We start from the raw sequence: 115,343 nt of genomic DNA, 5'->3' as shown, positions 1-115,343 counted from the left end.
ATGGGAGTACTTACATCGTATCTGCAAATGAAGGCGACGGGCGTGAGTACGGATTCAAAACCACTCAAGAACTGTGCGACAAAGCTGGCTTTATGTGGGATGAAGACGATTACCTTGGTACAGATGAATACACATCTGAGCAAGGGAGCTGTTTAAGCCATATTGATGAAGTGCGCGGTAAGAAGCTGAAAGTAGCAGCAGAACACCCATTGGCAGAGGCACTAAAAGACAACAAACAACTCGCGCGTTTAAAAGTGATTAAGCCGGAACAAACGCTTTCTGCACAAGAGAATGTTCAATCATTTGGCGCGCGTTCATTCTCGATTTGGGATAAAAACGGCAAATTGGTCTTCGATAGTGGTGACGATTTCGCGACTATCGCGCTGCTGAATGAAGGTAAGAACTTCAACAGCACCAACGATAACAATAATAGTGGCGATGACCGAAGTGATGATAAAGGTATTGAGCCAGAGGCGATTGAAGTAGCACAAATTAACGATCGTCATTACGCGTTTATCGGCTTGGAGCGTCAAGGCGGTATCATGATTTATGACATCACAGACCCGAAACAAGCGCAGTTTCTGCATTACATAAACCGCCGTGATTACAATCAACCAGTGTGTACAGAAGTCGAAGATGGCGAATGCATGAACGACACATACAATCCAAAAGCAGGCGATTTAGGCCCAGAATCCATTAATTACTTTACCCGTAATGGTGGTCATTTTATCGCCGTTGGCAATGAGGTATCGGGCACGACATCCGTCTTCCGAATCAATCTATAAAGTAATGTAAAAGTCATTTAGAACCAAAACGCCCGACGTAAGCCGGGCGTTTTTTTGTATGAGGTAATGTCCTACTCTGCCGATACTAGCGCGTCACACTTTGATGCGCAGATAAAATCGTTTTTATGCAGACCTTTGATAGAGTGACTCCACCACGTTACGGTAACCTTACCCCATTCCAACAAAATAGAAGGATGGTGGAACTCATCTTCTGCCAGTTCCGCGATTTTGTTACTGAAAGCCCATGCTTGTTTGAAGTTCTTAAATTTATACACCTTTTCTAGTTGAGGTATATCTTCTCTTTCAATGATCTGCCAATCAGACAATTGCAGAAGCAGAGACTGTTGTTCTTCTTTGCTTAGTGCAATGGCATCGATACTACAAGCTTCGCATTTTTGTTCATTCAACATGAGCAGGTTCCTTTGGTTCAAAAAGTGGAGGAAGCAGTCCAGCTTCAATCGCTAGATCGGCTTGTTTCAATAAATTTAACTGACTGATTTTAAAGAGCTGAGAAAAGTCATCAATCACGTAATACTTCGGTTGCATGATGTCGATACGATAAGGTGTTCTCAGCACTGTTTGTAATTCAAATGGGTCGCGAATTGCTACATCACTCTCTAATGCGTAGAGGGTTTCGCCAGGAGATGAAAGAATACCACCACCGTAAATTTTGGTTTTGTCCCCTTCTTTCACCAAGCCAAACTCTACGGTAAACCAGTAGAGGCGAGCGAGATAGGCTCTTTGTTTTGGGGTAGCGGCTTGCCCTAGTTGACCATAATGCTCGGTAAATGCAGCAAAGTCTGGGTTGGTTAACATCGCGCAATGACCAAATATTTCGTGGAAGAAATCTGGCTCCTGTAAGTAATCGAACTCATCTCTTGTACGCAAGAATGTGGCGACTGGAAAGCGCTTATTACCGAGTAGATTAAAAAATCGGTCGAAATCAATAAGCGCGGGAACGGGCTCCACTTGCCAACCTGTTGTCTCCATCAAGACACGATTAATTTCTGGCAACTGAGGAACGCGGTCTTGAGGTAAATCAAGCAGCGTCAAACCGTGTAAATAAGCCTCACAAGCTCTGTTTTGGATCACACCCATTTGTCGTGTTACCAAATCTCGCCAAATGGCGTCTTCTTCACGGCTCCATTCAACCCTGCCTTCCTGGTTTACGGGTTTAGAACGATACTGCGTCATGGCTCATCTCCATTAACAAATCCTTTACATTAAGCCTATCTGTAGTCTTAAGAGCTTCCAATCCCTGCGCGATTTTCTCAGCACCATCCCGATGTAACATATTGTTTACAATGCATCGTAACTGCATGATTTTTATGACACGATATAATCTCTGGCTTGTTTGACTTTATCGTGTATTCCTCTCAAACTAAAACCTGTTATCACTTTGTTATAGAGGGACCTATGCGCGAGAGCAGCAAAGTATGGCACCCGAGCGAAAGTCGTATCGAAGAAGCCAACATTACACAGTTTATTGAACACATTAATCGACAAGGAAATACCCTTGAAAGCTTCGCTGATCTGCATCAATGGTCACTCGATCATGTAGAAAAATTTTGGCAGGAAGTTTGGCTATTCTGCGACGTCATTGGCACTCAGGGAGAGACCATAAAAGAGCGAGCAGAAAGTCGCTGGCAGCAACCTGTTGAAAATAGGGATATAAAATGGTTCCCAAACGCGCAAATTAACTACGCCGAAAATTTGCTAACCTACGCGTGTCACCAACCCGATGATCTCGCGATTTGGTTTGAAAATGAACGTGAAGAAAAACAGACCTACACCTGGAAACAATTGTGCGAAGAAGTTTCGAGTGTGCAGCAATGGTTGAAAGAATGTGGAATTAAGCAAGGTGATGTCGTCGCTGGTTATTTACCTCACCTACCTCAAACGGTGGTAGCCATGCTAGCAACCAGTAGTTTGGGGGCGACCTGGACTTCCACCTCACCTGATTTTGGCGTCGAAAGCGTTTTGGAGCGCTTTGGTCAAGTGAAACCCAAAATCCTGTTTACTTGTGATGGCTATACATTCAATGGCAAAACTTTCGATATGTCTGAGAAAAACCAGCATATTGCGGATCATCTTGATGGTCTTAAACAAGTTTGCCAAATTAGCTACCTTAAACCACACATTTTTGAATGCGATGTCTGCACCCAAGATTGGCAAAACGTCCTGAATCAATACACCCCCGAAGCGCTGACTTTTACTCGTGTGAATTTTAACGATCCGCTATTTGTGCTCTATTCTTCAGGCACAACTGGCAAACCGAAATGCATCGTTCATTCCGTCGGCGGAACGGTGCTTAATCACTTGAAAGAGCATCAACTGCATTGCGATATTCAACCGAACGACCGAGTGTTTTACTACACAACCTGCGGCTGGATGATGTGGAACTGGCACGTTTCTTCACTCGCGAGCGGTGCATGTTTGGTGATTTTTGATGGTAGCCCTGTTTACCCCACTCATGATGTGCTCTGGGACCTCGCAGAACGAGCCGAAGTGACGCTGTTTGGAACCTCAGCAAAATACCTAGAGGCGCTGGAAAAAGCATCTTTTTCTCCGCAGAAAAGTGATGCATTTCCAAGTCTGAAAACCATTTGCTCAACGGGCTCTGTTCTGTATCCAGAACAGTTTGATTATGTCTATCAGCACATTAAAGAAGATGTACACCTCGCCTCGATTTCTGGCGGAACAGACATTTGTGGCTGCTTTGTATTAGGCAACCCTATTTCTCCCGTTTATCGGGGAGAGTGCCAATCAGCAGGGTTAGGGGTCGATGTCCGAGTCTTTAACCAACAAGGTAATAGCGTAATGGGAGAGCGCGGCGAGTTGGTTTGTGCCAATTCATTACCCAACTTCCCTGCTGGCTTTTGGAACGACACCGGTGAGAGATATCATCGCGCTTATTGGGATAAATTCGACAATATTTGGCACCACGGCGATGATGTTGAACAGACCAGCGTTGGGGGATACGTGTTTTATGGTCGAAGTGATACCACGTTGAATCCCGGTGGCGTAAGAATCGGCACGGCCGAAATCTATCAGCAAGTGAACTGTATAGACGGTATTCTAGATTCGATCGCAGTAGGAAAAGAAGTCGATCGCAACGAACAAGTATGGCTGTTTGTCCAATTAGTCAAAGGGGTAGAGCTCAATGACGAGATGATCGCTTCCATCAAAGCACAGCTAAAGTCTGCATGTTCTCCAAGGCATGTACCTAGTGCGATTTACGCAATAAGCGATATACCTAAGACACGCTCAGGAAAGCTGGTCGAGTTAGCCGTTAAGCAAGTCGTTAACAACCGAAACGTCGAAAATTTAGGCGCAATAGCCAACCCTGAAGTGCTGGAGGAGATACGCAGGATAGTCGTCTCAAAATAACCTCCGAAGACTTAGTTGTTCGAGTATGTCCTTGCCTGCACCACGACGACTTGTTTAGAGCAAGTGAAGTTACATATACCCTCAGCAGATAAGAAAAAAGCGAGCTTGTTAGCTCGCTTTTGTCATTTTGTGTTCTTTATTCAGCAGTATTAGCGGCGACCAAGCCCCATTAATACCGACATTGTTTTACCGTCAGATACAATGTCAAAAACGTGTTGCGATTCAACTTCAGTAAAGCCTGCTTCTTTCAGTGCACGCTCAGACTTCGCAAGGGTAAAACCGTCTTGTTCACATTCTGCAATCCAATCAAAATGAACAAAATAGCCGCCGTGGTTAAGTAGAGAATGCGAGATCGTTAATGACGCGTCTAAGTCTTCCACGAACGCTAAAACTGATGATGCAATCACCAAGTCGAACTGTCCACGAAACGCAGGGTGCTGAGCAACCAAGCCGCGAGATAATGCATCTACCACAGGTTCTACGTTGACGAGCTCTTTTTTATCGAGTTCCTCAATCATGGCTTCCGATGCGTCTAATGCTACGATGTCTTTAACCATCGGTGACAATCGTTGACTTAACTGCCCTGTTCCGCATCCAAAATCTAGTACTTTAATGCCATCAAGCTGAGTTAGCTGTTGTAACTGCTCAAACACCGACTGCGCAAATTGCTCTGTTGCTGGATTTGATTCCCAGTTTTTTGCTAAGCCGTCCCAATCTTGTGCCATCGTGGCCTCCATGTTCACTTTTTGTAACCCACATAGATTACCGCAAAACCGTTAAAAGACCATAGACTTATCTGGCGGATTCGCGTTTTTTTCGATAATCTTTCATGGCTTTGGGAGCGCATCTGCATAATACCCAAATTATTTGAATTCATTTATTGGTTGTGTCAAATCATGAACTTAACTCAAGTAGAAGCCTTCTGCACCATCGCTGAGTGTGGTTCTGTTTCTGAAGCGGCAAGGCAACTCGACTGCAATCGCACCAAACTCAGTATGTCGATTAAGGCATTAGAGAAAGATCTCGACGTTGAATTGTTTAACCGAACTGGCAACCAGCTCACCCTCTCTGAAGCTGGTAAAGCCATTTACAAAGATTGCGAACACCTACTTATCATCGCACAACGGATCAGAAAGACCTGCGCTCAAATCTCGGAAGGGTTTAACGCGGAAGTTTGGGTAGCACGTGACGACTCCTTACCTGATGATCTCTGGCAAGAATTATCTCATACATTGAATAACCGCTTTCCTTCAACAACCTTCAACTTAATCTTGGCATCCAGTGGCGACTTAGCCAACTTGGTCAGTACCCACCAAGTAGATTTTGCTTTCGGCGTTGATTATGAGCGAGTAGACGATCCTCGTATCGTATATAACCCTTTAGGTAAGATACGTATGATGTCAGTATGCAGTGTAGAACACCGCCTAAGTAAGATGCGCCGTGTCTCAGACGAAGATCTACGTAGTCAGATGCAAGCACTAATGGTGTACCTAAATGAGAAAGACAACCCTGAACTGCAACCTTTCTCGACTCGATATATTGGTTTTTCGAGTTTTGACTACATGCTGAACACCATCTTAGAAGAAGACGCTTGGGGCGTGCTTCCTGAACCATTAATCCGCCATTACCTTCGTCAGCAGAAGCTCGCCGTTATCAAACACACATACGGATTGACGCAAGAAGACTACTGTATGTTTTCACCTAACGGCCATACTGAGCATCCAGCAATGACGTGGTTAGCAGATAAATTGAGCGAGTATTTATTTGACTTCTAAACATTTTATCAGTGAGTGTCAATTTTACTGACACCAAAAAATCACAGTAAGTCATTGTTTTATAAAAACATAAATAAAAACGCAATTTTTTAGATTAGTTACTGGTCACTTTGTGGTTGCCTAAATTACCTTATGAGCGAAGAATAGTAAGGTATTAAAATTCAAAGGCATCTTTTATGTGTGACAGGACAAGCAAAAACGAAAACCGTATTCTAACCATTTCAGCCCTTTTGGCATCTGGGTTCGCTGCTGGTGGTATGGTACTTGGCTTGCTTGTAGGCTCAATTGTCATCGTTTTTGACGGTGTTTACTCTTTGGTCAGCTTACTGTTAACTTTATTGTCACTGGCCGCTTCTTACTATATTAACAAGCCTTCAAAATCTGTATTCCCATTTGGAAAAGCGGTCTTAGAACCAATCGTTATTGCGATAAAAGCAGCCGTCATTTTAGTGGTTGTAAGCTTCTCTCTCTACTCTGCGATATCAGCATTGATGTCTGGAGGTCGCGAGGTCGATGCTTCTATTGCGACCTTATTCGGCATCGTGAATGTTATCGGCTGTGGTTACGCTTGGTGGTTTATGGCGAAACGCAGCCGCCGCTTCTCATCAGGCTTGATTGAAGCGGAGAAAAAACAGTGGCAAATGGATACTCTGCTAAGTGTGGCGGTGACCGTAGGATTTGTCTCGGCTTGGGCTGTTTCACTAACGCCATTCTCTGAGTATGCGGTATATGCCGACCCCATGATGATGGTTTTAATGGGCTTTTACTTCCTCAAAGTACCGTTCGATATGCTAGTAGGTGCCTTACGTGAACTACTAATGATGACACCAAGCAAAGAGCTGTTTCAGAGCGTTGGCAAAGATGTTCTTGAGATTGAAAAAGTGACTGAGCATCAATTGAAACTGGCTGGCGTAACGAAGGTGGGCCAAGAGCTACGAGTAAATGTGGACGTACATATTGATGACGACACATTGGAGCTTGATACACTAGAGCACACTCGTAAGCAGCTTATCAAGCGACTGTCGAAGCACAGATTCAAGCTTCAACTACACTTGAACGTCGCTTATTAGAGCGCCACCAAAGAGCCGTTAAAACTCAATAAAAAGCTCCCAATCTCGGGAGCTTTTTTAATTTTTTCGATTTAGTTGCTTCGTATTCGAATACAGCTTGCAAGGGAGCTCTGTTCGTTGCTCACTTAAATTCTCTGATCTCGTTGGTAACTTACCCAGCCGCTTCGCGCTTCTCTTTGGTGACTAACCAACACATCAGCGAGCCCACCGTTACCATCACAACGCCCTGCCAAAAGCTATGGCTCAGAGTTACGCCAAGAATAATGGAAGAAAATAAAGCAGAAAAAATGGGCGTGAAGTAAGACAAGGTGGCGAGAAAAACCATATTGCCGCCAACGATCGCGATATTCCATAAACCATAACCACCAGCCATTAAAGCCGCAGAAGCCACTAAGTACCCCATCGCTTCCCAACTGAATGTCATTGGTGGCTCATCCGTAAACGCGTATTTGACCCAAAGCGAAACAGCTGTTGCAATGAAAAATAGGGTAATCGCATTATGTTTAGATTGCTGCCTTTGGGTTAAGTTGCAATAAAAGGCCCATATAACCGCCCCAGCGAAAGCCATAAAATACACCAGAGGGTTACTACTAACATTGGACATGATCTGAGTTATGGATAAGCCATTCTCACCGCTCACAGTCCAAGCAACCCCAATAAACGCCAGCGTAACTGCTGGATAAAGCAACCAGTTTGTTTTTTTATTGCTGCCAAGGACCGCAAATAAAACCGTCAGTGCGGGCCAAAGGTAGTTGACAATCGACACCTCAATTGCCTGCGCGCGCGAGTTGGAATATCCCAAAGATAGAGCGAGAAATATTTCATAGCAGACGAACATCGCACCACCAAGCACAAGATACTTGGGAGAAAAGTAAGACAACTTTGGAATACCGACCACGATAAGAAGGAAAACAGAGCTAAGAGAGTACAACATGGCTGCCCCGCCTACAGGACCTAAACTCTCCGTAACCAACCTCGCGATGCCAAGCAGACAACTCCAAGAGAGAATCGCGATACAACCATAAAGTGTGAAACGAAATTGCACTGATTTCATGTGACCTACCACTCACGAATGCCAAAGGAAACGTCAGCTTAACTCAAAAATGATCAGGTTCAACGTACTGTTTTATAAAAATCAGTATAAAAATCATTCTATTAAGCCGTTGGAGTTGATATGAAACATTTTCTGCCCTCTAGTGTTATGCTTACACCCTTTGTTGTGCGCTACTATGATGAAGATGACAACGAGAGTGAAAACGTTAAAACACACTCGGAAACGCATGGTCTAGATAGCGAAGAGCAATCTAAGGAACGTTCAGAGTAAAGGAATCCAAACATGAAAAAAGTCGCAGTCATTTTAAGTGGTTCAGGCGTTTACGACGGTTCTGAGATCCACGAAGCAGTGTTGGCGCTCTACGCCATCGAGAAAGCAGGGGCAACTTGGCACTGCTTTGCACCTAACATTGACCAACTCCATGTCATCAATCACCTAACTGGTGACGAAATGGATGAAACCCGTAACGTCTTGATCGAATCAGCTCGTATCGCACGCGGAAACATTGACGATGTTGCCAAACTTAACGTTGATGAATACGATGCCCTACTGCTTCCAGGTGGATTTGGTGCTGCGAAAAACTTAACCGACTTCGCCGTTTCAGGTGCAGAGTGCTCCATTAACACACACGTAGCTCAAGCTTGTCGCGCGTTTGCTAATGCGAAAAAACCAGCTGGCTATCTGTGTATTTCTCCTGTCATTATTCCGATGATTTATGAGCAAGGCGTGAAAGGAACGGTAGGCAACGATGAGGCAGTCTCAATAGCATTTAATCAAATGGGCGGTGAACACACCACGTGCCCTGTCGAAGACATCGTTTTTGATGAAAAACACCTCGTACTTTCAACCCCTGCTTACATGTTGGCAGAAAATATCTCTCAAGCGGCCTCAGGTATCGAAAAGTTAGTATCAAAGCTGATTAAAATAGCTTAATTATTAGTAGTTAGCTTATAAAACACTTCCCTATCCCCATTGATAATTAAGTTATTAATGGGGATTTTTTATACTTTAGTCGAATTTAGAGATATATCCGCGTCAGAAGTCAATTTTTGCCAATCGTTTGCGTCCATAGTTTCATATTTGTTCTACTTTATATCAGTGTTGCACTTATACGCAGTGCAACAAGATCACTGTCACAGTTTTTCTCTTGCAAGTACCTCTAAGTAGGTAAACTTGCTTCAGATCAACTTCAATCTGGAAACGAATGTGCGACAGTAAACGGCAAATTAAGAAAGATTATTAAAAATAACGACGGAGCTATCCAATATGACAAGTGCATTTTTTATCCCTACGGTAAACCTAATGGGCGCTGGTTGTTTGAAAGACGCAGCAGACAGCATCCAATCTCAAGGCTTTAAAAAAGGTTTGATTGTTACGGATAAGATTCTTAACCAAATCGGTGTAGTAAAGCAGGTTCAAGATCTACTAACAGAACGCGACGTAGCAACTGTTGTGTTCGATGGCACTCAACCAAACCCTACTATCAGCAACGTTAACGACGGCTTGGCACTTCTTACAGATAACGAATGTGACTTCGTTATCTCTCTAGGTGGCGGTTCACCACACGACTGTGCGAAAGGTATCGCGCTTGTTGCTTCTAACGGCGGCAAAATCGCAGATTACGAAGGCGTAGACCAATCTGCAAAACCAATGATGCCACTTATCGCAATCAACACGACTGCGGGTACTGCATCTGAAATGACGCGTTTCTGCATCATCACTGACGAAGAGCGTCACATCAAGATGGCTATCGTTGATAAGCACACAACACCGCTTATCTCTGTAAACGATCCAGAGCTAATGCTAGCTAAACCTGCTTCGCTAACTGCGGCAACAGGTATGGATGCCCTAACTCACGCGATTGAAGCTTACGTATCTATCGCGGCAACACCAATCACTGATGCGGTAGCAATCAAAGCAATTGAGCTTATCCAAGCTTACCTACGCACAGCAGTGAAAAACGGTGAAGATCTAGAAGCTCGTGAACAAATGGCATACGCACAGTTCATGGCGGGTATGGCGTTCAACAACGCGTCTCTAGGTTACGTACACGCAATGGCACACCAGCTAGGTGGTTTCTACGACCTTCCACACGGTGTTTGTAACGCGATTCTTCTACCTCACGTACAGCGCTACAACGCGCAAGTATGTCCTGAGCGTCTACGTGACGTAGCAAAAGCAATGGGCGTAAACGTAGAAGGCATGTCTGCTGAAGCAGGTGCAGCGGCAGCAATCGACGCTATCGTTACTCTAGCGAAAGATGTGGGTATCCCAGCAGGTATCAAAGAGCTTGGTGCGAAACTAGAAGACATCCCAACACTAGCAGACAACGCACTGAAAGATGCTTGTGGTTTCACTAACCCTAAACAAGCAACTCACGAAGAAATTTCTAAGATCTTCGAAGAAGCGATGTAATCTCGCTACATAAACAATTCTCTAGCCTTAATTCAATCCCCGATCTCGTATCGGGGATTTTTTACATTCATATACAAGTGAATCTCTGCCAAACATAGTCTTTTAGTGTTAGCTTTTAAGTATTAACACGATTCATATTGGAAGGAACCATGAGAACGATTGCTGCTGCCCTACTCACTTGTTTATCCTTTTCTGCCAACGCTGCCGAATACCGCGCGAACGAGGTGGCGAATGGATTTCAGATCCCTTGGGGGATCGAGTTCTTAGATAGCCAACGTGTTATCGTCAATGAAAAGAACGGTACGGTTTCGTTGCTGGATATCACCACAGGCAAACCTCAAAAGCTGTTTAACGTTCCCGATGTGAACACCAGTGGACAAGCCGGCTTATTGGATGTTGCGCTCGCACCGAATGCCGATAAGCAAAACCCGCAACTCTTCTTTACCTACAGCAAGCGTACGAGCAAAGGCAATACGGTGGCGTTAGCGACGGCGCAATTGCAAAACAATCAGCTTGTAGGTTGGAAAGATCTCTTTGTTGCTGATGCCTTCACCGATACAGGTCGCCACTACGGCAGTCGAATTTCATTTGTAGACGATAAAGTTTACTTCTCAATCGGTGACCGTGGCGAACGTGATAATGGACAAGACACTCAAACCCATGCTGGCAGTATTCTACGCCTTAATCTTGATGGTTCGGTTCCGCAAGACAACCCATTCAAACCTTCCCAAGCTCGTCCTGAGATATGGAGTTACGGGCACCGCAACCCACAAGGTATGTTTTACGACGAAGCAACTAAACAGCTGTGGTCGATTGAACATGGACCACGCGGTGGCGATGAAATTAATCTAATCAAGAAAGGCGCGAACTACGGCTGGGCAAAAGTCTCTCATGGCAAAGAATATTGGGGACCGTTGGACGTCGGGGAAGCTAAGTCGTTGCCGGGAATGGAAGATCCAAGACTGGTATACGTCCCTTCTATCGCGCCCAGTAATATGATTTTGTACCGTGGTGATAAATACCCAGAATTGGACGGGAAAATCCTCGCCGGTGCATTGAAACTGGCGCACATCAACGTGGTTTCTATTAAGAATGGCAAGCTCACCGAATCAAAAAGATTGATGGAGAATCTTGGAGAGCGAGTAAGAGATATAACCATCAGCCCCGATGGCTATATCTACTTTTCTACCGACAGCGGCAAAATCTTTCGTCTTGAGGAAAGGTAATCAAACACTAAAATCGTTAAGACTATTTAATTTGTGACGTACTAGTGATTTATTTTCGTACAATCTAAGCAGAAGAATCTAAACTTAACAATAACCTTTTGTTTTTTAAAACGATAGTTCGGTTAAGTTGTACGAGGTCATTATGATTCCATTCCCTTTACAGCTCGATAAAATTAAAGCCGTGGTGTTTGATTTAGACAACACCTTGGTGAGTTCTGATATGAACTTCGGCGAATTGCGACAACAGCTAGGTTGTCCGCAGAGTGAAGATCTATTGGATTTTGTCGACGCACTTGAGCATCCTCATCATCGAGAGCACGCTCATAACGTGATATTTGATTACGAGATTTCTGATGCTGAGCAGTCTGCTCCAATGATTGGCTGCCATGAATTGCTCGCCCACTTGCATCAAAATGAAATCAAAACCGCTATCGTGACGCGCAACTGCCAAATCGCCACTCAGCGCAAACTAGAGCACAACCAAATCTCAGTAGAACGAGTCATCACTCGTGAATGCTTCCCGCCCAAGCCAGACCCTTTGTCTCTGCAGGTATTGGCGAAAGAGTGGCGTTTGATGCCTGATGAAGTGCTTTATGTCGGCGATTACCTTTACGACTTGCAGGCAGCGTATAACGCGCAGATGCCCTCTTGCCTTGTGCACCATGGGAATCAAGAAACCTTCAATGACTCAGCCTCGTTAGCGCTTAATGAACTCAGTGATTTATTGAGCCGTTTCGAATCCTTACCACGCAAATAAAGCACACATATAAAATACGCAAACAAAAAAAGGGGCACCAACGTGCCCCTTATGACTTATTCCCGATTGTTTCATGCGTTCCCAAGGATTGCTTGGGTGATGCGCTGCTTAGCCTTGTAGGTAAGCGTTAAGCATCCACATTAATTTTTCTTGCTCACGGATGTAGTCACCCATCAATGCCGCTGTACCTTCGTCATCTGCTTCACCCGCGTTTTGTAGAATCTCACGCTGTTTTAGAAGTAGAACGCTAAAGCCTCGAACTAGCCCTTGTACACACTCCTCACCAGAAGTCGCGTTTTGATGTTCTTTAATTTCACTTGCTTCCAAGTAGTTGCTGAATGCGTGCGCTGGTGTATGACCCAAAGTTAGAATACGCTCTGCAAGCTCATCGATTTTTGTTTGTAGATCCGTGTAGATCTCTTCAAATTTTACGTGCAGTTCGAAGAATTGCGCACCTTTAATGTTCCAGTGGTAACCGCGAGAGTTCATGTACAACACTTGGTAATGCGCTAGCAGTTGATTTAGCTGTTGAGCTAGTTGTGCTGATTGTTCGCTGTCTAGACCAATTAGGCTTACTTGTTTGTTCATAATCTTGCTCCTAGAAGGATGATACCAATCGTAGTAACGAACGATTCTCTTACCGGGATTGGTATAAAGTTTAAAAATTCTTTTGCAGTATTTGCTGCCGATGGAGTCATATTACGACTCCGGCTCGGCGAAGAGAATTTGGTTTTAGCTATGATTTAAATAGCCAAATCCAATGAGCAAGTAGACGAATATCGGCGTATCATCCAACAAAAAGCCCCAACCCTTTTTGTGTAAAAAGGATTGGGGCTTTTTTACTATTTGGTTAACGTTCAAAAGTAGATGAACAGACGTAAACCTTATCTACGCCGTTTTAAAAGTTGCCATCTGTTGATTCAGCTCAGTAACTTGCTCTTTTACTTGCAATGATGTCTCTGATGCACGTTGGCTGTTATTCGAAACCTCATCCACTGATTGAGTAATACCGGACATCAATCCAGTGATCGAATTGGTCGCATGAGATTGCTGCTCTGCCGCTGCCGCAAGTTCTGCCATTTGTTCATTCAAAGAACCAATTTGCTCGGTCGTGACGAGCAAACGAGTTACCGCTTTTTCAATGTGCTCAGCGCCCTGCTCCGCAAGTGATTGACTGTGTTCAATCTCCTCAACCACCGAATGGGTCGAGCGTTGAATCGCATTGATGATACCGTTGATTTCTGTCGTCGATTGAGTAGTGCGAGTCGCTAACATACGAACTTCGTCCGCCACAACCGCAAAGCCTCGTCCTTGGTCGCCCGCACGCGCCGCTTCTATCGCCGCATTCAATGCCAGTAAGTTAGTTTGTTCTGCCAAGCCTTCAATCACCTCTGTAACTCGGCCAATGGCTTCGCTCTCTTTGCTTAACTGCGTCACCTGCGTACTCGCGGTTTCAATGCTGCCGTGCAAGCTTTCCATGGTGACTTTGTTTTGCTCTAAAGCATCACGACCTTGTTCAATCTCGCCTTTTGAGTCAGAAAGCTTCTGCACTGATTGGTTGGCTTGATCTAGGGTGTTACGCGCGGCTAAAGCGATTTCATCCAATTGGCTTCCCATTTCAACAATGCTGGTCTGTTGCTGTTCTACATTCGATGAAGTGACTTGCGCCGATTCCAACAAAGCCCCCATACTGGTATCCACTTGGTGCGCTTTCTCACTCACCCCTGCCACGATGCTCGCTAACGATTGGTTCATGCGGTTAATCGAATCGGTAAGGTCTGCCAATTCATCTTTCCCAACAACGGTGAGCGGAGGCTGAGAAACGTCCCCTGAAGCGATCGTCTTTGCACGCTCCGATAAGTTTTTCACTCGACGACCAATGGTATTGCCCATGTATTTTGAGATCGCTACTGCGGCAAACAAAACCAATGCCGCAGCAATCAACATGGTGGTGAGTACGTTCTTGATCGACTGATTAATGCCCTGTCCACTTTGATCAGCACGACTTTGCTGAGCCAATACGATCGTTTCTAAGCTTTGGTCTAGTGCATCCGCTGCTGGCAACAGTTCATTCGCCATTAACAAGTTTGATTCGTTCCACTCTGGCGATTGACGCAATGCAATTACCTGCTCTGCTAAAGGAAAGTACAGTTGCTGCATTTCCTTAAACAGTGACCACAGTGATTGGTCGTTATCAGTCAGTCTGTCGAGTTTACTGTCGATTTCCGCCACAGACTGATTGTGGTACTTAATCAAGTCGTGGTATTTGTCCAGATGATCTTGCTGCCCGTACAACAGGAAATCTCGCAAAGCAGACAGTGCATTGGCGAGTGAGGTATAGCTGTCGGCATAAACTTTAAACAGACGCTTTCTGTCTCCACCAAATGGATTTCCCGACTCTTCATTGATTAAGCTTTGAAGCTGGTCAAGTGCCACTTCTGCAATGGGTGCCGCTTCGTTAATAAAGAGGTTGTGCGCGGGTAAGTTCTCATCACTGTGGCTAAGTTCAATCAGCTTGTTTAGAGAAACTTTTACCGCGTCCCACTGACTTTGAATCGCTTGAAAATCCTGTTCAGAGATCAAAGCCTGCAACGTTGGAAGCGACTCGTCTGTAGATGCCATGATATTGCGTACGTCCTCACTCAGACGTGCGCTCGCCTCTTCATCGCCACCTAACAACATGTAGGCTCGAATAGAAGACAGCGATGCTTGAACGGACTGTTGGATACCGCGACTGGTGTCGACGGTCGGTAAATCGGATTTAAGTAACGAAGAGGCGTATTGCTCTACGGTGGTGACGTTGCGATAAGTGAATACCGCTGATGCCATAAAAAGTACGGCTAGCAGCACAAAACTGAGCTGCAACTTCCCTGATATCGTAAGGTTCATCCATAAACTCCTGACAACGATGAGCCTTAAATATAACGATGTTTACAAAAATGTTAAATACAAGTATCAAAAGTTACTAAGAAAACCATGTAAACCACTATTTTAAGCCGATAAATGGGACTTATTCGAAGTATGGTATGCGCTCACTACGTAAAATCAGATAATTAACGTAAGTCGTTTCTAAGCAGTCTTGCTCCCACAATGAAAGAATCCGCTTGGTGGCAAAGTAGTAATCTTTATTACGCAATAGCACGCCCACCGTGCGGCTGAGCTGCTCAAAGCGCTGTTGCTCATTAGCAGAGATGTCATTGTCTTCATTTTGAATGATGGGCGCCAATCCATCGGCAAACCAGTTGTTCAGAATTTCACGCATCTCAAGTTCCGACTCTGGTACATCGATACTAGACAACTCACGATGCTGTGGTGGCGGTACTATGTACTTCGACGCTTTTGGCGAACTGACATAACGGTACATGTCGCTCCTCCTTGTAAATGACTCTTATACCCAAGTGACTTAAAGATGCAGGATTCAGAGCGTTGTCATTGATTCGGGGTCAAGGAAAACAACGCAGCGTAATAGTCAGCTCTTTCCAAGTTGTTTGACACAGAAGCCGAGTCAATGACACGCTCCCGAAGGGCGAGCTGTCTTGGTTTGTATACTTTGTTGTCGATTCTTGATTTAGACCCACTAGACCTTTAAATCGCCGCCGCGTCTACAAACCAAGCCATTCTCGCTGAACCTAACATCTCGAGGTTACTTGGGTATAAACTAGCTAAGAATACTTTTTTCAATTTCCAAGTTTTTTTCTACAGCTCATAGAAAGAAACCCAACAAAAAAGCCATGCAAAGTAGGCCCTGCATGGCTTGGGTTTGGGCAGCAATGACACTGCCCTAGTCTAGGACTGGTTACATTGAGCTTTGATCGAAATCGTTGCCTTGGTCAGTACCTGTTTGAGTATCCGAGTCGAAGCTGCCAGAGTCATCCGTGAAGTCAACACCTTGATCTTGACCTCCTGCACTTGTCCAGTCGCTGCCGCCAGATTCCATACCCGCCATATCTGGTTGCTGATCTTGAGCAGAACCTTGCATGGTGTATTGATCATCGACTTCAACTTCAACTGTGCCACTCGCACCTTCTACTGCGCTGCCCAATTCGTCGTAACCTTGGAATTGGATTTCGCTCGTACCTTCGTAACCTTCTGGTAGGTCAACCGATACTGGTTGGTTCAGGTTGCCACTTAATGTGAAGCTGCCATCGCCATTATCCAGTGCGTTGCTTACCGATGCGCCATCAGGTAGACCGGACATTTCTGCATAATCCACCGATTCGTTACCGCTGACCTCATCTGGAACCGAGATAGAAATGGTATCGCCTGGTGCTGCAGTCACATCAGCTGCGCTCTCCTCTTCACTGTCTGCACCGTTTGCTGCTTGCTCTTCAGGCTGTTGCGCTTCGCCAACTTGCTGCTCTGCTGATGCTTGAGCAGTTTGGATTTGTGGCTCGTCGCTTTGCGCTGAATCGTCCGCAACTTGGATGCTCAGATTCTGAGTCGATACTTCACCATTGTCGTTGACCTGAACATCCATAGCCAAATTGCCATCGAAGTCATCGTTCGGCCAGTATGTCCACTCTTCATCACCTGATTTCGCAAAGAAACCAGCATCGTTTGCATCGGCGACATCCAACACTTCTGCAGAAGGGCTAATGCCAAGTTCATCAATCAACTGTGCTTCCGTTAGTGTTAGTGAACCATCATCAGCCAGTGCGTAGCCTTCGCTGGTTGTGGTTTCACCTTCACCTTGGATGTCGACATTAAAGAAGCTCTCAATGCGGTTTTCACCGTCAGTTGCAATGAAGCCAACTTGAACATCTCCGGTGTAGCCTTCTGCTGGTGTGAATTGGTAGTTACCTTGGTTATCGGTCTCTATCACACCTTGACCTTCCATTAGGCTCACTGACTCAATGCTCAAGCTGTCGCCTTCTGCATCGCTCAATGTCGATAGCATGTCGTCATTGGTGAACGACAAGGTGCCATCCGCTGCCATTTCTGTGGTAGAAATGCTGTCGATTTCTGGAGAAGCATTCTCTTGTGGTGCGTCTTCTTTCACGACCACGCCTGTTTGCTCATCATGAAGCACACCGTCTTTATCAATCACATAAGCGATATCCGCTTCACCAGTAAAGCCTGGTGCTGGATTGAATGTCCATGTGCCATCACCGTTATCAACAATTTCACCTTGGCTGCGATCAGCTAGGTGAACGAATTTCACTTCATCACCCGCGTCTGCGTCTACGTTTTCTGCCAATCCAATTAGGTCATCAGCGGTTAGGATAACGGGCTCACCCGCTAGGGTTTCGAAGTCACCTGAATCGATGCCATCTTCGAACTCTTCTGGCTCGTCACCATAATCCACCGTTGTTGCGGTCACGGTTACGAAGAACTCGCCATTAAAGTCAGCCGGAGGCGTCATTTGCAGGTCTGAGATATCCCACTCGTTCAAGTCGATGTATTGACCCGGTTCCGTAATGGTAATGGTGTTCACACCATCCGTAACTTCGAAGCCAACAGGGAAACCAGTCATCACTAGGTTACTTAGCGTTTCTGAATCGTCGATTAGACCGACATTCAAGCCTAGGTGACCCGTTTCGTCCTCACCGAACACTAACGGACCATCATGGTCGGTTGTGATGACTGCGCCATCGGCAACAGGGCGAACAAACACTGGTACGTCAAGTACCGTCTCAAACTCACCGTCACTTACCACAACTTGCAAGTCAGAAACCCCTGCAAAATCGCCAGTCGGTGTGAATGTCCAAGTACCGTCACCGTTGTCTGTTACCTCACCACCATCTTCACCTTCTGCGGTGATAATGCGTGATACGACTAGGTTTTCAGTGTCGATATCGCCGAACAAGTTCATCAGGTCGCCCGCGTCGAAGGTGAATGCGCCATCCTCGTCGGTTGCCATAAAGGCATTACCCACATTGAATGGAGCATCGTTGACTGGAATAACATCCACATTCAACGAGCCTTCAACCACTTCTTCACCATCCGTCGCGGTGTAGCCCAGTTCCACCAAACCATTGAAGTCTTGAGTGGTCACCAAGTGGTACATACCATCTGGCTGCTGAGTTAATGTCGCGTTTGCAGGCGCACGAACCGTGATGCTTTCTACGCTGATTTCGTCACCATCAAGATCCGTAACTTGATCAGCGATGTAAGCAGGGTCAATCACCATGACCACATCTTCTTCGCCTTGCATCTGGATGGTTGGCGCTTCTGGTGCATCGTTAACCGCTTCGATGTTTAGATTGCCTTCAACCGGCGTCACTAAATCACCATCGCTGACACCGAACGACATTGGCACATCACCATTGAAGTTCTCAGCCGGAGTGAATGACCAAGTGCCATCACCGTTGTCTAGCAAGTCACCGTATTGCTCATCAATCACTAGGTCGACAGCAGACAGTTCGTCGTAGGTGTTGTCGATGTCTGTTGCGTTAGCAAGCAACATGTCCTGCGTGATAAGAATGGTGGTATCTTCGGTGCCAGCAATATTCACTGGCGTTGATTGCGGCGCATCGTTAATTGGGTTCACCGTTAGGTCAACGCCCACTTCCACGCTTGCACCATCGTTATCAATCAAGTCGAAACTTAGGTCGATATCGCCATTGAAGTTCGCATCAGGCGTAATCGTAAAGCTACCATCTTGGTTCTCAACAACGGTTGCATTGGCAACCGCGGTTAAGTTCACTGCTTCTAGATTATCGCTGTCGACGTCACCCGCTTGAGCCAGTAACTGCTCTTGACTCAATGTGATTGAACCGTCTTCATCGACACTGTAAGCCAAATCGCCAGATACCGGAGCATCATTGATTGGTAAGACATCAATGTTCGCGTTGGTTGTCGCAGTTGCACCGTCTTCATCAGCCACTACTACGTCTAGACTTACGCCACCGTTGAAGTTTTCATTTGGCGCGAAGCTGTAAGTGCCATCGTCATTCGCCGTTAGAATGCCGTCGCTACCACTGTAAGAGACGCTTTCTAGGCTCACGTCGCCCTCCACATCGCTTGATTGCGCTAACAGTTGCTCTTCCGTGAAGATAATGACTTCGTCTTCATTGACAGAGTAACTTGTCGCACCTGCGATTGGTGGATCATTCACCTCAAGTACTGTAATACCTGCGGTAGTTGAATCCGTCGCACCGTCTTCATCGACCACGACAACATCTAGGCTCACTTCGCCATTGAAGTTCTCATTTGGAGAGAAGGTGTACGTACCATCACCATTGTCTTGGAACACACCATCTGCGCCACTGTAGCTCACGCTATCAACCGAAACATCGCCTTCAATATCCGATGAGTTCGCTAGTAGCTGTTCATCACTGATGGTGATCGAGTTATCTTCATGCACTGTGTAAGACGTGCTGCCCGCAACCGGTGGATCGTTCTCAGGTGTGACTGTCACATCGATATTCGCGGTCACGGTATCCGTGCCATCAGAAACATCAAAGGTGAAGTTCACGTCGCCATTGAAGTTTTCGTTTGGCGCGAAGCTGTACGTGCCATCACCATTGTCGGTTAGGACACCATCTGCGCCAGTGTAAGACACACCTTCTACCGATAGGTCATCGCCATCGATATCCGTTGCGCCATCAAGCAGATCTTCATCAGTGAACAGCAAGACGCCATCTTCACCAATGGTGAACGCTTGATCTTCCGGCTGCGGCAAGTCATTAACTGGGTTAACCTTTAGGTCCGCCGTTGCAACGATAGTATCGCTGCCATCATTGATATCGAACGTGATATCAATGTCGCCATTGAAGTTCGCGTCAGGCGTGATAGTAAAGCTACCATCGTCATTAGCCGTAACCGTCGCATCACCGTCAACCACTAGGTTGGAAGCGGTTAGTGCATCGCCTTCTACATCCGATGCTTGTGCCAGTAACTGCTCTTGACTCAATGTGATTGAACCGTCTTCATCGACGCTGTAAGCCAAGTCGCCAGATACCGGAGCATCGTTGACTGGCAATACATCAATGTTCGCGTTGGTTGTCGCAGTTGCACCGTCTTCATCAGCGACGACTACGTCTAGGCTTACGCCACCGTTGAAGTTTTCATTTGGTGCGAAGCTGTAAGTGCCATCGTCATTCGCCGTTAGAATGCCGTCACTACCACTGTAAGAGACGCTTTCTAGGCTCACGTCACCTTCCACATCACTTGATTGCGCTAGCAGTTGCTCTTCCGTGAAGATAATGACTTCGTCTTCATTGACAGAGTAACTTGTCGCACCTGCGATTGGCGAATCGTTCACCTCAAGTACCGTAATACCTGCGGTGGTTGAATCCGTCGCACCGTCTTCATCGACAACCACAACGTCAAGGCTCACTTCACCATTGAAGTTCTCGTTTGGCGAGAAGGTGTAAGTGCCATCACCATTAATTTCGAGCACACCGTCGTTACCGCTGTAGCTCACGCTGCTGATCGCAACATCACCCTCGATATCAGACGAATTCGCCAGTAACTGCTCGTCACTAATGGTGATTGAGTTGTCTTCATGCACTGTGTAAGACGTGCTACCGGCCACCGGAGGATCGTTCTCAGGTGTGACTGTCACATCGATATTCGCGGTCACGGTATCCGTGCCATCGGAAACATCGAAGGTAAAGTTCACGTCACCATTGAAGTTTTCGTTTGGTGCAAAGCTGTAAGTGCCGTCACCATTGTCGGTTAGGACACCGTCCGCGCCAGTGTAAGTCACGCCTTCAACTGTTAGGTTGTCACCTTCTACATCCGTCGCGCCTGTTAATAGGTCTGCATCTGTAAAGGTAAGAATACCGTCCTCACCCACTGTGAACGCTTGATCTTGTGGCTCTGGAGCGTCATTGACTGGTGTTACTGTTAAGTCGAGACCAGCCGCGACCACTTCTTCCCCGTCAGTCACATCGTAGGTGAACTCGATGTCACCGTAGAAGTTCTCGCTTGGAGTAATGGTGAAGCTGCCATCCTCGTTCATTTCAACCGTTGCATTTTCATCATTGGTGCTCAGGTTGATTGCGCTTAGGTCGTCACCATCAATATCAACGGCATGCTCAAGTAACTGCTCTTGAGTCAGCGTAATGCTGTTGTCTTCAGCAGTGACTGCGCTGATATCACCCGTCACTTCTGGTGCATCATTGGTTGGCGAGATATGAATCGTCACATCTTGCGTCGCTGTCGCCGTTGTACCTGTATCCACATCTGTAGAGGTTGCGTTCACGGTTAGCGTCACATCGCCGTTGAAGTCCGCTGAAGGGATAAACTCTAGCCCTTCTAGCTCGCCCGGTTGTAGTGACCAAGTGCCGTCGCCATTATCAACACCTGCTGATAGCGAGCTGCCTTCTGGCACATCTTCAATCAAGATAGCGAGGTTTTCTGAACCATCGGTATCGGTTAACGCTGCATCGATATCAAGCGGCACTGGTGTATCTTCGGTGCCAATGATTTGGTAATCCGCGTCCGCTACCGTGATTTCGATGTTGTCGATACCAAACGATTCATCCCAAACGTCTTGATTCAAGGTTGAACCGAAGCCAAGTTGCAATTCACCATCCTCGACAGGAACCGTCAGATTGATTTGGTGAGCTTGGTCGTTCCAACCACTGAAGCCTTCACGTTGAGAGGCTCCGTGGATCACTTCACCTACTTCGTTACCGTCAGAATCGTAAAGCGTTGTCGTACCATCTTGAGTACGGAACGCGGAGTTCTCCAAGGTGGTTAGCTGTTCACCGCCGACAAAGATTTGGAACGACTCGCCATCCCAAGAATCGATTTCGTAGAAGCTAAACGAAATATTCACTTCATTGACATCGCTTGGGATCTCGTAGGTTTTGCTGACCGCTTCATCACCGCCAGTGCCACCAATACGACCCAGCATGTCGCCCGTTTCGAAGCCTTGTGAACTCTCAGTGTTCGCGTTCCAACCGTTCGAGCCAGACTCGAAGTTATCAGAAGCAATCACCAAGTCTGAAGCAATCGAAAGCTCTGGCATATCGACCACAGATTGAACATCAATGTTCGCTTCTGCTGGCACGGTTGCGGTGCCATCGTTGACATCAAACGTTACGTTCACGTTGCCATCGAAGTTTTCATTCGGTGCAAAAGTGTACGTGCCATCACCGTTATCAACCAAGGTACCACTGTCAGAAGCAACATTTTCAACCGTCAAGTTATCACCATCGATATCACCTGCATTTTGCAGCAGTTGCTCTTCAGTGAAGGTGAAGCTGGTGTCTTCTTGCGTAACAAACTGTGGCTGACCAACCGTTGGTAAGTCGTTCACTGGGTTCACAGTCAGATCGGCTGTCGTTTGAATGGTCGCATCACCGTCCGTAATGTCGAAGCTCAGATCAATGTCGCCATTGAAGTCCGCATCCGGCGTGATAGTGAAGCTACCATCGTCATTCGCAACAACGGTCGCATTGCCGTCAACAGTCAGGTTGGATGCAGTTAGGTCATCGCCATCCACGTCGCCGGCTTGAGCAAGAAGCTGCTCTTGGCTGAGAGTGATAGAACCATCTTCATCCACGCTGTAAGCCAAATCACCTGATACTGGAGCATCGTTGACTGGAAGAACATCGATGTTGGCATTGGTTGCTACCGTTGCGCCATCTTCATCGGTCACGACAACATCTAGGCTGACATCACCGTTGAAGTTTTCGTTTGGTGCGAAGCTGAATGTGCCATCGCCGTTGTCAGTAAAGATACCGTCGGAGCCGCTGTAGCTGACGCTATCAATCGCCACCTCACCTTCAACATCAGAAGCATTCGCCAATAGCTGCTCAGAGCTAATGGTGATGACTTCATCTTCGTTAACGGAGTAGCTGGTCGCACCTGCGATTGGTGGGTCGTTCACCTCAAGAACAGTAATGCCAGCGGTGGTTGAGTCCGTCGCACCGTCTTCATCTACCACGACAACATCTAGGCTCACTTCACCATTGAAGTTCTCGTTTGGCGAGAAGGTGTAAGTACCGTCACCATTGTCTTGGAACACGCCATCTGCGCCACTGTAGCTCACGCTGTCGATTGCTACTTCGCCTTCTACGTCAGATGAGTTAGCCAATAGTTGTTCGTTACTGATGGTGATCGAATTATCTTCATGCACCGTGTAAGACGTGCTGCCTGCTACCGGTGGATCGTTCTCTGGCGTCACGCTTACATCGATATTTGCGGTCACGGTATCCGTGCCGTCAGAAACATCGAAGGTAAAGTTCACGTCGCCATTGAAGTTCTCGTTTGGCGCGAAGCTGTAAGTGCCATCACCATTGTCGGTTAGGACACCATCTGTGCCAGTGTAAGACACACTTTCTACCGATAGGTCATCGCCATCGATATCCGTTGCACCATCAAGCAGATCTTCATCAGTGAACAGCAAGACGCCATCTTCACCAATGGTGAACGCTTGATCTTCTGGCTGTGGTAGGTCGTTAACTGGATTAACCGTCAGGTCAGCTGTTGCAACAATAGTGTCGCTGCCGTCGTTGATGTCGAACGTGATATCAATGTCACCATTGAAGTTCGCATCAGGCGTAATGGTAAAGCTGCCATCATCGTTTGCCGTAACCGTTGCATCACCGTCAACCACTAGGTTAGTCGCGGTTAGCGCGTCCCCTTCTACATCCGATGCTTGAGCAAGAAGCTGCTCTTGGCCAAGCGTAATTGAATTGTCTTCATCGACACTGTAAGCCAAGTTGCCCGATACTGGCGCATCATTGATTGGCAATACATCGATGTTGGCATTGGTTGCTACCGTTGCGCCATCTTCATCGGTCACGACAACATCTAGGCTGACATCACCGTTGAAGTTTTCGTTTGGTGCGAAGCTGAATGTGCCATCGCCGTTGTCAGTAAAGATACCGTCGGAGCCGCTGTAGCTGACGCTATCAATCGCAACTTCACCTTCAACATCAGAAGCGTTCGCCAATAGCTGTTCAGAGCTAATGGTGATGACTTCGTCTTCGTTCACTGAGTAGCTAGTCGCACCTGCGATTGGTGGATCGTTCACCTCAAGAACAGTAATGCCAGCGGTGGTTGAGTCCGTCGCACCGTCTTCATCTACTACGACAACATCTAGGCTCACTTCGCCATTGAAGTTCTCGTTTGGCGAGAAGGTGTACGTACCGTCACCATTGTCTTGGAACACACCATCTGTGCCGCTGTAGCTCACGCTATCAATCGCCACTTCGCCTTCTATATCAGACGAGTTAGCCAACAGCTGTTCGTTACTGATGGTGATCGAGTTGTCTTCATGCACTGTGTAAGATGTGCTACCTGCCACTGGTGGATCGTTCTCTGGTGTGACTGTCACATCGATATTCGCAGTCACGGTGTCCGTGCCATCGGAAACATCGAAGGTGAAGTTCACATCACCATTGAAGTTCTCATTCGGTGCGAAGCTATATGTACCATCGCCATTGTCAGTTAGGACACCGTCCGCGCCTGTGTAAGTGACACCTTCTACCGATAGATCATCGCCATCGATGTCCGTTGCACCATCCAACAGGTCTTGATCAGTGAAGGTCAACACACCATCTTCACCAATGGTGAACGCTTGATCTTCCGGCTGCGGCAAGTCATTAACTGGGTTAACGGTTAGGTCCGCCGTTGCAACAATAGTGTCGCTGCCGTCGTTGATATCGAACGTGATATCAATGTCGCCATTGAAGTTCGCATCTGGCGTGATAGTGAAGCTACCATCGTCGTTTGCCGTAACCGTTGCATCACCGTCAACCACTAGGTTAGACGCAGTCAGCGCATCACCTTCTACATCCGATGCTTGAGCAAGTAGCTGCTCTTGGCTTAGCGTAATTGAATTGTCTTCATCAACGCTGTACGCCAAGTTACCAGATACAGGTGCATCATTGATTGGTAAGACATCGACTGTGATGTAAGTATCAACCTCTGCGCCATCTTCATCGCGAATGGTCACATCCAACTGTACTTGACCGTTGAAGTTTTCATTCGGTGCAAAGCTACAAGTACCATCACCGTTTACTGAGAAGATGCCATCTGGACCGTCGTAGCTGATGCCTACTAGCTCAACATCCCCTTCAACATCCGAAGCATTCAGTAGCACTTGCGATTCACTGAAGGTTAGAACTTGGTCTTCATCGATAGTGTATGCGGTAGGACCTGCGATTGGTGGGTCATTTACCTCAATCACAGTAATGCCTGCAGTGGTCGAGTCCGTTGCACCATCTTCATCGACAACGACAACATCTAGGCTCACCTCGCCGCTGAAATTTTCGTTTGGTGAGAAGGTGTACGTACCATCACCGTTGATTTCCAGCACGCCATCGTTACCGCTGTAGCTCACGCTATCAATCGCCACTTCGCCTTCTATATCAGACGAGTTAGCCAACAGCTGTTCGTTACTAATGGTAATCGAATTGTCTTCATGAACGGTGTAAGCCGTGCTGCCTGCAACCGGTGGATCGTTCTCCGGCGTCACGCTTACGTCGATATTCGCCGTCACGGTATCCGTGCCATCGGAAACATCGAAAGTGAAGTTCACGTCGCCATTAAAGTTCTCGTTTGGTGCGAAGCTATATGTGCCATCACCATTGTCAGTAAGAACACCGTCCGCCCCTGTGTAAGTGACGCCCTCAACAGATAAGTCATCCCCTTCAATATCGGTAGCGCCTGTTAGGAGATCCGCATCAGTAAAGGTCAGCACACCATCTTCACCAATGGTGAACGCTTGATCTTGTGGTTCAGGCGCATCGTTAACTGGTGACACCAATAACTCAAGGTTGGTTGAGACAACATCATCGCCGTCAGACACATCGAACGTAAAGGTGATGTCACCATTAAAGTCCGCATCTGGCGTTAAGGTGTAAGTACCGTCACCATTGTCTGTGATGGTGATATTTTCATCATCCGTTGCCAAGTTCAGTGCTGTCAGTTGGTCTCCATCCAAGTCACGCGCATTAGCGAGCAAATCTTCTTGCGTGATTAGGATTGAACCATCTTCTTCAACCACAGCAGAAACAGGCAATGCTTCAGGCGTATGTTCAATGTGAGCACCCGTTGCATTGACGTAGATGGTTTGAGAAACGGTTTCAGAATCATTATTTGATAGCTCTGTCGCCGTTGCCGTTACATTGATTTCTAGCTGTTGGTTAAAGTCTTCTGGCAATTGAATCTGTAGCTCTTGTTCAATTGCTGTGGTTGGAAGCGTTACAGAACCATCTGGACCGACTGTTACTTCACCGCTGTAGATCTGGCTGTTCACTTCACCTACATCAATGGTGAAGTTGAAGTCACTATAATCGGCATCGCCGCCACCGTAGAGATCTTCAAAGCCGTAAACCAGTTCACCGTCTTCGTTCACAGTAGTTCGAGTATGTTCAATGCCATCTTGGTTGAGCTCTGAGCTTGTGCCGCCATGGAAGACTGCATCACCAAATTGGCTTTGAATCACGGTTTCAGAACCATCAGCACCCACAAACACGAGTTGTGGGTCGACCGTATCCATGTTCGCAGGAGAGCCATCTGCCGCACGGAACTCATACTGACCATCTTGCATGGACGCAAAGTCATTGAAGTTATGACCGTTAGGAATCAAGAATAGGTTGAAGCTTTCCCCTTCCGAGATTTGGAAGCTGAACTGATCTTGTCCCGGAACGAGGTCACCGCCTCCGCCAACTTGAGAGGCGTTTTCGTACACCACTTCAACGCCCGTGATGTTGCCATCTTCATCGACTTTGTAGTAACCCGCTGTGTTTTGGTAACCCGCGGTTTCACCTTCAAACGTAACCGTGATTTCAGTATCGTTGAAACTGGTGATACCGTTGTCTTGATCGTTAAGCACCCCTTCGTTGTCGTAGCTGATCACCGAACCTTCAGGAACACCATCCACGGTCACAGTCAGCGTTTCTGACAAGTCTTGGTCAACCAATGCTGCAGCGATGTTCACTTCAACAATACCGCCTGGCTCAACCAAGATTGCTTGATCATCCACGTTTCGACCGTCGCCATCAGTGATGACTAGATCTGGCGCATCTGCCACGGCTTCGATATGGACATTAATGTCTTGCTCAACTTCATCCGTACCGTCAGAAACCGTAAAGCTGAATTGCAAGTCACCACTGAAATGCTCTTCTGGTACGAAGCTAAATGTACCGTCACCGTTGTCCGTTACAGTACCTTCATCACCCGAGTAGTTAATGCTGGTAACGGTGAGGTCATCACCATCAATATCAATCGCGCCACTTAGCAGATCTTCTTGCGTGAACAGGATGCTGCCATCCTCTTCAATTTGGTACATGCCAGGCGCAACAATTGGAATGTCATTGACTGGATTCACCGTCAATGTCATTTCATTAGCAACACTTAGTTCACCGTCACTCACTTCATAAGTGAATGCAATGTCACCATTGAAGTTTTCCGACGGTGTCACCGTGAAGGTGCCGTCGCCGTTATCCACGATAGAGGCATTCGGATCATTGGTTTCTAGTGCCGTTGCGTATAGGTCATCACCATCTTGATCGCTGGCATTTTCAAGCAGCATTTCTTGTGTCACGAGGATAGAGCCATCCTCGTCCACGTCTGCCACGATTGGCGCTGCTTCTGGTGCGTCGTTGACGAACTCAACTTTCAAGTCGATGTTTGCCGCCACCACATCGGTGCCATCACTCACATCAAACGTGAGGTCAACATTACCAAAGAAGCCCTGCTCTGGCGTTAACGTGTAGGTGCCATCGCCATTGTCTGTCACTTGAACCGTATCGCTTGAGCTCGTCACGTTCACAACAGATAAGTCATCGCCTTCGATGTCCGTCGCTTGAGCCAGCAGCTCTGCTTCAGTAATCGTGATGGCTTCACCGTCTTCTGTGGTGAAGGACAAATCAGGTACATCTGGCAGGTCGTTCACTGGGTTAACAGTGAGGTTTAGATCCGCGGCGACGGTTTCGATCGCGTCAGTTACGTCATAAGTAAATTCGATTTCACCAAAGAAGTTTTCGCTCGGTGTAATCGTAAAGCTACCATCAGCGTTCTCAACGATGGTTGCATTAGGATCGTTGGTCGACAGGTTCACCGCTTCAAGGTTGTCACCATCCACGTCCGTCGCGTTCGCTAATAAGTCTTCTTGAGTGATGGTAATTGAGCCATCTTCATCGACGACCGCATCAACTGGACCGCTAACCTCTGGACCTTCGTTGACGATCTCAACATCGATCTTCGCTGTGCTTGGTGCACTTGCTTGACCATCGCTGATGTCGAAGGTCAGGTTCACTTCACCATAGAAGTTCGAAGTTGGTTCGAAGGTAAAGGTGTTGTCGCCGTTGTCTGTCAACGTACCTTGTGACTGGTCAACAAGCAGCAGATTCTCGATATGCAGAATGTCGCCATCAACATCGGTCGCACCTGATAACAGGTCTTTTGCTTCGATGATGATCGTGCCGTTTTCTAGCATTTGAGTATGCAGCGGTGCACCAGGGACTGGCACATCGTTGATCGGAATAACGGTCAGATCTAGATGGGTATCGACTTCATCGGTGCCATCGAAGACTTTGTAATCGATGTCGACTTCACCATTGAAGTTTTCATTCGGCATAAAGGTGTAAGTGCCGTCGCCATTGTCGACAAGCTCACCGTTGTCACCGCTGTAAGAGATATCAGAGATAGACAGCGCATCGCCTTCCACGTCACTTGCATTGGCAAGCAAATCATCCGCGCTAAACGTAATGCCCACATCCTCATCAGTCGACAACACAATCGGACCAGAAACGATTGGAGCATCGTTTACTGCTTCGAAGTTGATGTTGATGATGTTGTCGTCAGTGAGTTCACCATCCGTAACTTGGTAGCCAAGCTCAATCTCACCGTAGAAGTTCTCATCTGGTGTGACTGTCCACGTACCATCGCCGTTGTCGGTTAACGTAGCGTGCTCCGCGTTATCCCCCACCAGCTCTAGGTTTTGAATATCAAGAACGTCACTATCGATATCACTCGCTTGTGCGAGAAGCTGCTCTTCAGTGATAACCACAGAGGCAAACTGCGTAGAACCTTCGGTATCGATGGTCACATTTGGCAGATCAGCCGTCAGTTCGATTTCACTGTCACCTTCACGGATATTCAGTTCTACCGTTTCCGTGATTTCCGTGCCGTCCACGCCAATAGATGTGAACACCGCTTCATCATGACAAGTTTGCGAAACCGTCATGTTTTGAACCACGTAAGTACCGTTACCTTGAATCGTACCTAGCTCAAAGTAAGATACCGGTTCGTTCACCGTTAGGGTGTAATCCGTCTCATAGCTACCACGATCTTCTTTGTGGTAAGTCATCGAGTCGATCAAGTCACCATCAGAGTTAAAGGCGCGAATTTCGACTTCGGTAAAGTGGCGAGACTCTTCCATAAACCAGCCGCCTAGACCATCTAGGTGGAAGCTGATTTCGTTGATGTCTTGGCCTTCAACGGTCACAGTCAGTTTTTCATCACCGCTCAAGCCTTGGCGGTCAGTATCGCCAATACCGTGACCGATGTGTGTTTTACCATTCCACGCACCGAGTGGGTCATCATTACTTTGAACAGTAACTTTCAAATCGCCATCGACAAACTCACGTGTGTAAGGGTCAACAGCAGTACCCCAATCATCGAGGCTAGCGTTGTCATCAAAGGTACCAATTTGACTTGTATGCGTACCGTTTGCCAATGCATCATCATTTGGAATGAAGCGCACTTCCGTATCTGCAGGAACCTCCTGCCCGACTTTTAGCTGTACCCATTCGTCATTTAGATTCGCTTCAATGATGCCGTTTTCAGGCGCTTGGTCGAGACGTAACGCAGGCTCTTCACGCAGAGAAACACCCACGGTTTGGTCTTCTTCCGCTTGAATAAAGATTTCGTCGCCCGCTTCTGGCGCATCGTTGACAGGGTTAACGGTCAGATCCAACGTGGTCAGAACATCATTTTCGCCATCGCTGATGTTGTAAGTGAAGTCCAACTCACCGTTAAAGTTTTCCGTATGCGTAATCGTGAATGAACCATCGTCGTTGGCTACGATCGTCGCATCTGGGTCATTGGTTTGTAGATTGCTGGCAACAAGGTCATCACCTTCAATGTCTGTCGCATTCGCAAGCAACTGTTCTTGTGTAATGGTGATGGCGTTATCTTCATCCACTTCAGCTTGAATGCCTGACGTTTCTGGTGCGTCGTTCACCGCGATAACATCGATGCCTGCGGTTGTTGTATCCGTTGCACCATCTTGGTCGATGACCGTAACGTCGAGCGAAATGTTACCGTCAAAGTTCTCATTTGGCGTAAAGGTATATGTACCGTCGCCGTTGTCCACGAAGCTACCGTCGTTACCAGAGTAGCTAACATTCGCCAAGGCTACATCGCCTTCCACATCAGAAGAGTTGGCTAACAACTGCTCGTCACTAATGGTGATTTGACCGTCTTCTTGAACCGTGTAAGACGTAGAACCTGCCACCGGTGGATCGTTCACTGGTGTCACGCTGACATCAATGAATGCCGGTGTTGAACCTGTGCCGTCAGACACATCGAATGTGAACTGAACATCACCGTTGAAGTTTTCATTCGGCGCGAAGCTGTAAGTGCCATCGCCATTGTCGGTAAGCACACCATCCGCACCGGTGTAGAGTACGTTTTCGATAGACAGATCATCTCCATCAATATCCGATGCGCCTTCCAATAGGTCTGCATCCGTGAACAGCAAGGTGCCATCTTCTTCTACCGTGAACTGTTGATCTTGCGCTTGTGGCAAGTCATTCACAGGATTAACCGTAATATCCAGACCAACTTGTACCGAGCCACCATCGTTATCAATGATATCGAAGGTCAGATCTAGGTCGCCGTTGTAGTTTTCATCCGGTGTGATGGTGTAACTGCCATCATCGTTGTATTGAATTGTCGCGTTGTCATCTGTCGATAGATTGATGGCTTCAAGGTTCTCGCTATCAATATCGCCCGCTTTGGCAAGCAACTGCTCTTGGCTTAGCGTGATTGAGCTGTCTTCGTTGATGGTGTAAGCCAAATCGCCCGATACTGGTGGATCGTTGATTGGCAATACATCGACATTGATGTGCGTATCAACGGTTGCCCCATTTTCATCTTGAATGGTCACATCCAACTGAACTTGACCATTGAAGTTCTCGTTTGGTGCAAAGCTGCAAGTACCATCGCCATTGACGGTAAAGATACCATCCGAGCCTTCGTAACTGATGCCAACAAGCTCTACATCACCCTCGATATCAGATGCGTTGGCAAGAATTTGTGACTCACTAAATGTCAGTACTGAATCTTCGTCAACCGTGTAAGACGTTGGACCGGCAACTGGAGGATCATTCACTTCAATGACCGTAATGCCTGCGGTCGTTTCGTCAATCGCACCTTGCTCATCCGCCACAATCACATCAAGGCTGATATCACCACTGAAGTTCTCATTCGGCATGAAGGTGTAAGTGCCGTCACCGTTGTCTTGGAATACGCCATCGGTGCCTGAATAGGTCACGCTATCGATGGACACCGCGCCTTCCACATCCGAAGAGTTAGCCAGAAGCTGCTCGTCGGAAATTGTAATCGCATTATCTTCATCAACCGTGTAAGACGTTGAACCTGCAACCGGAGGATCGTTCACTGGAGTGACGCTCACATCCACATTGGCAGGTACGGTTTCAGTGCCGTCAGAAACACCAAAGCTAAAGCTGACGTCGCCGTTGAAGTTTTCATTTGGTGCAAAGGTGTAAGTACCATCACCGTGGTCAGTCAGCACACCATCGCTGCCTGTGTAGCTAATGCCATCAACCGTTAAGTTATCGCCATCGATATCGGTCGCACCAGCAAGCAAGTCTGCGTCAGTAAACTGCAGCGTGCCGTCTTCTTCAACACTGAACTGCTGGTCTTGAGGAACAGGAAGATCGTTAACCGGATTAACCGTTAGATCCGCCGTTGCTTGGATAGTGTCTGTGCCGTCCGTAATGTTGAATTGGATATCAATGTCACCATTAAAGTCCGCATCTGGTGTAATCGTGAAGCTGCCATCATCGTTCGCTGTGACGGTTGCGTTTCCATCCACCGTCAAATCACTAGCAGTCAGACCATCGCCCTCAATATCAGACGCTTGAGAAAGAAGCTGCTCTTGGCTGAGTGTAATCGCACCGTCTTCATCAACACTGTAAGCCAAATCACCCGATACTGGCGCATCATTGATTGGCAATACATTCACATTGATGACGGTATCAACTTCTGCTCCATCTTCATCTCGAATGGTGACATCAAGCTGAACTTGTCCGTTAAAGTTCTCGTTTGGCGCGAAGCTGCACGTTCCATCATCGTTAACGGTGAAAATGCCATCCGGACCATCGTAACTAATGCCAACAAGCTCTACATCGCCTTCCACATCAGAGGCATTCAACAGCACTTGCGACTCACTAAACGTCAGAACTGAATCTTCATCAATGGTGTAAGAAGTTGGTCCAGCGACTGGTGGATCGTTCACTTCCAGCACCGTAATGCCAGCAGTGGTGGCATCCGTTGCGCCTTCTTCATCAGCGACGACAACATCAAGTGTCACTTCACCATTAAAGTTTTCATTTGGAGAGAAGGTGTACGTACCGTCACCATTGATTTGCAACACACCATCGCTGCCAGAGTAGCTCACGCTATCAATCGAGACATCCCCTTCTAAATCCGAAGAATTTGCCAACAGTTGCGCGTCAGAAATGGTAATAGAGTTGTCTTCGTGAACCGTGTAAGACGTTGAACCAGCCACCGGAGGATCATTCACCGGCGTGACGCTCACATCTACATTCGCTGAAACCGTATCCGTGCCATCAGATACGTCGAAGCTGAAGTTCACATCACCATTGAAATTTTCATTTGGCGCAAAAGTGTAAGTCCCATTGCCGTTGTCGGTCAGGATGCCATCGCCACCGTCGTAGCTCACACCTTCAACTGTTAGGTTATCGCCTTCAATATCCGTTGCGCCAGTAAGCAGGTCTGCGTCCGTAAAGATCAGCGTGCCATCTTCTTCCACACTGAACTGCTGGTCTTGAGGAACCGGCAAATCGTTGATTGGGTTAACGGTTAGATCAGCGGTTGCTTGAACGGTGTTCGTGCCATCTGAGATATCAAAGCTGATGTCGATATCACCGTTGAAATCTGCGTCCGGCGTGATGGTGAAGCTGCCATCGTCATTTTGAGTCACCGTCGCGTTGTCATCTACCGAAAGATTAGATGCCGTCAGTGCATCGCCTTCCACATCGGAAGCTTGCGACAACAACTGCTCTTGGCTCAAACGAATCGAGCCATCTTCGTCCACTGAATAAGCAAGATTGCCAGATACTGGTGCGTCATCGACAGGCGTAACACTGACATCAATGTTGGCAGAAACCGTATCCGTACCGTCGGACACATCAAAGCTGAAGTTCACATCACCATTGAAGTTTTCATTTGGCGCAAAAGTGTAAGTCCCATTGCCGTTGTCGGTCAGGATGCCGTCGCCACCATCGTAACTTACACCTTCAACTGTGAGGTTATCGCCTTCAATATCCGTTGCGCCAGCAAGCAGGTCAGCATCGGTGAAGATCAGCGTGCCGTCTTCTTCCACCTCAAAGGTTTTATCTTCAGGCACTGGTGCGTCATTGATTGGACGAACAGTTAAATCAATCGAGCTAGAAATGGTTTCTTGACCATCACTGATATCAAACGTTAAGCCGAGTTCACCATTAAAATCAGTATCAGGTGTGACGGTATAAGTGCCATCACCATTATCCACAACCGATGCATTAGCACCCACTTGCACGTTGAATGCGGCAAGATCATCGCCATCAACATCACTCGCGTATCCGAGAAGTTGTTCTTGAGTGAAGGTAATAGTGCCATCTTCATCCATGATGTATGCCAGATCTTGCCCTACTTCTGGCGCGTCATTTTCACCTTCGACTTTAATCTGGAACGTTTCGCTCGTAGTTTCGGAGTCGAAATCGTCTTCTACTTGCGTCGTGGTTTCTTCGCTGGTGTCTTGTACATCCACCGCGAAGCTCTCTTCAGTGGTTTCTGAATCTAGCTCGTCACCACCTTGAGAACCTTCAGAGTCTGAAGACGCACTTGGCGCAGATGAAGTTTGTGCCGCTTGTCCTTGCGCTTCATTGCCTTCTGCGTCCGAACCACCTTCAGAGCCAGAGGCATCACCACCACCGACCGCTTGGGCACCCGCCCCAGAATCCGAACCACCGCTGCCCAGAGCCTCGTCACCTGATTCTCCGCTAGAAGCTACACTATCAACAACATTGGATTGCGCAGCGTCAGAGTCGCTGCTACTTTCAGTATCCTCTTCTTGAACTGCGCCACCCGAGCTCACTGCTTCTTCTTCCGTACCCGCGCCACTAGGATTTTCTTCCATCGCACGATTGGCTTCATCAACAGCATCTGCACTTTCAGCACCGGTCGCTACAGTCGAAGAGACGGTCGACTGCTGTTTTTCTTCTTTTGTCCCCGTATCCTTCGTTTCTGTTTGCTCTACCGCATCGTTAAGCTTTTCATTGTCTTTTTCTTGATTAGTGTCGCCTGCCATTACAGCCTCCGTTGCTTTTTAGCTAACTGATCGTGTTTAGAGGCAGTAAAGGACACCATTTTTAGAAACCAACTTTTTTATACAACTTTTTTCATACATTTCGAGTTCTATAAAAACAAAAAAATTTGAAAACCCAGTATAAAGATCCTTACTTGTTGTCATTAAAGCAATTAGTGCGGTGGGATAATGATAAATATGACAAATCTGTTGCGCTCAGTCGACAATAGCCATAAAGGGCTGCAATTGCTATTAGGCGATTTTTACCAAGATTTCAGTGACGCAGGGATTGATATTGAGATGCTGCATAAACAAAACCGTTTTGAAGCACTCAGATGTTATTCAAAAAGACTAAAGACCATTCTCGTCTTGTTATGTGATGACGACTTACCACCAAAATTGGCAAAGCTTGAACACTTAAACAAACACCATTTCCCTGCTCCTAATGAATTGATTGAGGACGTTAAAACCGAGCTTAACAACGTAAACAAACAAATTAGCCAGCTGTTAAAAATCGAAAATTCAATCGATAGCCGCACAGGTAGTGAATCGTAGGGGTGGCTCATGAGTAATAAGCAAATAGAACATCACCTCAAAAAGGCGCTCGTTTCGAACAACGAAGCTTCGAAGGTAACAACAGACGATACAATCGTGCTAGCCAGTGCAATGACCAGCGTACACAAAACCTTGCTGGTTATCTTTTTGCTTTCCATGGTGGCTATCGCCGTGGCATCTCAGGCTCGTATCGACATTGTGGTGTCGGTGCGCGGTGAGCTATTGCTCGAATCTGACATCGAAAAAGTGCAACACCTTGAAGGCGGTATTCTAGAAGAAATGCTAGTGCGCAAAGGCGAAGTGGTTTATGAAGGTCAACCTATTGCACGCCTTCGCTCTCTGGATAGAAACACTCAACTTGATACGGTAAACACAGAGATCATTCAGCTTGAGCTAGACAAGATTCGTTACGAAAGCCTGCGCGATATGGTGGAACCCGATTTTTCTGCCTACATCGAAAAGTACCCAGAATTAGTGCAAGTCAACATGAATACCTGGCAGCAAGAATTTTCTAAAAACCGTTCCAATGAAGAGTTGATCACTCACGATATCCAACATAAGAATTCGCTTATTGATTCAATGCTCAAGCGCCGTAAAAGCTCCGAGAACCAGCTCTCCTTAATACGCAAGCAGCTCAATATTAAAAACACCTTGTACAAGGAGGAAATGGCGTCTTACGTCGATGTTCTGAATATGCAGGTTCAAGAGTCAAACATGGTGCGTGAGATTGAAAACCTTGATGAGTCGGTCATGAATGAGCGCTTCCAACTCGACAAACTAGAGAAGCAGTACCGAGACTTGGTGGAGAATCGTAATGCCGAGTATCAAGCACAAATCATTCAAGCAAACAAGGACTTAAAGTTGAAACGTATATTACGTCCTCAACACTCAGATAAAGTGGATCGCCTCGTGGTTTACGCCCCTATTGACGGTGTAGTAGATAAAGTGCACTTCAATTTCCGCTCCGCTGTGATACCGCCAGGTGAAAGCATCGCGGACATTGCACCGATCAATAACGCCCTTCATGGAGAGGCGAAGATCCCGCGTAAAGACATGGGTTTTGTAGAAATCGGACAAGCGGTCAAAGTGAAGATGGATACCTACAACTTTGCCAAATACGGATTTTTGGAAGGTCGAATTGCATCGATCAGCCGTTCTTCTTATGAAGAAGAAGACGCTGAATTCTACCTCGCGGAAATCCAAATCAGTCAAAACTATCTAGAGCGCGGAGGTACACAATACAAGCTGTCCCCTTATATGGAGTTTACCGCAGACGTGAAAACAGGTTCACGCCGGGTTATCGAATACGCAGCGAAGCCGGTTATGTCGGCTATCGAAGACGCATTCGATGAGAGGTGATGGATGAGTAGCAAGCCTTCTTACAATATTTCCGTTCCTGTTATGCGCCTAAGCATTGCTTTCAGCTTGATGCTGGCTGCCCTCGCCTTTTATTTGTATATCTCTTGGGACAAAGTGGATTCAGTCGAGAAAGTGCAAAACGCGCCTCTTTTGGTTCAAGCTCAACAGCTCAACCAAACTATCGAGTTTGATATTCAAACGCTTCAACGCTGTTTAAGCGCACGTTATTGCAGTACAACAGAGCTTGATTTTGAGGTTCTGAAAGACGAAATTGACCAATTTAAGTCGCTCGCGTCACTCAACAAAACCGAGTTTAGCTTGGTGGGCGCGACCGAATACACGCAGCTTGAACTGGCAATCAATCGCTTCTCAGACAGCCAAAAAACACGCGACGATGTGTTGGCACTGTACCTCTCGCTCACCAATAACTACCTACAAATGGACGACAACTACCGGACCATATTTAACAACCATGCGAGCGACCTAATGATGGAGAAAAACGAGTTCTTCATTTGGTTGTTTGTGGTCGTTGTCGTACTGGTTGGTATCGCAGTGCTATCGAACTTGGTGGCAATCCTTAAGCTGAAAAAATCCAGCTCGAATGAGCGTGACATTGACCAAGAATTCGATGAGCTTTATCAAGAGCTCAAACAACTGGATTTACAAAGGTTGGAAGAGTTGCTGAATGAAGTGAGCATCAATCCGAAGCAGCGTCAGATCTACTCTCACCTAAAACTGATTTTCAGCAAACTCGAAGAACAAAAACGCAATAACGATCTCTACAAGCAGCTCTATGCTCTGATTGGTTACGAGATTCGTGGCATCACCAACACCATTAACGGCGGCGTGCAATATCTCGTTCAAGAGACCGATGAGAGCGGCGTGTTGATGGCGCAAGATATAACCTCGGCTGCCAATACCCTGTCTGAATTGGCAGAGAACTACAACCGACTCATTTCACAAGGGACCGAGAGCAAATCGAAAGAGTTTTCACTGCTGAATGTACTGTCTGAATTGATGATTCACATCAGTTCAAAAGTGCAGCGAAATGAAGGTGAGCTAGACTGCTTTATCTCAGATAACTTACCAAACCGTGTTGAAGGACAATCCACCAGCTTATTCTGGGTGTTGTTCCTTCAGCTATCAAATGCCATCCAACTCAAAGCCGACAAGAAACTGTTTGTCACCATTGAATCAGGTGCGGCGTCAGACATTGAAAATACCCGCCTGACCATCAATCTAAACTTCTTAACCACGCTGGATGTGCCGCTTGCCAAGCTCAATACCCTACACTGGAGCGACCATAAACAGCACACTGCAACCAAAGACGATTTGGCGAAAAGCGTGTTGAAAGATTATGGCTATTACGAGAGCCATTGGTATCAATCGGGCAATCAGGAACGTTTTCAAATTCAGCTCGATTTGAAAGCCAAAAGCTTCCACACCGAGAAAACTCGCTTCGACAATAAGCGCCTATTACTGTGTGCCAACTCTCAGCTGCGCATTGATGTGATGAGCAAAATGTTAGTCAACTTGGGCTTAGAGATTACGCCAATTCGAACGCCGAACGAACTCTTCTCTGCGGCAAAAACCTTTGGCGAATACGATGCCATCATGCTGACCGACACGTTCGAGCCAAACAAGCTGCCCTCACTGAGCAAAACGGTGAAATCGCAACTGCGCAATCACCCGAACACCAAGTTGCTGCTCTCGGTCACTAGCACTCAGCAAGCGCAAGAGAGCCATACCTTTGTCGACAAGATTCTGAACTCCCCTGCGATTCCGTATGAGTTTATCCCCAATCTTTTAGCAATCATGGAAGCGGAAGCCTCAGAAGATCAGATGGAGAACAGCTCATTCCTGATTGTGGAAGATGACCGTGTTCAACAGATTCTACTCAAACGTATTTTGAGCAAGCAAGAATACGAAGCCGACACCGTTGGCGATGGCGCAGACGCTGTTCAGCACTTCATGAATCAGCGCTCGGACATCATTTTTATGGACTGCATCATGCCTGGCATGGGCGGTATTGAAGCAACCAAACGCATTCGACAATACGAACAAGAGAGCGGACAAAACCCTTGCACCATCATAGGCGCGACAGCATTGACCAGCAGTAATGAACACCAAGCTTGTATCGAAGCTGGAATGGATTACGTGATCAGCAAACCTTATAAAAACGACGAAATCATCAAGGTGATCAACAAGTATGTGGCGGTACAGAAACTTAACTAGCTGCGTATTGGCAGCGCTTACATTGAGCAATGCTCCTTCGGCAATGGCGACCACCTTGCTTGAGGCGGTCAAACTCGGCTTGGAAAACAATTTATCTCTGCGCGCTAGTGACAAAGGCGTGGAAGAAAACGAATACAACATCGACATTAGCCGTTCTAAGTTTCTACCCTCTTTAAACGGTGCTGCTGATACCACATGGAATGAAAACGAAACCATATTAACGGGAACACCGGATACACGTTCTAGCTACAACTCGAACAGCTACAGTGTGTCTTTATCCCAATCGGTGTTTAACCTTGGTGACATCTTTAAATACGGCACCGCGAAGCTTGATTTCAACATTGAAGAAATCAAACACGAGAACAAAATCCAGAGCACCATTTCTGAAATCGCGACGCAATATTTCGAATACCTCAAAAACAACGCGCAAATCAAAGCCACCCAAGTAGAACTTAAATCGTCTGAAACACGTGAGCGCCAAATGCGTCGCAACGTGGAACTTGGCAACACTGCGGCGAGCGAGTTGTATGAGGTAATTGCCCAGAAAGAAGGCATTGCCAATCGCTTAAGAACCTTAGAGAAAGACCGGCGCGTAATTTTGAACGGTTTAGAGATTCAAGTTCAATACCCAGTCACCCCATCACAGGACATCTACGAAAGCGTGCCCTTGGCGGAAATCAGCGAATCCGAACAACGTGAGATTCTTGAACAAGCTTTGAAGCTCAATAACGACTTATTGGTTGCGAAGAAAACCGTCGAGCGCAGCCGAAGAGGCTTGAAAGAAAGCGGTTCAAACTTTGTGCCGACCGTATCGCTCTCTGCCAGTTACCGTTACGACGATGCGAACAACTATGACCGAACCGACCCAACCGCAACAGGGGACAGTAACTCGACCAGCGTCGGGTTGAACTTGAATGTGCCAATTTTCTCCGGCGGTTCGGATTACTACGGTTATCAAAAATCGTCGACTGCCATCGAGCGAACCGAGCTGCTGTACCAAGATTCATTGTTCGCGACGCGCAATAGCGTTAACACCTCAGTACTCAACATTAATGACTTCTCCCGCGCCATCAGCAGTTACGAGAACATCATCCGTGCCAACTACGCTTCCTACAAAGGCATTCAACGCGCCTATCAGCTTGGTACGCGAACCATTACCGACTTACTGGCAGCGGAAAGTAAACTGTTCAGCGCGCTACGTGATTACGAGAGCGCGCGCTATGACTACATCATTGAATCGATCAATCTTGAGCAAATCAAAGGCATGCTATCGGTTCAATCTATCGAAAGCATCATGCAGTTGATGAGCGATATCGAAGGCAGAAGCAATCAAGACTTAGTTCCAAAACACCTTCTCTCTAAACCATCGATTAAGAAAGGAGGTCGCAATGCAAACTGAGCACTTTTCCCAAAAGATTAACTTTGCTGACAAGTGTTATCTGACTTTCTCAACGGTCATCTCAACACTGTTTGGTTTAGTGCTGCCCTTTTCGATTCTTATTATCTTTGACCGTGTTTTACCTAACCAAGCCAAAGACACGCTGTTTCTTCTGTTTGCCATTATCTTGATCACCATCTTCCTCGACTATCACTTAAAGAATCAGGAAGAGAAGATTTCGTCGGTGATCATGAAGCAATTCGAAACCAACTTAACCAACAAGGTGTTTCAATCAATCTGTTTGGCTGAGATATCGAAGTTTCGTCGTCTAGAACCCGGTGAATACCTAGAGCGTATTGCGACCATTCCAGAGATTAAATCCTTCTTTGGCGGAGAATCTGTACGGGCATTGATCAACCTTGCCGTCAGCATACTGACCATTCTGATTATCGGTGTGATCAACATTTGGGCGGGAGTGACCATCTTGCTCGCCTCCATCATTTTGGCGGTGTTCGCACTGAGCCTATCTAAGCAGAAAATCAACAGCTTAGAAAACAAATCCGACATCGAAGGCTTAACTACTTCTAAAATCATCGAGATCATCTCTAGCCCACTCGATATCAAAGCGCGCAATATGGAATATCGCGTTGAGAGCCTCATGACACAAATGGTGGAAGAGCGTGAAGTCGAGAACATCAAATACGAGCAAATCGAATCGAACTTCAGCCTTATCTTGTCGCTCATACAACAGCTCTCCATTGCTTGTGTGGTGGTAGTTTTGGCAACGGCAGTTATCAACATGCAATCTAGCCAAGGCATCATGGCTGCCATCATCATGCTTACCAACCGCTACTTCGCGCCATACCAGCAAGTAATGCGCACGGTGAGTCGATGGGAGTTGAACAAGCTTCATATTCAACGTATCGCCGAGCTGCTTGAACTTGCTGCATCTGTAGAACAACAAAATGACACGACAGAAGTCGAGCGCATCTCGGTGAAGTATTCGGAAAAGCAACGCATCGAGTTTGAACGTGGCCAGGCTTACTTGCTGACGGGGAAAAGCGGCGCAGGCAAAACCCATCTTGCCAATTGCGTTACGCGGCAAAACACCGACAACAAACTGGACATTAAGATCAACGAGACACCACTTGATGACGTCAATTACAACGTCTGGCGTAATAGCGTGCTCATGGTCGACAAAACCAGTTCGTTCGTCGAAGGCACCATCATCGACAACTTGACTTGCTTCCGCCCGAGCTTAAACAACACGGCATTTGCGCTTTGCGAAACCATGAACATCAAGGCACAAATCGATGCCCTTCCCGCTGGTTTTTACACCGAGCTTAAAGGACATTTACGCAACCCATTCTCGCGCCAAGTCGCTTATGCCTTGTTGTTAGTGCGTGCCTTACTCGCGAACAAACGTGTGTTGATCTTCGACGACATCGACTGTGTTTATGATGACGACTTTGCTCGATTGGTTTTGACCAGCACCGCCTATCGCGCCAACGACAAAATCCTCATCATCGTCAGCAACAAGATGGACAAACTCAATCATCGCCTCAAACGCGTCAAACTTACCGGAGGTGACCAATGAGTATTTTGGTTGATTTTAATAATGTCCCTCAGCGCTTGTTGGACTTTGAGGCTCGCAGTTATGACGAGCGATACAATCAGTCACCTTTGATTCGTGGTTTAGCTTACACCCTCATAGCGCTTGAATGGGAAGGCACACCTTCTATCCTCAGCGACGCTTTTATCCCTAAACCAAAAGACAGCGACAGTTTTATCGCTACGATTGAACGCCTTGGTTACCGTTGTGACGTCACCAAACTAAAAACGTTGGAGCACATCGAGGGGCATCCTCATCCTTGTTTTATCGAGATAGAAAACCTCACTGCGATTTTCTTGGGCACTAAAGACGGCAAACTGATCCTGTTTGATTACACAAATAACAACACCATTGAATACCCGCTCTGCAAGAAGCCGTGCTTGTTGGTCTCGATCAGCGAATACTCCCGCTTATTCCGAGAACCGCCACCTGAATCTCAAGACCGCAGTAACTGGATTAAATACGCGTTTTATCGCTACAACAATGAACTCAAAAGCCTGATTATTCTCAGCTTCGTGGTCAGCATTCTCGGCGCACTCCAGCCCTTTTTTATTATGAGTGTGTACAACTTCGCCTTAACCTCTAGCTCGCAAGCCACGCTTTATTGGCTCACGTTATTTGCTGTGATTGTTGGGTTCTCGGAATACTTTTTCAAGAAAATGCGGGTCAACATCATCGCCACATCAGGAAAGGATTTGGCGGTGCATATTTCTCAAAACGTAATATCCAAACTGTTGTGGCTTCCTTATTCGATGACATCCACCGCAGGTGTCTCTTCTCAGTTAGCGCGTTTGAAAGACATCGACACGTTCCGCCGTTTGGTAACCGCAGAGTCAACATTAAGCTACTTCGACATGCCGTTTGTTATCGTATTCATTATTGCCATTGCTCTTATGTCTGGTACCGCGGCGCTAGTCGTTATGGCGGGGTTGATTCTAATGTTGGTGTTCTGTGTTTATTCTCGTTACATCTACTCGCAAGCCACGTCCAAGAGCTCTCGCGCCAACGCCATGGTTTCTTACCAATGGAATGAGATTCTTCGTGGTATAAAAACTATCCAAGGCTTGCCATTGTTGCGTGTTATCCAGTCCCGCTTTAGCGCATCGCATTTACAAAGCACCAACGATGCAGAACATGTTTCAGTGACTAATAGCAGGGTTCAGGCAGCAGGCGGGAGTTTGATTCAGGTTATTGGTACCGCAAGTATCGTCGCGGCCGTTATCGGCGTGATGGACGGCACCTCCGATGCAGGTGCAATGCTTGCTACCGTAATTTTAGTCTGGAAGGCGTTGGGGCCTATTATGGGCATCTACAACTCTATTTCTAAGTTCCAATCCATTAAGGCGTCTTCTGCGCAAATCAACAACCTTATGGCGATGAATGACGATAAGCTAACGTTAGAGAAAAGCCCCCCTATTCGCCTCTTTCAAGGTAGTATCGTCGGCTCTGGTGTGAGCCATCGTTATAGTGGTGCGGCAACAGGCTTAACTAATCTTGGTTTTAAAATTCCACCGGGCGCAAAAGTTGTGATTTGTGGACCAACAGGTTGCGGTAAAACGACGCTCATTTCTATTATCGCTGGGCTAGAGGAACGCTATCAAGGCTCAGTTTCGGTGGACGGTTATAACATCAAACAATTCAACAGTTACCGCTATCGAACCTCGATTAACTACATCCCGTTTAACCTGCATATTTTTGAAGGCTCCTTGGAGACTAACTTCATCTTGCATAATGGGTTAATCCCAACAGAAAAAATGCGTGAAATGGTGAGTTTCTTTGAGCTCGATACATGGTTGCCACAAGGCCTGGACACTCAATTGAGCGTTGATATCTGTAAAAGTTTACCAAATGGTATTCAACAAAGACTGCGGCTCGCATTAGGGCTAGGCAACTGCGAACAATCTTTGATTATCATTGACGAGCCATTTAATGGTGCAGAGCAAGAAAATTCCCACTACTTCAAGCGGTTATTTAGCGACAAACTACTCAATAAGACCGTTATTTTCTCAACGAATGATCCGGGCATGATCTCTACATCCAATATGAGCTTAGTCTTGGAGCCAGATGGCAACCTGAAGTATTTCGGGTTAACCGATAAGTACTTAAAAAGTCTAAGTTAAGTTTGGAATGTGGTGTGGTTCATCATTCATACTTGAGCACGGTCATTGACAAAAATGTAAACGATGAGACTATTTACTCTGTAAGCGCGTACACTAAGGAATCCGATGTATACATTTGTTGCAGACAAATTGGATGTGGTTTATTTATCAACGATACCAGAAAACTACCAGTTACAAGACTTCGACGTGCCTGAAGAAGAACTCGAAATTCGTGAAATTGTAGAGGTATGGTATGAGTGTGCGTTTCTTCCTGACTTTAACCTTCAACACATCGACATCGAAAACAAAACTGCTTTGGTCGAGACACAAGCGCAAGTCGTAAACAACTACACAAGTACGCTCGCTTTTTTACTCAAAAGTCGTACTTATCGCGCAGCACTTAACCGATTATTGAGTGTATGGAGATTGGAGGCAGCAGCTAAAGCACAGCTTGAGCTGCTGTTACTTACGGAAGAACAGAGTAGCAAGCCAGTAAATTAATCAGCTAGGATAAGGGGCTAAAAATCTCAAACCCAACCATCGAATCGGAGACGTTTCTGCACGCGTTCAACCGCCTCTATCTGCATCTGACGAACACGCTCGTTAGATACGTTTAATAACAGGCCTATTTCCGACAAGGTTTTCACTCTCTGGTCAAATAATCCGAATCGATGGATCAAGACTTTCTGCAACTTAGTTGGCAAAGTTTTAATAATATTTTCAATGGCTTGAGTAAAGCACTGGTTTTCACAGTCTTGTTGTGGATCTGGCGTGTACTCACTTTCACACAGTTCAAGAACAAATGGAACACGATGTAGGTCCGCAGTGGTCGATACATCAATAAAACCACTTAGAGCAACAAGTTCATCTATACGTTCTGCTTTCACCCCTGAGCAGCGTGAGAGTTCAGAAATAGACAACTCCTTGCTCTCACTTTTTGACGCATCTAGCTTTTTTAAAGCCAGGCTATTTATCTCTTTGCACACATGAGCAGGTAAACGTACCGTGCGGCCATTGTTCATTAATGCCGCTTCTATATTCTCGCGAATCCACCATACCGCATAAGTAGAAAAACGGTAGCCTGGCTCAGGATCGAACTTATCGACCGCTTTTATCAAACCAATGTTACCTTCTTCTATTAAATCGAGCAGAGTAAAGTTATTACCTGGCCGTTTGAGGTAACCTTTTGCGATTTTCACAACAAGTCGAAGATTAGACTCAATCAACATTTCGCGCGCTTCTTCATCACCAGCTCGATTAAGTTTGGCGTAATGCAACTCCTCTTCACGAGACAACAAATCAATCCCCACAATATCTTTGAGATAGTGAGCATAAGGGTCTTTCCCAACTGACAACGATTCTTTCATTGACAGTTCATCCGTGACAGCTCGGAACCTAGCAAAGCATTCGTTGTTCATTCCCCGTCCTTCTCAAGCCAACTTATTTCTTATCTTCTTTAATTGTTTTTGTACAACACTGTATGCATCATGCTTTATATGCATTACTTTACACTGAGTGTAGACAGGGGTTCTGATCTTTACCAAGAAATCACTTATCACTTTAAAACAATTACTGCTTCTATGATAAAAACGTGAGCAGGCGGGGGTTTATATATATGAAAGTGATAGTATTTGTACGCAAATTGGCCTCAAAGAAAACAACGCAACGTGGTCGTCAACGCTTACCACGTTACTCTGACTAAACCTTTGAGGCTTGAGGATGCTTTGAAGTATCAGTTGAATTAGCGAGACCTAATTCACTTGACGAAGCGCAGGTTGAAGCTGACAGTCTGTTATGACTTGGAAAACTGCACGATTCTTTCCTTCAGACTTACCTTGATACATCAACTCGTCAGCATCTTGCAAGCTCACGATGTGGGTAAACTCAGGATAGTAAGCACAGCCCAAACTGATACTCAAATGAATTGCTTGTCCGCCCAGTATAACAGGCTGATCGTAAACGGCTTTACAAAGCATATTCGCAAAATTGAGTGCTTCTCGCTCTGACAGAGACGACGTAACGAGTGCGAACTCTTCTCCTCCAATTCTCGCCAATGTCATTCGGTCATCAGTCATCGACTTAGCGGCTTCTGCGATGGCAACTATTGCTCGGTCTCCAGCAAGGTGGCCATATCGATCATTGATTGATTTAAAATCATCAATATCAAACACCATCACCGTTAAGTTTCGCTTCAAATGATTCAGTAGCGCCAATTGCTCAATCAGGTGTCTACGGTTGTATAGCTTTGTGAGAGAATCCGTCAACGTCATCTCTAGCAATTGCTGATTGGCAATCGTTAATTGCCTTGTCCGAAGAGCAACCATACGTTTGAGGGCAAAAATATGATAAAGCGTTGCAACCGCCATAATGAAAATAGCAATAGGGAAAAGATAAAGTGGATAAACCGTTTTCACCACACTCCAACGGGTGAGGATCCGCTCACGGTCCGTATCGATGACTTTTTCAAACGCTCTTGATACCTCTAAAATGGAAGTTGCACTGTGCATTCCTGCTGCAATCCGAAGATCTTTACTATATAAGCTAATTGTCGGGACAAACATACCCGCTCCCGGCGAGGTTGCCATATAAAAGTTAGCAACTTGCAGGTCTGCAACAAAGTACAGCACCTTTTTATCGACGGCGGCTTGTATCATCGAATCATTGTTAATGTATTCTGCGATAGGTGCATTCGGATAATTCGTCTGAACAAACTCAGACTCGTAACTTCCTTTAACAACGCCAATTGGCAGCGTCATTTCGCCAGTTAAAACACTCCTGATATCAACCGAAAGTACATCTTTATTTACGTACAATTTGGTTTGGATAGGCATTATGACGGCGCCAAAGTCCATATACTTCGCTCTTTCGGGCGAGTAGACAAGTCCTCCGTGAAAGTCAGCCTTACCCTCTTTTACGGCTTGCAAAGAAGCATCCCAATCCAAAAGGAGAAACTGAACGTCAATTTGGTTGTTCGCCGCGTACTCTTTCCAAAAGTCGATTAAAATACCTTTAGGTTCACCATCTGGGCTAAGGTAAGAGAACGGCTTCCACGCTTTGGAGTTAGCAACAATTAAAGAATGAGACTCTGATTTGTGCGCATGCGCCATCGGACAAATGGACAGCCACAGTAGTAATAAAGAAGCACACGCTTTTTTACATTTGCAACCATAAGTACCATAACTCGTCGATGACATACCTACTTCTCACCAGTCTTTTTAAACCATAATCTCGGCTGTTTGATTAGACTAAAGATATAGTAGAGTTGCATAAGACAGGAAGTGACGCTTATTGATATGAATCTAACTTAGTAAGTTTTAGTACTTAATTGGTACTTTCAACGCCTGGTTCGCTGAAGCAGTTGAAGCAGTTGAAGCAGTTGAAGCAGTTGAAGCAGTTGAAGCAGTTGAAGCAGTACATGATAAATTAGGAAAACTTATCTGGTACTAAAAAATTGAATATCATCAGTTTTGCAAACACCTAGTACCAATAAAAAAGCCCTATTCAAAATCCACCTTGGGGAGAACTTTGAATAGGGCTCTTTGCCTCTATGCTTCATTTTACGGCTGAAGCTACCTTTACCTTTTTTCGCTTTAACGACTCGTGTTTGGAACAGCTGACTGGTAACAACCGCTTTTAACGCGTTGTCTTTGATTTCACCTCTGCCGAAGTCGGTCTCATGTTGTGAGCCACTCGGTTGAGGACTGATTTTACGCTTTGCCATAAATCCTCCTTAATGGTCGAACCAGATTGGACAATAATTATATAAATAAGTCAAATTTATAGATTTAGTTGAATTTTATGCTAAAAAACTTCACATCACCGTCATTTATTTGAAATTTAATCAAAAACATGCTGGTTAAATAGTGACTAAATACAAATATTTGTCCATAAAGCACTAATATATGTTGACTCTTCGTGGAATTAACCTAGACTCAAACACGGCTAGAAAGAAAGTTCTTTGTTTTCACATTTCGTTGGATTACTTGTAACCCGTCGTCCTGTGGTACGCAATAGCAATTTATTTTTCCACGCTATAAGCGCCGTTGAGGCGAAAGATTACATTATTTAGATATTTAGGAAATAGACATGTCTAACACAGCTACTGGCACAGTTAAGTGGTTCAACGAAACTAAAGGCTTCGGTTTCATTCAACAAGAAAACGGTCCTGACGTATTTGCTCACTTCTCTGCAATCACTGGTGACGGCTTCCGTACTCTAGTTGAAGGCCAGAAAGTAGAATTTGTTATCTCTCAAGGTCAAAAAGGCCCTCAAGCAGAGCAAATCAAAGTACTTTAATTCTTAAAGAATTTGATACGATAGCCAGCTTTTAAAGCTGGCTATTTTTTTGCCTAAAACTTATTTTGCCAACAAAACGATATAAATCTATGGCTCTTAAACCAACCATTTACAAATTTCGTATCGCCATTTCCGATATGAATAATGACTATTACGATTCTAAAAATCTAACTATCGCCCTTCATCCTTCTGAAAAGCCGCAACGAATGTTGGCTCGCATTCTAGCTTACTGTTTAAATGCTCAAAGCAATCTGGAGTTTACAAAAGGACTCTCTACGATTGAAGAGCCTGATTTATGGCATGTTGGCGATGATCAAAGCATTACTCACTGGATTGAAATTGGCGAACCAGAACCAGACAGAATTAAGAAAGCTTCTCGCCTCGCAAAGCATGTAAAAGTTTACACTTATAACACCAAAGCGGCTGTCTGGTGGGACAAAATGTCAGGAAAGTTCTCAATGCTTCCCGTCAACGTAGAGAGCTTTGACTATGACGCTATCGACTTGATTTGTCAGCATCTTGACCGAGGTACTAGCCTTTCTGTTATGATTACTGGCAGCTCAATTTTTGTTGATATCAATGATCAACATATCGAAGTAACGGTGAAGGAACTAAAAAACCATGACGTCTCTTAGTGAACTGAGTCAAGAGATGGGATTTGAAGAAATCCCCTTTGTTAAAGAACATAAAGCAGCAAAGCGGCGTTGGTTAAAAGAACAGTCACAACTATTTACAAAAGTTTGTGAGAACAAACCCACAACAGCACCTACTCTTCACCTGCTTGGCCTTTTGACCAAATCACATATTGAAGCAAGTGCTAACTACGAGCAACATGCTCACTCTACCCAGCGTATGCAGCAAGTTCTGACTGACTCCTTGGGTAATGAGCACGCGGATAAGTTTACTAACCAATCTGCTGAAGACCTAATCTTAGTCACCCACCTTTGGTTATACACGCAAGGCTATTTAAATATGGATTTCAGCTTGGCGCACGATCATGCCGAGCAGACTCAAAATACATTGCAGCACGAACTTGTCATGAAACGCATGGACGTTGATGCATTCAGAACCGAACTCATGCAAAGTTTTTATCAAGGTAAAGAAGCCCGTCCGGCTTCAGCAAGTGGCTTTTGGGGTTGGTTTAAACGTCTATTTTCCGCATAAAATACATGGTTTTATCCATTTCAAACAACTGATAGACTCCACGTCCAGTGCAACAAGCATCATGATTGCATTCTTAAAGGACAATTACCCAATGAACATCAAGGGATCATTATGAAGTTTATCCGTTGGATTTTAGGCAAGGTTATCTTATTGCTGAACGCGGTGTTCTCACCTCGTGGTATTAAGCGCACCGCAGAAGAACAGCAACGTATTGATGAAAAAGCGAAACAATACGCACTTTACCAATTTGAAGCCTGCCCTTTTTGTGTAAAGGTCCGCCGTGCAATGAAGCGTCAATCGGTGAACATTGAGCTACGTGATGCAAAAAATAACCCGACTCATCGAGCTGAACTAGAGCAAGGTGGTGGGCGAGTTAAAGTCCCTTGTCTTCGTATCGAAAAAGAAGGCGAGACACAGTGGTTATACGAGTCATCTGACATCGTCGCTTACGTTGAAAAAGAATTTGCCTAAGTTCCCCCTATGAACATTGGCGGATGTAAAAGAGGCACCTAACGGTGCCTCTTTTCTATTTTTTCTAGCTAGATGTTGCCGTGCGAGCTTTCCTTATTCAGTCTTCTTGCTCAACTCCGAACTTAAACTCCACTAAGCAAATAACGGGTATGCAAGAACAACACAACGAAGATTACCGCCTAACGTCTGCGTTATTCATCCACGATCAATGTTAGCTCTACGCGCCGATTGCAAGCTTTACCACTCGCTGTCGCATTGCTGCACTTCGGTACATACTCCCCGAAGCCTCTAGAAAACACTCGTTGACGTGGAATACTCGTCGCCAATAGTTGTTTTTCTACTTCACGAGCTCGCTTTTCAGATAGCGTGTCATTGAAGCTTTCAGCTCCCGTGCTATCCGCATGACCATCAATCACGACATCAACATCAGTTCTTCCAGCCAGATAGTGACCAATGTTTCGAATCCAGTCTTGAGATTGAGCAGATAACCGTGCAGAACCCGTTTGAAAATGCACTTGCTCTTTCAAACGTATCATCAGGTGACCACCACTGAGCGTCTCGTGAGGAATGTTATGCCTGCTCAGGAACATTTCCAGAGAGGTCACGTTTTGCGACTTTTTTACTGACGCCCTCGCCGTTTGATATGAACGAGGGGAAGAAGCCACATTGGATGCGCTCGGGTATCCCCACTCTGGGTGTCTCAGCTCAGTGTTTGATTTAGGAGCTGTATCTAAAATGTTCCCACCAGGGACCATATCTTGATCGAGGCTGCTGCACCCGGCCAGAATGCCACAAACAATTAAAAACCAATGCTTCATACCATTACCAACGTAGAAAAACTCTTGTTCATTGTGTCGACAAAACACGCCGAATCTTTAGCGCTTTTGTCCACCGATTGGTTTGTCTATGCAGCGTTCATGCCACTGGAGTCAATGCAAAATCATCTCTCAAGTAAAACGCAACACTAAAATACCCTACCCTTACAGTCCATACGTCAGGCAAAGTCTGTTACCAATCGTCTCACTTTATTGTTATTTAATGGTTTTAGTCACTATCGTTAACCGATAAACTAACGCAAATTTCTCATTTAGAGCACTACTATGTTAAAAACCATATCGAAAGGCTTTGCTGTTGTTGTTGCCGTAATGGCTTTGTCGGCATGCGATAGCGGCAAGAGTCAGCCTCAGCAAGGCAAACAATACGAAGTTGTGCCAGTATCCCTTGAAGAGTATGATTTAGCTCCCCTGACTGAAGCATTCTCTTTAACTTGTGGCCACTGCCGCTCAATGGAAGAGTTTATCCCTCAAATTGAATCATTGACCGATCAAAGCGTTGAAAAAATGCATGTAACGTTCAATGAAAGTGCACAAGTGAGCGCCATCATCTTCTATACTGCCGTAATGCAGCTTGAATCAACACCAGATAAAGCGTTTATGGCGGATCTTTTTACTGCTGTGCAAATGGGTGCCGATGCAACGGCTGAGGAACGCCAAATCGCCGTAGAGAAAGCCTTTGAGTCTCGCAACCTTATCAGCCCTTACCATTTAGATGAAGCACAGCAAAAAACGCTGTTTGAGTACATCACTAAGGCAGAAGCGATCACGACTCGCGGCCAAATTAACTCCGTTCCAGCCTTTATCGTAAACGGAAAATATCAAGTGATTACTGGTGGTCATGACAGCGTTGAAGCCATGGCAGAAACCATCAACTTTTTGCTAAAACAACCTAAATAGACAAGGAGATTACGTGTCTAAATTTTTGTTTCCTCTTATTATTTTTATTTTGGCGGGCTTTTTCATTTACCGTACTTGGACAAACCATAAAGTAGCAGATGAAAACTTTGCCAAAGGCCAAGCATTCTTACTAGAGAATGCGAAAAAAGAAGGCGTCATCACAACAGAAAGTGGCCTTCAATACATGGTTCTTGAAAAAGGCGAAGGTGAGGTTCACCCAACTGCAACAAGTAAAGTAAAAGTACACTACCACGGCACCCTGATTGATGGCACGGTATTCGATAGCTCTGTTAATCGTGGTGAGCCGATTTCATTTGGTCTTAACCAAGTCATTAAAGGCTGGCAAGAAGGTCTACAATACATGGTAGAAGGTGAGAAAATCCGCCTTTTCGTACCAAGCACGCTTGGCTATGGTAAGAGTGGCTCTGGCCCAATTCCACCAGCAAGTGTTTTGATCTTTGATGTTGAGCTGCTAGAAATTCAATAAATCTAGAAAGCTTTGTCTTAAAGCCAAAGTATCAAAACCAAAAACGCCGCGAACCACGCGGCGTTTTCTGCTTTAAGAGAGGTTAAAAACCAATATAGTGATCCGAAAGCAATGCAATGAACAACGCCAAAAGATGATAGATAGAGAATTTAAACGTCTCCATCGCGGCATTTGGCTCTGGTGCATATTTTAGCTTCCATGCATGGTACATAAAGCCAGCATTGAGGAGTAGCGAGGCAAAAAGATACACCACGCCGACCATACCAACCAAAACCGGTAGGACACAAACCAAAGTCAATAGCACCGTATACAACAGAATAGAAGTTTTGGTGTACTCAATGCCGTGTGTCACTGGCAGCATGGGAATATCTACCTTGCGGTAATCCTCGACACGATGAATAGCCAGAGCCCAAAAATGTGGTGGCGTCCAGATAAAAATGATCATCACGAGCAGCCAAGCATTCGCATGTAATTGCCCTGTTACAGCAGTCCAACCGAGAAGAGGCGGCATCGCACCGGCAATCCCTGCAATGACGATATTTTGGGGCGTAGCACGTTTGAGGTACATTGTGTATACCATCGCATAGCCGAGCAAACTCATCAAAGTCAACCATGCCGTCAGCGGGTTGACCATCGCATAGAGAAGTACAAACCCTAAGACACCTAAAACTGTAGCGAAGGCTATCACCGATGATGGCTTAGTCTCACCCGATGGCAATGGTCGTTTGTGTGTGCGTGCCATTCTCGCATCAATTCGGCGGTCAATTAGATGATTAAACGCTGCCGCAGACCCTGCCATCAGACCAATCCCCGTTAGGCCAACTACCGCCTGCAACCAGGGGAAATCATCAACCGGGGCTAAGCTCATCCCTACTACTGCCGTCACCAACATTAACGCCACCACTTTAGGTTTCGTTAACTTCAAATAAACGGAACTTAGTCGCTTTCGCCCATTTAACGACAGCGCGATTTCTTTACTCATAGCGAACTCCTTTCGCGGTGTAATTCCAAGCCGTTTTACCCTGCCACAAGTAAAACTGGCTAACACAAACGAGACTCAACATAACAGCGGCACCAAGGTTGTGCGCCACCGCGACATAGATAGGAAGTTGAAATACTACGTTGCTTACACCCAGCATAATTTGGCACACCAGAGTGAATAACAACCACCCTCCGATTCTCTGTGAATGATGAGAATCTTGCCTCATAAGCCCAATACTATAAGCCAATACCACGGTGGCGGTAACAATAGCACCTATACGATGAGTGACGTGTATAGTCATTCTTGCCGGATACTCCAAGACACCAAATTCATAATTCTCGAATCCAGTTTGCCAGAAAGAAAACGCTTCTTTCCATGAGAGATGGCTCATCCAGTCTCCCTCACAAATCGGCAGTGTGGTACACATCAGCGCAGCATAATTTGACGAAGTCCATCCTCCAAGGAGCACTTGCACCAAAACAACCAGGAAAACCAACAATGAAAAGCCTCTCAGAGAGCTAGAAGATGGAGAGAAATAGAGATTGTTTTGCGCTTTTAATTGGCAGTAAAAAATCGCCTGTAACGCCAATAAAACAAAACCACCGAGCAAGTGAAGCATCACGATGACGGGCATTAATTTAAGAGTAACTGTCCACATTCCCAAAAGTGCCTGCCCAATCACCAATACGCTGAGCAACATCGGAATGGTTGAATTTACACGCTCAGACCTTATTGATATCGCTGCCATCGCAAAAATGACTAAACCTAACGTTCCTGCAAAATAGCGATGAATCATCTCAAGCCATGCTTTCTCATGCTCTACTGCCCGCTCGGGGAAGTTCAGGTTAGCACGTATGACGTCTTCTTCTTGATGCGGCACAGAAAAGTGCCCATAACAACCAGGCCAGTCCGGGCAACCTAACCCTGCATCTGAAAGGCGAGTATATGCCCCTAGCATGATCACCACGAGAGTTAGGAGCAAACTGAATCTAACCAACTGAATTAATTTCATATGCACTTCCTCTAACCGACTCGTGACAGTTTTAAGAGCTTGCGTAAGTCCGCCAACATACCTTTATTCATTAGGACTAAGTCCTCATTTGGTTTCGGCGAGTAAGACATCACCAGTTGCCCAAGAGGATCAACGATCAACATTTGCCCAGGTTTCACTTTAGCGGTAACCAATTCATTCATTTGCATCGCTAACATCGATACTTCCATGGGATCTGAATGCTCAGTCTGCCAAACGACTGGCACTACTCGCTCTTGATACTTACCTAAAGCAACATGGCTTTGCTGAAGCAGGTAAAGCTGCTGTTTACACTGTTCAGTGCATTCGTTAGGCAATACATAAGCGAGTTGCCAACCATGGTCTTTGAGAGGTGACTCTTGACCAAGCTGCTCTAACGTCGTGTATGGTTCGACTAACTCGCCTCTATTGGTCACTCCGCTTTGATACCACCCTTGTGTGAGAATGACTTTTGCAATGACAGCGGGAAGCGCGAACGTACAAACCAGCGCAATCAACATTAGTCGTCCTTTGGTTACTTTAGATGTCATGCTTCACCTCCATGTGACGCAACTTTTTTTGCCAACGAACAAAAACAATTAAAGTCAGTAATAAGAAAACACCTGCCATCGAAAACCATTGAATCGAATAGCCAAAATGTTTGGCACTATTGAGTGGCAATGGATTCCAAGGAAAGTCATAGGGCCAACGAGTTAAATTGTCTGGCTGCAAGACTGCGGGCATAAGTTCAATATTCAGTAGCTGATTCAATTGCGCGATGTTTAGGTTTTGCACGCGAATAACATCGCCAACTTCCGGCATTAACTCTGAACTCAGTGGATTAGTAGATTTTCGGTACAGGCGTCCTGTGATGAAAGTCGAATTATCGAGTTTGGTGACCGTTGGTAACACTGAGCGTTCTGCTCTTCCCTCGACAAAACCAAGCTCCAATAACGCATAGGCACTAGGCTCATCGCTCGTCAATACAATCTGAAATGCTAAATATCCCACACTGCCTTTATGCGTTTGGTTGTCTAACAAAATTACGGGAAACGCCAGAGGAACAACATTAACTTCCACTTTTTTCCCGAGGATACTTTCCTCTCGCCAGTCGTTGTCTTCAAGAACGACGCTTAGTGCTTGGTACGCACTATCCGCACGCGCGAGAATGGCTTGTTCCAATGCTTGTTTTTCCTGCCCTCTCTCAAACTGCCAAAAACCCAGTTTGACCAAAAGAGAAAACACAACCACAGTTAAACCAACTGCAACCCAAAACCGTTTCGATAGCCATAATTGTCTTGATAACAACAATGATGAAACCGGAGGTGCCATGTCCACCGTATTTCTATTCAAACTGACGCTTGTCCTTTTGCTGCTTTTCATTATCTTCAACCTCGCAAAAGCGCTTATCGAAATGGTTCGTGAAGACCCAGATAATCCTGAAAAAAGAGACAAACCCATGAGTCATTACTTAGGCCGTCGAGTCATGTTCTCCGCTTTGGTGGTCGTCCTTTTGCTTATTGCGCTCAGCTCGGGTTGGCTAGCACCAAACCCTCGCCCTTATTAGTCGAACCAAGAGTTCACAGTGCGCCTAAAGTACGTAAACAAACACAAACAGACATAACCAAACCACATCCACGAAATGCCAATACCAGCTGCCCGCTTGAAAGGCAAAATGGTTCTTTGGCGAAAAGTGATCTTTAGCGATTCTGAACAGCAGCACGATCAAGAAGATAGTCCCAAGACAAACGTGTAAACCGTGGAACCCCGTCAACATGAAGAACGTGTTACCGTAAATACCGGACTGCAACGTGAGCCCTATGTCTTGATAAGCATGAACATACTCAACCGCTTGGTAATATAGGAAAAAGCCAGCAAGTACGATGGTTATCTCTAACCAAACAATCAGTGCCGTTCTTTTGTCTTGTTCAAGGCTTATATGCGCCATATGTAGCGTAATAGACGACAATAGCAGCAAGATAGTATTGGTAAGGGGTATGCCCTGCCACGGCATAGCTTGTGTTGTTTCTCCCCCCGGTGTCAGTGTGAGTGGCCACATCGCTTCGAAGGTTGGCCACAGGACTTCGTTAGTCATGAAGTTATTATCTGCCCCACCTAACCAAGGCACAGAAATCATTCTGGCGTAGAACAAGGCACCAAAAAAGGCACCAAAAAACATCACTTCAGAAAAGATAAACCAGCTCATTCCTTGGCGAAAAGAACGAGTAATTTGCGAGCTGTATTTTCCACTCAGTGATTCAGTAATCACATTACTAAACCAACCCGCCAACATGTAAAGCAAGAACAAGAAGCCCACCGCTAGCACAATGCCACCAATGGTTCCCACTGCACCGTCACTTTGTGTCCCCTGGACGGTCATGCCTGCGCCAACAGCAACCAAAAACAGAGCAAATGCACCGATGATCGGCCAGCTACTTTGAGCGGGAACATAATATGTTCCTGGCTTGTTACTCATAATTTCTCTCCTTACTGACCAACCTTGGTCTGTATCTCTCTCCCTGAGTGGCTAAGAGCCTGTAGGAGGGGGAAGTTTATAGAGTGTGTAAGACAGCGTTAACGTGTGTATAGACTCCGGCAAGTCCGGTTCGATATAAAAAATCAACGGCATTTGAGCTTGCTGTTTACCATCCAGAGGCTGCTGGTTAAAGCAAAAACACTCAATCTTATTGAAGTAAGCAGCTCCAGTCCCGGGAGAAACAGAAGGAACGGCTTGCCCCACCAACTTCTGCCCGCTTTCATTAAATGCAAGGTATTCGGTTTGTACGACTTCACCTGGGTGAACATCCATCGAAATCACTTTGGGTCTAAACTCCCAAGGCATATCTGGGCTGACATGCGCCATAAACTCCACGCGAATAGTTCGGCTCATGTCCGGTTGCATACCTGTCGGTTGAATGGCGGCCACTTCACTTGTCTTTCCATTGATTCCCAGTGCGTCGCACATCACGTCATAAAGTGGGACCAGTGCATAGCCGAAGCCAAACATTAACAGGGTCGCCAAAAGCAACTTCACTGTGAGCTTCTTGTTTGATGGATTCGGTTTCATGTCACTCACCCCACTCTTTGCTAGTCAATCTTAGGCGGTGTAGTAAACGTATGATGCGGCGCAGGGCTTGGCACTGTCCACTCTAAACCTTCCGCACGTTCCCACGGTTTTGCAGAAGCCTTCTCCCCGCCACGAATACACTTGATCACCAACCATAAGAAGATCAGTTGTGACAACCCAAATGCAAACCCACCAATTGATACTATTTGATTAACATCAGCAAACTGAATGGCGTAATCCGGTATGCGCCTTGGCATGCCTGCTAAGCCTAGGAAGTGCATTGGGAAAAACAGGACATTGACGGAAATAATTGAGCACCAGAAATGCCATAAACTCAGCTTGTGGTCGTACATATTGCCCGTCCACTTAGGTAGCCAGTAGTATGCCGCTGCCATGATCGAGAATACCGCACCAGATACCAACACATAATGAAAATGGGCAACCACGAAGTAAGTGTCATGATATTGGAAATCCGCCGGCACAATCGCCAACATCAGTCCCGAGAAGCCGCCAATAGTAAAAAGCACAATAAAGGCAATGGCAAACAACATTGGCGTTTCAAATGTCAGAGCTCCACGCCACATGGTGGCAACCCAGTTAAAGACTTTCACCCCCGTTGGTACCGCAATCAGCATAGTGCAATACATAAAGAAGAGCTCAGCAAAAACTGGCATCCCCGTGGTAAACATGTGGTGCGCCCACACAAGGAAAGATAACAATGCAATGCTGCACGTCGCGTAAACCATCGAATGATAACCAAACAGCTTCTTACCACTGAAAGCAGGCAGAATAGCGGAGATGATTCCAAACGACGGTAAAATCATGATGTACACTTCTGGGTGACCAAAGAACCAAAAGATGTGTTGGAACATTACCGGGTCACCACCACCAACTGCGTCAAAGAAGCTAGTCCCGAAATATTTGTCAGTAAGAACCATGGTCACCGCACCCGCTAGTACCGGCATAACCGCGATCAACAAGAAAGCGGTGATTAGCCAAGTCCAAACAAACATTGGTAACTTGAACCAAGTCATTCCCGGAGCTCGCATATTTACGATCGTCACGATAACGTTGATCGCGCCCATAATGGAGCTGATACCCATGATATGAACAGAGAATACAAACAGCGCAGTGCTATCCGGGCCATAAGTCGTGGACAGCGGAGCATAAAACGTCCAACCAAAATCAGGACCGCCACCAGGTAAAAACAACGAGCTCAACAAAATAAGAAATGCAAAAGGTAAGATCCAAAAGCTCAAGTTGTTCATACGCGGCAGCGCCATATCTGGAGCGCCGATCATCATCGGGATCATCCAGTTAGCAAGACCCGTAAATGCTGGCATCACCGCACCAAATACCATTACTAAACCGTGTACCGTGGTCATTTGATTAAAAAACTGCGGATCGACTAGCTGTAGCCCTGGCTGGAACAGTTCGGCACGAATGATCATAGCCATCGCACCACCTGTTAGAAACATCGCAAAGCTAAACCAAAGGTAGAGGGTGCCTATGTCTTTATGGCTTGTAGAATACAACCAACGAGTGATGCCCTGGGGTGCATGATGCTCGTGACCATCATCAATCGCAATCGTACTGTTCGCACTGGCTTCTGCTGGCGCAGACTTCACTGCCTTATCTATTGGCTTACTCATATTTCCTCCTTAGCACTGCCTTGTGCCTTAAAGGCATTCACATCGGATGCTTGCACTGTATCGCCAGTATCGTTGCCCCATGCATTTCGTTGATATGTGATAACCGCGCCAATTTCTTTGTCACTTAACTGATTAGAAAAAGCCTGCATTGCGGTGCCAGGGCGACCGTTGACAATAATATCTATGTGCTCTGTAACATCTCCGGTTGCAATAGGACTGCCTTTAATCGCGGGAAATGCACCCGGAATCCCCTCACCATTTGCCTGATGACACACAGCGCAACGCGCCGTGTATATCGATTCGCCTTGCGACATCAATTCGTCCATAGATAAGTCTTGAGAGAGCGCTTCTTGTGCCGCCGCTTTTTGAAGTGCGAGTTCTTGCTTCTTACTCGCTAGCCATTCATCGAACTTTTCTTCTTCCATCGCATGCACCACCACTGGCATAAATCCGTGTGCACGACCACATAGCTCCGCACACTGACCGCGATATACGCCTGGCTCATCAATTCTTGTCCATGCTTCATTAATAAAACCTGGAATGGTGTCTTTCTTGACGGCAAAGTCCGGTACCCACCAAGAGTGAATGACATCATCAGAAGTCATCAAAAAACGCACTTTGCGATTCACAGGCAACACCAAAGGGTTGTCTACTTCCAGTAAGTAATGTGCGCCTTTAGCTTCGATTCCATCAATTTGTTTTTGGCTGGTGGCAAGCAAACTAAAAAACTCAACATCTTCGCCAAAATAGCTGTAATGCCATTTCCATTGCGAGCCTGTGATCTTGACCGTGATATCCGATTGGCTTGTGTCTTCCATTGCTACTAGAGTTTTTGTTGCGGGAATCGCCATAGCGACAAGAATGATGATGGGTATGACCGTCCAAATAATTTCCACTTTTGTGCTTTCATGGAAATGTGCGGCAACTGCTCCTTTTGACTTGCGATGACGAAAGATGGAATAGAACATCACACCAAAAACAATCAAAGCAATTACACAGCAGATATAGAAAATCAGCATATGTAATTCATACACTTGCCCACTTATCTCTGTGACCCCTTTTGTCATGTTGTAGTCATTTTCCTTTGACCAACCAAAAGAGGAAAATGTGATTAAAATCACATTCAGTGATAAGGCTAGAGTAGTCGTTAATCTTTTCAAAAGATCTCTCCTCTGCTCAGCCGCTACGCCTACGCGAGCTTCCTTGCGTCCCGATGCAAATATCGAACAACTTTACGAAAAATCACAAAAACTACGATTTCGACACGGTTTGTTATATTTATGTTAAAAGGCTAGTTATAGTTCCAAGGTTCTTCAAGAAATTAAATATGATTAAATTTTGTTCGGATAAGAAAAATTAATTCGGTTTATCGATTGCCCTCTTTGAAATGTAATTGAGAACCATTTACATTGATTTAAAAGAAAACATTGAGATACTTACCAAACGAAGTGTCCAAGAAAGTAGGCTCCCCCTACTAAGGAATGACTGATATGACAGCACTAATTACGCAATGGCTAGAACGAGACCCTGATCCTAAGACTCGTGAAGAGCTACAACACCTCGTCGATACGAACAATGAACAAGAACTTACTGATCGCTTTGGCTCACGCCTTGCCTTTGGTACTGCAGGCTTACGTGGCAAAGTGGGCGCAGGTCCAAACCGAATGAACCGCTTGGTGATTCAAGAGACCGCCACTGGTTTAGGGCACTATTTGCTTGAGCAAGTCAAAGATGCCGCGAGTCGTGGTGTCGTTATTGGCTACGACGGTCGTCCCGATTCAAAACAATTCGCGCATGATACCGCATCCGTACTGACGGCCCTTGGTATCAAGGTTTACCTAACGTATGACGTTGCAGCAACCCCAATTGTCGCGTTTGGTGTCCGTACATTGAATGCAGCGGCCGCTGTTGTTGTTACTGCCAGTCACAATCCACCAGAATACAATGGCTTTAAAGTATATTGGGAGAATGGCGCACAGATTATTCCTCCGCACGACTCTGGAATCGCAGCGAAAATTGATGACGCAACAACGAAGCCATTACCTTTAATGTCTCTCGATGATGCAAAACAGCACGGTTTGTTAGTTTGGTTGGAAGACGACTACTACCAAACTTACCGTAAGACAATGAATGAAAACGCGCTGCTTACTCCTGACAACAATACCGATATATCTATTGCTTACACCGCAATGCATGGCGTTGGCGCGAATATGGCGGAAACGCTACTTGCCGACGCAGGCTTCCAAAAAGTGGCAAGTGTTAAGGAACAGCGCGAACCTGATGGAAGCTTCCCGACCGTCAACTTCCCAAACCCTGAAGAAGCCGGTGCAATGGATATGGTGATGGCATTAGGTAAGTCCGTAGATGCCGATATCGCTTGCGCGAACGATCCAGATGCAGACCGTTTTGCCGTGGCAGTTAAACGCCCAGATGGCGAGTATCAAATGCTAACGGGTGATCAGGTGGGCTCACTGTTTGGCGATTACTTGTTGGAACAGCAACCTAACGCTTTGGTTGGCAACACCATCGTATCCTCAAGAATGCTGAGCAGCATCGCTAAGGCGCATGGCGCACAATACTATCAAACATTAACTGGCTTTAAATGGCTTACTAACGTTGCCATGGAACAAGAGACAGAAACCAACCCATTCTTGTTTGCTTATGAGGAAGCGCTCGGTTATACCGTGGGTAACAAGGTGTGGGACAAAGATGGCTTATCTGCAATCGTCGCGTTTTCACAGCTAACAGGCAAACTTAAAACGCAAGGCAAAACACTGTGGGATAAACTGGAAGAGCTGTACCGCGAGCACGGTTTCTACTTCAACGCACAACGCAGCATCGCTCTCGACCCGAACTCTCCACCAATCGGCGACAAACTCCGAGCAAATCCACCAACAGAGATTGCTGGTAAAAAAGTTGCAGTAACCGAAGATCTTAAAACATCGGTTCGCATGTTTGACGACGGCTCTGAAGAATCCATTGACTTACCAGCAAGTGACGTATTGATTTATCACCTAGAAGATCAATCACGCGTGATTGTTCGTCCTTCTGGTACTGAGCCAAAACTAAAATGTTACTACGAAGTCATCAACCTCTTCCCTGCGGATATGAGCTATGAGCAAGCACAGCAAGCAGCAGAAGCGAAAATGAACGAACTTATCGACGCGCACCAGCAAAGTTTGTAAGTCAAAGAGAAACATAGATATTTGATACAACAAGAGGCGCAAATTCGCGCCTCTTTTTTTGATTTTGACTAGAACAAGTCAAGCTAACCCGTGCTTTTCCCTAGCCTACAATTTCCTTTTGTAGAAAGTGCTTGTGGATGCCCTCTGCAGGATAACCTGAGTACTGCCCCACTTTCTCAAAACCTAATTTGAGATAGAACTCAAGAGCTTGAAAGCTGTAGGTATCCAAATAAACATGGGTAACCCCGTGAGGCTTTACTCTTTGTTCTAGCATCGACATTAATTGGCTACCGAGACCAGAGGTTCGACTTTCAGCGTCTACCCACAAAAACTCAACAAACACCGTATTTTTAAACATTTCGCCAGTCAAGCCACCCATGATCTTGCCATTCTCATCTTTTGCGAAACAGCCTACAGCATGCACTTCCCCTTCAGGTAAATGCAGTCGGTTATAAGATCGAATACCTTCACGAACAAAATCAAGGTCTGTTTGATCTGGATTTAAACAAAATTCAAGCTTCATATACCCTCTCCTTAGGAAACACCAATATCCTAAAACAAAAAGCCAGCAATTGCTGGCTTTCTGATGGAATATGATAACTTTACAAGGCGAAACTACTCAGCATCCACAACGCCAGAATAACAAACACTAACCCCATTAGTTTATGTTGATACGTGCGGAATTTTTCGTTCTCGAGCAGCCCTTTGCCCAATGTGCCTGCTAACCCAACAAGTAATAAATTGAATGACAAGCCAAGAACGTTCAACAATAACCCTAGCGCTAGCATCTGCTCACCGGAAGATGCCGTGATATTGCTTGAGACAAACTGCGGCAAAAACATTACAAAAAAGACCAAGGCTTTAGGGTTAAGCAAATTACTCATCAAAGCACGCTGATAATAAGTTGATGCCATTTTGTTTTGACCATCAAGCTCTGGAGCCGAAGAGGCCTCAGCTCGTAAGCAGTCCCAACCCATTTTTAGCAAGTAAGCGCCACCTAATAGATGAAGGACTTTAAGGGCTATTGGGCTCATGGCAATCAGGGTAGATACGCCCATTGCAGCAAGCAAAGTAAGAATAACACCAGACGTCGCATTGCCTAAGCTAGCAAAAAGACCGACCTTCTTACCGTAACTCATACTAGAGCTCGCTATCAGCAACATATCGGGCCCTGGTAACAGCAACAAAGCCACTACTGCGGTGAGATAAACAGGAAGTACAGATAAATCAATCATGATGGAACCGCTTTTCTACAACAAGGCGGCGAATGTTATACCAACAAAATGACATCATCCAGCCCAAAATAGCCAAGATAAATCAAAAAATAAAAATCATAGTTTGCCCAGCCGAAAAATAGCAATCAATTCGCCTGTTTATCAAAATCGAATAGCAATTTTGTACAAAAATAAGCACGATGGATCCGTTACACTTCTAAAATGATTTTCTTGAGCAGACCGGATAAAGATGAAAGAAAAGAATAAGGAAATCGCTACCTTCAAGATAGCTCAAGAGCTCGGCGGTTTAGAACTTCTCGATGCAAAGTATGAGAAGCAGAATTTTTCACGCCATAGCCACGAAGGTTACACTATTGGTGTCATCGAAAAAGGGGCACAACAATTTTTTAGGACGGGCGGGAATCATATCGCGCCACAGGACAGCATCATCCTTGTTAATGCAGATGAAGTACACAACGGGCATTCAGCCTCGGAAGGCGGCTGGGAATACAAAGCAATGTACCCCGTACCTCAGCAGTTTCAAACTTTAGGACAAGAGCTTGGCTCACCAAATGTAGCTCTGCCCTATTTCCCTCAACCTGTGGTTTACGATCCTGAGCTGGCTAGTCAGTTACGACTGGTATTTGAAACACTAGAAAAATCAGACAACCGTTTATTGAGAGAAACTTTGGTTTACGGCACGTTGATCAAGCTAGCCAGTAAACACAGCACTCATCGGGCACCACTGAAAGAGTCAACCAGAGCTCAGCGACAAGTGCAGCTAGTCAGAGAATTTTTGGAAGACTTTCCACAAACGGACGTCTCACTAGAAGAACTCGCGAAACTGTCTGGATTAAGCCCTTTTCATCTGTTGAGAGAGTTTCAAAAGCAATTTGGCTTTCCGCCTCATGCCTATCAAATTCAGCAACGTTTACGTATGGCGAAGAAGCTACTAAAAATGGGACAAAAAATTTCAGACGTGGCACAAGAATGCGGCTTCCATGATCAAAGCCATCTGCATCGACACTTTAAAAAAGCCATGGGCGTCACTCCCGGCCAATACGTCCGTCACAGCTAAAGCAGCAATATTGTACAAGGCGTTATGCGACTACCGAGCTATCTTGGTAATCTGATTTAGGAATAAATAAGAAGAAACTATGGACCACACTTTGCCGTTAAAAAAAGAATCAAAAGCCACGCTATTTTGGCAAGGTACACTTGCGATGATGCCTCTGAGTATCGCAGTGCTCCCTTGGGGCTTACTCGCAGGCTCATTCGCAATTGATACTGGGCTTCACCCTTTGGAAGGACAAGCACTATCCGCCATTTTGTTCGCAGGTTCTGCACAGCTCGTCGCGATGGGAATGATTAAAACGGGAGCAGGTCTAGTGACCATGTTACTGACAACGTTTTTTATCACCTCTCGACACTTCCTCTACAGTGTATCGATGCGCAGTAAAATTTCACCGCTCCCTCTAAAATGGCGATTATCACTCGGCTTCTTACTTACTGACGAGCTGTTTGCGATTGTAGGCCACCATTCCGATAAACAATTTAATCGCTGGTATGCACTTGGGGCTGGTCTGAGTTTTTACCTGTTTTGGAATGTCGCGACATTGACGGGCATTATTGCGGGAAGTCTAATCCCTGAACTGAACGAAATGGGTTTGGAATTTGCTGTGGCCGCAACTTTTATCGCAATTGTAGTTCCGACTATTAAAAATGCAGCGGTGCTCGCGAGTGTTCTTGTGGCTTTGGTGAGCTCGGTTGCCCTAACCTATTATCAAATTGAGGGAAGTTTGATGATTTCAAGCATTTTAGCCATGCTTACTGGTTACTTTGTGGAACAAGTAAAGGAGAAACGCTAATGATCATGTTGGCTATTTTACTGATGACGGTACTTGTTTTCACCAGCCGCTACTTGTTTTTAGAACCCAAGCTACCATTGCGATTAGGGACGCGCACTCAAAAAGTACTCAATTACGCTAGCCCAGCAGTACTGACTGCGATCTGGGCACCTATCGTTTTCATTCCCGATGGGGAGCTCAGCGTCAATGTGCAAAACCCATTTTTACTGGCTGCCGTACTGGCTGCTTTAATCGCGTATTTTACTAAAAATGTTCTTTTAACGACGGTTATCAGTATGGTGGTATTTCTCGTTCTACGAATTTGGCTTTAATCCGCCAACCACTCAATCTCCAACAAGGTGACATCGCCACACTTTAATCGACCAAGGAAGATGTCACCTTCATGTACCTCACCAACGCCCTTTGGTGTACCAGTCATCACTACATCGCCATCTTGAAGTGTTGTGTAACTGGTTAATTCATCCAGGATAGTTAGCGGCGGGTAGAGCATTTGGTTAACGTGACCTTTTTGTACACGAACACAGTTAATTAAGAGCTCAAGGTTAAGATCGTTGATATCAATGTTATCCAAAGAGACAAACCGACTAAACACAGCAGAGCCATCAAATGCCTTAGCACGCTCCCACGGCAACCCCTGATTTTTAAGCGAGGATTGCAAACCACGCTTGGTCAGATCCAATCCCAAACCAACCGCTGAATAACGTCCATCCTTGATCAAAAAGCAGATTTCAGCCTCATAATGAAGGGGCTCTTGATGGAATGAACGCAGAGTTGTTGATACGGAAGTTGCGGGTTTATTAAATACCACCATTTGCTCAGGCATTGCATTATTAAGCTCATGAATATGTTCAACGTAATTTCGTCCAACACAAAGCACTTTACCCACTTCTACTTTCTTTTCTTCAACTTGAATAACACTCATCATTCTTCCCTGCAAAACAAAAATCCCATCATAATCTAACCTATTGACTTAACGACACTAAATAGCAACCTCTAGTGTAAAAAATAAGACATTCACCCCGTTTTGAGTTTTGTATCATCTAATTGAAACAGCAAAGTATTTGTAAAACAAATAGACAAAAAAGCCAGCACGAGGCTGGCTTTAGATCAATGAGCTGAATAATAGTTCTCGCTAAATCCTATTATAGGTAGTAACGAGCACCTAACGCCCATTTGTCATCAGTTTCACGACCATTGTCGTCATTTAGGTCAAACTGGTAACCCGCGTAACCAACAAATTTAGGCGTGAAGTTGTATTCTGCTTGTAGTGCCATTTCTTCACGAGCAGTTTCTGTTTTAGAGCTCTTAAACTCTTTACCTTCCACCATCTCATAGTTAACACTCAAGTTTAGGCTGTTTGCTAGAGCGTATGCGATGATCGCTTCGTATGCATCACTTTCTTCTAAACGGTCGCCTTTTGCACTGAAGTTCATGTTTTCGTTTGAACCATAAACCGCAGCAAGGAATAGGCCTTGGCCGTACGCACCGTAAGATGCTGATACAACGTGTGATTCCGCCGTGTGCTTACCTGCATATGCAGGGTGCTGGAAATCGCCGCCATTGTAAGAGTAACCGATTTTAGCGCCCATGATTGAGTAAGAAAGCGCAGCTTGCACACGGTCATCGTATTTAGCACCGCCAGTTATAACTCCAGCATCGTTGCGCGTGTAATCATCGTTTGCACCCTGCCAACCAAGACCAAAGTTGATCACACCCGCTTCACCCAGCTCGATGGCATTACGGTAAGAAAGCATTTTATCCGCACGGCCAGTGCCAAGGTTTCCATGATCGTCATAGATGAAGTCGTTGGCAAACGCGATTGGCATATCTGCAATACCTGCGACATCGTAGTAAGGTGACCATTGCGTACCACCTACTGCACGACCATAAACCTCATGCGTTATACCTAAGTAACCTAGACGAGTTTTAAACGACTCTTCACCACCGTCTAAGTAGTTTAGCGCCCATTCACCACGTGCGTCTGCGGTGAAGCCATTACCCAAATCCTGTGTCGCAGAGATATTGATACGAGGAGAGTTAGTACCCACATCCGTGTCACCTTGCTCTGATCCATTTAAATTAACAGAAACGTGGCCGCCCATCGAAAATGTTGTGCCATCGTTATTATATAGTTCCACTGCAACTGCTTGAGTACCGAAGGTTGCTGCCGCGATTGCCGCTGCTAATAATTTTTTATTCATTTCTAAATCCATTACTTATTAGTTGGTTAGTCAGTTTTAGACCCGGCTTTGGTTCACTTTCGTAAAAACGAAATGATGAACAAAGAGAGGAATACAAAGGCTATCCGAGGCATCGTTTCCACCAGATTAGTTTTACCTTTGTGTAACAACTGCCGACACTTTATTTGATTAGTTCCTGACAACCGAGTGAAAAGATCTCAGACAAAACCTAAAAAGCAATCGTTTACTTAGCCTTCAAGAAATCGAGAAATAAAAACCTTACAATAAGAAATGCTTTAGAGAGAGTTAGCTCACAAATAGCTGATGATTCGCTATTTTTAGGCCAAACTTCCCTGCCAAATTGAAATGTTTACTTACATTTAGGGTCAAGAAACAATTCAGGAACTTTTTGAAAAAAACACAGTCTTCAACGGAGAGGAAAAAACCTCAAAAAAGATAAACCTTTCTTTTTATAAGTGGTATGAGAAGGGGCACTTATTCTCGCCAGCAATAAAAGTGCAATCAAATCATAACTTAACAGAAATCTATCTTTCATTTTCAGCCTTTACCTTAGCGTCATCAACACATCGGGCAAGAAAGCCCATCGATTACAACTAGGGTAATAAGAAAATGAAAAAGGCAGCACTAACTACTGCAATTCTTACAGCATTGGTATCAGCACCATCATTCGCAGCAACTGTATACAAAAACGACGGTACTGAATTAAAAGTTGGCGGCCGCGTTGAGTTTCGTGGTGACTTCATCGGTTCAGACGGTGCTGAAGTTGAAGGTTCCATGGAAGATAAAAGCCGTGCTCGTCTTAACCTAAAAGGTAAAACAAACATCGGCAACGGCCTTTCTGCTTTCGGTGTTTACGAAGCCGAACAAAAAACGGGCAAGAGTGAATTCAAAAACCGCTACATGTATGCAGGCGTCGACTCTGATATCGGTGCTTTCTCTGTAGGTCGTCAAGACATGGCTGCAGTCATCATCTCTGACATGACGGATATCACAGAATTCTCTGGTGTTCAGCAAGTTATTGATTCGTCTTCTGATAAGCAAGACAGCGTTTTCGCATACCGTGGTGCGTTTGATGCACTACAACTTCAAGCAACCTACCAAGCAAACTCTAGCGATAACGAAGATAAATACGGCATCTCTGGAATGTACTCACTACCAATGGGCCTCGACTTTGGTCTTGCATACTCTGGTGGCGATGTAGATAAAGATAACTCTGAAGATCAAATTCTAGGTGGTATCGCTTACTCGATGGACAACCTTTACCTAGCAGGTACTTATTCTCAAGGTTCCCTGACTGACTCTGAAGACTTTACGGCTTACGAGCTAGTCGCAAGCTACAAAGTAGCAAGCAAAGTGACACTTGCAGCTCTATACACAGCTCAAGAGAATGATCCAGACAACGGTTCAAAGTACGACACAGTTGAAGGTATCGAGCTTGTTGGTTACTACAAACTAAACAGCAACTTCCGTACTTACCTGTCTTACTACATCAACCAACTTGATGAAGCAAAAGATGCAACAACAGGTCTAGTAACAGAAGGCGAAGATACACTGCGCCTAGGCGTACGTTACGATTTCTAATTCACTCTTGTCCTAAGAGCGAGTCCACTTGGCCAGCACCTTTGCTGGCCATTTTTTATGTAACCCAACACAACTCGATAAGTTTTCACACTATCCAAGCATCGCTCAGCAATGAAAAACGAGCGTAACGACGCCTACTTCTGCCCTCTTTTAATGCGATTGATCACTAAGTTAGTGCATTTCATCTAATCGACAACATAGAAAAACCAAAAAACCATTTAAAATCAAATATATAAAAGTTGGCACGTGTTCTGCAATATTATTTATGCAAATGCATGGCAGCGTTTGTGCTTCTCGTTCTTTGTACCTGTTATAACAGGCACGTCCTTTGAATTGGTAATGTCGCCTCCCTCTGGGAGGCATTTTTTTATTGGCGCGAAAAACAATAGGACGTATGATCCCGCCACCTCTATCAAACTGGAATTTTTCAATTGAATCATCATCCTGTTCAAGGTGCGTCCTGGATGCTAACAGCTGGCTTGGCATTCGCCATAGTGAACAGCTTCGCCCAAATTGCTAGCATCAACTTTGGTGTCTCCTCCACCACATTTGCGTTATTCCAATATGCAATCGCCTTATTTGTTATTCTGCCCTACCTACGTACACTTGGGATTAGACGTTCTTTAAGAACCCAACACTTTGGCTGGCATGCATTCCGCATTTTTCTCTCTGTTATCGGGATTCAACTTTGGTTATGGGCTCTCGCTTACCCAGTTCCAATTTGGCAAGGTATTGCACTTCTCATGACCTCCCCGTTATTTGCCACAGTTGGTTCTGGCTTGTTACTCAAAGAGAAAGTAGGTACTGCACGCTGGTTAGCGACATTGACGGGGTTTGTTGGTGCCATGATCATTCTTGAGCCTTGGGCAGACTCATTTACATGGGCGACCCTGCTCCCTGTTGGCGCCGCATTTTTCTGGGCAGCGTATTCATTAATGGTAAAAAAAATGTCGGTAAACGATCCGCCATCAACCATGGTTGTCTATTTATTGCTGCTGATAACACCATTTAATATCTTGTTAGCGATACCGACGTTTACTATGCCAGATACGTGGACGATATGGGGTGTGCTTTTAGCCGCAGGTGCACTTACAGCACTCGCTCAATGGGCTATCGTTAAAGCATATGCAGTAGCAGACGCCTCATTTGTGCAACCATTTGATCACGCCAAACTGCCTTTGAATGTTGTTGCTGGTTGGTTGGTGTTTGGTTGGGTGCCACCTGGTCGTTTATGGTTAGGTGCTGCGATTATTATTGCATCTATTGCGTTTATTACGCATTGGGAAGCGAAAAAGACAAAGTTAGTTGAAAGAAAAATCTAATTTAAAAGTTCTATATTTTCAGGAAAGGAAATGAGGAACCCATATGAGTCAACCAATCAAAATTACACTGTATCGCTGGGCTGGTAGTTGGGGCCCATTCAAAGTCAATATTCCTTGTGGTGAATGTACATTAACCAAAGATATTTTAAAGGATACTTTTGAAAACGAACTAGCCGATGTGCCCGTTGAACTTGAAGTAAAAGATTGGTTATCGCACTGGTGGGAACCATTAAAAGCTGGTGCTTGGCATGCACCCATTCTTCTTGTCGAAGGGAAAGTTATCAGCCAAGGAGAAGCATTGAATCGGGGTGTGCTTGTACAGTCTGTTATTGCTGAGTGGGTAAAACGCGATGAGCTAAAAGGCAACATTGTTTATGGTAAAGCAACTTGCCCTTACTGTGTCAAAGCCAAACAATTACTTGACGAGGCTGGCGTTCAGTATGAGTACCATGATGTAGTTAAAGACAGCGCCGCCTTATACCGCATGATTCCTGAAGTAAAAGCCATCATTGGCGAAAAAACACCGGTAACAGTGCCGCAAATCTGGTTAGATGGAAAATATATTGGAGGCGCTGACGATTTAGAAAAGTGGTTATCAGCAAAGGGGCTAGATAAAGTGCCTAACAATGTTGTGGAGATACCAAGCCAATCCGCGTAATTCTAGATTTAAATGTCATCAGTCTTTGAGTAGCGTTTTGCCAATGTTGTGCAATATGTTGGCTACTTACTAACAACAAAACAGAGAAAAGCAAAAAGCCCTGATTTTTCAATCAGGGCTTTTTAAATTATTTCGCCAGTTTTTTAATAACACGAGCAAAAACAGAAGCTTTTTTCTTCTTCGCTTTACCGTAAAGCGCTTTGTGCATCGCGTCTTTTGCAATCATCTGGCCAATATAAGCACCACCAAGTTCGTTACCCATGACCTTCTCCTGAATGTATTGACTTAACTATGTTGTAATTTTACACCACAATTAGATAAAAACAAGACTCCAGTCACATTTATTTTGTAATTAACTTTCAGTTTGATTTTCGTGGATTTCTTGAAATGAGCGTCTATCGCTTAGGTTGTTGGTATGTTTTACCCGCTGCGACGTACGTATCTTTCTGTTTGATTTCAAAGAATGTTTCAAAGAACCACGCAGCAAACTTGATCAAGTGATCGCCTTCATTCATGACGTGCTCTACGTATTCTTGCTCTTCTCCGGACTCATCTTCTTGAGTGGTAATATGGTAAATACGTTTCTCACCATCAACTTCTGCAAGGCCAAACTGACCCGTTAGGGATTGCGCCGCTTGTGCAACTTCTTCTTCCTCACACGCCTTCAAGATTTCAAGTGCCTTTGGCATGCTTTCTTGCTGAGTAATTTCTTTTACCAGTGTTTCAAATTCGTTTTGTTGCATTCTTTCACCTAACGATTAGAGATCGGATAGCCATTGGGCAGAAATGTATTCCAAGCTTGAGAGAAGTATCAAGGTTTGCCCTCTTCCTTTCAAACCAAGTCATTCAGTATACACAACAAGCCAGACTTAATTTAGCTGCGCATTTTAGAAAGCCGACCTTCTGGTTGCAAGTATATTCAGATGGAAGTTTCTGCTTGAACCGTCCCTTCTGGCACTTTACGAAATTGGCTTAGTACAAGAACAAAGCAAGAAAGTAACGCAATAAACAAATAAAACACCCCAAGCTGCTGCTGATTCGTAACCCATGAGTCTACTAAGTACCCACCAAACAAACCTGCTAAACACATTTGAATAGAACCAGATAGCGCAGAAACCGCGCCTGCCTGTTGCTTATGTGGTGAAAGTAGCAAACTGATCGATACCGGGAATGACATTCCTTGAGCAAAACTTAAACACGTGAATGCCACTAGTAATGAAAATACACTGAAGGGTGTAACCAACAACATGAAGCCAGCAATAGCAGCAATCGCGAAACTCATCAGCAAGATTTGCTGAGCTTTGTAACGAGCATTGATCAAATTCAGCACTAAGCTACCCGTCAGCAAACCAACTGACGGTATGATCATCAACGAGCCGTAATCTGCCGCCGTTAATCCTAACTCTTGTTGCATTAAAAATGGATACAAGGAGAGCGTAACCAGAGCCGATAAATAACTAAGCCAGTTGTAGCTCGCACTACCAATCACTTGTGTATTCGTTAACAGACGCAAATAGTTCGCGCTTACTTCGCCTACTTTAAATTTTCTCTTCGGATAAGGCAGCGTTTCTGGCAGCACCAATAAACCAAGTGTAAAAATTGCCATTAAGTAAATCAGCACAAACACGAAGACAGCATGCCAACTCAGGTGAAAAGCAATCCAGCCACCAAACAGCGGAGCAATAATTGGCATCGCTGAAGCAGTGACTGAAATATAAGATAGCGCTTTGGTTAATTGCATACCGTCATAACTATCACGCAGTACTGACCGACCAAGTACCGAAGCGCTGCCCGCTCCTAGGCCTTGCAGTAACCGTCCCGCTTCAAGGGCAACAATGTTGTCCGAAAACGCGATGCAAATAACCGTACCAACTAGATATACACTTTGCCCCAGAATAAAGACCGGCCGACGACCAATCGCATCAGACAATGGGCCGTAAAAAAGCTGAGAGATACCGAAGCCAACGAGAAATAGCGTGACGAGATTCTGAATCGAATGTTGCGGCAAATTCAAGTCATGACCAATCAATGGCAAAGAAGGAAGATAAATACTGACGCCAACTTGGCCTGTGGCAATGATCATCATCGCTAATAACAATGGTGTTTTACGCAAACGTTCCTCCTACTTTGTGACAGATTGATGGCAAACAGTGTATATTTGATACTCAAAGATGATAATCAGCTAAGTTGGAAAGGAATTAATTCCCAAGGAGATACAATGGACTGGATTCAAAGCGTGAAGAGTTATATTCGTGTGGTCGAAGAAGGTAGCTTTAATGCCGCAGCGCGGAAACTCAATACCACCAGCTCAGCTATCAGTAAGCGAGTTCAATGGCTAGAAGATAAAATTGGCGTTCAACTACTCAAACGTACGACCCGCTCAATTAGCCAAACTGAAGCTGGTGCGCTGTTTTATCAACGAGCAAAAAGTCAGCTTGATTCATGGCAATCGGTATTAGATGAAACTCGCTCAGTCAACCAATCACCAGCGGGGCTATTAAAAATTGGGGCAACGCTGGCCGTTGGTTCCAAGTTTCTAGTTCATTATCTTGATGATTTTCTTGATAAATATCCAGACATCACACTTCAATTAACAACAACGCTACCAGGCCAATTGCCAGAGCTAAGCTTAGACCTGTTTATTAGCCGGGAATTAGAGCAACTGAACTCTCTAAGTTTCAAAGCTACTGCACTTTTCGAACATAAAGCCCAGTTTTACGCCGCGCCTAGTTACCTAAAGAAATATGGCACACCACAATGCGTTGAGGATCTGACAGAGCATAATGTCCTGATTTGGGGAGAAAAACCCTCACGAGAAATCAAAACAAATCGAGGCAAACGTATCAGCTTGTCCGGTAACTTTGCCACGACCAACCCAGAAGCGCTATTTCATGGTGCCAAAAGAGGCATGGGTATTTTGATGACGAACAACGTCATGATCAAAGATGATCTCAAATCCGGCGCGTTAGTCCCTATCCTGCCCGATATCACAGCGGATAAAGCCACTGTATATGCCTACTATCCAAAGCTGGATTATCAGCATACCCGAACTAAGCTGTTCCTCGATTATCTCAAATCACGATTGGAAGAGGAGAAGCGCGCCTAGCTTAGCGTTTTTATCGCTATAGCTTTAAAAGGTTCAAGCATAAAAACATGAAAATAATGATTTGTTCGTTCACAAAATTTGAAAAATCTGCCTTAGTAACCGATAGTTTATTTGATGCATATCAAATAATAATTCGTCGTGTCTTACACGATATGTTAATAACAACGCTAGGTGAAATGCTCAATGGGTCAGGTACAAATCAGTTTCCACAAAATTGATGAGATATTGAAGCTAAACGGCACGGCTCAGCTAAACCGAGTCACGCTAGATATTCATCAACACTTGCAGAGCCATTGCACTTGCGTTGTAGAAGTTGCGCATCTTCAGCATTCGGCTCATACCATTTCCTTCGCCAGCAATGGAAAAATTACAGACAACCTAAGCTACCACCTTTCAGGCACCCCCTGTGAAAAAGTGGCGAAAGACATTGGCGAACATATTTTCTATCAAGACCAGGTATACAAGCGTTTTCCTGAAGATCAGATGTTTCAAGAAGATGGCATTCAAGCATACATTGGCCTGCCATTGAAGACACAAAATGGCGAAGTTCTGGGAATTTTACTGTCTACCTTTACCCGAAGCATCCACGCGAAAGAAGCGCAAGATATCCTCGACTTCCACCGATTTTATGCCAATGTCATTATTCATAGCTTACGTGAAAAGTGGGTCAGTGAACGTTCAGATAAGCTTCTTAATCAGCTTAGCTATGAGGTATCGCATGATAACCTAACTGGACTGCTCAACCGTAGCTGTTTAGCTGATACCTTGGAGACATTAACGCAGCAGGCGACTCGCCCATTCAGTTTGGCGTATCTTGATATCGATAATTTCAAATCGATCAATGATATCAACGGAAACTATATCGGCGACCAAATCATTAAGTTCACAGCTAACGCCATTCAACAGAGTTTGTCGTCGCCAAACAATGCGTTCCGTGTCGCAGGAGATGAATTCGCCTTCATCACGTACGACGAAGATCCTGTCGCCGTGTGTCAGGAAGTACTCGACAAAATTGAAAGTGGCTACAGCGACAAATCTAACCGGATTTCTTTCACCGTTAGTATTGGTATTGCGCGTGCCCCAGTACATATGTTGAACAGCGATGAGCTGATTTTGAATGCCAGTCTCGCTCTCAAAGATTGTAAAAAACACCGCGATACACGGATTCAGCATTACGACACACACCTTAGTGCGTTATACCACCGTAGGACGCAGCTTATTGAGGCAATGCGAATCCAACTAAGTACTGATATACAAGACAGCGATGAGTTGTATGTAGTGGTTCAACCGATCGTCGATATCACGAGCGACCGCTGGAATTACTTTGAAATTTTGACTCGTTGGAATAGCAATATCTATGGAAATATCTCTCCAGCGGAGTTCATTGAAGCTGCCGAACAATCAGGCCTGATTATCGAGTTAGGTGAACGGATTATTGAACTCGCGTGTATCGCAAAGCAAGAACTCGAAGCGAACCTAGGCTATAAAGTCAAACTCTCCATCAATTGCTCAGCGTATGAGCTGGTTGATTCCAACCGTTATATTAATCACTTAACCAACATGGTTGAAAAGTATCAGCACGAAGCAAAAGACTTTGTTATAGAGCTCACCGAGACCGTCTTACTCTCACAAAGTGGCCGTGAACAGATGGTACTTAACTCGTTGCGATACTTGGGTTTTAAAGTCGCACTGGATGATTTTGGTACGGGATACTCAAGCTTGAACTATATACACAATTATCCGATTGATAGCATCAAAATCGATGCTACCTTTGTGCAGAACATGCTCTCAAATACAACCTCTGAACAAGTAGTGTTTTTGATAGCGCAATTGGCAGAGCTGCTTGATGTGGATTTGATTGCCGAAGGCGTAGAAGACGATAGAGCACTACAAAAGTTAATTGAAATGGGCTGCCACTACATCCAAGGTTATTTTTACTCTCGTCCACACAGTGTTGAAGAGATCGTACACCTGATAAATGAACGTGAAGTGCGGAGTGCCTAACGTACTGAACAGACTGCTGTCATAGAATTCAAATCTAGTTAATGCACAAAGTAAAAGAGACCAAGCTATGCTTAGTCTCTTTTTGTTTTTTAAGCGAAGTACTTTATTACAGCACTGCTTTCTCTTTATCGCGTAATAGTCTATCCATTTCATCTCTGTTCGCGACAAAAGTAGCCATCTCTTTCTTAGGAACAGAACTCGCCATTGGGATATTTGCTCGCATAGCGTTAACTGGACGGCCGTATTCAATCAACTCATAGTGAAGGTGTGGCCCAGTCACTCGACCTGTTTTACCAGAAAGACCGATACGCTGGCCTCGAGAAACCTTTTGCCCTTTCTTCACCAAAATCTTACTTAGGTGTAAGTAACGGGTTTTGTATTTGCTGCCGTGCTCAACAACCACGTAGTTACCCGCATAAGGGTGTTTACGAGTCATGATCACTGTACCATCACCAGTAGAAACGACTGGTGTACCGGTTGGTACAGCAAAGTCAGTGCCGTTGTGCGGCGCAACACGCCCCGTTACTGGATGTAAACGATTAGGATTAAAGCCAGAACTGATACGCCAACGGCTACTTACAGGGTAACGCTGGAATGCGCGCTGTAAGCTTTCACCTTTGGCATTGTAGAATTGACCATCAGTATGAAGGTAAGCGGTGATCTCGCGGCCGCGATTATAAATCTTAATCGCCTCAATTTCGTTCTTACCTGTTGGTACACCATTGATGCTTTGTGAGCGACGAACAACTTCAAATCGATCACCTGCACGAAGATCACGTCCAAAGTTAAGTTGTTCTTTGAGTAAGCTTACGACTTGACTCACTTCCGCCGACGTTAAACCTAAACGACTCGCAGAAGAAGAAAAACTGCCTTGAATAACGCCAACTAAAGGTTCTTGGCTCCACACGCCAGGAATGGAAATATCAGTAAAGTCATAGCTACCATCACTATTCAGCTTGTAGACCACTTTATCTGCAATAGAAAATTGCAGTTCCATTTTCGCTAACTCGCCTGTCGCATCATCACGCCAGAAACGGAGCGTATTGCCCGGCTTAAGTGTATCAAGTGCCAAGTAGTTCAAATCCGTTTCCATTACTTTCATTAACGAGCTGTAACCGAAACCGAGCTGACTAAAAATAGTGCTTAGGTTGTCACCTGCTTGGATTTGATATTCGAAGTTCGGGGGAGTGACAACTTCGGCAGTTGTCGCATCAAGAATTTTTTCAACGACCTGAGATTCAGGTAGGTTCAATGCGATGGTTTTGGTTAAAGATGACTCTTTGAGAGAGTGAGAAACACCAATCGCAACTAAAACTGGCAAGGAGTATAACAGCAGCGCTCTACGACTTGTCAGATTCGGCAACCGTCTTGTAATTTCATTTGTAGACACGGGAATTACTATCTCCTTTCAAACAAGGCTCATAGCTTATGCATTCCCGAATAAGAAATCACTAGGAAATTTCGAGATCTAGCGCAGAAAATACTGAATTTTTACAGAACTCAAAAAAAATTCATCACTGTTGCATATGTAAGTTATTCCCTACACGCTGTAATGTGGATGAATTGAATTGATTTGGCGTGTCTGCCATTGCTTGATCATCACCGTGCGCTAAATATGAAAGCGTGATAGTTGTATCACTTTTCCATTCGAGCTGAGTAAATTTCACGCGGTCACCAACAAAAATACTGTCTAAAAGGACAACTCGGCTCGGCACGGGGTCAAACTTGAACAAGCCAACATAGTTAAACGAACCGCTACCTTGTGTCGTTACAATCATCGGTGCAACAACCCATGAAACACCTTCAATCTCACGCTGGCTAATCGACGCAGTTGGAACAAGTACCTGACCTTTTGTCGTACCTGAATCATAGTCACCGATCAAATAGCCGTTTTCTTTATCCCACTCATCAAGAAAAGTGACCGCACCCTGCTCGGGTACTTGGATCGTCCAAGGGTTACGTGCAGTGATCCCAAGCGTCTCTTGCACAATAACGTTAGTTTCTACTTCTGTTTGAGGAAACTTAGCCATGATCTCGTCATCAGACAAACTAAAACGATAAACACCTGCGATCACAACCACAACCAATAAAACGATTGGAATAAGTAGAATAAGTGGTATCGGCAGGATTTTTTTGTGAGTCATGAAGACTTCCTTGTTTCAAGGTATAAACGAAAAGCGAGTATACCATTGTATACCCAAATGATTTCACCTCTTCAAGTGTTTCAAAATTAAACTAAACTGATTGTATCCAAATAGTTTCAAGTCCAGAGCTCATAACGAGCTAGTGACACAAGCTCTGTGCTCTAGGTCTATTGGTGTATTGGGACAAATAGGTAATCACGATGACAAAAACCATTCATACATGCGAGTGCGCCTGCGGTTTAGTTGAGATCCGTTGTAAGGGAGAGCCCACCCACACGTCTGTCTGCCATTGCTTCGAATGCCAAAAACGAACTGGCAGTGTTTTTGGGGTACAAGCTCGCTTTGAAAAAGAGCACGTCACTTTAAACGGTGAAGTCACTAGCTATACCCGAATTGGCGATGATGGCAGTGAGGTTCAGTATGACTTTTGTCCATCCTGCGGCACGACAATGAGGTTGTTCGTTTCTGCATACCCAGAAATCATGATCATTCCCGTCGGTCTATTTACCGATAAAGAGTTCCACCAACCTACCGTTTCAGTCTATGAACAAATGAAACACGGGTGGGTGAGTTTCGAATGCACAACGGAACACATCTGCTAGCGAGCAATCCGCGTTCACGTATTTACTTTGGCTCGGACAACCGCCCTATAAGTGAGATTTTTTTGAGAATGATCAATCGAGTTTTACTGTAAAGGGTTTCGTAACTCGGTGTGAGCGTTATAATCGGCTCCTAATATTTGGTGGGGGTTTATTGTGATTTCCAGACTTCCTCGTTGGGTGGAATATGGCGCGTTTCTACTAGCTCTTCTCGCGGGCTGCGTCAACGCCGTTGGTCTTCTCGGCTTTCAACACCAAGCGATAACTCATCTTTCGGGAACCGTAACTCAGCTAGGGAACAGCTTGCTAACAGGTGTGGATAGCTCCATTCACCTGCTCTTCATCGTATTTAGCTTTTTGATTGGCGCTGCCTTTAGCGGCTTTTTTATTGAAAGCAGTGCGTTAAAACTAGGGCGAAGATATGGTGTTGCACTGTGCATAGAAGGGAGCTTGCTCTTACTCAGCTTGGGCTTTTTGGTGCAAGGGGATTTGTACGGCCAATATCTAGCATCAGCAGCATGTGGATTACAAAACGCCATGATCACCACGTTTAGCGGCGCAGTAGTCAGAACCACACATATGACCGGAATCATCACCGATCTAGGGATTATGATTGGAGAGAGCTTGAGAGGTCGTCAATTTGACCGACGTAAAGCAAAATTATTCCTATTCATTTTCTTTGGCTTTTTGTTTGGCGGCGTCGCGGGAGCGGCTCTATTTATGGTATATGGTTTATATACGCTGGTTTTCCCAGCAATATTGGCTTTTTCTACAGCTCTGATTTACTGGAGTTACCTATACATACTTAGCCGTCAACAAAAAGCATAAAATTTCGATCCGATTGAAGCGACATGCTTCAATCGGATTTGGCTCAATAGGTTCACACTGCAACGGTACAAGAAACGCTGAACGGTATTTTGACACCACTAAAAACCTTAGAATAGATAAGGCTAACTGAATTTCTGGCCAAGAAGTTAGTTAGATCAAAATCACATTTGTTTACCATTTTATTATTCCAGTCACAATGCGCCCCATAATTCACTGCGCAATTCGCCTCTCGTGCTACAATTTTCTAACACAAGCAACATATTCGCATACACTTAGACGTTATTTGACCAATTACCCGACAAATCGGCTGAATAACTAGATGTATTTAATGAATAGTATTGCAATGGATGCAGTTTGCGGGTACCCTCCGCAAAACTGTGATTAAATACGGATGTTTAGTGAATATTTATGTCATGGAAATGGCAAGTATTGACTAGTAGTAACACGAGACAACTATGCATAACACCACTAATGCTACTGAAGCTCCTAAGGGCAACTTTTGGATGTTTTTCATCCCTTCCCTAATTGGTCTTCTACTCTTTATGGCTCCGATCTCTTACGATGGCGGCCTAACCATTCCCGTTGCCGTGATGGCAAAAGTCATCCCAGCGGTGTTAGGCGATACCTTGATTGCTATCGTCACCAGTATCATCGCTTTCATGGCCGTTGCTTCTGTTCTTTGCAAAATTTTTAAGCCAGCTGCAATTTTACGTAATGGCTTTTTAAACGGTCTCTTCAACCCATCTCCACTTTGGCTCGTTGTTCGTTTAATCGGCGGCGCTGCCGTGTTAATGACGTTCTTCCAAGTGGGTCCAAAAGCAATTTGGGAAGAGAACACTGGCGGGCTTGTTCTTACTGGTCTTCTACCTACTCTGTTTGCCGTTTTCATTTTCGCGGGTTTACTGCTTCCGCTTCTTTTGAACTTCGGTCTTCTGGAGCTATTTGGTGCGTTACTCAGTAAAATAATGCGTCCGGTATTCAACCTACCTGGCCGCAGTGCAATTGACTGTATGGCATCTTGGTTAGGCGACGGAAGTGTTGGTATCTTGCTAACCAGCAAGCAATACGAAAATAAGTTTTATACTCAGCGTGAAGCGGCTGTTGTCGGGACCACTTTCTCAGCAGTATCGATCACGTTTAGCTTAGTTGTTATCGCTCAGGTAAAACTAGAGCACTTATTTTTGCCTTTCTACGGCGCTATCTGTCTAGCTGGTATCGTAGCTGCGATTATCATTCCTCGCCTGCCTCCGCTTAGTCTGAAGAAAGATCGCTACATTGACGGCAGCAACCCAGATAAAGACGCAGATGCAGTGCCAGAAGGCCACACCACATTCTCTTGGGGTATGGATCTAGCTCTTAAGCGTGCTGGTCAAGTCACATCGGTTCAGTCTGTATTTAAAGAAGGCGTACACAACGCAGTCGACATGGTATTTGGCGTACTACCTGTAGTTATGGGTCTTGGTACCGTCGCATTGGTGATTGCAGAATACACGCCTGTATTTGCAATTCTGGGTCAACCGTTTATCCCATACCTAGAGCTACTGCAAGTCCCTGAAGCTGTTGCAGCATCACAGACAATCGTTGTTGGCTTTGCAGATATGTTTATTCCAGCAATTTTAGCGGCCTCAATCGATAACGAAATGACACGTTTTGTTATTGCAGCAATGTCAGTAACTCAGCTTATCTACATGTCGGAAGTAGGTGCCCTACTGTTAGGCAGCAAAATTCCAGTAAACATTGTAGAGCTCTTCGTAATTTTCATTTTACGTACGTTAATCACATTACCTGTGATTGCTGGCGTTGCTCATCTTATTTTCTAAAATCGAGACGTCAATTAACAAAGGCTCCGCATCGTCGGGGCCTTTTTTATACCTAAAACTCCGTCCACATTAGGCTTTTAGTAAAAAGCTCATAATTTACAAAGACAAAACTTCAACAAAACACCTTTCAGCACCAACAAAATTTTCATCACCTCACCTGTAAAGCCAGTTAATGCCACTGTTTGTTAAGCAATTCTTTTCATTATGACAATTTCACTAATCGAGCTCGCAAACATGATCACACTCACAAGTTTTAACGTAAATTGTCGGTTTGTTTAAATTTAGTTAAAAAAGACGACAAATGAGTTCATGTTTTTGACAAAGATGTCGATAAAAATATAACCAAACACAATAGGTTTCTCTTTATGCCCAATTCGCTCGGTTTAAAAGAGGCGAAAGCAAAGTGGAACCAACCGGGAGAATCAGAGGAAAGCTCATGAAATTCAGACATAAGGTTGTCACAGCCTCTTCATTTTTGCTGCTAATTACTGTGTCGTTATTGTCGACACAACAAGTTATGACCATCCGCTCCCAAACTCAGGAGCAAATCGACTCAAGTGTAAACGAGATATTGACCAGTGTTGGTAACACTGTGCAATCAGAAATGAATGCAAAGAAGGATCTCGCTCGCTCCATTACTGAAGTGATTGAGCTTGATCCCAGTTCACATAGCTATGTTCAAAACATACTTGAAAGACCGACGCCAAAAAGCAGCTTCCTTGCCATCGGTTTTGGTTATGAAAGTAATGGCTTTGTGATTGAAAATGACGACGGCTGGGATGCGGGTCCAGATTACGACCCACGTCAGCGTCCTTGGTTTATTGCAGCTAAGAGCAAAGGCGATTTGGTCGTAACCGATCCGTACGTCGATGCGTCTTCGAAAAACGTTATCATCTCTGTTGGTACGCCAGTAAAAGAAAATGGCCAGTTTTTAGCCGGTATGTTTTATGACCTCGAATTAACTACCCTTTCTGATCTGGTCAACCAAGTGAATCTGTTTGATGCTGGTTACTTATTTCTGATCACCGCTGATGGCACAACTATTGCTCACCCTCAAAGTAAGTATAACGGCGAGAAGGTCGGTAGCTACCTCCCGCAAATCGAACTTACGCAATCAGCACAACATGTTGAGATTGATGGCAACCGCTACATGGTTAACCTGACTCACATTCCTGGCGAGAACTGGTACGTAGGTTCGGTGATCGATGAAGCTGTTGCCTATTCTGCCGTAGGAGAGCTTCGTAACAACGCTATTATTTATTCAATCATTGCCGTGATTGCATCTATTATCGCCCTAACTCTGTTGATTCGCACTCTCATGCGTCCTTTGGACACGCTAAACAATGCGATTAAAGATGTAGCATCAGGGAAAGGCGACCTTACACAACGCCTCGAAACAGATACTGACCAAGAGTTTTCTGAGCTTGCCACAAACTTCAATACGTTCATGGAGAACTTACAACAGCAAATCATTGAGTCGAAACGTATTTCTGATCAAATTTTAAACGGAACTCAAATCACCGCTGAGGGCGCAAAAGACTCGGCAGGCGCAATTCACACTCAGCTGCAAGAGCTAGAACAACTTGCTACCGCGATGCATGAGATGTCTGTCACCGCGACAGAGGTTGCTAATAATGCGCAAGGTGCGGCAAGTGCAGCCAAAGAAGCCGACCAAGCAACGGTTGAGGGGTCTTCTATCGTTGGTGAATCGACACAAACGATAAACATGCTTTCCGATAGCATTGACCTTGCAGTCGAAGAAGTACAAGTGTTGGAATCTGCTACCGCCAATATCGAAACGATTCTAAAAGTCATCAACGATATTGCGGACCAAACGAACTTACTCGCGTTGAATGCCGCAATCGAGGCTGCACGTGCGGGAGAATCTGGCCGAGGCTTCGCCGTTGTTGCAGATGAAGTACGTACACTGGCACAACGTACTCAAGAGTCGACAACAGAGATTCGTACTATGATTGAGCAACTACAATCTGGCGCTTCATCTGTGGCAAATGCCATGCATCAAAGCAAAGGTAGTGCTATAGAGGCCGTTGAAAAAGCGGGTTTAGCAAATAGTGCGTTACAACGCATTCGTGATGCGATTCAGCGTATTTCCGATATGAACTTGCAAATTGCCTCAGCAGCGGAAGAGCAAAGCCTCGTCGCTGAAGAGATCAACAACAATACGGTGAATATTAAAGACCTATCGACTCAAGTCGCCGAATCGGCAAATCGAACCAACGACGCGATGCAGGCGCAACAAGAAGATGTACATAAACAAGATCAAATCTTAAATAGATTTACTGTCTAACACTCATCTAAGCAAAAACAGCGAGCACCGGCTCGCTGTTTTTGTTTTTAACCCTCAACCCTTGTATTGGTCGATGTTACATGTGCCATGTTGTTGCTATTAAGCTCAACATTACAAGAACGCCGACTATGTGCCCTTTCAAGTTTAATTGAACTCGACATGGATATAGCGATCATTAGAACGGCGATAATAACGGTCGTCCACTTTTAGATAAGTGAAATCTCCAATCTTTATGTAGGTACTATTCCGAGGAATTCGGTCATGGTAATAGTAACTGCGCCTTGGTCGTCTGGTCTCCACATAAATAACGTCACGATGTTTGTGTTTATGCTTGTGCTTGCGCTTGTGTTTATGATGGTGGTGATGCGCATGATGGTGATCGTACCGATGTCCATGCTTATGCTTCGGGTCAGCCACCGCTTCTGTACTCAACACACCTAAAGACAACATAACGCCAACCATGGCAAAAGATAATTGCTTTGACACAACAGAGCCTCTTATTCATATCAACATCGATATAATAGAAGGGTGAATCACTGTACATGTCAGCCTTTCGCTAAGGAGTTTTACTAAAAAGTCAGCGCTAACCGTGATTATCAGAGAAACGTCAAACATCACAAATGCTGATGACTTCGAGTGGCCTGGGTTCGGCTATGAATACAAAAAAGCCGCCCGTTTGACTACGAGCGGCTCAGTTTTTAAATAAGCTAGCGTGATTTTATACTGCTTGGGCAAACAGCAAGAAACAGCCGAATAGGAAGATCATGCTCATTCCCATTGCGCCGCCACCAGCTTCATAAATATTGTCATCTTCTACCGGCACTCGGCGCACTTTCATGGTCATTGATAATGGGACAAAGACCGCGAGAAACACAAGAATAATCCCCGCGTAGCTGAGAATAGCTAGGAAGTGTTCTGGCGCAAATACAGCACCTAATAGTGGTAGCACAAAAGTAGTAACAAAAATCACTGGCTTACTTGCTTTCAGTAGGTCTGCATTTTGATCATATAGCGCCATTGCAACACCTAAGAACGACGTTAGCAGTGCCAAACCAGTAAACATGGATAGGATGAACTCTAAGCCCTCGTATTGCTGACCTAGTACCGATATCAACTCTGTTACGTTGGAGTATTGAACAAGCTCATGAGGTGGTAGGTTGCCGACAACCGCTAACAACCATAATAGGTAACAAACAAGCGGAATAGTTGAGCCCACGATAATCATATTACGCAGCTGTGTTTTACTCGCTTCTTTGTTGTAAGTTACAAGCGATGGGATCACGACCATAAAACCGAAACTGGTGAAAAGCACCGAACTGGTTTTGATAAGTGCCATTTTATCGTCGCTCACAACCTCATCAAGTCCTTCAAACGAGACGCTTGGTGCAAGCGCAAAAAGTGTCAGGATCAGCGCTACGATCATGCCTAGGAACAAACCGCGATTCAGCTTATCTACTACCCCTGTACCTGCCGAAACAATGATACCAACTAAAAGAGTAAAACCGACTTGGCTTGAGATCGTAGATGTTGGAAGCCCAATTGAGGCTGTTACTTTTTGTACGAGATCACCCGCACCAATGATGTAAGCCATTAATAGACAAACTAACAGGGCGTAAAGCAAGCTGTTGGTTACCAACTGGCCTCCTTTACCAAGCGTTTCGCGAGCAATTGCATTCATGCTCACACCACCACCTACTTTGCAACTGGCTTCAAGAAGGAGCAGCGCAGCATAAGTCGTTCCAGCCCAGATGAACAACATAAGAAGAGTGCCCCAAAGGAGGCCAAATTGAGCAAGCACCATTGGTATAGCAAGCATACCAGCGCCAAGAGCAGTACCTGCAACGATCAGGGAGCTGCCGACAAGTTTTAGGTTCACGGTTAATACCTCTAAATTCAATCCGTTAATTTCTCGCCAGTTGTGCTTTATCTAAAGCACACAGCAAAACGCTCCGACTTAGTCAAAATTTGGTTACAAGAGCACTATGTTACAAGAGCCCTGTATGGCTAAGAAAACATGCAACAAAAGGTGGTTAATCATTTGCACATGAACACTTGAGAGTCATTTTTGGCGATGTCATCGTTGATGAAATGTGCGCAACTTTGGGTTCGAAGCAAAATTGTTCATCTTAATTCATCAACCCCATTCGTTATGAATGGATTTGGTTCGAAAAGATTGTAAGGCATAAGCAGGACGATTGAAAAGCAAAAGGTCAATCTTATAGCGATATATTTTAACAACTCTTATCTTTTACCTAAGATGTGTTGTTTTTTTCGTCACTAATTAGTCTTTTATCGCTTAAAGAGAAGGAAGAACGTGCTCAATGGCTCAATTTGGCTGGGTGTACAGATTAATTTACAGTTTAAGTGAAGGTGTTAGATTCCAAGGACGTAGCCTAGATCGGACAATATCGCTATTATTCGCTGCGTACCGACACTGTTCGGTTCACATACCTCTAAACACTGATTTACGGTTCGAAAATATAGGTAAATGAGTGTCCGAATGCTGGGTGTGGTTCCCCAGCATTTGCATCCTTTCTTTTAGATGTCATCAATTGATCGAAATTGCGTAAATCTTGTATCGCCCGACTTTACGACTGTGTTAATACGCTTTATCTAGCGCGCCAATGATATAAGTTAACACTGGAATACCCATATCGGCGACCTGCTTCTCAGTCTCACTCATGTTTTCATGCGCCATCCGCAGCTCTACTTCACTTATCGATTCTTTGTGAAGGTAAAGCTCTTTGTAGTTCATCAATCGCTGTTGTGACTGTTGAATCAGTGTCACAACATTCTCTTTAGTCTCACGATGTTGCTGATCAATTTCACTAAATAAATGATCTAAAATGCGTTGCATTTTGCGAATAGAAGCTTTCGTTTCTATTGATTTGTATGATTGATACTTTTCCATTGAGTTAATAACTGACTAAAATATTTACGTTTTTATAAGACAGTTATTTTTATACTGATTGCAAAGCAGGTAAATATGTGGTGGTTAAACTGGTCCACTTCTTGCTCCGTTTAGGTCAAAACTGTCCTTTCAGGAGAGCACATGCAGGTAGACCCTATAATTCAAGCACTGATCGCAAGACGAAAATCGAATGGCCTCTCCCGTGAGCAAATGGCAAACATCGCTGGAATGAGCGTAAAAACATATCAAAGGATCGAGCGCGGAGAGTCCGATCTTAAACTCTCACAATATCGTGCCATATTGCGTTCGCTTCATTTGACTGACCTAGATATTGCTTTAGATGTACGTGATGTTCAGCATGTCACAGCAAATGACCTAACGGCCGTGGCGAGATTGCTCTCACCGGAAGCTCAGTCCCTGCTCGTTCGCCTATTATCGTTAGTCCTTGAACAAAAGAACAAGAAAGGTGATTAACGACATTGCTCATACCCAAACGATGAATGCCCTGTTGAGCGTTGAAACATGAATCGTTTAGACAAAAATAAAACTCGTCAAATGACGAGTTTTATTCTTTATATCAGTCCGTTACTCTAGGCTTTTCAATTCCGATGTATCAACGCCTTTTATTGCATCTTTCGCCACTTTATCAGGATCAAAGACATCACGTTCTTCATATGAATTATCAATCATGCCTTGTCCTATCGCGGTCGCCTGCTTTTGTAACTTGTTACCCTCTACCTCACCAGCATCCCAGCCTTGCCGATAATCGGAGTCGGTTTGATACCTTGTTTCGTCCTTAATATAGTGTTCAAAATCATTCCCTGCCTCTTGCATACCACTATGCCGACCGTCATGAAAGCCTTGGATATAAGCTTCATCATAACCGCTCTCTTTTAACGCGCTGTCACTCGTACCACAGCCTGAGAGGAGAACAAAAAATAGCGAAACGAATACCTTATGAAACATATTTAGGCCTCAAAGCTTTCAAATAAATTAATCATAGTTCGCGATTTCAACTTCTGCTTACTTCAGGCTATTCGATAGCATTGTGACTCGACGAAGCCTGTGAACTTGAGTCCCTACAGTGAGTACAAAGCTGGACAAAGCATCACACCTACTGATAAACATTATACTCAACGCGCGTTTAATACTTCCATCGCAAGTGCTTCATCATCTTGCTCAGCCAAACCACTGATACCAATTGCACCGACGACTTTCCCCTCTTGTTCTACAGGTACACCACCCATAAAGCCTGTGATCTTCGGGTCAGTCCAATAACTCAACTGCTTACCCGTCTCACGAGCCCAAGCGCCCAGATTGCCACTAGGCTGACGGTCTCTAGCCGAGGTGTAAGCTTTGTTCTGTGCCAACAAACCTGCTTGCACACTCACATCATCCATTCGGGCAAAACCGAGCAATTCTCCATGTGTATCAACCACGGCAACCGCAATGCTTTGCTTGCGAGCAGTCGCAATTTCCAATGCCGTTTGAATCAGAGTTTGAACTTGTACGTATTTCATTTTTCTCTCCTACGGGATCTCATGACCAAGGGTTTTCTCGAACAAGCCATACCAATGGCTACGTGATAGCGTGACGTTCTCTACTTGAGCACAAGCGCGAATACGCTGTGGGTTTGCAGTACCAATAACAGGCTGAATTTGGTTTGGGTGACGCGTTAGGAAGGCTAAAGCAATCGCCTCAGACGACACACCATATTCAGCTGCTAGCGCCATTACCATCTCCGCCGTCTGTCTGGTGTTGTGATCATCAGAATGTAAACCACGCTCTGAGAATCTTCCCTGCGCCATACTGCCCCAGGCTTGCAGTTGGATATTGTGCTTACGGGCATGTTCCAGTATTCCTGCAACGTAGTCAGATGCAGACGAAGGAAGCCCCATGCCTTGCTTGATGAAGTCAGACTTAGCCAGACTCATTTCCAACTGGTTCGCCACAACAATTTCGCCCGTTGCTTGTTGAAGAAGATCAATTTGAGCACTGTTCATGTTAGAAACACCGAAGTGGTTAACTTTGCCAGCTTGTTTCAGTGCTTGGAGCGCTGTGCCCAGTTCTTCAAATTCAACCAGAGGATCAGGACGATGCAGCATCAAAACATCAAGGTTTTCCACGCCAAGGCGCTCAAGAATGCCCTCAACAGAAGCCGTCACCCATTTGGCAGAGAAGTCATACTGCTTAACACCTTGCTCATCTCCTAGACGGATGCCGCACTTGGATTGCAGATAAATTCGCTCTCGTAAGGTTGAGTCATTGGCTAAGATGCACCCAAACACTTCTTCTGCCTTACCGAATTTGTAGATATCCGCATGATCAAAGAGATTGATGCCAACCTCTAATGCAGCCTCGACAGCGGCATAAGCTTGGTTTTCATCTTGGGCGGTTAATGGGTTGCGATTCCACTCCCCTCCAAGTCCCATACAGCCGAAGACCAAGCGGCTAACGTTAGGTAAGGTTTTGGCGAGCGGTAGTGTTGGATTGTTCATCGTTATTCTCACTTTTCCGATTTCTGCATCTTCAATTTCTTAAGTTAACTCGAACCATCTTACCGTTCGTAAAAATTAGTTTAATACCGTAAAATCGAATTCATTATCCTCACTACCGAACAATTAAAGCGAGCAATCAAGATGGCAGATTATAAGAGAATCGAAAAACTGATGCTGTTTGCCGAAGTGGCTCAAACACTCAATTTTTCTAGAGCAGCGGAGCAACTTGGCATTTCTAAAAGTTACCTGTCGGAACAAATCAAACGATTGGAATCGGAACTCGCCACGCCTTTGATTGTTCGAACCACACGCAGCGTGAGATTGACGGCAGAAGGTGAATCGATCTTTGCACAAGCGGAAGATCTCAAACGCCGCGTAATGGAAATGGAAAAGAGTTTAAGTCAGCAATCTGAGCAAGTAGACGGTCTGATTCGTCTTACTGCTCCCAAGATGTTTGCCGAAGCGGTGCTGCATGATTTGTGTGTGGCGTTTCGCGCTTTACATCCAAACGTAGAGTTCGAGATTCTTTCTAGCTATCAAGCGTTTAATCTGACAGAAACCAGCGTTGATTTTGCGTTTCGAGCGACAAGAACGCCGCCCGAGAATATGATTGCGCATCACCTTTTGGACTACCACCACTGGCTGGTTGCCTCTCCTCAGTATCTGCAAGAAGAAGGTACGCCAGAGACGTTAGCAGATTTAAAACAGCATCAATGCTTAACCACATTGCATCAAAAAGAGTGGCCGTTAAAAACGGGAACAGTTCAAACCCAAGGTTGGCTTTCAAGCAATGAAAACCGCTTACTCAAAGAATCAGCCCTGTCTGGTAATGGCATTGCTCGGTTAGCAAGTTACTTTGTCGAACAAGACGTTGAACATGGTCGTCTAATGCAGGTTTTATCGGAAGAAACCGACCACCAGCACAACGCGGTTTACTTGGTGTATCCGCAGCTCATCTATCAATCGGCGAAAACCAGAGCCTTCATTGAATTTGTGAAGCAGCACTTTGCTCAATAACTAAAGCAGTTAATCCGCCGACCACACCGAGCGAATATCTGGCCAACCCCAGTTAGTAAGAGCGACGTCTTCTAAAACGCCTTGGAAACGCAAAGTTTGTGTATGGTGGAACATGGGTGCAATCCAGTATTCGCTGATCAACGTCGATGCAATTGGCTCCAATGCATTAAGGTAGTCCTCAAGTGGAACGAAAGATCTGACTCTCTGTAGTTGTTCATCTAACCATTGTGCGTTCTTCTCTCCCAAAGTGTGGAATAGCACAGCGTTGCTGAAGAAGTTCGTGAACGCTGAGGCATGACGATTATCATCTAGGTTTATGTTCGTTACGACCATTGTCTCATTTAGCTCACCGTTCTTAGCCTTCTCGTTCAGCTCACGGTAGGAATACATAACAATTTCTACTTTACTGCCAACACTCACCAAACGATTAGAAATAGCCCGCGCACAGCGACGCAACGCGGTATAGTTATATCCTGCTATCGTAATGTGTTTAGGTAACTTAAGCGGCTCACTGAACGGACGGAGCACTGGCTTCCAACCTGGTAGCAGGTTATGAGCGGGTATACTCCCAAATACAATATTCTCGCGGCGCATCACTTCGGCCAAGAGCTCAGGTTGAATTAGCTCACTAATATAACGGCGCTGCGCTAAAGAGAGTTTGTGCTTAGCGTGCTGATTAAATAAGGCGAATAAGCAACCATCTTCTATTCGACTACGCTTGCTCGCCGATGAGTTTTCTCGGTTTTGCGTCGACATATAGTGTCCACACAAATCCTCCTCGGGCGAAGTATCCCTTTGCAACGAATTTGCTGCCAATGACGGGTTCTCCATTTGCTCGTCATCAACAATCCAGATAGTCACCAAATCCGTTAGAACTCTACATGCATAGTAACCATTAAATGCTTGCAGTTTTAAACGACTTTCATTGTGCTCGACAACAGAGAATGGGCCACTTCCGACCACCAGCTTGTTATTCGCTACGTTAACTTGGCTTACTGGTTGAATGCCGTATTTCACACCAGAAATAAGTCCAGCAAAGCCCAAGTCAGCTCGATTAAGCTTAAAAACAACCTTCAATGGCGTTGGCGCAGTAATGTTAGCAACATGTGCCAACTCTTTTTCGTAATACTGTAGTGAACTCAACTTTGCAAACAAGCTAACCACTGTTTCTGCATCAATGGAATTACCATTATGAAAAGTCAGACCTGGACGAAGGTAGAAAGTCCATTCGTAGGTGTCTTCGTCATAACGCCAGTGATGTGCGAGTTCTGGTTGCACTTTCCCATTGTGATCACTCGAAACTAAGCAACAATAGATTTGCCTTAATAAGAAACGTTCGCTGCTACGCTGAAGTTGATGTGGAACGACGCGCTCAAACATTCGCTTATAGGTTAATTGAATATTGAGCTGTCCTTCTTGAACAGAAGCACCAGACGTTGTTTTTAACAAACGGCCAAATGCCATTTCGTCTTCATCTAATATCGCCAGTGCTTTTTCATACTTGCCTAACTTGATACGTTCAAGAGCCAAGCTCTCTTTTAAAACGTCTAACTCCATATTCAGAATAAGAGTCGATCGTTGGTTCCGCCCAGCTTTCGGGTGCCAGCTCAACCACGCCTTCTGCTGCATCTGCGTTAGCAAGCTACGAGCATGCCGAGAAGAAGTGAACATGATGTCGGCAATGTCCTGTAACGTGGTTTTTGTTTCATCACCAACGCTAAACGAGAGTAATCGTTGGTAATAGCGAAACAAATTGAGATCAGACACTGAATCAACCTTAGATCTGTGAAGTTTGTGGATAGGAATAGTTTACTTAAGTTGGCGGTAATAAAATAAGAAAACTTCCTAATTATCTGTTCCCCTTTTCCACAATTAACCTCCAAATTCGGCTTTAAAGCCCCATATATTTACGTTATTAGGAAAAAAGCCAACAAAAGCACTCTCTTTTTTATATCCCCTTTTATACACATAATTTACTCGTCAGCTAAAGGAGGAAGAAATGAAGAAGCCAATGATGGCGTACTTTTTTCAGCAACGCCTAGCTCAATCGAGTAATAAAATAGAAGTGATGACTCTGGTTTATCTTAACGATATGTTCCAGTGGTCATAGCCTAACCTCAAGCAGAACTTAGCTCCTGATACTACACCCCCACTTCGTTGTATCTTAAGTTCTGCTTTTTCATCTTTTGCACTCTACTACCTTATTGCAGGTTACTAAAAGTTAACTAGTTGAAACACCGCAAAACAGAGTCTACATTGAAGTCTCATCCCCCAATCGCTTTGTTGAGAAAGGGGCATTCATGGATATACACCACCAATTCGGGAGTCAATATGGCAACTTCAGTGAAACTTAAAGCGGGCGACAGCTTCCCTCATCTTCAAGCCACTTTGCTAGATGGTTCAAGCGTAACGTTGGGTCAGCCGCAAGGTGATGCGACTTGGCAAGCAGTATTCGTTTATCGTGGTAAACACTGCCCTCTTTGTACTAAGTACCTCAACGAGCTTGAGAGTTACAAACAGGCTTTCGCTGATGCTGGCGTCGATATTCTTGCCGTTTCTGGCGACTCAAAAGCACAGCTAGAGGGGCATCTAGAGAAACTCGAAATCAGCTTCTCTATCGCTTACGGCCTGACCGAAGAACAAATGAAAACGCTAGGCTTGTATGTATCTATTCCTCGATCTGAACAGGAAACCGATCATAATTTCGCAGAACCAGGTCTGTTTGTGGTGAATGAACACGGCGACTTACACGTGGTGGATATTTCAAACAACCCGTTTGTTCGCCCTGAGCTTGGCGCGCTATCACGCGGATTGGCATGGATTCGCGATCCAAACAATAACTACCCTATCCGTGGCACATTGGATTACTAATATCTTCTACACCCAAGTAAACTTTCTATCCTTAAATAAGCTAGGATTCTTGCCTTAGTGAGAATAACTTGGAATGCATATCAGATCCGTGAGATCTGATATGTATCAACAAGTTGGAAATAGAGTCCTTGTTCATTATACAACGTCTTGATGAAAAACAAGATCAGTGAAGTCCAGGCTCCCCTCAAACGACGTTAAGTATTTACTTCTAAGTCACTTTCACGATAAATACATGAAATTAAGACTAAAAACTTAGACTTAACGGATATATAAATCATAACGGTACCTACACAAGTAGTTGGCTAGCGATTATTATCCTATTGCAACTCACAATTGTGCAATTCTAATAATTCATACCATAAATGAAAACATAGATACCGTAAGAGACAAAATAAAAGCAAACGATTAAATTATCAATAAAACACCGTTCAATTAAAAATAAAAATTTTCACTTTATATAAATATAATTAATCGTTATTTGCAATCACACATCTTAATTGAGAAATACAGTATGAATAAAATCTCTTTGCTTTATATGGCCGTTTGTATCGGATTAGTTGGATGCGGTTCAGGAGGAAGCGACAACGATCCAGCAAAAGATATACATCCCACCATTTCAAATCCGGAACAAGTCAACGCAATGACGGTGGACAAAGGTCATTTCTATTGTTCTGTAAACCAACAAAAACTGGAACACGGAGGGACATCTGCAACCTTGTCCTACCTGATTGAAAAGAAAAGAAATTCTACGGTTGTCGACGATTATGAATGTACCGAATACGGTTTAAAGAAAGGTGAGTCAATTATCGTCACTAAAAGTGCAATTGAAAACTTTTCATACTCAAAACATTATAAAAGCACGAAGAAGAATGACATTAATGGGTTTAAAATCATCTACCCTACAGGGCTTACGACTCCGATTAATAAAGATTATGAAAAAATTACGATCACGTATAATACGGAGAGACCTGACGTTAACATTAAGATAATTCAATATTTTGACGAAAAGTCTAAATTATATACCATCAAAAAATATGAAAGCCACGTTAACGACAACTCACCAATAGGTTTAGTTGAGAAAGAGGAATTCGATAAATATTCCGATTTTGAAAAGAAACTGGAATTAAATAGTGCTTTTTTAAATTCAACTGAAGTGAGTGATTTATTCTACAACTTACTAAGTATGATAAAATAATAACTAGAAATCAAAAACTTAAAAAGTACGATTATGTTCAAGTAGCCTCGATATGCCTGACTCGAAAGAGTACGTTGTTTTACGAAACAAATTACGATTTGAATGAAGCACATTTAAGTTACTTGGGTATAAACGGCGATGTATTGTTAATCAGCTTTCAAAAGAGAGTAACGTTTGCGATTAACTACTTTGGTCTTAACGAAGCTCAATTTGATGCTTTTCAGACCAAATTCGCAAATCATCAAGAATCTTAAGTGCGGTACGGCCGAACTCTGTTAGTTCATAGCTTACGGCAATTGGGCGGTCGCTGATCACTTTGCGCACCACCATACCTTCCGCTTCTAGCTCTTTCAGGCGTTGGTCGATCATCTTTTTACTTGCACCGCCTAGCATGCGTGCTAAGTCATTGAAACGAACTGGGCCGTCTTTCAAATGATAAATCAGAGAACCTTTCCATTTACCACCAATTAGACGCATCCCTTTCTCGATAGCACATGGCTCCGCACATACGTTCACCACTGACTTACGACCTTTGCTATCTACACTGATTCTGCTTTCCACAATACACCTCAAGATACGCACCTAATCTAGGTAACGAAAAGTAAACTAGATACATTTAGTGCTTTAGAGTAATAAAAACGTCACCTCGCCGCAAACAAATAAAAATGGACCGCATGTAGCAGTCCATCTCAATTCATCATTCAGTTCGCACTATCTTTCTAAAAGGATTAGAAGTTTTCGTTAATGTGAGCTTCGAAACGAACAAAATCGTTTTCGATATCTGCGTTCTTCATCACGTCGTAACAAGCGAATGTAGGCAGTGCTGACATACCAAAGAAGCGGAAGTTAGCGTGCATGTGGAACATCAAATCATCCACGCCTTTACCTTGGAATAGGTATTCGCTCTCATCATCAAACGATTCTTCTGGCGCGTTGAATGTCAGTGAAAGCATGTATTTGCTGTTGGTTTGAGTACCGCCTGTACCATAGTTTTTCTTTGGTTCTTCTGCGCTACGGCCATCAAATGCACACAGTGCGCCGCCCATACCCGCAGTAAACACGTCGTCCATGTATTTTTTGAATGACCAAGGCACAGACATCCAGTTGATTGGGCTTTGGATGATCACGCGATCAGCCCATTCAAAGTGTGCGAGTTGCTCATCTACGTTGATCTCATCTTGCATTGTCACAACGCGAACCTCATGGCCTTTTGCTTGCAGAAGCGTCTGTGCTTTGTCGACAAGAGAAGCATTTAGACGACCTTCTGAATATGGTGATGGTTCGTGTGCATTGATGATCAGTACGTTGCTCATGGGATTACCTTTAAATAAGTTCACAAGATGACGCAGTAACCATTGTGCGTCGGATGTGGTTTATTATGGTAACCTAGAAATATAGTGCAATTAGTTAACTTTTAGTAACCTGCTTAATTTTTAATTATATCACTGTTTTTAAAAGATATATTTTTTCAACTTTTTATTCATCGTTATTTCACGATTAATTTTTTCATCGATTTGTTGCATCTTCCACAGAGCAGGCGTACACTTTATCGCAATTCGACGATTAACTATTAAGGCCAGCGAATGAGTGATAAGTGCAAGGACACGTGCGAAGTCGTTTTTCAGACAACGCAACAACAGCTCGAGAAAGAACAAACTCTAGCAGCGCAAGCAAAAGCTTTGTCGCATCCAGCACGTTTGCGCATTCTGCATATCCTGCACACGCTCGATACCATGGGCGGTTGTTTGAACAGTGATTTGGTTTCTGAACTGGGTCTTGCGCAATCTACTGTTTCCGAGCACTTGCGTATTCTCAAGCAAGCAGGCTTTATCAGCGCCGAGCCAAACCCACCTAAGGTGTGTTACCGCATTCAACGCGACGCGTTTGATCAGTTCAATCTAGGCTTTTCCAAGTTATTTGATTGATTCCCTTTGCACGCTGGTCAGGCGTGCAGAGATAAACTATACCTTCAACTATCGCTTTTCGACGATAAACGAATAAGAGAACACTATGACTACTCAAGTTTTAAATAGTGCCAGCGACAAAATGAGCTTCTTGGACCGTTACCTAACGGTGTGGATTTTTGTCGCAATGGCAATCGGTGTAGGTATTGGCGCAGCGTTCCCTCAAGTTGCTGAGTGGAATGAGTCAATGTCAGTCGGCAGCACGAACGTACCGCTCGCGATTGGTTTGATTTTGATGATGTACCCGCCACTAGCAAAGGTGAACTACAACCTGCTAGGTACAGTGACGAAAGATAAAAAAGCGATCACGCTGTCTTTAGTCATGAACTGGATTGTCGGCCCTATTTTAATGTTCATCCTTGCATTGACTTTCCTAGGTGATCATCCGGGTTACATGGTTGGTATCATTCTGATTGGTCTTGCTCGTTGTATTGCGATGGTACTGGTATGGAACGATATCGGTGGTGGTAACAAAGAATACGGCGCAGCCCTAGTTGCACTAAACAGCGCTTTCCAAATCGTGACTTACAGTGTGATGGCATGGTTATTCATCACTGTGTTGCCACCAGTCTTTGGTTACGAAGGTTTCGTGGTTGATATCTCGATGATGGACATCGCGGAAAGCGTTCTGATTTACCTTGGTATCCCATTCCTAGCGGGCTTCCTGAGCCGCAAATGGCTGGTCGCTGCGAAAGGTGAACAATGGTACAACGACGTGTTCATCCCACGCATTTCACCAATTACGCTTATCGCCCTGCTTGCGACCATCGTGCTGATGTTCAGCTTGAAAGGTGAAATGATTCTTGAGCTGCCAATGGATGTATTCCGTGTAGCAATTCCACTGGCTATCTACTTTGTGTTGATGTTCTTTGTCAGCTTCTTCGTTGGTAAGAAAATGGGCATTGACTACGACAAAAACGCGTCAATTGCCTTCACAGCAACAGGCAACAACTTTGAATTGGCTATTGCGGTTTCTATCGCGGTGTTTGGACTAAACTCAGACCAAGCTTTTGCTGGTGTCATTGGCCCGCTGATCGAAGTGCCGGTATTGATTGCTTTGGTGAATGTAGCATTGCGAATGAAAGCCAAATATTATGGCTAACCTAAAAAGCACAAAAAATACAAAAGCGGTAAAACATTAACTCACTACCGTTTTAATATACTCGCTGGGCGTTAGGCCGAACTTACTTTTAAAGCGTTGGCTAAAACGCCCCTCTGACTGATAACCACACAACTGTGCGAGCATAGCAACGTTATACGAGCCATTTTGCATCAAGTAAAGTGCGTGATTTAAGCGCACTTCCGCCAATACTTCACGATACTGGGTACCTTCTTGTTTCAGTTTGCGTATCAATGTTGCTCGGCTCATAGCAAAGTGCCCCGCGACCATGTCTAATGGATGCTCCTCCCCTGGAGAGCGCGATAAGTAACGACTAAGTTTCTGACTAAAAGAGATATGTGAACTCGAGAACAACCGATGCAATAACCCTCTCTCAGCTAGCTGCTGATATAGGCCCATAATCCAATAGCGTTGTGTCGCTTCACTTAAGCTTTCCCGCTCAAACGAAAACAAAGCATTTAACGTCGCTTTCAATGCTTTATCTGTCTCAACAACGGGTACATAGTTTCCTAATGCGTTACTCATGCTTAGCTCCAACATTTCATCGCTAGGCACACAGTGAAAACTGAACATTCGAGAAAGAAATCGCCCTTGTAGAGGAAGATTTTCAAAATTTAGGGATGCATTTGCTTCACAAAGCATGATATTTGGATGATGGATGTCGAGTACTTCATCTTTCCAGAAAAGATGTTTACTCCCCTTAACAATCTGAATAAGGCTTGGGGAGTGAATCCTGACATTACGAAGCTTCTGCTGCTGCTCCGCACGAAACAGCGTAACCTGATATTGGTGACCCATTCTCTCCCCTTATATTCAATTATCGCGTGTAAGTCGTGGTTAATGTCGCTTTACCCAAAGCAACACTATTCAAAGTAAACCCTACAATGGCTGGTGGCGTGTTTTCATCCAAATTCAGTTCTTCAGTTGGCAATGCCCACACCGTAAACTGGTAACGATGCATCCCATCATTCTTTGGAGGACACGCGCCGCCGAACCCCGTTGTGCCGTAGTCAATACGAGATTCTTTGCCGCCTAACTTGTTCATATCAATGCCTCGAGGCAGTTCGCTAACGGTGGATGGAATATTAAACGCTATCCAATGCCAAAAACCACTGCCTGTTGGCGCGTCGGGGTCATACACGGTGATCGCAAAACTTTTTGTGCCCTTTGGAGCTTCTTTCCACATCAATTGTGGTGATTGATTCCCGCCATCACATCCCCAACCAGAGTATTCAAATGTCTTCGCCATCGGGTGGCCTTCTTGAATATCTCTACTCACGAGTTCAAATGCATGGGCAGAACCGACCGCAAAAACACTCAATGCCAAAACTGATTTGTAGATCGCTTTCATGTTTTTCTTCCTTTCAATGAATTCAACACTAGTGTAAGTACCCAGCAGTCCGAATCCTTGTCAGTAAGTATCAAAAAACACAAAATAATCTATAATTTTGATACTTTAAGATTCTAACACAAATTTCTTACTCTCTTAATTGCACTTGGTTTATGCTAATTAATCGCTCACGGAACAAGGAAGGAAAATGGAATTGGATATCTACGTGGTGGACGCCTTCACCGATACGCAATTCAAAGGCAACTCAGCAGCGGTCGTACCGTTAGAGGAATGGCTAGCCCCAGAATTGATGCAAAATATCGCGACAGAAAACAACTTGTCGGAAACGGCTTTTCTAAAATCCATTGGCGCAAACCGATATGAGATTCGTTGGTTCTCTCCGATTACTGAAATCGATTTCTGTGGACACGCAACACTGGCCTCTTCGTTAGTTCTGTTTGATGAGTTTGGCATTAATGGCACGATTGAATTTCATACTCTGGAAGTAGGAACCCTCACCGTAGAGAAGAATGCGCAAGGTAAGATCGAGATGACGTTCCCTGCTCGTCCTCCAAAAGCCGTTTCTGATATTCCCTCGGCATTGATTGAAGGCCTAAGTTGCGATGTGGAACGCGTACTGCTTAGCCCTCAAGCGTATTTCGTGGTGGTCGGCAACCAGCAGGAGGTACTTGAGGTTCAATACCGTTCAGAGCACCTCAAGACACTCGCTCCTTACGATGTGGTCGTTACCGCGAAAGGTGATCAACAAGACTTTGTATCGCGTTACTTTTGGCCTGCAAATGGTGGTGACGAAGACCCCGTAACTGGCTCGATTCACGCTGGGTTAGCACCGTTCTGGGCAGAAGCGTTAGGCAAAGCATCACTGGTCGCTTACCAAGCTTCTCAGCGCGGAGGTATTTTGCACTGTGAAGTTACTGGCGAACAAGTAAGAGTATCTGGCGACGGCGTGCTCTACATGAAAGGCCAGATTTTTGTTTAAATGATATTCATGTAATCAACTTAAAAGAGCCAAGTAAAGCACGGCTTCAGCAGGATAAAGCCAGTTTCAATAATTAATCAATTGATGAATATTGAAGGAATTAACTTCCTAGCCGGACAAAACTGACTCACGTTACACTGAATGCAGTCCCACACTCTTCTATAGCTTGATACGAATTCGAGCTCACCTTCTTAGAGGAAGCGTCGCATGATGAAGCGAATCATTCTTGGCACCCTAGCCCTGACTCTTTTAGCTGCCTGTTCCAAAGATGACGGACAGCAAGCCCTTGGCACACTGGAACGTGACCGCGTAACCTTTACTGCAACCTCTAGCGAGATAATTCGTGCCCTACCCATCAAGGAAGGCAGCCAAGTCACCGAAGGAGAAGTGCTGGTTCAGCTCGATACAAAGAACCAAGAAGCCGTTTTAGCTCACGCCGTAGCCGAACAAGCCAAGGCTGACGCCTATCTTTTGAAATTGACCAATGGTGAGCGACCAGAAGACATTGCCGCAGCGCAAGCACGTGTTGCCAGAGCGGAAGCTCAATTGGTTGAAGCGCAAAAGAACTACCAACGTAAGGCGGAGTTAGTTCGTAAAAAACTCATCAGCCAATCAGAGAAAGACACCGCTTTAGCAGCCAGAGATTCTGCCCGTGCAGAGCTAGACTCCTCACAAGAAGAGTTCAGCAAACTGACCGCTGGCTCTCGTCCTGAAGATATTGAACAAGCAAAAGCCGCACTCATGGCAGCAAAAGCCGATGTGGCACTACAAGAACAAAAGCTGGCAGAACTCACCATCACCGCCACGCGAGATGGCTTGTTAGATAACCTACCGTTTAACCTTGGCGAACGCGTTCCTGTGAATGGTGTAGTTGCTGTAATACAAGCCAGCCGCGTCCCATACGCTCGCGTTTACGTTCCTGCCAACTACCGAGTCGATTTTGTGCCGGGTAAAACGGTTAACGTGCATGTAGATGGCGTTGAGCAACCATATAGCGGCACCGTTCGTTGGGTAGCGACTGAGCCTTCATTCACGCCTTATTTCGCGCTTACCGAGGAAGAACGCTCGCGTTTGATGTACCTAGCAGAAGTCGACCTTCAAGACTCCGCACAATCCTTGCCTTCAGGTATTCCAGCGCAAGTGGATTTGGTGGAGTAAGCCGATGACCGAATACGCGATTCAAGCTGAAAATGTAGTGAAAAAGTTTGGTGACTTCACCGCCATCAACAACATCACGCTTAATGTGCCCAAAGGCAGTATTTATGGTTTTCTTGGTCCCAACGGCTGCGGTAAATCAACAACCATTCGTGTGCTGACTGGCTTGCTTAGCCCAAGTGAGGGCAACGTGGATGTGCTTGGGCTAGAGATCCCAAAACAATCTGAGCTTCTGCGCCTCAAGATTGGCTACATGACACAAAAGTTCTCCCTCTATGATGACCTGACAGTTCAAGAGAATCTTGAGTTTATTGGACAAATCTTTGGTATGGAAACCAAGGCTCTGAAAGCTCGCATCGAAGAACAACTATCCACCTACGGTCTCGACCAGCTGCGTAAACAGCGCGTCGGCGGAATGAGTGGCGGCCAGAAACAACGCTTGTCTCTCGCCGCAGCCACTATGCACAAACCAGAACTGTTGTTTCTCGATGAGCCCACATCTGCGGTTGACCCAGAGAACCGACGCGATTTCTGGGAGCAGTTGTTTGATCTCTCTGACCAAGGCACGACGATTTTGGTCACAACGCACTACATGGACGAAGCAGAGCGCTGTCATCGTCTGGCGATTATGGAAGCTGGGGAAATCCGCGCCGATGGTGAGCCAGAAGAACTCATGGCCCAAATGGGCGTTAACATCGTTGAAGTCAAAGCGGATAACTTACGCGAGCTAAAAGAGAAAGTCATTCGACGCGAAGAAGTCCGTTCTGCCGCACAGCTCGGCATTCGCTTACGCATTTTGATCCACCAGCACATCGAAGAACCGATCGAATGGTTAACCCAAACCTTTCCTGAGCTTGATGGCTGCGAGATGAACATTGCTCGTCCTAGCTTGGAAGATGTGTTTGTCAGCGTTACGGGAGAAGGTCGCCAATGATGAAATCTATTGCCCGCATGAAAGCGGTGATGATCAAAGAGATCCGTCAGCTTTCACGTGACCGCATTACCTTTGGCATGGTCGTAATGATCCCCCTGATTCAGCTCCTGCTATTTGGCTTTGCCATTAATACGGATATTCGCAACATTCCCGTTGGCGTCGTCGATCAAAGTGGCAGCACTGCCGGGCGCGTGATCACTGAGTCCGTCAAAGTCACACAAGTGGTCGATGTGGTCGAAACCTTCGCTACCGCTTCTGAAGCCGAGCAAGCCATTCAAGACGGTTTGGTGCGAGCGGCTTTAATTCTACCTAGCGACCTAACCCAACGCATGGTGCAAGGTAGAGAGCTTGGCCAGTGGATTGTGGATGGTTCAGACACCATGATCAGCTCAGCGATTCTCTCACTGCAAACCATGCCGTTAACGGATTTTGATTTTGAGATACGCCCTGCCCCAACCAAAACCTTTGAAGTTGCGCTGTATTACAACCCGAGTCGGCGCTCGGCGGTGAACATTGTCCCCGGTTTATTGGGCGTGATTCTAACCATGACGATGATCTTGTTCACCAGCGCAGCCATTGTTCGAGAACGGGAACGTGGCAATTTAGAGTTACTGATTACTACGCCAATCCACTCCATCGAACTCATGGTAGCGAAGATCATTCCCTACATCTTTGTTGGTCTGATACAGGTGTTTATCATTTTAGGCTTGGGTCATTGGATATTTGGTGTACCGATAAACGGCGCCATTAGTCAGATACTGTTTGGCACGCTGTTGTTTATCGCCGCGAGTTTAACCTTAGGTTTGGTGATATCCACCATTGCGACGACGCAGCTTCAAGCAATGCAGATGACGGTGTTTATTCTTTTGCCATCGATTCTTCTGTCCGGATTTATGTTCCCTTATGAAGGAATGCCCATCGCGGCACAATGGATATCCGAAGCGCTGCCTGCCACCCACTTTATGCGAATTATTCGTGGTGTGGTGCTGCGTGGTGCAGACCTCATGGAGCTATGGCGAGATACAGTTTGGTTACTTGGATTCACCGTTATCGGCCTTATTGTCGCTTCATTTCGCTTCAAAAAATCACTCGACTAATCCCACGATATTGCGTTCATTCCTTAAAAACAAAAATAGCCCCAACGAAGGGCTATTTTTTGTTTCTGTATTCATACACTGTGCTATCGAGCTCAACTCTCAGACAATATTAATAGTACTCACCGTAGGAACAATCTCGTAAATCGGAAATATTGTAGTTTTTCAAAGAGTTTATTTTAAAGTTGAACACTACCTGTTTACAGACAACGCCTTCGCGATCCGTATACGTGATAATACCTTCACTGTACGCACGCTGACCATCAGAGGATGTCACGTCAGCAACAAGTTCCAAATGGCCCTTATGCGCGTCTACGCGATTCATCATCTCAAACACATCTACCCACTCTTCGCGATTTGCCATTTGTATTAGCATCGACTTCGCCTGTGTTTCCAACTGCTGGGGGTATACATAATAACGGTTGTAACCAAAGTATGCGCACATAAGTAATAAAACGAGTGCAAATGAGGTTGTTCTTGTCATACAAGCTTCCTCTTGTTGTTATAAAAATCTTGCTTCGTTAATTCAGTATAGGAAGCGAGCAAAGTTTAGGTTATAGAACTTGCCCAAATAACAGAGGACAGTCAGAGACAGTCAATTCTATGACAAGCTCAACAACAAACTTTATTGCACTCTCATCATGGGCTTGAACAAAAATACGCCACAGAGACAGCAAGAAGTAAGAAGGGAAAACTAACCGGAGCGCGGTGATAACAGAAAAGTAAAAGGAGTTGGAAGAAAAAGACAATCGAGTGAATGTAGTGAGAGCGGAAATCAAGATTAGATTATCCGCCCATCAACTAGGCTCAAATTGTCAGTGCCCACAACAACGTGACTCGCCGAATTTAAACGTGTTGGTAACTATCTTCGAGAGACTCTGTCTGCGTTGTCTTTTCGCTCACTTCCACTTTAACCGCAGCGACCTTGAACTCAGGGATCTTCGCATGCGGGTCAGTTGCCGTTGTCGTTAGGCGGTTGACTGGCGATTCAACAAAGTGGAATGGAATGAACACCACTCCTTTTTGAATACGCTTAGTCACAAAAGCATCAATCTCAATGCTGCCGCGACGTGTAGACACCGTCAGACGCTGACCATTACTGATGCCAAGCGTTTCTGCGTCTTCCACGCTCACCATCGCGCGAGGGCCAGCAAGATTATCCAACCCTTTGGTCTTACGCGTCATGGTGCCAGTGTGGAATTGCTCAAGTACACGACCTGTAGTAAGCACCAGTGGATACTCTTCATCTGGCAGCTCAGCCGCATAACGGAACGGTACGCCCACCATTTGCCCTTTACCACGAGTAAACTGGGTTTGGTGCATGATGCGAGTACCCGCAGGGTTGTTCTTATTGCTCGGCCATTGCACACCGTTTGGCGTAATGGCGTCCCAACGAAGACCCGCGTATTGAGGTGTCACTCGTGCAATTTCGTTAGTGATATCAGACACACAGTGGTAGTCCCAATCACTGCCCATGGCATTGGCGATTTCTTGAATAATCCACCAATCTTCTTTTGCCTCACCCGGTGCCGTGACAACCGGATTCACACGCTGAACACGACGCTCCGTATTGGTGAAGTGCCCCGCTTTCTCTGCAAACGAGCAAGAAGGCAGAACCACATCCGCGTATTGAGCGGTTTCCGTTAGGAAGATGTCTTGAACAACCAAGAAGTCGAGCGCTTCTAAACCTTCAATCACATGCGCTTGGTTCGGGTCACTCAATACTGGGTTCTCACCCATGATGTACATACCACGAACGTCACGATGGCAAGCCGCGTCAATGATTTCTGTCAGGGTTAAACCTTGCTCAGAAGGCAGATTTGGTGCGTTCCATTCAATAGCAAACTTCTGTCGCACAATTGGGTTGTATACCTTTTGATAGCCCGGGAAGCTGTTTGGCAAAGCGCCCATATCACACGCGCCTTGCACGTTAGATTGACCACGTAGCGGGTTAATACCACCACCTTCAATACCGATGTTGCCACACAGCAATTGCAGGTTAGCGATAGAACGCACGTTGTCATGACCTGTCGTGTGCTGAGTAATCCCCATCGAGTAGTAAACAGCCGTACGATCTGCTGTACCGATCATGCGCGCCATTGCTTGAATGTCTTCGGCTTTTACGCCCGTAACCAACTCCACTTTATCGAGGTTATAAGCTGGTGACATCACTTCTTGCAGTAAGGTATCAAAGCCGTCGACACGTTCTTCGATGTACTCTTGATCGTACCAGCCGTTCTTAATGATCTGCTGCATGACACCGTTTAGGAGCATCACATCCGTACCCGGACGATGCGCCATATACAGCTCAGCATGCTCTGCCATATCGACACGTTTCGGGTCAGCCACAATCAAGCGAGCGCCGTGGTGACGAATTGCTTGTTTGATGTGTGAAGCGATGATCGGGTGCGCCGATGTGGTATCCGAACCGATAATAAAGATCACATCCGAGTGCTTAATGCTTGGAATGTCGTTGGTCATTGCACCACTACCGAGTGATGCCTCAAGACCGGTTACACTCGATGCGTGACACAAGCGCGCACAGTGATCGACGTTATTGGTGCCTAGTTCACGACGGACAAATTTTTGGAACGCGTAGTTGTCTTCGTTGGTGGTTTTCGCTGAAGAGAAACCCGCCAATGCGTTGCTGCCAAAATCTTGCTTGATGCCAGAGAACTTGCTTGCAATCAGTTGAATCGCCTCTTCCCAACTCGCAGGCTGCAACCAACCGTCTTTACGAATCAAAGGCGTGGTAAGACGCTCTTCACTGCCGATGAAATCAAAACCAAAGCGCCCTTTCACACACAGCATGCCTTGGTTCACTGGCGAGTCACCGCCCTTCACGTAACGAATCGTATTGGTTGCTTCGTCCACGAACATAGTCAACTTACAACCCACACCACAGTACGTACAAATGGTGTCGACCGCTTTCAGATCTTCAGTACGGCCTTGCGAACGGTCACGACTATCGACCATTGCGCCCGTTGGACACACTTGAACGCACGCGCCACATTGCACGCAGTTCGAATCACCCATTAGGGTTAAGCCATTCTTGTTACTTCCAAAGTGTGGACGATCGTCAGGACGTAATGCCGGACGACCTTGTTTATCGCACACGAAGTTCAGTACACCGTGTACGGCTTTGTCGCGGCACGCTTGGATGCACTGACCACAGCTAATACAGCGGTTAGCATCAAACTCAATAAACTCAGAGCTGCGGTCAACTTCGTACTTATGACGCAAGTCTTTCGCACGAAGATCTAACCAATCTTGATGCGATTTAATCTGCAAAGAGAAGTCAAAGCTTTGCTCAGCCTCATATTCGGTGGAGTAATCACGCAGCGCACAATCAGTATTTGCCTGACAGCCACATTCTAGACAGCGCGCAGCTTCCTTCATTGCTTCTTCGTTATCAAAGCCCAACTCCACTTCAGCGAAGCTTTGCTCGCGTTGTGCTGGAGTCAGCTCAGGCATGATAGATCGAGCAACTTTCTGGATGTTCTCGAAGTGAAGCGGATCGACTTGAGAGAGCTTCTTCTCTTTGCGCGAGTTGAACGCCGCCTTTGGCATGTCTGCCATATCACCATTCAAAAACAGGTCAATGGCTTTTGCCGCAACGCGACCATCACCCACCGCTTCAACTGCCGTTGCTGGGCCGCGGCGGAAATCACCAATACTGAAGATGTTGCCCGTGCCAGTGTGCATGGTCTTTTCATCTGCATCTGAGGTGTTCCAACGCGTAAGCGGAATCGACAAATCTTCACCTTCGAGGAAGCTCAGGTCTGGCTTTTGCGATACTGCTGCAATCACGGTGTCGAACTCTTCGGTGAAGAACTCGCCAGTTGGTTTAGGGCTTCGACGACCAGATGCATCCGGCTCACCCAACGCCATGCGCTCTAGGCGAATCGCACTCACGCGTCCAGTTTCATCGGCAAGGTTTTCTGCCGGGTTGGTCAAGAAGTGGAATTTCACCCCTTCGTGTTCCGCTTCGACAATCTCGTAGTCTTCTGCCGGCATTTCGTCACGGGTACGACGGTAAATCAACGTGGTGTCTGCACCAGCACGACGCGCAGTACGAGCACAGTCAATTGCCGTGTTACCACCACCGATCACCGCGACTTTCTGACCCGTTACATAGTTTTGCTCGGTAACGTAATCTTTTAGGTAATCAACGCCTAAGTAGCAACCTTCAAGGTCACTGCCTGTGTAATGCATTTCAACCGCTTGAGACGCGCCGACAGCCAAACACACTGCGTCGTATTCTTCGCTCAATTGAGAAAGCGTGAAATCCACACCCAGCTTTTGATTGGTGTGAACTTGCATGCCATTGCGGCACATCAGTTCGATTTCTTTATCGAGAATGTCTTTTGGTAAACGGTATTCTGGAATGCCATAACGCAACCAACCACCCGCTTTTGGCATGGATTCAAAGACCGTAACGTCGTAGCCTTCGTTCGATAGGTAGTAGCCAGCTGTCAGACCACCAGGACCACTGCCGACGACGGCAATGTTCAAACCTTTGCTTGGTTTCTTTTCTGGTACATAGGCTTCATGCGCAGACAAATCCGCATCCGCGGCATGACGTTTTAGCTGACGAATTGCAATAGGCTCATCGACTAACGAGCGGCGACATTCACTCTCACAAAATGCCGGGCACACACGACCAATCGATAGCGGCATAGGAAGCGTACGCTTAATCACTTCAATCGCTTTTTGATGATCGTTCTGTGCGATGTGATAAAGGTACGATTGGATATCAACGCCCGCTGGACACGCGGTTTTACATGGCGCTTCACAATCGGCGTAATGGTCCGTCATGATGCGGTTGAGTGCTTTTCTGCGGTGCTCGCTTAATTGTTCTGATTGCGTGACCACATTAAGGCCCCGGTAAACTTCAAGTTCACACGCACGCTTAGTACCGCCGCTTTCGACTTCAACCACACACAAGTCACACGGTACTTTTTCATTACTTTTGTTCATTCCGCACAGCGATGGGATCTCGACCCCACACACTTTTGCTGCTTCTAAAAGGGTTAGACCCTCTTCTACAATTCTATATTTTCCATCGATGACAATTTCTATCATGCAACCCCCGCAGCAAAGCAAATCCAAATCTGCACAAGTAAAACCATGCATTCTATAAGGATAATCATTTGTAAGACAAGTTAGTGTGATGTAAAACTTATAAACCACATTTTTCACGTGTCATAAAAAGCGAGGGCTTCTTTCGCTAACTTTCAACACTCGGTGTTTAACAAACGTTTTACTCCCTCGAAAGTGCGAAAACAGAAGGGTTGGACTATTTTGATAATAAGAGTAATAAATGATTGACCTTACCCTTAGGTTAACCTTTAGAATCGAAGGGTTTTCATCATTTTCATCAAACACATGGGAAAGGGTATGCACTTAAAATCGCTGCATACAATCTGGTTAACTCTCTTCACGACACTAGTGCTATTGGTATCTAGTGTGGCGAACAGTGAGCCGTTGATGAATATTCAAATGATGTCTACTGGCATGGCTCACCATCCTTCTATGATGAGTGACAGCGAGCACTGCGGTATGCCTGGTATGATGGACGTCTCCATGACTGACGGTTCTATGTCCGAAGATGGCGATGCAAGAGAAACCAGCATGAACTGTGGTGGAGGCTCTGGCATGATTCATACCTGCTGCACTGCCGCGTGTACGATAGTTTTCGTCCCCCTACCGAATCCTATCAATAGCCCAATGCCCGTTGTCTATCGCGCAACCATTACTCCTGAAGTTGCTTCCCCAGTCGTACACGTCAGCCGCGACCTGTACCGACCTCCTATAGCCTAAATCCGTCCTAGCATTCGACCCTGCGCGTGTATCGCAGGTTGTTTTAATGCGCCTGAACGATGAGGTAACAAGGCTTTACTGTTCCCGCAATAAAATCCGCACCTCCATCGATCCGGCGAACACTGGATTTAGATTATGGATATCAAACCATACCGCTTAGCTGCACCTATTTTTATGGTGGCTCTGGTCGCTGCGCCTACCTTGGTTAACGCCGCAGGAAAAGAGACGCACGCAGCGCAAAATTCCGCATCAAGTGAGCGAGCTTCAACGACCAAGCTTACCCAACTGATCAACGTCGCTTTGAGTAACGATGGCAATCGCAAGCAATACTCTGCGCAATCTGCTGCCATGCGTGAAACGGGCGTCGCGAGTGCGACCTTGATGGACCCAAAACTGAAAGTGGGTTTTGGTGGCTTGCCTGTCGACAGCTTCAAATTCGATGAAGACCCAATGACCAACATCTCCGTTGGTTTAATGCAACAGTTTGAGCGTGGCTCTACCCTTGATTTACAGCAGAAGAAAGCCAATCAACAAGCCGACGGCCTTGGGCTTCAAGTCCATGCTCGTGAGCTTGAGGTAGCCAACAGCATGACTCAACTTTGGTTAGAACTTGGTTACCAGCAACGCGCGGAGCAAATCATGCTTGAGAACCGCAAGTTGATGAAGGAAATGGAAAGCTTTATTCAAACCAACTATTCGATTGGTAAGAGTGAAGCGCAAGATCTGCTCAACGCCCAGCTTCAAGTCAGCAAGTTGGATGAGAAACTGCAAGCCAATGCACAAATGCAACGTCGTCTTATCTCTCAACTCTCCGAATGGTTGGGGTCAGATTGGTTGGCGAATGAACAGGCTCTGCACGCGAGCAATCAACTTAATTGGGACACACTGAACAGCAAACTTGCTGCGAGTCAGGGTTCCACCAAGCATTATCAGCAACTCAGCCAACACCCGATGGTTAAGATGGCCGACGTCAGCATTTCTGCCAATAAAACTCAGGTGGAAATTGCTGAGCAAGCCTACAACCCACAATTTGGCGTCGAAGTAATGTACGCCTACCGCCAAGCCGACAACATGATGGGTGAGCCAGCATCAGATTTGGTCAGCGCTTACCTCACCATGGACATTCCGCTGTTTACGGGTGACCGCCAAGATCGCAATCTTGCTGCCGCTCAATACCAAGTTGGCGCGGCACAATCACAAAAGGACACCTTACTAACGCAGATGAATGCCAAGGTGAACACTTTGCTGGTTGATCGCGGCAACTTAACCCAGCGTTTAGAACGGTATCAATCCACCTTATTACCTCAAGCGAAAGCGCGCATTCAAGCCGTTGAGCGAGGTTATCAAAACAACACAGCGCAGTTTAACGATGTGATTTCTGCCACGACTGACGAGTTGGCTCTGCAATTAGAGCAACAACGTCTGCTGACCGATCTCAACATCGCAAACAGCAATTTAGCCACCCTACTCGGTGGTTTCGACTACCAAGTCGCTTCACCAGAAGCTCGCTCTATTTCGACATATTAATTTGTGATTCCCCAAGACAGTTGGGGCTACAGCTAGGCGGCAAACGAGAGAATCCCATGAGCATAGATCTGCTATGTGACTTGGGTGAACGAGAGCAGGCAACAACGCTGTAGCGTCAAATGTGAAGGGGAAAATAAGGTAAAACAATGAAAACATTACAAGTTGCAACCATCGCGCTGATTGTTGGTGGTGCTTTAGGGTTTGGTGCTAATCATTTTCTTACGGGCTCGGCTCACGACATGAGTGCGATGGGTGGCGAATCTGCTGCAAGCTCTAATGATCCACTTTACTGGGTTGCCCCAATGGACCCGAACTACAAACGCGACAAACCGGGTAAATCCCCAATGGGCATGGATTTGATTCCGGTTTACGCAGAAGACCTATCCGGTGAACAAGATGCACCAGGTACAGTGACTATTGACCCTTCAGTAGAAAATAACCTCGGGGTTAAAACCGCAAATGCGGCACTACAACAGCTATCACCACGTATCGAAACGGTTGGTTATATTGCCTTTGATGAAAGTCTGTTATGGCAAACCAACGTTCGTGTGGCGGGTTGGGTAGAAAAACTCTACATCAATGCCGTGGGTGAGAAAGTGAAGAAAGGCGATGTGCTTTTCACTCTCTACTCTCCTGAACTGGTTAAAGCACAAGAAGAATTGCTGAATGCGTACCGCACTGGCCGCAAAGGTCTTGTAAAAGGCGCAACCGAACGCTTGGTAACGCTTGGGGTTGACCGTGCTCAAATCAAATCCATTACTCGTAGTGGTAAAGCATCGCAAACCATTGAAATCAAAGCGCCTGCTGATGGCGTTATCGCGAGCTTAAACGTGCGTGAAGGTGGCTATTTGTCCCCTGCTCAAGCGGTGATCAGTGCAGGTCCTTTGGACAATGTTTGGGTTGATGCAGAAGTCTTTGAGCGTCAAGCACACTGGATGAAAGCGGGCTCTCAAGCCACGATGACCCTTGACGCGATTCCGGGCAATGAATGGCAAGGTGTCGTGGATTACGTGTACCCAATCCTCGATCCGAAAACACGTACGTTGCGTGTGCGCCTTAAATTCCCTAACCCAGATGGCGCATTGAAGCCAAACATGTTCGCCAACATTGCCCTTCAGCCTGTCACTGACGACGCAGTGTTAACGATTCCTAAGTCCTCCGTCATTCGTTCCGGTGGTATGACTCGTGTGGTTCTGGCTGAAGGCGACGGCAAATATCGCTCAGCTCGAATTGAAGTTGGCCGTGAGGCTGGAGAACAAATCGAAGTATTACAAGGACTTAAACAAGGCGATAAGATCGTTACTTCATCTCACTTCATGCTCGATTCTGAATCAAGCCAGTCGGCGGATCTGTCTCGCATCAATGGTGTAGAAGCAGCGGCAGAAACAGCATGGGCCAAAGGTGAAATCACAGACGTAATGAAAGATCACCGCATGCTGACCATCAACCACCAGCCTGTACCAGAATGGGATTGGCCGGGCATGGTAATGAACTTCACTTTCGCAGATGGCGTTGAAATGGGTGACTTGAAAAAAGGTCAGGCTATCGAATTTGAAATGCAAAAGACGGAGTCCGGTCAGTACCAAATCATCGACTATAAGGCAGACAACAGCGTCATTGCCGCAGAAGTTTGGCTAACTGGTGACATTAGCATGCTGATGGCTGATTTTGGCATGATCACCTTAAACCACCTACCAGTTGCAGAATGGAACTGGGATGCTGGCGAGATGAACTTCTCTGTGGGTGAAGACGTTGATCTATCGGGTTTTGAAGAAGGACAGAAAGTTCGGTTTCTAGTTGAAAAACAAGGATCTGACTACGTTCTTAAACAGCTAGTTCCTGCAACATCAGCCGTCGAGGGTTAATTATGATCAATGCTATTATTCGTTGGTCACTGAGCAACCGATTCCTAGTGTTGGTCGCGACCTTAGCCCTTGTATTAGGCGGACTTTACAGTGTAAAGAATACGCCTGTTGATGCGATTCCGGATCTTTCTGATGTGCAAGTGATCATCAAGACAAGCTATCCGGGTCAAGCTCCTCAAGTCGTCGAGGATCAAGTTACTTACCCACTCACCACCGCCATGCTTGCCGTGCCGGGTGCTGAGACAGTTCGTGGCTACTCTTTCTTTGGTGACTCTTACGTTTATATCATTTTCAACGATGATACCGACATGTACTGGGCACGTTCACGCGTGTTGGAGTACTTGAGCCAAGTAGCACCAAAGCTGCCACCGAACGCAAAACCAACCCTAGGTCCTGATGCAACGGGCGTGGGCTGGGTTTACAGCTACGTATTACAAGACAAAACTGGCAAACATGATTTGGCGGATCTTCGCAGCCTGCAAGATTGGTTCTTGAAGTACGAATTGCAAACCGTTGATGGCGTTTCTGAAGTTGCGACCGTGGGCGGTATGGTGAAGCAGTATCAAGTGCAGATTGATCCTGCCAAGCTGCGTGCGTACAACCTCACTTTGCAACAAGTGAACATGGCAATCCAAAACGGCAACCAAGAAACCGGCGCGTCCGTTATCGAAGTTGCGGAAGCCGAACACATGGTTCGTACCACGGGTTACCTAACCAGCATTGAAGACATCAAATCACTGCCTCTCAAAGTCACCGAGAAAGGCACGCCGTTGCTATTAGGTGATATCGCAGACATTAACCTTGGTCCACAAATGCGCCGTGGTATCTCAGAGCTGAATGGCGAAGGTGAAGCGGTAGGTGGTGTTATCGTGATGCGCTTTGGTGAGAACGCCAGTGAAGTGATTGCGAAAGTCAAAGACAAACTCGCAGACCTACAACGCAGCCTACCAGAAGGCGTGGAAATTGTTGCAACCTACGACCGCTCTACCCTTATCGATTCAGCGGTAGAAAACCTATGGAAGAAGCTTGCAGAAGAGTTCATCGTCGTTGCGATTGTGTGTGCGCTGTTCTTGTTCCACATTCGTTCTTCATTGGTTATCGCTCTGAGTCTACCGGTCGGTATTCTCACTGCGTTTATCGTAATGCATTGGCAAGGCATCAATGCCAACATCATGTCCCTTGGTGGTATCGCGATTGCCATCGGTGCCATGGTGGATGGTGCAATCGTGATGATTGAAAACGTTCACAAGCACATTGAACGAACGCCACTGACCGACAAAAACCGCTGGCAAGTAATAGGTAAAGCCGCAGAAGAGGTCGGCGCACCGCTGTTCTTCTCATTGCTGATCATCACTCTTAGCTTCGTACCAGTGTTCGCCTTAGAAGGCCAAGAAGGCAAGATGTTCTCGCCACTTGCTTTCACTAAGACTTACGCCATGGCAGCGGCAGCAGGTTTGGCAATCACACTCGTGCCTGTTCTTATGGGCTACTTCATTCGCGGTAAGGTGTTACCGGAACACAAAAACCCAGTTAACCGTGGTTTGGTCGCGTTGTATCGCCCGCTGTTGAACATCAGCTTAAAATACCCTAAGGCCATGATTGTTATCGCATTAGGTCTAATGGCGTCGGCTTACTACCCAACCAGTAAACTGGGTAGCGAGTTCATCCCTCCGCTGGATGAAGGAGACTTGATGTACATGCCAACAACCTATCCGGGTATCTCAATTGGTAAAGCACGCGAGCTTCTACAACAAACCAACAAGCTGATCAAAACCGTTCCAGAAGTGAAAACCGTATGGGGCAAGATTGGCCGAGCTGAGACCGCAACCGATCCAGCGCCACTCACCATGATTGAAACCGTGATTCAGTTGAAGCCACGCGATCAATGGCGTGAAGGGGTAACGACCGAGTCACTACGCAAAGAGTTCGACAAACTGGTTCAGTTCCCTGGTCTTACTAATGCTTGGGTAATGCCGATCAAAACGCGTATCGACATGCTGGCAACGGGCATCAAAACCCCTATCGGCATTAAAATCGCGGGTCCTGACCTGAAAGTGATTGAGAAGATCGGCTCTCAGCTGGAGCCAATTCTTAATGGCGTACAAGGTACAGCATCGGTTTATGCGGAACGTGTAGCAGGTGGTCGTTATGTCACGATCGACATTAAACGTCGTGCCGCAGCGCGTTACGGCTTGAGCATCAAAGACGTTCAGCAGGTGATCTCGACCGCGGTGGGCGGCATGAATGTAGGTGAAACCATCGAAGGCTTGGAGCGTTACCCAATCAACGTTCGTTACCCACAAGACTACCGTGATTCAGTGGTTAAACTGCAAAATCTACCATTGGTGACACCAAATGGTGCTCGTATTGCGCTGGCTGACGTAGCGGACATTCGTTACGAAGACGGCCCTCCAATGATTAAAACGGAAAACGCGCGTCCAAACGGCTGGGTATTCGTCGATATCGATGGTCGTGACCTTGGTTCTTACGTCGTAGAAGCGCAACAAGTCGTGGCCGATCAGTTGGAGCTTCCTGCGGGTTACTCACTGGCTTGGTCTGGTCAATACGAATACATGGAACGTGCGAAAGACCGCTTGAGTGTCGTGGTGCCAATCACCATTGCCATCATTATGCTGCTGCTTTACTTCAGCTTCCGTCGTGTCGGCGAAGTAATGATCATCATGCTTACGCTACCGCTCGCTATGGTCGGTGGTTTGTGGCTCATGCATATCCTCAACTACAACTTCTCGATTGCCGTCGGGGTCGGCTTTATTGCCCTAGCAGGCGTCGCGGTTGAAATTGGGGTCATCATGCTCGTCTACCTAAACCAAGCATGGCACTACAAAAAACTCGATGCAGAAGAGAGCCAACAGAAGCTTGAGGCGAAAGACCTAACCGATGCCATTCGTGAAGGTGCAGGCCTGCGTGTCCGCCCAGTAATGATGACGGTACTGACGGTCATTATTGGTCTGATTCCGATCATGTACGGCGAAGGTACAGGATCAGAAGTCATGCAACGTATCGCCGCGCCAATGATTGGCGGTATGGCATCGGCACTGCTGCTGACGCTGTTGGTACTTCCAGCCATCTTCAAGCTGTGGAAACAACGTGAGTTGCGCCCAAACAACTCAACTCCGAGCCAAACAAGCACGCAAACTG

At 45.5% G+C, this 115,343-nt stretch carries 92 protein-coding genes (2 of these 92 cut by a window edge); 50 read left to right on the top strand and 42 right to left on the bottom strand.

Annotated elements, in window-relative coordinates; genetic code table 11:
- Positions 1-785, top strand: partial view of a choice-of-anchor I family protein gene (locus R7Q38_RS03280; RefSeq protein WP_318114049.1) — the 3' portion only. 985 nt of this gene lie to the left of the window's left edge; only the last 785 of its 1,770 coding nucleotides appear in the window; its start codon lies beyond the left edge, outside the window; it ends in the stop codon at positions 783-785.
- Positions 786-856: 71 nt separating this feature from the next.
- Here the strand turns inward: R7Q38_RS03280 and R7Q38_RS03275 are convergent, their stop codons facing one another.
- On the bottom strand, positions 857-1,195 hold the full coding sequence (locus R7Q38_RS03275) for a 4a-hydroxytetrahydrobiopterin dehydratase (RefSeq protein WP_104976512.1): 339 nt from the start codon (positions 1,193-1,195) through the stop codon (positions 857-859).
- Positions 1,185-1,979, bottom strand: a complete 795-nt coding sequence (gene phhA / locus R7Q38_RS03270) for a phenylalanine 4-monooxygenase (RefSeq protein ID WP_053350625.1) — start codon at positions 1,977-1,979, stop codon at positions 1,185-1,187. Before phhA ends, R7Q38_RS03275 begins: the two co-directional genes overlap by 11 nt.
- Before the next feature lie 222 nt (positions 1,980-2,201).
- Between phhA and R7Q38_RS03265 the strand changes: the two genes are divergently transcribed.
- Entirely contained in the window at positions 2,202-4,175 is a 1,974-nt protein-coding gene (locus R7Q38_RS03265; RefSeq protein WP_318114048.1) for an acetoacetate--CoA ligase, read from the top strand.
- A gap of 149 nt (positions 4,176-4,324) precedes the next feature.
- Here the strand turns inward: R7Q38_RS03265 and R7Q38_RS03260 are convergent, their stop codons facing one another.
- The gene (locus R7Q38_RS03260) at positions 4,325-4,900 is read right to left on the bottom strand and encodes a class I SAM-dependent DNA methyltransferase (protein WP_239938652.1); all 576 of its coding nucleotides are present in this window, start codon (positions 4,898-4,900) and stop codon (positions 4,325-4,327) included.
- A 171-nt stretch (positions 4,901-5,071) separates the two neighbouring features.
- On the opposite strand from R7Q38_RS03260, the gene R7Q38_RS03255 reads away from it, so the two are divergent.
- Together R7Q38_RS03255 and R7Q38_RS03250 are read left to right on the top strand one after the other, a co-directional pair.
- Entirely contained in the window at positions 5,072-5,950 is an 879-nt protein-coding gene (locus tag R7Q38_RS03255) for a LysR family transcriptional regulator (protein ID WP_239938650.1), read from the top strand.
- Positions 5,951-6,126: 176 nt separating this feature from the next.
- Positions 6,127-7,020 (top strand): cation diffusion facilitator family transporter, encoded by an 894-nt coding sequence (locus R7Q38_RS03250; RefSeq protein ID WP_239938648.1) that lies wholly within the window; start codon positions 6,127-6,129, stop codon positions 7,018-7,020.
- 151 nt (positions 7,021-7,171) lie between these two features.
- On the opposite strand, the gene yddG is transcribed toward R7Q38_RS03250, so the two are convergent.
- Positions 7,172-8,074, bottom strand: a complete 903-nt coding sequence (yddG, locus tag R7Q38_RS03245) for an aromatic amino acid DMT transporter YddG (RefSeq protein ID WP_053303755.1) — start codon at positions 8,072-8,074, stop codon at positions 7,172-7,174.
- A 120-nt stretch (positions 8,075-8,194) separates the two neighbouring features.
- Between yddG and R7Q38_RS03240 the strand changes: the two genes are divergently transcribed.
- The 5 genes from R7Q38_RS03240 (at position 8,195) to R7Q38_RS03220 (ending at position 12,472) form a co-directional block, all read left to right on the top strand.
- Entirely contained in the window at positions 8,195-8,344 is a 150-nt protein-coding gene (locus R7Q38_RS03240; protein ID WP_017634379.1) for a hypothetical protein, read from the top strand.
- Between the two features lie 12 nt (positions 8,345-8,356).
- Positions 8,357-9,007 (top strand): isoprenoid biosynthesis glyoxalase ElbB, encoded by a 651-nt coding sequence (gene elbB, locus R7Q38_RS03235; RefSeq protein WP_017634378.1) that lies wholly within the window; start codon positions 8,357-8,359, stop codon positions 9,005-9,007.
- A gap of 333 nt (positions 9,008-9,340) precedes the next feature.
- Positions 9,341-10,489, top strand: coding sequence for an L-threonine dehydrogenase (gene yiaY / locus R7Q38_RS03230; protein ID WP_005442614.1), 1,149 nt, complete (start codon positions 9,341-9,343; stop codon positions 10,487-10,489).
- A 149-nt stretch (positions 10,490-10,638) separates the two neighbouring features.
- A complete protein-coding gene (locus R7Q38_RS03225; RefSeq protein ID WP_167415936.1) occupies positions 10,639-11,715 on the top strand; it encodes a PQQ-dependent sugar dehydrogenase in 1,077 nt (358 codons plus the stop codon).
- Positions 11,716-11,857: 142 nt separating this feature from the next.
- Entirely contained in the window at positions 11,858-12,472 is a 615-nt protein-coding gene (locus tag R7Q38_RS03220; protein ID WP_005388252.1) for an HAD family hydrolase, read from the top strand.
- A 108-nt stretch (positions 12,473-12,580) separates the two neighbouring features.
- Here R7Q38_RS03220 and R7Q38_RS03215 read toward each other — a convergent pair whose 3' ends face one another.
- From R7Q38_RS03215 to R7Q38_RS03200, 4 genes are all read right to left on the bottom strand, one after another.
- Entirely contained in the window at positions 12,581-13,060 is a 480-nt protein-coding gene (locus tag R7Q38_RS03215) for a Dps family protein (protein WP_318114046.1), read from the bottom strand.
- A gap of 300 nt (positions 13,061-13,360) precedes the next feature.
- Positions 13,361-15,361 carry a methyl-accepting chemotaxis protein gene (locus R7Q38_RS03210; RefSeq protein WP_049537031.1) on the bottom strand — a complete coding sequence of 667 codons (2,001 nt, stop codon included), beginning with the start codon at positions 15,359-15,361 and terminating at the stop codon, positions 13,361-13,363.
- A 121-nt stretch (positions 15,362-15,482) separates the two neighbouring features.
- The gene (locus tag R7Q38_RS03205) at positions 15,483-15,836 is read right to left on the bottom strand and encodes a hypothetical protein (RefSeq protein ID WP_085569289.1); all 354 of its coding nucleotides are present in this window, start codon (positions 15,834-15,836) and stop codon (positions 15,483-15,485) included.
- Positions 15,837-16,268: 432 nt separating this feature from the next.
- The gene (locus R7Q38_RS03200; protein ID WP_318114045.1) at positions 16,269-34,946 is read right to left on the bottom strand and encodes a tandem-95 repeat protein; all 18,678 of its coding nucleotides are present in this window, start codon (positions 34,944-34,946) and stop codon (positions 16,269-16,271) included.
- A gap of 183 nt (positions 34,947-35,129) precedes the next feature.
- Here R7Q38_RS03200 and R7Q38_RS03195 point away from each other — a divergent pair, with 183 nt between their 5' ends.
- The 7 genes from R7Q38_RS03195 (at position 35,130) to R7Q38_RS03165 (ending at position 44,682) form a co-directional block, all read left to right on the top strand.
- Positions 35,130-35,498 (top strand): hypothetical protein, encoded by a 369-nt coding sequence (locus tag R7Q38_RS03195; protein ID WP_031777210.1) that lies wholly within the window; start codon positions 35,130-35,132, stop codon positions 35,496-35,498.
- Between the two features lie 9 nt (positions 35,499-35,507).
- Positions 35,508-36,857, top strand: coding sequence for an HlyD family type I secretion periplasmic adaptor subunit (locus tag R7Q38_RS03190; protein WP_005375593.1), 1,350 nt, complete (start codon positions 35,508-35,510; stop codon positions 36,855-36,857).
- Between the two features lie 3 nt (positions 36,858-36,860).
- Entirely contained in the window at positions 36,861-39,092 is a 2,232-nt protein-coding gene (locus tag R7Q38_RS03185; protein WP_054577120.1) for a response regulator, read from the top strand.
- Positions 39,067-40,491, top strand: a complete 1,425-nt coding sequence (locus tag R7Q38_RS03180) for a TolC family protein (protein WP_042521475.1) — start codon at positions 39,067-39,069, stop codon at positions 40,489-40,491. Before R7Q38_RS03185 ends, R7Q38_RS03180 begins: the two co-directional genes overlap by 26 nt.
- Positions 40,481-42,067 carry an ABC transporter transmembrane domain-containing protein gene (locus R7Q38_RS03175; protein WP_239938645.1) on the top strand — a complete coding sequence of 529 codons (1,587 nt, stop codon included), beginning with the start codon at positions 40,481-40,483 and terminating at the stop codon, positions 42,065-42,067. The genes R7Q38_RS03180 and R7Q38_RS03175 overlap by 11 nt, the downstream gene beginning before the upstream one ends.
- On the top strand, positions 42,064-44,202 hold the full coding sequence (locus tag R7Q38_RS03170) for an ATP-binding cassette domain-containing protein (protein WP_053809549.1): 2,139 nt from the start codon (positions 42,064-42,066) through the stop codon (positions 44,200-44,202). The genes R7Q38_RS03175 and R7Q38_RS03170 overlap by 4 nt, the downstream gene beginning before the upstream one ends.
- Before the next feature lie 105 nt (positions 44,203-44,307).
- Complete coding sequence (locus tag R7Q38_RS03165) at positions 44,308-44,682, top strand: hypothetical protein (protein ID WP_005375619.1); 375 nt, start codon at positions 44,308-44,310, stop codon at positions 44,680-44,682.
- Positions 44,683-44,708: 26 nt separating this feature from the next.
- Here the strand turns inward: R7Q38_RS03165 and R7Q38_RS03160 are convergent, their stop codons facing one another.
- From R7Q38_RS03160 to R7Q38_RS03150, 3 genes are all read right to left on the bottom strand, one after another.
- The gene (locus R7Q38_RS03160; protein WP_017635872.1) at positions 44,709-45,599 is read right to left on the bottom strand and encodes an RNA polymerase sigma factor RpoD/SigA; all 891 of its coding nucleotides are present in this window, start codon (positions 45,597-45,599) and stop codon (positions 44,709-44,711) included.
- A 333-nt stretch (positions 45,600-45,932) separates the two neighbouring features.
- Entirely contained in the window at positions 45,933-47,375 is a 1,443-nt protein-coding gene (locus R7Q38_RS03155) for a diguanylate cyclase domain-containing protein (RefSeq protein WP_239938643.1), read from the bottom strand.
- A 239-nt stretch (positions 47,376-47,614) separates the two neighbouring features.
- Entirely contained in the window at positions 47,615-47,902 is a 288-nt protein-coding gene (locus tag R7Q38_RS03150; protein ID WP_017821594.1) for an alternative ribosome-rescue factor A, read from the bottom strand.
- Between the two features lie 365 nt (positions 47,903-48,267).
- On the opposite strand from R7Q38_RS03150, the gene R7Q38_RS03145 reads away from it, so the two are divergent.
- The 4 genes from R7Q38_RS03145 (at position 48,268) to R7Q38_RS03130 (ending at position 50,112) form a co-directional block, all read left to right on the top strand.
- Positions 48,268-48,477, top strand: a complete 210-nt coding sequence (locus R7Q38_RS03145) for a cold-shock protein (protein ID WP_005375625.1) — start codon at positions 48,268-48,270, stop codon at positions 48,475-48,477.
- A gap of 89 nt (positions 48,478-48,566) precedes the next feature.
- Positions 48,567-49,112 (top strand): YaeQ family protein, encoded by a 546-nt coding sequence (locus R7Q38_RS03140; protein WP_005375627.1) that lies wholly within the window; start codon positions 48,567-48,569, stop codon positions 49,110-49,112.
- Positions 49,099-49,641, top strand: a complete 543-nt coding sequence (locus R7Q38_RS03135; RefSeq protein ID WP_017635869.1) for a hypothetical protein — start codon at positions 49,099-49,101, stop codon at positions 49,639-49,641. The genes R7Q38_RS03140 and R7Q38_RS03135 overlap by 14 nt, the downstream gene beginning before the upstream one ends.
- Positions 49,642-49,752: 111 nt before the next feature.
- Positions 49,753-50,112 (top strand): glutaredoxin, encoded by a 360-nt coding sequence (locus R7Q38_RS03130; RefSeq protein WP_318114042.1) that lies wholly within the window; start codon positions 49,753-49,755, stop codon positions 50,110-50,112.
- Positions 50,113-50,303: 191 nt separating this feature from the next.
- On the opposite strand, the gene R7Q38_RS03125 is transcribed toward R7Q38_RS03130, so the two are convergent.
- Complete coding sequence (locus R7Q38_RS03125) at positions 50,304-50,930, bottom strand: OmpA family protein (RefSeq protein ID WP_025768460.1); 627 nt, start codon at positions 50,928-50,930, stop codon at positions 50,304-50,306.
- 282 nt (positions 50,931-51,212) lie between these two features.
- On the opposite strand from R7Q38_RS03125, the gene R7Q38_RS03120 reads away from it, so the two are divergent.
- Both R7Q38_RS03120 and R7Q38_RS03115 read left to right on the top strand, forming a co-directional pair.
- The gene (locus R7Q38_RS03120; protein WP_104980819.1) at positions 51,213-51,845 is read left to right on the top strand and encodes a thiol:disulfide interchange protein DsbA/DsbL; all 633 of its coding nucleotides are present in this window, start codon (positions 51,213-51,215) and stop codon (positions 51,843-51,845) included.
- A gap of 13 nt (positions 51,846-51,858) precedes the next feature.
- The gene (locus R7Q38_RS03115; RefSeq protein ID WP_005375638.1) at positions 51,859-52,332 is read left to right on the top strand and encodes an FKBP-type peptidyl-prolyl cis-trans isomerase; all 474 of its coding nucleotides are present in this window, start codon (positions 51,859-51,861) and stop codon (positions 52,330-52,332) included.
- 82 nt (positions 52,333-52,414) lie between these two features.
- Here the strand turns inward: R7Q38_RS03115 and cyoE are convergent, their stop codons facing one another.
- The 4 genes from cyoE to R7Q38_RS03095 are packed head-to-tail and all read right to left on the bottom strand — an operon-like array spanning position 52,415 to position 55,655.
- Positions 52,415-53,314, bottom strand: coding sequence for a heme o synthase (gene cyoE / locus R7Q38_RS03110; protein ID WP_318114041.1), 900 nt, complete (start codon positions 53,312-53,314; stop codon positions 52,415-52,417).
- Positions 53,307-54,326: a COX15/CtaA family protein gene (locus tag R7Q38_RS03105; RefSeq protein ID WP_033906821.1), complete on the bottom strand. Its 1,020-nt coding sequence runs from the start codon at positions 54,324-54,326 to the stop codon at positions 53,307-53,309. Before R7Q38_RS03105 ends, cyoE begins: the two co-directional genes overlap by 8 nt.
- Before the next feature lie 11 nt (positions 54,327-54,337).
- A complete protein-coding gene (locus R7Q38_RS03100) occupies positions 54,338-54,874 on the bottom strand; it encodes a hypothetical protein (protein ID WP_033906820.1) in 537 nt (178 codons plus the stop codon).
- Positions 54,864-55,655, bottom strand: a complete 792-nt coding sequence (locus tag R7Q38_RS03095) for an SURF1 family protein (RefSeq protein WP_213897682.1) — start codon at positions 55,653-55,655, stop codon at positions 54,864-54,866. Before R7Q38_RS03095 ends, R7Q38_RS03100 begins: the two co-directional genes overlap by 11 nt.
- Between R7Q38_RS03095 and R7Q38_RS03090 the strand changes: the two genes are divergently transcribed.
- The gene (locus tag R7Q38_RS03090; protein ID WP_005375504.1) at positions 55,654-55,890 is read left to right on the top strand and encodes a DUF2909 domain-containing protein; all 237 of its coding nucleotides are present in this window, start codon (positions 55,654-55,656) and stop codon (positions 55,888-55,890) included. The two genes, R7Q38_RS03095 and R7Q38_RS03090, sit on opposite strands and share 2 nt — an antisense overlap.
- 24 nt (positions 55,891-55,914) lie before the next feature.
- On the opposite strand, the gene R7Q38_RS03085 is transcribed toward R7Q38_RS03090, so the two are convergent.
- The 4 genes from R7Q38_RS03085 to coxB are packed head-to-tail and all read right to left on the bottom strand — an operon-like array spanning position 55,915 to position 60,202.
- Positions 55,915-56,799: a cytochrome c oxidase subunit 3 gene (locus R7Q38_RS03085; RefSeq protein WP_005385214.1), complete on the bottom strand. Its 885-nt coding sequence runs from the start codon at positions 56,797-56,799 to the stop codon at positions 55,915-55,917.
- Positions 56,800-56,850: 51 nt separating this feature from the next.
- Positions 56,851-57,390, bottom strand: coding sequence for a cytochrome c oxidase assembly protein (locus tag R7Q38_RS03080; protein WP_017821600.1), 540 nt, complete (start codon positions 57,388-57,390; stop codon positions 56,851-56,853).
- Between the two features lie 20 nt (positions 57,391-57,410).
- A complete protein-coding gene (gene ctaD / locus R7Q38_RS03075) occupies positions 57,411-59,042 on the bottom strand; it encodes a cytochrome c oxidase subunit I (RefSeq protein ID WP_033906818.1) in 1,632 nt (543 codons plus the stop codon).
- Positions 59,039-60,202, bottom strand: a complete 1,164-nt coding sequence (gene coxB / locus R7Q38_RS03070; protein WP_017821602.1) for a cytochrome c oxidase subunit II — start codon at positions 60,200-60,202, stop codon at positions 59,039-59,041. Before coxB ends, ctaD begins: the two co-directional genes overlap by 4 nt.
- Positions 60,203-60,532: 330 nt before the next feature.
- Here coxB and R7Q38_RS03065 point away from each other — a divergent pair, with 330 nt between their 5' ends.
- Positions 60,533-62,227, top strand: coding sequence for a phospho-sugar mutase (locus tag R7Q38_RS03065; RefSeq protein WP_213912111.1), 1,695 nt, complete (start codon positions 60,533-60,535; stop codon positions 62,225-62,227).
- Positions 62,228-62,327: 100 nt separating this feature from the next.
- On the opposite strand, the gene R7Q38_RS03060 is transcribed toward R7Q38_RS03065, so the two are convergent.
- Together R7Q38_RS03060 and R7Q38_RS03055 are read right to left on the bottom strand one after the other, a co-directional pair.
- Positions 62,328-62,750 carry a GNAT family N-acetyltransferase gene (locus tag R7Q38_RS03060; protein ID WP_213885958.1) on the bottom strand — a complete coding sequence of 141 codons (423 nt, stop codon included), beginning with the start codon at positions 62,748-62,750 and terminating at the stop codon, positions 62,328-62,330.
- A gap of 79 nt (positions 62,751-62,829) precedes the next feature.
- Positions 62,830-63,462, bottom strand: coding sequence for a LysE family translocator (locus tag R7Q38_RS03055; RefSeq protein ID WP_005375522.1), 633 nt, complete (start codon positions 63,460-63,462; stop codon positions 62,830-62,832).
- A gap of 229 nt (positions 63,463-63,691) precedes the next feature.
- Here R7Q38_RS03055 and R7Q38_RS03050 point away from each other — a divergent pair, with 229 nt between their 5' ends.
- The 3 genes from R7Q38_RS03050 to R7Q38_RS03040 all read left to right on the top strand — a co-directional run bounded on the left by R7Q38_RS03050 (position 63,692) and on the right by R7Q38_RS03040 (position 65,620).
- On the top strand, positions 63,692-64,519 hold the full coding sequence (locus R7Q38_RS03050; RefSeq protein ID WP_005385198.1) for an AraC family transcriptional regulator: 828 nt from the start codon (positions 63,692-63,694) through the stop codon (positions 64,517-64,519).
- A gap of 79 nt (positions 64,520-64,598) precedes the next feature.
- Entirely contained in the window at positions 64,599-65,309 is a 711-nt protein-coding gene (locus tag R7Q38_RS03045) for an AzlC family ABC transporter permease (protein WP_025768466.1), read from the top strand.
- The gene (locus tag R7Q38_RS03040; RefSeq protein ID WP_005385193.1) at positions 65,309-65,620 is read left to right on the top strand and encodes an AzlD domain-containing protein; all 312 of its coding nucleotides are present in this window, start codon (positions 65,309-65,311) and stop codon (positions 65,618-65,620) included. The genes R7Q38_RS03045 and R7Q38_RS03040 overlap by 1 nt, the downstream gene beginning before the upstream one ends.
- On the opposite strand, the gene R7Q38_RS03035 is transcribed toward R7Q38_RS03040, so the two are convergent.
- Together R7Q38_RS03035 and R7Q38_RS03030 are read right to left on the bottom strand one after the other, a co-directional pair.
- Positions 65,617-66,231 (bottom strand): fumarylacetoacetate hydrolase family protein, encoded by a 615-nt coding sequence (locus R7Q38_RS03035; protein WP_017635857.1) that lies wholly within the window; start codon positions 66,229-66,231, stop codon positions 65,617-65,619. The two genes, R7Q38_RS03040 and R7Q38_RS03035, sit on opposite strands and share 4 nt — an antisense overlap.
- Before the next feature lie 220 nt (positions 66,232-66,451).
- Positions 66,452-67,510, bottom strand: coding sequence for a porin (locus R7Q38_RS03030; RefSeq protein ID WP_042521502.1), 1,059 nt, complete (start codon positions 67,508-67,510; stop codon positions 66,452-66,454).
- 609 nt (positions 67,511-68,119) lie between these two features.
- Here R7Q38_RS03030 and R7Q38_RS03025 point away from each other — a divergent pair.
- The 3 genes from R7Q38_RS03025 to R7Q38_RS03015 all read left to right on the top strand — a co-directional run bounded on the left by R7Q38_RS03025 (position 68,120) and on the right by R7Q38_RS03015 (position 71,071).
- Complete coding sequence (locus R7Q38_RS03025) at positions 68,120-69,091, top strand: porin (RefSeq protein WP_213867820.1); 972 nt, start codon at positions 68,120-68,122, stop codon at positions 69,089-69,091.
- A 464-nt stretch (positions 69,092-69,555) separates the two neighbouring features.
- A complete protein-coding gene (locus tag R7Q38_RS03020) occupies positions 69,556-70,413 on the top strand; it encodes a DMT family transporter (RefSeq protein ID WP_005375542.1) in 858 nt (285 codons plus the stop codon).
- A gap of 43 nt (positions 70,414-70,456) precedes the next feature.
- Positions 70,457-71,071, top strand: coding sequence for a glutaredoxin domain-containing protein (locus R7Q38_RS03015; protein ID WP_005385185.1), 615 nt, complete (start codon positions 70,457-70,459; stop codon positions 71,069-71,071).
- Between the two features lie 127 nt (positions 71,072-71,198).
- On the opposite strand, the gene R7Q38_RS03010 is transcribed toward R7Q38_RS03015, so the two are convergent.
- The 3 genes from R7Q38_RS03010 to R7Q38_RS03000 all read right to left on the bottom strand — a co-directional run bounded on the left by R7Q38_RS03010 (position 71,199) and on the right by R7Q38_RS03000 (position 73,184).
- Positions 71,199-71,333, bottom strand: a complete 135-nt coding sequence (locus R7Q38_RS03010; protein ID WP_017635854.1) for a hypothetical protein — start codon at positions 71,331-71,333, stop codon at positions 71,199-71,201.
- A 133-nt stretch (positions 71,334-71,466) separates the two neighbouring features.
- Positions 71,467-71,814 (bottom strand): hypothetical protein, encoded by a 348-nt coding sequence (locus R7Q38_RS03005; RefSeq protein WP_005375501.1) that lies wholly within the window; start codon positions 71,812-71,814, stop codon positions 71,467-71,469.
- A gap of 176 nt (positions 71,815-71,990) precedes the next feature.
- Entirely contained in the window at positions 71,991-73,184 is a 1,194-nt protein-coding gene (locus R7Q38_RS03000) for a multidrug effflux MFS transporter (RefSeq protein WP_239938829.1), read from the bottom strand.
- 105 nt (positions 73,185-73,289) lie between these two features.
- Between R7Q38_RS03000 and R7Q38_RS02995 the strand changes: the two genes are divergently transcribed.
- Positions 73,290-74,177 (top strand): LysR family transcriptional regulator, encoded by an 888-nt coding sequence (locus R7Q38_RS02995; RefSeq protein WP_025768470.1) that lies wholly within the window; start codon positions 73,290-73,292, stop codon positions 74,175-74,177.
- Positions 74,178-74,360: 183 nt separating this feature from the next.
- Positions 74,361-76,181 (top strand): putative bifunctional diguanylate cyclase/phosphodiesterase, encoded by a 1,821-nt coding sequence (locus R7Q38_RS02990; protein ID WP_005375494.1) that lies wholly within the window; start codon positions 74,361-74,363, stop codon positions 76,179-76,181.
- Positions 76,182-76,287: 106 nt separating this feature from the next.
- Here the strand turns inward: R7Q38_RS02990 and R7Q38_RS02985 are convergent, their stop codons facing one another.
- Positions 76,288-77,571, bottom strand: coding sequence for a peptidoglycan DD-metalloendopeptidase family protein (locus tag R7Q38_RS02985; protein WP_025768471.1), 1,284 nt, complete (start codon positions 77,569-77,571; stop codon positions 76,288-76,290).
- 124 nt (positions 77,572-77,695) lie between these two features.
- Positions 77,696-78,325, bottom strand: coding sequence for a hypothetical protein (locus R7Q38_RS02980; protein WP_054865857.1), 630 nt, complete (start codon positions 78,323-78,325; stop codon positions 77,696-77,698).
- 200 nt (positions 78,326-78,525) lie between these two features.
- On the opposite strand from R7Q38_RS02980, the gene R7Q38_RS02975 reads away from it, so the two are divergent.
- The 4 genes from R7Q38_RS02975 (at position 78,526) to R7Q38_RS02960 (ending at position 83,880) form a co-directional block, all read left to right on the top strand.
- Entirely contained in the window at positions 78,526-78,927 is a 402-nt protein-coding gene (locus tag R7Q38_RS02975; RefSeq protein WP_017635849.1) for a GFA family protein, read from the top strand.
- Positions 78,928-79,080: 153 nt separating this feature from the next.
- The gene (locus R7Q38_RS02970) at positions 79,081-79,752 is read left to right on the top strand and encodes a YoaK family protein (RefSeq protein WP_054574422.1); all 672 of its coding nucleotides are present in this window, start codon (positions 79,081-79,083) and stop codon (positions 79,750-79,752) included.
- A 455-nt stretch (positions 79,753-80,207) separates the two neighbouring features.
- Positions 80,208-81,572, top strand: coding sequence for a YjiH family protein (locus R7Q38_RS02965; RefSeq protein WP_017635848.1), 1,365 nt, complete (start codon positions 80,208-80,210; stop codon positions 81,570-81,572).
- Positions 81,573-82,008: 436 nt separating this feature from the next.
- Positions 82,009-83,880, top strand: coding sequence for a methyl-accepting chemotaxis protein (locus tag R7Q38_RS02960; RefSeq protein ID WP_025768473.1), 1,872 nt, complete (start codon positions 82,009-82,011; stop codon positions 83,878-83,880).
- 144 nt (positions 83,881-84,024) lie between these two features.
- On the opposite strand, the gene R7Q38_RS02955 is transcribed toward R7Q38_RS02960, so the two are convergent.
- The 3 genes from R7Q38_RS02955 to R7Q38_RS02945 all read right to left on the bottom strand — a co-directional run bounded on the left by R7Q38_RS02955 (position 84,025) and on the right by R7Q38_RS02945 (position 86,791).
- The gene (locus R7Q38_RS02955) at positions 84,025-84,366 is read right to left on the bottom strand and encodes a hypothetical protein (protein WP_080276968.1); all 342 of its coding nucleotides are present in this window, start codon (positions 84,364-84,366) and stop codon (positions 84,025-84,027) included.
- Positions 84,367-84,598: 232 nt separating this feature from the next.
- The gene (locus tag R7Q38_RS02950; RefSeq protein ID WP_005375474.1) at positions 84,599-85,756 is read right to left on the bottom strand and encodes an amino acid permease; all 1,158 of its coding nucleotides are present in this window, start codon (positions 85,754-85,756) and stop codon (positions 84,599-84,601) included.
- Positions 85,757-86,479: 723 nt separating this feature from the next.
- Positions 86,480-86,791: a hypothetical protein gene (locus R7Q38_RS02945; RefSeq protein WP_005375472.1), complete on the bottom strand. Its 312-nt coding sequence runs from the start codon at positions 86,789-86,791 to the stop codon at positions 86,480-86,482.
- 141 nt (positions 86,792-86,932) lie between these two features.
- Here R7Q38_RS02945 and R7Q38_RS02940 point away from each other — a divergent pair, with 141 nt between their 5' ends.
- Complete coding sequence (locus R7Q38_RS02940) at positions 86,933-87,265, top strand: helix-turn-helix transcriptional regulator (protein WP_031780945.1); 333 nt, start codon at positions 86,933-86,935, stop codon at positions 87,263-87,265.
- A gap of 111 nt (positions 87,266-87,376) precedes the next feature.
- Here the strand turns inward: R7Q38_RS02940 and R7Q38_RS02935 are convergent, their stop codons facing one another.
- The 3 genes from R7Q38_RS02935 to R7Q38_RS02925 form a co-directional block, all read right to left on the bottom strand.
- On the bottom strand, positions 87,377-87,757 hold the full coding sequence (locus R7Q38_RS02935) for a hypothetical protein (RefSeq protein WP_005375467.1): 381 nt from the start codon (positions 87,755-87,757) through the stop codon (positions 87,377-87,379).
- Positions 87,758-87,924: 167 nt separating this feature from the next.
- Positions 87,925-88,311: a heme-binding protein gene (locus R7Q38_RS02930; RefSeq protein ID WP_318114038.1), complete on the bottom strand. Its 387-nt coding sequence runs from the start codon at positions 88,309-88,311 to the stop codon at positions 87,925-87,927.
- 9 nt (positions 88,312-88,320) lie between these two features.
- Positions 88,321-89,289 (bottom strand): aldo/keto reductase family oxidoreductase, encoded by a 969-nt coding sequence (locus R7Q38_RS02925; protein ID WP_138939622.1) that lies wholly within the window; start codon positions 89,287-89,289, stop codon positions 88,321-88,323.
- Positions 89,290-89,430: 141 nt separating this feature from the next.
- Here R7Q38_RS02925 and R7Q38_RS02920 point away from each other — a divergent pair, with 141 nt between their 5' ends.
- Positions 89,431-90,306 carry a LysR family transcriptional regulator gene (locus R7Q38_RS02920; protein ID WP_138939623.1) on the top strand — a complete coding sequence of 292 codons (876 nt, stop codon included), beginning with the start codon at positions 89,431-89,433 and terminating at the stop codon, positions 90,304-90,306.
- A 9-nt stretch (positions 90,307-90,315) separates the two neighbouring features.
- Here the strand turns inward: R7Q38_RS02920 and R7Q38_RS02915 are convergent, their stop codons facing one another.
- The gene (locus R7Q38_RS02915) at positions 90,316-92,073 is read right to left on the bottom strand and encodes an SgrR family transcriptional regulator (protein WP_318114037.1); all 1,758 of its coding nucleotides are present in this window, start codon (positions 92,071-92,073) and stop codon (positions 90,316-90,318) included.
- A 564-nt stretch (positions 92,074-92,637) separates the two neighbouring features.
- On the opposite strand from R7Q38_RS02915, the gene R7Q38_RS02910 reads away from it, so the two are divergent.
- Together R7Q38_RS02910 and R7Q38_RS02905 are read left to right on the top strand one after the other, a co-directional pair.
- A complete protein-coding gene (locus R7Q38_RS02910) occupies positions 92,638-93,177 on the top strand; it encodes a redoxin domain-containing protein (RefSeq protein WP_104980833.1) in 540 nt (179 codons plus the stop codon).
- Positions 93,178-93,688: 511 nt separating this feature from the next.
- The gene (locus tag R7Q38_RS02905; protein WP_054865852.1) at positions 93,689-94,372 is read left to right on the top strand and encodes a hypothetical protein; all 684 of its coding nucleotides are present in this window, start codon (positions 93,689-93,691) and stop codon (positions 94,370-94,372) included.
- Between the two features lie 195 nt (positions 94,373-94,567).
- On the opposite strand, the gene R7Q38_RS02900 is transcribed toward R7Q38_RS02905, so the two are convergent.
- Together R7Q38_RS02900 and R7Q38_RS02895 are read right to left on the bottom strand one after the other, a co-directional pair.
- Positions 94,568-94,933 carry a winged helix-turn-helix transcriptional regulator gene (locus R7Q38_RS02900; protein ID WP_054865851.1) on the bottom strand — a complete coding sequence of 122 codons (366 nt, stop codon included), beginning with the start codon at positions 94,931-94,933 and terminating at the stop codon, positions 94,568-94,570.
- A gap of 167 nt (positions 94,934-95,100) precedes the next feature.
- On the bottom strand, positions 95,101-95,685 hold the full coding sequence (locus R7Q38_RS02895) for an NAD(P)H-dependent oxidoreductase (RefSeq protein WP_017635228.1): 585 nt from the start codon (positions 95,683-95,685) through the stop codon (positions 95,101-95,103).
- 270 nt (positions 95,686-95,955) lie between these two features.
- Between R7Q38_RS02895 and R7Q38_RS02890 the strand changes: the two genes are divergently transcribed.
- Positions 95,956-96,297: an ArsR/SmtB family transcription factor gene (locus R7Q38_RS02890; RefSeq protein ID WP_005375451.1), complete on the top strand. Its 342-nt coding sequence runs from the start codon at positions 95,956-95,958 to the stop codon at positions 96,295-96,297.
- Between the two features lie 85 nt (positions 96,298-96,382).
- Entirely contained in the window at positions 96,383-97,438 is a 1,056-nt protein-coding gene (arsB, locus tag R7Q38_RS02885; protein WP_005385145.1) for an ACR3 family arsenite efflux transporter, read from the top strand.
- 36 nt (positions 97,439-97,474) lie between these two features.
- On the opposite strand, the gene R7Q38_RS02880 is transcribed toward arsB, so the two are convergent.
- Both R7Q38_RS02880 and R7Q38_RS02875 read right to left on the bottom strand, forming a co-directional pair.
- The gene (locus R7Q38_RS02880) at positions 97,475-98,254 is read right to left on the bottom strand and encodes an AraC family transcriptional regulator (protein ID WP_213897586.1); all 780 of its coding nucleotides are present in this window, start codon (positions 98,252-98,254) and stop codon (positions 97,475-97,477) included.
- Between the two features lie 19 nt (positions 98,255-98,273).
- Positions 98,274-98,807 (bottom strand): YbhB/YbcL family Raf kinase inhibitor-like protein, encoded by a 534-nt coding sequence (locus tag R7Q38_RS02875; RefSeq protein WP_005375444.1) that lies wholly within the window; start codon positions 98,805-98,807, stop codon positions 98,274-98,276.
- 187 nt (positions 98,808-98,994) lie between these two features.
- Here R7Q38_RS02875 and R7Q38_RS02870 point away from each other — a divergent pair, with 187 nt between their 5' ends.
- The 4 genes from R7Q38_RS02870 to R7Q38_RS02855 all read left to right on the top strand — a co-directional run bounded on the left by R7Q38_RS02870 (position 98,995) and on the right by R7Q38_RS02855 (position 102,972).
- Positions 98,995-99,786, top strand: a complete 792-nt coding sequence (locus tag R7Q38_RS02870; RefSeq protein ID WP_054865850.1) for a PhzF family phenazine biosynthesis protein — start codon at positions 98,995-98,997, stop codon at positions 99,784-99,786.
- Positions 99,787-99,993: 207 nt separating this feature from the next.
- Positions 99,994-100,944 carry an HlyD family secretion protein gene (locus tag R7Q38_RS02865; protein ID WP_372430176.1) on the top strand — a complete coding sequence of 317 codons (951 nt, stop codon included), beginning with the start codon at positions 99,994-99,996 and terminating at the stop codon, positions 100,942-100,944.
- A 4-nt stretch (positions 100,945-100,948) separates the two neighbouring features.
- Positions 100,949-101,875: an ABC transporter ATP-binding protein gene (locus tag R7Q38_RS02860; protein ID WP_045456700.1), complete on the top strand. Its 927-nt coding sequence runs from the start codon at positions 100,949-100,951 to the stop codon at positions 101,873-101,875.
- Complete coding sequence (locus tag R7Q38_RS02855) at positions 101,875-102,972, top strand: ABC transporter permease (RefSeq protein WP_031778897.1); 1,098 nt, start codon at positions 101,875-101,877, stop codon at positions 102,970-102,972. Before R7Q38_RS02860 ends, R7Q38_RS02855 begins: the two co-directional genes overlap by 1 nt.
- A 109-nt stretch (positions 102,973-103,081) precedes the next feature.
- Here the strand turns inward: R7Q38_RS02855 and R7Q38_RS02850 are convergent, their stop codons facing one another.
- Complete coding sequence (locus tag R7Q38_RS02850) at positions 103,082-103,453, bottom strand: hypothetical protein (RefSeq protein WP_005375433.1); 372 nt, start codon at positions 103,451-103,453, stop codon at positions 103,082-103,084.
- 362 nt (positions 103,454-103,815) lie between these two features.
- A complete protein-coding gene (gene fdhF, locus R7Q38_RS02845) occupies positions 103,816-108,054 on the bottom strand; it encodes a formate dehydrogenase subunit alpha (RefSeq protein ID WP_170890023.1) in 4,239 nt (1,412 codons plus the stop codon).
- 315 nt (positions 108,055-108,369) lie between these two features.
- On the opposite strand from fdhF, the gene R7Q38_RS02840 reads away from it, so the two are divergent.
- The 4 genes from R7Q38_RS02840 to R7Q38_RS02825 form a co-directional block, all read left to right on the top strand.
- The gene (locus R7Q38_RS02840) at positions 108,370-108,792 is read left to right on the top strand and encodes a hypothetical protein (protein ID WP_138939632.1); all 423 of its coding nucleotides are present in this window, start codon (positions 108,370-108,372) and stop codon (positions 108,790-108,792) included.
- Between the two features lie 135 nt (positions 108,793-108,927).
- Positions 108,928-110,319, top strand: coding sequence for a TolC family protein (locus R7Q38_RS02835; protein WP_318114032.1), 1,392 nt, complete (start codon positions 108,928-108,930; stop codon positions 110,317-110,319).
- 146 nt (positions 110,320-110,465) lie between these two features.
- Positions 110,466-112,184: an efflux RND transporter periplasmic adaptor subunit gene (locus R7Q38_RS02830; protein ID WP_318114031.1), complete on the top strand. Its 1,719-nt coding sequence runs from the start codon at positions 110,466-110,468 to the stop codon at positions 112,182-112,184.
- Positions 112,185-112,186: 2 nt separating this feature from the next.
- Positions 112,187-115,343: the 5' portion of an efflux RND transporter permease subunit gene (locus R7Q38_RS02825; RefSeq protein WP_318114030.1), read on the top strand. Its footprint extends 14 nt past the window's final position; only the first 3,157 of its 3,171 coding nucleotides appear in the window; it begins with the start codon at positions 112,187-112,189; its stop codon lies beyond the right edge, outside the window.

The sequence above is a fragment of the Vibrio sp. Vb0598 genome (assembly GCF_033338935.1).
Taxonomy (GTDB): Bacteria; Pseudomonadota; Gammaproteobacteria; order Enterobacterales; family Vibrionaceae; genus Vibrio; species Vibrio alginolyticus.
This window is presented reverse-complemented; position numbering and strand designations above follow the sequence as displayed.

What these genes read in the sequence shown, in the direction of transcription:
- R7Q38_RS03120 (WP_104980819.1), top strand. Translation starts at nt 51,213, where the DNA reads ATGTTAAAAACCATATCGAAAGGCTTTGCTGTTGTTGTTGCCGTAATG.
- R7Q38_RS02890 (WP_005375451.1), top strand. Translation starts at nt 95,956, where the DNA reads ATGAGTGATAAGTGCAAGGACACGTGCGAAGTCGTTTTTCAGACAACG.
- R7Q38_RS03190 (WP_005375593.1), top strand. Translation starts at nt 35,508, where the DNA reads ATGAGTAATAAGCAAATAGAACATCACCTCAAAAAGGCGCTCGTTTCG.
- R7Q38_RS02850 (WP_005375433.1), bottom strand. Translation starts at nt 103,453, where the DNA reads ATGACAAGAACAACCTCATTTGCACTCGTTTTATTACTTATGTGCGCA.
- R7Q38_RS03125 (WP_025768460.1), bottom strand. Translation starts at nt 50,930, where the DNA reads ATGAAGCATTGGTTTTTAATTGTTTGTGGCATTCTGGCCGGGTGCAGC.
- R7Q38_RS03155 (WP_239938643.1), bottom strand. Translation starts at nt 47,375, where the DNA reads ATGTCATCGACGAGTTATGGTACTTATGGTTGCAAATGTAAAAAAGCG.
- R7Q38_RS03090 (WP_005375504.1), top strand. Translation starts at nt 55,654, where the DNA reads ATGTCCACCGTATTTCTATTCAAACTGACGCTTGTCCTTTTGCTGCTT.
- R7Q38_RS03175 (WP_239938645.1), top strand. Translation starts at nt 40,481, where the DNA reads ATGCAAACTGAGCACTTTTCCCAAAAGATTAACTTTGCTGACAAGTGT.
- R7Q38_RS02840 (WP_138939632.1), top strand. Translation starts at nt 108,370, where the DNA reads ATGCACTTAAAATCGCTGCATACAATCTGGTTAACTCTCTTCACGACA.
- R7Q38_RS02925 (WP_138939622.1), bottom strand. Translation starts at nt 89,289, where the DNA reads ATGAACAATCCAACACTACCGCTCGCCAAAACCTTACCTAACGTTAGC.
- fdhF (WP_170890023.1), bottom strand. Translation starts at nt 108,054, where the DNA reads ATGATAGAAATTGTCATCGATGGAAAATATAGAATTGTAGAAGAGGGT.
- R7Q38_RS02860 (WP_045456700.1), top strand. Translation starts at nt 100,949, where the DNA reads ATGACCGAATACGCGATTCAAGCTGAAAATGTAGTGAAAAAGTTTGGT.
- R7Q38_RS03085 (WP_005385214.1), bottom strand. Translation starts at nt 56,799, where the DNA reads ATGAGTAACAAGCCAGGAACATATTATGTTCCCGCTCAAAGTAGCTGG.
- R7Q38_RS03165 (WP_005375619.1), top strand. Translation starts at nt 44,308, where the DNA reads ATGTATACATTTGTTGCAGACAAATTGGATGTGGTTTATTTATCAACG.
- R7Q38_RS03240 (WP_017634379.1), top strand. Translation starts at nt 8,195, where the DNA reads ATGAAACATTTTCTGCCCTCTAGTGTTATGCTTACACCCTTTGTTGTG.
- R7Q38_RS02980 (WP_054865857.1), bottom strand. Translation starts at nt 78,325, where the DNA reads ATGACTCACAAAAAAATCCTGCCGATACCACTTATTCTACTTATTCCA.
- R7Q38_RS02905 (WP_054865852.1), top strand. Translation starts at nt 93,689, where the DNA reads ATGAATAAAATCTCTTTGCTTTATATGGCCGTTTGTATCGGATTAGTT.
- R7Q38_RS02855 (WP_031778897.1), top strand. Translation starts at nt 101,875, where the DNA reads ATGAAATCTATTGCCCGCATGAAAGCGGTGATGATCAAAGAGATCCGT.
- R7Q38_RS03225 (WP_167415936.1), top strand. Translation starts at nt 10,639, where the DNA reads ATGAGAACGATTGCTGCTGCCCTACTCACTTGTTTATCCTTTTCTGCC.
- R7Q38_RS02895 (WP_017635228.1), bottom strand. Translation starts at nt 95,685, where the DNA reads ATGAGCAACGTACTGATCATCAATGCACACGAACCATCACCATATTCA.
- R7Q38_RS03140 (WP_005375627.1), top strand. Translation starts at nt 48,567, where the DNA reads ATGGCTCTTAAACCAACCATTTACAAATTTCGTATCGCCATTTCCGAT.
- R7Q38_RS03040 (WP_005385193.1), top strand. Translation starts at nt 65,309, where the DNA reads ATGATCATGTTGGCTATTTTACTGATGACGGTACTTGTTTTCACCAGC.
- R7Q38_RS03030 (WP_042521502.1), bottom strand. Translation starts at nt 67,510, where the DNA reads ATGAATAAAAAATTATTAGCAGCGGCAATCGCGGCAGCAACCTTCGGT.
- R7Q38_RS03095 (WP_213897682.1), bottom strand. Translation starts at nt 55,655, where the DNA reads ATGGCACCTCCGGTTTCATCATTGTTGTTATCAAGACAATTATGGCTA.
- arsB (WP_005385145.1), top strand. Translation starts at nt 96,383, where the DNA reads ATGACTACTCAAGTTTTAAATAGTGCCAGCGACAAAATGAGCTTCTTG.
- R7Q38_RS02830 (WP_318114031.1), top strand. Translation starts at nt 110,466, where the DNA reads ATGAAAACATTACAAGTTGCAACCATCGCGCTGATTGTTGGTGGTGCT.
- R7Q38_RS03220 (WP_005388252.1), top strand. Translation starts at nt 11,858, where the DNA reads ATGATTCCATTCCCTTTACAGCTCGATAAAATTAAAGCCGTGGTGTTT.
- R7Q38_RS02975 (WP_017635849.1), top strand. Translation starts at nt 78,526, where the DNA reads ATGACAAAAACCATTCATACATGCGAGTGCGCCTGCGGTTTAGTTGAG.
- R7Q38_RS03145 (WP_005375625.1), top strand. Translation starts at nt 48,268, where the DNA reads ATGTCTAACACAGCTACTGGCACAGTTAAGTGGTTCAACGAAACTAAA.
- R7Q38_RS02965 (WP_017635848.1), top strand. Translation starts at nt 80,208, where the DNA reads ATGCATAACACCACTAATGCTACTGAAGCTCCTAAGGGCAACTTTTGG.
- R7Q38_RS02880 (WP_213897586.1), bottom strand. Translation starts at nt 98,254, where the DNA reads ATGGGTCACCAATATCAGGTTACGCTGTTTCGTGCGGAGCAGCAGCAG.
- phhA (WP_053350625.1), bottom strand. Translation starts at nt 1,979, where the DNA reads ATGACGCAGTATCGTTCTAAACCCGTAAACCAGGAAGGCAGGGTTGAA.
- R7Q38_RS03170 (WP_053809549.1), top strand. Translation starts at nt 42,064, where the DNA reads ATGAGTATTTTGGTTGATTTTAATAATGTCCCTCAGCGCTTGTTGGAC.
- R7Q38_RS02960 (WP_025768473.1), top strand. Translation starts at nt 82,009, where the DNA reads ATGAAATTCAGACATAAGGTTGTCACAGCCTCTTCATTTTTGCTGCTA.
- R7Q38_RS03160 (WP_017635872.1), bottom strand. Translation starts at nt 45,599, where the DNA reads ATGAACAACGAATGCTTTGCTAGGTTCCGAGCTGTCACGGATGAACTG.
- R7Q38_RS03130 (WP_318114042.1), top strand. Translation starts at nt 49,753, where the DNA reads ATGAAGTTTATCCGTTGGATTTTAGGCAAGGTTATCTTATTGCTGAAC.
- yddG (WP_053303755.1), bottom strand. Translation starts at nt 8,074, where the DNA reads ATGAAATCAGTGCAATTTCGTTTCACACTTTATGGTTGTATCGCGATT.
- R7Q38_RS03135 (WP_017635869.1), top strand. Translation starts at nt 49,099, where the DNA reads ATGACGTCTCTTAGTGAACTGAGTCAAGAGATGGGATTTGAAGAAATC.
- R7Q38_RS02875 (WP_005375444.1), bottom strand. Translation starts at nt 98,807, where the DNA reads ATGAAAGCGATCTACAAATCAGTTTTGGCATTGAGTGTTTTTGCGGTC.
- R7Q38_RS03260 (WP_239938652.1), bottom strand. Translation starts at nt 4,900, where the DNA reads ATGGCACAAGATTGGGACGGCTTAGCAAAAAACTGGGAATCAAATCCA.
- R7Q38_RS02990 (WP_005375494.1), top strand. Translation starts at nt 74,361, where the DNA reads ATGGGTCAGGTACAAATCAGTTTCCACAAAATTGATGAGATATTGAAG.
- R7Q38_RS03150 (WP_017821594.1), bottom strand. Translation starts at nt 47,902, where the DNA reads ATGGCAAAGCGTAAAATCAGTCCTCAACCGAGTGGCTCACAACATGAG.
- R7Q38_RS03010 (WP_017635854.1), bottom strand. Translation starts at nt 71,333, where the DNA reads ATGGGTAACGAACTTGGTGGTGCTTATATTGGCCAGATGATTGCAAAA.
- R7Q38_RS02940 (WP_031780945.1), top strand. Translation starts at nt 86,933, where the DNA reads ATGCAGGTAGACCCTATAATTCAAGCACTGATCGCAAGACGAAAATCG.
- cyoE (WP_318114041.1), bottom strand. Translation starts at nt 53,314, where the DNA reads ATGAGTAAAGAAATCGCGCTGTCGTTAAATGGGCGAAAGCGACTAAGT.
- R7Q38_RS02930 (WP_318114038.1), bottom strand. Translation starts at nt 88,311, where the DNA reads ATGAAATACGTACAAGTTCAAACTCTGATTCAAACGGCATTGGAAATT.
- R7Q38_RS02920 (WP_138939623.1), top strand. Translation starts at nt 89,431, where the DNA reads ATGGCAGATTATAAGAGAATCGAAAAACTGATGCTGTTTGCCGAAGTG.
- R7Q38_RS03045 (WP_025768466.1), top strand. Translation starts at nt 64,599, where the DNA reads ATGGACCACACTTTGCCGTTAAAAAAAGAATCAAAAGCCACGCTATTT.
- R7Q38_RS03250 (WP_239938648.1), top strand. Translation starts at nt 6,127, where the DNA reads ATGTGTGACAGGACAAGCAAAAACGAAAACCGTATTCTAACCATTTCA.
- R7Q38_RS03100 (WP_033906820.1), bottom strand. Translation starts at nt 54,874, where the DNA reads ATGACATCTAAAGTAACCAAAGGACGACTAATGTTGATTGCGCTGGTT.
- elbB (WP_017634378.1), top strand. Translation starts at nt 8,357, where the DNA reads ATGAAAAAAGTCGCAGTCATTTTAAGTGGTTCAGGCGTTTACGACGGT.
- R7Q38_RS03050 (WP_005385198.1), top strand. Translation starts at nt 63,692, where the DNA reads ATGAAAGAAAAGAATAAGGAAATCGCTACCTTCAAGATAGCTCAAGAG.
- R7Q38_RS03105 (WP_033906821.1), bottom strand. Translation starts at nt 54,326, where the DNA reads ATGAAATTAATTCAGTTGGTTAGATTCAGTTTGCTCCTAACTCTCGTG.
- R7Q38_RS02870 (WP_054865850.1), top strand. Translation starts at nt 98,995, where the DNA reads ATGGAATTGGATATCTACGTGGTGGACGCCTTCACCGATACGCAATTC.
- R7Q38_RS03080 (WP_017821600.1), bottom strand. Translation starts at nt 57,390, where the DNA reads ATGAAACCGAATCCATCAAACAAGAAGCTCACAGTGAAGTTGCTTTTG.
- R7Q38_RS03275 (WP_104976512.1), bottom strand. Translation starts at nt 1,195, where the DNA reads ATGTTGAATGAACAAAAATGCGAAGCTTGTAGTATCGATGCCATTGCA.
- R7Q38_RS02935 (WP_005375467.1), bottom strand. Translation starts at nt 87,757, where the DNA reads ATGTTTCATAAGGTATTCGTTTCGCTATTTTTTGTTCTCCTCTCAGGC.
- R7Q38_RS03005 (WP_005375501.1), bottom strand. Translation starts at nt 71,814, where the DNA reads ATGCAACAAAACGAATTTGAAACACTGGTAAAAGAAATTACTCAGCAA.
- R7Q38_RS03205 (WP_085569289.1), bottom strand. Translation starts at nt 15,836, where the DNA reads ATGTACCGTTATGTCAGTTCGCCAAAAGCGTCGAAGTACATAGTACCG.
- R7Q38_RS03185 (WP_054577120.1), top strand. Translation starts at nt 36,861, where the DNA reads ATGAGTAGCAAGCCTTCTTACAATATTTCCGTTCCTGTTATGCGCCTA.
- R7Q38_RS03035 (WP_017635857.1), bottom strand. Translation starts at nt 66,231, where the DNA reads ATGAGTGTTATTCAAGTTGAAGAAAAGAAAGTAGAAGTGGGTAAAGTG.
- R7Q38_RS02865 (WP_372430176.1), top strand. Translation starts at nt 99,994, where the DNA reads ATGATGAAGCGAATCATTCTTGGCACCCTAGCCCTGACTCTTTTAGCT.
- R7Q38_RS03180 (WP_042521475.1), top strand. Translation starts at nt 39,067, where the DNA reads ATGTGGCGGTACAGAAACTTAACTAGCTGCGTATTGGCAGCGCTTACA.
- R7Q38_RS03200 (WP_318114045.1), bottom strand. Translation starts at nt 34,946, where the DNA reads ATGGCAGGCGACACTAATCAAGAAAAAGACAATGAAAAGCTTAACGAT.
- R7Q38_RS03210 (WP_049537031.1), bottom strand. Translation starts at nt 15,361, where the DNA reads ATGAACCTTACGATATCAGGGAAGTTGCAGCTCAGTTTTGTGCTGCTA.
- R7Q38_RS03055 (WP_005375522.1), bottom strand. Translation starts at nt 63,462, where the DNA reads ATGATTGATTTATCTGTACTTCCTGTTTATCTCACCGCAGTAGTGGCT.
- R7Q38_RS03255 (WP_239938650.1), top strand. Translation starts at nt 5,072, where the DNA reads ATGAACTTAACTCAAGTAGAAGCCTTCTGCACCATCGCTGAGTGTGGT.
- R7Q38_RS02835 (WP_318114032.1), top strand. Translation starts at nt 108,928, where the DNA reads ATGGATATCAAACCATACCGCTTAGCTGCACCTATTTTTATGGTGGCT.
- R7Q38_RS03065 (WP_213912111.1), top strand. Translation starts at nt 60,533, where the DNA reads ATGACAGCACTAATTACGCAATGGCTAGAACGAGACCCTGATCCTAAG.
- R7Q38_RS03215 (WP_318114046.1), bottom strand. Translation starts at nt 13,060, where the DNA reads ATGAACAAACAAGTAAGCCTAATTGGTCTAGACAGCGAACAATCAGCA.
- R7Q38_RS03060 (WP_213885958.1), bottom strand. Translation starts at nt 62,750, where the DNA reads ATGAAGCTTGAATTTTGTTTAAATCCAGATCAAACAGACCTTGATTTT.
- R7Q38_RS03020 (WP_005375542.1), top strand. Translation starts at nt 69,556, where the DNA reads ATGCTAACAGCTGGCTTGGCATTCGCCATAGTGAACAGCTTCGCCCAA.
- R7Q38_RS02910 (WP_104980833.1), top strand. Translation starts at nt 92,638, where the DNA reads ATGGCAACTTCAGTGAAACTTAAAGCGGGCGACAGCTTCCCTCATCTT.
- R7Q38_RS02995 (WP_025768470.1), top strand. Translation starts at nt 73,290, where the DNA reads ATGGACTGGATTCAAAGCGTGAAGAGTTATATTCGTGTGGTCGAAGAA.
- R7Q38_RS03265 (WP_318114048.1), top strand. Translation starts at nt 2,202, where the DNA reads ATGCGCGAGAGCAGCAAAGTATGGCACCCGAGCGAAAGTCGTATCGAA.
- R7Q38_RS03025 (WP_213867820.1), top strand. Translation starts at nt 68,120, where the DNA reads ATGAAAAAGGCAGCACTAACTACTGCAATTCTTACAGCATTGGTATCA.
- R7Q38_RS02945 (WP_005375472.1), bottom strand. Translation starts at nt 86,791, where the DNA reads ATGGAAAAGTATCAATCATACAAATCAATAGAAACGAAAGCTTCTATT.
- R7Q38_RS03015 (WP_005385185.1), top strand. Translation starts at nt 70,457, where the DNA reads ATGAGTCAACCAATCAAAATTACACTGTATCGCTGGGCTGGTAGTTGG.
- yiaY (WP_005442614.1), top strand. Translation starts at nt 9,341, where the DNA reads ATGACAAGTGCATTTTTTATCCCTACGGTAAACCTAATGGGCGCTGGT.
- ctaD (WP_033906818.1), bottom strand. Translation starts at nt 59,042, where the DNA reads ATGAGTAAGCCAATAGATAAGGCAGTGAAGTCTGCGCCAGCAGAAGCC.